A 112,248-nucleotide genomic window follows, 5' to 3' on the forward strand; every position below is an offset into this window, starting at 1 on the left:
ATCGTGCTGATTTTCCGGCTCGTCATGGACTACGTCTTCCAGTTCGCCCGCTCGTGGCAACCCGGCAAGGCGATGGTGGTCGTCCTGGAGGCCACCTACACTGTCACCGATCCACCGCTCAAGCTTCTGCGGCGGTTCATTCCGCCGCTGCGTCTCGGGGGCGTGGCACTCGACCTGTCCTTCTTCGTTCTGATGATCATCGTCTACATCCTGATCTCCATCGTGAACAACTTTGCGAGCCAGGTGTGAGCGATACGGTCTTGCCGACTGCCGACGACTACGTAGAGGTGAAGAAGAGATGCCGCTGACCCCCGAGGACGTGCGGAACAAGCAGTTCACGACCGTCCGCCTTCGAGAAGGCTATGACGAGGACGAGGTCGATGCCTTCCTCGACGAGGTCGAAGCCGAACTGACCCGCCTGCTCCGCGAGAACGAGGACCTGCGCGCCAAGCTGGCCGCGGCGACTCGTGCGGCCGCGCAGAACCAGCAGCAGCAGGGTATGCGCAAGCCGCCGGAGCCGCAGGACGGCCGCGGTCCCGGCGCGCCCGTGCCCGCTGCCATATCCGGACCGCCGGTCCAGCAGCAGCCCCCGCAGATGGGCCCGCCCCAGCTGCCCGGTGGTGCTCCGCAGCTGCCCGCCGGCCCCGGTGGTCACGGTCCGCAGGGTCACCCGCAGGGACCGGGCCCGATGGGTCCCGGCCCGATGCAGGGCGGCCCCATGGGTGGTCCGATGGGCGGCCCCATGGGCGGTCACGGCCCGCAGCTGCCGCAGCCCGGTCAGGGCCCCGGTGGCGACAGCGCCGCGCGCGTCCTCTCCCTTGCCCAGCAGACCGCCGACCAGGCGATCGCGGAGGCCCGCTCCGAGGCCAACAAGATCGTCGGCGAGGCCCGTTCGCGCGCCGAGGGTCTTGAGCGGGACGCCCGTGCCAAGGCGGACGCGCTGGAGCGGGACGCGCAGGAGAAGCACCGCGTCGCGATGGGCTCGCTGGAGTCGGCCCGCGCCACGCTGGAGCGCAAGGTCGAGGACCTGCGCGGCTTCGAGCGCGAGTACCGTACGCGGCTGAAGTCGTACCTGGAGAGCCAGCTGCGTCAGCTGGAGACCCAGGCGGACGACTCGCTGGCCCCGCAGCGGACCCCGGCGGCCGCGTCGCTGCCGCCGTCCCCGGCGCCCTCCATGGCTCCGGCCGGTGCGAGCGCCCCGTCCTACGGCGGCAACCAGACCATGGGCGGCAACGCGCCGATGGGCGGAGCCCCGTCCTACGGTGGCCAGCAGCAGATGTCGCCGGCGATGACCCAGCCGATGGCACCGGTGCGGCCGCAGGCGCCGCAGCCGATGCAGCAGGCGCCGTCGCCGATGCGCGGGTTCCTCATCGACGAGGACGACAACTGACGGCCGGTTGGCGCGCGATGAGCGCGTAGCCGTCGGCAGGCTGAAGGGCCGGGCCCGGGACGTTCACCGTCCCGGGCCCGGCCCTTTTGCGTGGGTGCGACCGGGGCCGGGTGGGGGTGGGGGACTGGGGCGCCTGCGGCGGGCTTCTTTCCCCTACCCGCCCCTTCCCGAACCGAGGCTCTGCCCCCGGGCCCCGCGCCTCAAGCGCCGGCGAGGCTGAAGGACCGGCCTTCGGCCGTGTCCTCAATTGCCGGACGGGCTCCTTTGGAGCCCCGCCGGCGATGGAAGCGCGGGGGTTCGGGGGCAGAGCCCCCCCACGCGGCGGAGCCGCAAATCGACACTGCGGGAAGGGGCGGGTAGGGGAAAACAAACGGGCCCGGCCACCCACCGTGGCCGGGCCCGTTCCTCGGGGCGCTTACGCCTTGCGGAGGCGGAACGTGAGGGAGAGGCTCTCGTCCGTGAACGGGGAGCCGTACGAACCGTCCGCCTCGCCGGAGGCGAAGTCGGTCGCGAGGACCTCGTCCGCGATGAGGGCGGAGTGGTCCGTGAGGGCCGAGGTGACCTCCGGGTCCGTGGAGGACCAGCGCAGGGCGATACGGTCCGCCACGTCCAGGCCGCTGTTCTTGCGGGCCTCCTGGATGAGCCGGATCGCGTCACGGGCCAGGCCCGCGCGGCGCAGCTCCGGAGTGATCTCCAGGTCGAGGGCGACCGTCGCGCCGGAGTCGGAGGCGACCGACCAGCCCTCGCGCGGGGTCTCGGTGATGATGACCTCCTCGGGGGAGAGGGTCACCTCCTCGCCGTTCACCGTGATCACGGCCGTGCCCGCGCGCAGCGCCAGGGACAGCGCCGCCGCGTCCGCCGCCGCGACCGCCTTCGCCACGTCCTGCACGCCCTTGCCGAAGCGCTTGCCCAGCGCGCGGAAGTTCGCCTTCGCGGTCGTGTCGACCAGCGAGCCGCCGACCTCGGAGAGGGAGGCGAGGGAGGTGACGTTCAGCTCCTCCGTGATCTGGGCGTGCAGTTCGGGCGACAGGGACTCGAAGCCCGCCGCGGCCACCAGCGCACGCGACAGCGGCTGCCGCGTCTTCACGCCCGACTCCGCGCGCGTCGCACGGCCCAGCTCCACCAGGCGCCGCACCAGCACCATCTGCCGCGACAGCGTCGGGTCGATCGCCGACAGGTCGGCCTCCGGCCACGACGACAGGTGCACCGACTCCGGGGCCTCGGGGGCCACCGGGACCACCAGGTCCTGCCACACCCGCTCGGTGATGAACGGGGTGAGGGGGGCCATGAGGCGGGTGATCGTCTCGATCACGTCGTGCAGGGTACGCAGAGCAGCCTTGTCGCCCTGCCAGAAGCGGCGGCGCGAGCGGCGGACGTACCAGTTCGACAGGTCGTCGACGAACGAGGAGATCAGCTTGCCGGCGCGCTGGGTGTCGTAGCTCTCCAGCGACTGCGTCACCTGGTCCACCAGCGCGTGCAGTTCGGAGAGCAGCCAGCGGTCGAGCACGGTGCGGTCGGCCGGGGCCGGGTCCGCGGCCGACGGCGCCCACTGCGACGTACGGGCGTAGAGCGCCTGGAAGGCCACCGTGTTCCAGTACGTCAGCAGCGTCTTGCGCACGACCTCCTGGATCGTGCCGTGGCCCACCCGGCGCGCCGCCCACGGCGACCCGCCCGCCGCCATGAACCAGCGCACCGCGTCCGCCCCGTGCTGGTCCATCAGCGGGATCGGCTGCAGGATGTTGCCCAGGTGCTTGGACATCTTGCGGCCGTCCTCGGCGAGGATGTGGCCGAGGCACACCACGTTCTCGTACGACGACTTGTCGAAGACCAGCGTGCCGACGGCCATCAGCGTGTAGAACCAGCCGCGCGTCTGGTCGATCGCCTCCGAGATGAACTGCGCCGGGTAGCGCTTCTCGAAGATCTCCTTGTTCTTGTACGGGTAGCCCCACTGCGCGAACGGCATCGAGCCCGAGTCGTACCAGGCGTCGATCACCTCGGGAACGCGCGTCGCCGTGCCGGAGCACTGCGGGCAGGCGAAGGTGACCTCGTCGATGAAGGGGCGGTGCGGGTCCAGGGACGACTGGTCGGTGCCCGTCAGCTCGGTCAGCTCGGCGCGCGAGCCGACGCACGTCAGATGGTTCTCCTCGCAGCGCCAGATCGGCAGCGGCGTGCCCCAGTAGCGGTTGCGCGACAGCGCCCAGTCGATGTTGTTGTTCAGCCAGTCGCCGAAGCGGCCGTGCTTGACCGAGTCCGGGAACCAGTTGGTGTTCTCGTTCTCCTGGAGCAGCCGGTCCTTGATCGCGGTCGTGCGGATGTACCAGGACGGCTGCGCGTAGTAGAGCAGCGCGGTGTGGCAGCGCCAGCAGTGCGGGTAGCTGTGCTCGTAGGCGATGTGCTTGAAGAGCAGCCCGCGCTCGTCGAGGTCCTTCGTGAGCGCCTCGTCGGCCTTCTTGAAGAAGACACCGCCCACCAGCGGCACGTCCTCCTCGAAGGTGCCGTCGGGGCGGACCGGGTTCACGACCGGCAGGCCGTACGCGCGGCAGACCTTGAGGTCGTCCTCACCGAAGGCGGGGGACTGGTGGACCAGACCCGTACCGTCCTCGGTCGTCACGTACTCGGCGTTGACCACGTAGTGGGCCGGCTCGTCGAAGGGGACCAGCTGGAAGGGGCGCTCGTACGTCCAGCGCTCCATCTCCGCGCCGGTGAACGTCGGGCCGGTGGCCTCCCAGCCCTCGCCGAGCGCCTTCTCCAGCAGCGGCTGGGCGACGACGAGCTTCTCCTCGCCGTTGGTCGCGACCACGTACGTGACCTCGGGGTGCGCGGCGACCGCGGTGTTGGACACCAGCGTCCACGGGGTCGTCGTCCACACCAGGAGGGCGGCCTCGCCCGCGAGCGGGCCGGAGGTCAGCGGGAAGCGGACGAAGACGGACGGGTCGACGACGGTCTCGTAACCCTGCGCGAGCTCGTGGTCGGACAGGCCGGTGCCACAGCGCGGGCACCAGGGGGCGACGCGGTGGTCCTGGACCAGCAGGCCCTTGTTGAAGATCTCCTTCAGCGACCACCAGACGCTTTCCACGTACTCCGGGTCCATCGTCCGGTACGCGTCGTCCAGGTCGACCCAGTAGCCCATCCGGGTCGTGAGCTCGGCGAAGGCGTCGGTGTGGCGGGTCACGGACTCCCGGCACTTCGCGTTGAACTCCGCGATGCCGTACGCCTCGATGTCCTTCTTGCCGTTGAAGCCGAGCTCCTTCTCGACGGCGAGCTCGACCGGCAGGCCGTGGCAGTCCCAGCCGGCCTTACGGGCGACGTGGTAGCCGCGCATGGTGCGAAAGCGCGGGAAGACGTCCTTGAAGACGCGGGCCTCGATGTGGTGCGCGCCGGGCATGCCGTTCGCGGTGGGCGGGCCCTCGTAGAACACCCACTCGGGGCGGCCCTCGGACTGCTCGAGGCTCTTCGCGAAGACCTTGCTCTCGCGCCAGAAGTCGAGCACGGCGTGCTCGAGAGCGGGCAGGTCGACCTGGGCGGGTACCTGGCGGTACTGCGGCGGCGTCATGTACGGGCTCCTCCGGCGGACTGTCTCTCTTCCGTCCGGAGGGACGAGAGCCGACATGCGCTGCGCTCCCGCGGTACCACCCTCCTTGGCCCCGGACGCGGACGCCCCGGGCCCCCTCATTGGGGTCGCGATGCCGGGTCTACTGGCCGTGCGGTACTCCCGCGGGCGTTCTTCCGGCGGCTCCGGGGTGATGCTTCACATCGCGCTCGCCCCCGGGCTCTCACCGTCCCCGGGTCGCTCATGGCTGCGTACGACGCTACTGGTCCCCATCCACGCCTTTCGCTGCGCCCAGTGTACGGGCCCGCGGCCGTGGCGGCCGACCGGATTTCGACGGGGGCACATGCCGTGCCGCGCATGACCCGAATGGGCATACGGGGCAGGGCGGGCCGCTTCGGCGTTCGTGCCGGCGTCCGCGAGGCGGATTACGGCGCGGGGAGCTGGGCACAACGGATGCAGGCTCGCGTCGTCGGAGGCGTGGGGCGGGCCGGACCGGGCAGAACCGGCGGCGTGCCCCGTTGCCGCGGGGCTGGAGTCGATTTATCGTCCCAGCACCGATTCGCGCGCAAGATCACAATATGTGAAGGGGCCGCGGCCATGGTGGCGAAGAAGACCGCCGTGAAGAAGACGGCGTCAGCGAGATCCACCGCCGCTCCGGGGGCGGCGGCCAAGGAGACGAACGGCGAGAAGAGCACCAGGAGGGTGACGAACGCCCACGCGACCGAGGCGAAGGCTGTCGAAAAGGCCCAGGTCAAGAAGGCCCAGGTAGAGAAAGCCCAGGTCGGAAAGGCCCCGGGCGAGAAGGACCAGGTCAAGAAGGCTCCGGTCAAGAAGGCCGACTCCAGGAAGGCGGAGAAGGCGCCGGCGGCCGCCCCCGGGACGACGGCGGCGGGAAGCTCCGCGACCTCGTCCACGAAGCAACCGGCGAAGAAGCCCACGAAGAAGGCGGCGCCCGCCAAGGCGGCCGCCCGGAAGGCCGTCACGGCGGCCGAGCAGACGGGAGCCAGAACGGTGGGAGCGAAGAAGACCGCGGGTGGTGCCGCAGCCGCCAAGGGAAGCGGCGCGACGGCGGTGCCCCCGGCGCGTGCCGCGGTCGCCTCGGCCCCGGGCGAGCTGGCGGTGCGGCCCGGCGAGGACCCGTGGACCGCGGAAGAGGTCGCCGAGGCGCGGGCCGAGCTGGAGAGCGAGATGGTCAGGCTGCAAGCCGAGATCACGCACTCCGAGGAGGCCCTGACCGGGCTGATGCGGGACTCCGGGGACGGCGCCGGTGACGACCAGGCCGACACCGGTGCCAAGAACATCACGCGCGAGCACGAGATCGCCCTGGCGACCAACGCGCGCGAAATGCTGGAACAGACCGAGCGGGCGCTGCAGCGCCTCGACGCCGGGACGTACGGCCTCTGCGAGATCTGCGGCAAGCCGATCGGGAAGGCGCGCATGCAGGCGTTCCCGCGGGCGACCCTCTGCGTGGAGGACAAGCAGAAGCAGGAAAGGCGAGGCTGATTCCGTACGTGTGTGCCGTACTGCCGTACTCTCGTGACCAGTCAGGCACCTAGGTTGAACGGTTGAAGGACTCACGTGGCAGAGGCGGAGCACATCATCGGTACGCCGGATGTGGACGACGACGAGACTGGGGCGCCTGCTGAGCAGCCCAAGGGCAGGCGCCGGATCTTCGCGCTTTTCGCCGTGGCCGCCGTGGCCTACGCGCTGGATCTCGGCAGCAAGATGCTGGTCGTGGCCAAGCTGGAGCACCAGGAGCCGATTCAGGTCATCGGTGATCTGCTCAGGTTCGTGGCGGTGCGCAACCCCGGCGCGGCCTTCGGCTTCGGGGGCGCCTTCACGATCATCTTCACGATCATCGCGTCGGTCGTGGTCGTGGTGATCGCGCGGCTCGCCCGCAAGCTCTACAGCCTGCCGTGGGCGATCGCGCTGGGGCTGCTGCTGGGGGGTGCGCTCGGCAATCTCACCGACCGGATCTTCCGCTCGCCCGGCGTGTTCCAGGGCGCGGTCGTCGACTTCATCGCGCCCGCGCACTTCGCGGTGTTCAATCTCGCGGACACGGCGATCGTGTGCGGCGGCATCCTCATCGTGATCCTGTCGTTCCGGGGGCTGGACCCGGACGGGACCGTCCACAAGGACTGACGGTCGTCGGTCTGTCGTCGGTCCGTCGTCGGTCCGACCCGGTCTGTCCCTGGTCGTCCTTGGTCCGGCCTCGGTCTGTCCTCGGCACAAGGCATACTCGACGGGTGAGCACGATTCCCGAGATCCGTACGCTGCCCGTTCCCGACGGCCTGGAGGGCGAGCGCGTCGACGCCGCCATCTCCCGCATGTTCGGATTCTCCCGGACGAAGGCGGCCGAGCTGGCCGCTGCCGGAAAGGTCCAGGTCGACGGCTCCGTCGTCGGGAAGTCCGAGCGGGTCAGCGGCGGCTCCTGGCTGGAGGTCGAGATGCCGCAGGCGCCCGCGCCGGTGCAGATCGTGGCCGAGCCGGTCGAGGGCATGGAGATCGTGCACGACGACGACGACATCGTCGTGATCATGAAGCCGGTGGGTGTGGCCGCCCACCCGAGCCCCGGCTGGACCGGCACGACCGTGATCGGCGGCCTCGCGGCCGCCGGATACCGGATCTCCACCTCGGGCGCCGCCGAGCGCCAGGGCATCGTGCACCGGCTGGATGTCGGTACGTCCGGGCTGATGGTGGTCGCCAAGTCCGAGCGGGCGTACACGCTGCTGAAGCAGCAGTTCCGGGACCGCACGGTCGACAAGCGCTACCACGCTCTGGTGCAGGGCCACCCGGACCCGATGAGCGGCACGATCGACGCGCCCATCGGGCGCCACCCCCAGCACGACTACAAGTGGGCGGTGACGGCGGAGGGCAAGCCGTCGGTCACGCACTACGACCTGATCGAGGCGTTCCGGGCCGCCTCGCTGCTGGACATCAAGCTGGAGACGGGCCGTACGCACCAGATCCGGGTGCACATGTCGGCCCACCGGCACCCGTGTGTGGGCGACCTGACCTACGGCGCCGACCCGACGATGGCGCGCCGCCTCGGCCTGACCCGGCAGTGGCTGCACGCGGTGCGGCTCGGCTTCGAGCACCCGTCGGACGGGCGGTGGGTCGAGTTCGAGAGCCAGTACCCCGAAGACCTGCGCTCGGCGCTGGAGCGTATCGCCGCGGAGAGCGCGTGAGCGACTTCGTCGTACGGGAGGCGACCGGCGCGGCGGACCGGGAGGCCTGCTTCGCGGTGCGCAAGGAGGTCTTCGTCGTCGAACAGCGCGTGCCCGAGGAGATCGAGTACGACGCCCATGACGCGGACGCGGTCCATCTGCTGGCCCTCGGGCCTGACGGCCCCCTCGGTACCGGCCGTCTGCTGATCGGTCACCTCCCTTCGGACCCGGCGACCGGCTCCCTCGGCCGCCTCGCGGTCACGCGGGCGGCCCGGGGCCTCGGGGTGGGTGCGGCACTGGTGCGCGCGATCGAGGAGGCGGCGCGGGTGCGGGGGCTGGCGGCCGTGGATCTGCACGCGCAGACGCACGCGCTGGGGTTCTACGAGCGGCTCGGGTACGAGGCTTACGGGCCGGAGTTCCCCGATGCGGGGATGCCGCACCGGGCGATGCGGCGCGCGCTCTAGGCCCCACGACCTCACGACCCGACGACCCACGCGCACGAGCCGCGAAGGGGTGTATTGGGCCGGTATGCCGGGGATCGGCGATCGGTCGGCCATAGGATCGAAGCATGGCGCGCACCGTGGTGATCAGTGGTGGGGGGACCGGGATCGGCTTGGCGGCGGCGGAGGCGTTCGCCGCCGACGGGGAACAGGTCGTGCTGCTCGGGCGGCGCGAAGAGGTGCTGGCACGGGCCGCCGCGCGGATCCCCGGCGCCCGCTACTGCGCCGTCGATCTCAGCGAGCCGCGGGGCGCGCGGCGCGCCGCGGAGTTCGCCGCGCGGGAGTACGGCACGGTCGACGTCCTGGTGCACAGCGCGGGCGGCAACGGCCGCCGCGAGAAGGCACCGGAGTTCGAGGATCCGCTGGAGGCCGTCGTCCACGACTGGACGGTCAACTTCCGGCTCAACACCCTCACCGCCGTCCTGCTCACCGAAGCCCTTCAGGACCATCTCGCGACCCCCGGCGGCCGGGTGCTGTTCCTCAGCTCGATCGCCGCGTACCGGGGCTCCGGTTCGGGCCCGTACGCCGGCTCCAAGGCGGCCCTCCACCCGTACGCCTTCCGGCTCGCCGGGCAGCTCGGGCCGCGCGGCATCACCGTGAACGTGGTCGCGCCCGGACTGGTCGAGGAGACCGACTTCTTCGTGGGTGAGTTCCCCGAGGAGCGCCGCCGTGCACTCATCGCCGAGACCGCGACCGGGCGGGTGGGTCATCCGGGCGACGTCGCCCAGACCCTCCGCTGGCTCGCCTCCCCGGCCGCGGGCCACATCACGGCCCAGGTCATCCAGGTCAACGGGGGAGCGGAGCGGGGGCACTAGGGCCTGTCCGGCGGATCAGGCCCCAGGATCCCCCGCCTCCGCCTCGCGACGCGCCCCGGGCCCTGCCGACGGGGCCCCCACGCGCCCCCCGGCGGCAGCCGCACAGGCCGTCGTCGGTCCGGTCCGAAAGACAGGTCCTGACGGGCGTCCGGCGGGGTGGCGGCCGGTGTGGTCGCGATGTGCGGCAGCGCGTAGGGATGGTGGCCGCGGAGCCAGGTGATCAGCTGCTCGCGGACCGCGCAGCGCAGCGTCCACAGGTCGTCCGCGTCCTTCGCGGTCACCACGGCCCGTACCACCATCGTGCTCGCCGTCGTGTCCGTGACGGCGAGCGACCAGTCGCGGCCGTCCCACGCCGGGCTTTCGCGCAGGATGTCGTGGAGCGTCTCGCGCAGCTCGGGCACCGGTGCCGAGTGGTCGAGGTGGAGGAAGACCGTGCCGGTCATCTGGGCTCCGCCGCGTGACCAGTTCTCGAACGGTTTGCCGGTGAAGTACGAGACGGGCATCGTGATCCGGCGCTCGTCCCAGGTGCGCACCGCGAGGAAGGTCAGCGTGATCTCCTCGACCGTCCCCCACTCGCCGTCCACGACCACCGTGTCGCCGATGCGGACCATGTCGCCGAAGGCGATCTGCAGGCCCGCGAAGAGATTGCCCAGCGTCGACTGGGCCGCGATTCCGGCGACGATCCCGAGGACGCCGGCGGAGGCGAGCAAGGACGTGCCGACGGCCCGCATCGCGGGGAACGTCAGGAGCATCGACGCCACCGCCACGACCCCGACCACCGCGATGACGACCCGGTGGATCAGCGTCACCTGCGTACGGACCCGGCGTACCCGGGCCGGATCGCGGCTCGCCGCGGCGTAGCGCGAGTACGAGGACTCGACGACGGCCGTCGCGATCCGCACCACCAGCCAGGCCGAGGCTCCGACGAGCACCAGGGTCAGCACCTGTCCGATGCCCGCCGCGTGCTCGTCGACGGCCTCGATCTCCGCGTGCCGGAACGTTCCTCTCAGCAGCGCCGCGCAGAACACGAACTGGAACGGGACCCGGCAGCGGCGCAGCAGGCCCCACAGCGGTGTCTCGGCGTGCCGGGAGTCGGCCCGGCGCAGCAGCACATCGGTCAGCCAGCCCACCAGCAGCGTGAGCACGACCGAGCCGCCGATGACGATCAACGGACGCAGCACGTTCTCCATGCCTTGGAACGTAACCTGACCGCATGGACATCATGCTCTTCCATTCGATATACGGTCTTCGTCCCGCGGTGTCGGCCGCCGCCGACCGGCTGCGGGCGGCCGGGCACGAGGTGTGGACCCCCGATCTCTTCGAGGGCCGGGTCTACGACTCCGTGGAGGACGGCAGGGCGTACAAGGACGAAGTCGGAGTGGACGAGCTGCTGAAGCGGGCGATCCTGGCCGCCGCGCCCCTCTCCGAGCGGGGGCTCGTGTACGGCGGCTTCTCGTTCGGGGCGGCCGTCGCGCAGAACCTGGCGCTCGGCGACGAGAAGGCCCGTGGTCTTCTGCTGCTGCACGGCACGTCCGACATCGCGGAGAACGCGACGGCGGACGGGCTGCCCGTACAACTGCACGTCGCCGACCCCGATGCGTTCGAGCCGCACGACTGGCTGACGGCCTGGTATCTGCAGATGGGCAAGGCCGGTGCGGACGTCGAGGTCCACCGCTACCCGGGCGCCGGGCATCTCTACACCGACCCGGAACTGCCCGACTACGACGAGGAGGCCGCCGAGCAGACCTGGCGGGTGGCGCTGGGCTTCCTGGACTCGATCGACGAGGGCTGACGACCGGCTGACGCAGGCCGACCGGCGCGGCCCCGCCGGGGTGATGGGGCACGGCGACACCGGGCCCCATCCGCCTCCGCGGCTCCTCAGCGCACCGGCTGGTCCACGCGCTCGACCTTCTGCGTACCGCTGAGCGTCCGGTACGAGCGGGTCCACGCGGCCGTGGCGTCGGCCTTCGTCTTGTCCGAGAGCGTGTAGTAGTCCATCTGCGAGCGCTCGGCGGTGACATCGAGGACGCCGTAGCCGTGGCCGTCCATGTCGACCCACTTCACATGGCGGTTGGCGGCCCTGATGGCGCCCGACGCGACCAGCGACACCGTGCCCGGCGCGACACGCAGGATGTCGTCCAGATTGTCGGAGGTCACCGAGGTCACCACGAACTCGGTCGCGGCCGACCGCGACAGCGGATACGTCGCCGCCTTCACCGGTACGTCATTGGCCCACGCCATGTGGATGTCGCCGGTGAGGAACACGGTGTTCGTGATGCCATGGTCCGTCAGGTGCTTCAGCAGCTCCTTGCGGTCGTCCGTGTAGCCGTCCCACTGGTCGACGTTGGCCGCGATCCCTTCCTTGGGCAGGCCCAGCAACTCGGCTATCGGCTCCAGCAGATGGGCCGGTACGGAGCCGAACGCGACCGGCGAGATCATCACCGACGTACCGACCAGCTTCCAGGCCGCGTCCGATGACGCCAGCCCCGCCTTCAGCCAGTCCAGTTGGGCACGGCCCGTGAGCGTACGCTCCGGGTCGTCGACCTTTCCGCTGCCCACCGACGCCTGCTCCGAACGGAACGAGCGCAGGTCCAGCAGATGCAGATCGGCCAGCTTGCCGAAACGCAGCCGGCGGTAGACCGTGCCCGCCGTCGAGGCGCGCACCGGCATCCACTCGAAGTAGGCCTGCTTGGCGGCCGCCGCGCGGGCCGCGTAGTCGCCCTCGGCGCCCGGCGTGTGGTTCTCGGCGCCGCCGGACCAGGCGTCGTTGGCGATCTCGTGGTCGTCCCAGATCGCGATGACGGGGTGGGCGGCGTGCAGCGCCTGAAGGTCGGCGTCGGTCTTGTACTTGCCGTGCCGGGTGCGGTAGTCGGCGAGGCTGAGTATCTCGTGCTGGGGCTCGTGCCGGCGTATGACGTACTTCTCCGCCGGGTAGCCGCCGGTGCCGTACTCGTAGATGTAGTCGCCGAGATGGAAGACCGCGTCGAGGTCGGCGCGGGCCGCGAGATGCCGGTACGCGGAGAAGTACCCCGACTCCCAGTTGGCGCAGGACACCACGCCGAAGCGCACTCCGGGTGCGGCGGCGTCGGTGGCCGGGGCGGTGCGGGTGCGGCCGACGGGCGAGAGCGCGGTCCCGGCCGTGAAGCGGAAGTAATAGACGGTCGCCTGGCGCAGGCCCCTTACGTCCACCTTCACCGTGTGGTCGGACGCGGCGGTCGCGGTCGTCCGGCCACGCGCGACGACCTGGGTGAAGCCCGTGTCGTCCGCGACCTCCCAGCTCACCTCCGTGTCGGGGCCCTTGCCGGAGCCGGGCACGGCGTCCGGGGCCGGGGTGATCCGGGTCCACAGCAGCACACCGTCGGGCAGCGGGTCGCCGGAGGCGACGCCGTGGAGGAAGGCCGGGCTCTGCGTGGCAGAGGGGGAGGCGGAGGCCGCGGTGGCGGCGGAGGCAGCCGTGCCCGTGAGCACGGGCGCGGCGGCAGCGGTGGCGGCAGCGGCCTTGACGACCGTGCGGCGGCTCGGAGTTGTGAGAGATCTACTGGTCACGGCCGATCAGACTACTGACCAGTAAAGCGAACGGGTGGGCGAACCAGTAAAGTTCGCCCACCCGTCCGTAAAGCGCCGTGTGGCGGTTACCCCTTGAGGGCCTTGCTGATCGCGGCGTTGAACTCGTCCGCCGTCATCGGCGCGTTGTCGCTGCCCTCGGCGGTGACCTTCTTGCCGTCCATCTTCAGCGTCGGCGTGCCCTTGACGCCGCTCTCGTCGAAGGACTCGGACATCTTCAGCGCCCAGGCGTCGTACGTGCCGTCCTTGACGGCCTTCTCGAAGGCCGTGTTGTTCTTCAGGGCGGGCACCGAGTCCGCCACCTCGATCAGGTAGTCGTCATTGGCGAACTTGTCGTCGGACTCGACCGGGTGGAACCTCGTGGAGTACAGGGCCGCCTTGTACTCGATGAAGGCCTCGGGGCTCACGTTGAGCGCCGCCCCCAGCGCGGACAGGGCGTTCTTCGAACCCTCGCCGTTGGTGGCGTTGTCGATGAAGGTCGCACCGACGTACTTGATCTTGTACTTGCCGGCGTCGACGTCCTTCTTGATCGTCTCGCCGACCGCCTGCTCGAACGTGGCGCAGACCGGGCAGCGCGAGTCCTCGAACAGCTCCAGGGTCTTCTTCGCGGCCGGCTTGCCGACGACGACGGTCGTGCCGTTCTCGCCCTCGGTGTTCTTCGGCTGCACCACCTTGGCGTTCTTGGCAGCCTCCCAGGCGGTGGGCTTGTTGGCCTGCATGATCAGGTAGCCGACACCGCCCGCCGCGGCCAGTACGCCGACGATCGAGGCGGCGACGATGATCTGCCGCTTGGCCTTGTCCTTCTTGGCCTGGCGCTCGCGCTCCGCGCGCAGCCGCTCGCGGGCGGCCGCCTTGTTGGCCTGGCTGTTGCGTGCACTCATGATCGTTTACTCCGTGTATCAGTGGTTCGGATGGGGACGGTCCGGTCGCAGGTCTCAGCTGAGAGCGAGAGCCTGGAGCGGCGGTCCCCTCCGTCCCACGGAGTGCACGAGAAGCCGGGCGCGCCCGGAGCGCGGCCGGCCGGTGGGCAGGGCCGCGCGGCGCAGGGGGCCGACGGCCGCACCGACGGCGGCCACGGCGATCAGCAGCGGCCGGAACGCGAACGCCGCCACCGCCCGCAGCAGGCCCGCGAGCGCCGCCTCGCCGTGCCGCAGCCAGACCGCGGCGAGCAGGCCGACCGACACGTGTGCGGCGAGCAGCAGCCAGGGCACGGACGGGTCGGGGGAGTTCAGCAGCTCGGCCATCCGGCCGTCGGCGCGGGCCACACCGGGCAGCGGGGCGCCCACGGCACCGCCACCGCACAGCACGTCCACACCGACCGCCCGCAGCGAACCGGCGACCGGTCCGCCCGCGGCGCCGTAACAGACGTGCTGCCCGCTGGTGAGGACGGTGTCCGCCGCCAGCTCCAGCGGGACGAGCACGGCGGCTATCGGCCCGAAGCCGCGCTCGCGGCCGGACAGGGCGTACGCGATCACGAACACCCCGGCGGCGACGGCGCCGACGGTCAGCAGCGGCAGCGGCACCTGGGACAGCAGCACGTGGGAGGCCACGGACAGCGTCACGACGACCGCCGTGAAGATCGCTGCCCGCAGCCCTCTCAGCCGCGTCCCTGATATGTCCATCGCCCAGGAGTGTGCCATGGACCGCCGTAAGCGGGTCCTAAGAGAGGTGCGGATCAAGCCTCACCGGAATCCCGCTCCGTTCCTTACCGATCCTTATCGAAGACCCGGAATCCGGCCGTTGCGGAAGAGGTCCACGAAGATCTGGTGGTCCGCCCGCGCCCGCGCCCCGTAGCTGTGCGCGAAGTCCACCAGCAGCTCCCCGAAGCCGTCCTCGTCCGCCGCGATCGCCGCGTCGATGGCCCGCTCGGTGGAGAAGGGCACCAGCGAGTGGCCGCTCTCGTCGTCCGCCGCCGCGTGCATCGTGGCCGTCGCCCGGCCGAGGTCGGCGACGGTCGCCGCGATCTCCTCCGGGTCGTCGATGTCCGACCAGTCCAGATCCACGGCGTACGGCGAGACCTCGGCGACCAGCTGGCCGGCCCCGTTCAGCTCGGTCCAGCCCAGCCACGGGTCGGCGTGGTCCTGGAGCGCCCGCTGGGAGATCACCGTGCGGTGCCCCTCGTGCTGGAAGTAGCCGCGCACCCGCGCGTCGGTGATGTGCCGGGACACCGCCGGGGTCTGCGCCTGCTTCATATAGATCACGACGTCGTTCTCGAGCGCGTCGCTGTTGCCCTCCAGGAGGATGTTGTACGAGGGCAGACCGGCCGACCCGATGCCTATGCCGCGCCGCCCGACCACGTCCTTCACCCGGTACGAGTCGGGGCGGGTGAGACTCGACTCGGGCAGGGTCTCCAGATAGCCGTCGAAGGCCGCCAGCACCTTGTACCGCGTCGCCGCGTCCAGCTCGATGGAGCCGCCGCCCTCCTTGAAACGCCGCTCGAAGTCACGGATCTCGGTCATCGACTCCAGCAGCCCGAAGCGGGTCAGCGCACGGGCGCTGCGCAGCGCCTCCAGCAGCGGGCCCTCGGCGGTGTCCAGCGTGAAGGGCGGCAGTTCGCCGAGATCACTGTCCTTGGCGCCGGTCGCCAGGGCATGGATGCGCTCGCGGTAGGCGGCGGCGTAGGTCCGCACCAGCTCGGTGATCTGCCGGTCGCTGAGCGCCTTCGTGTAGCCGATCAGCGCGAGGGAGGCGGAGAGCCGCTTGACGTCCCAGATGAAGGGGCCGACGTACGCCTCGTCGAAGTCGTTGACGTTGAAGATCAGCCGCCCGTTCGCGTCCATGTATGTGCCGAAGTTCTCGGCGTGGAGATCGCCGTGGATCCACACCCGGCTCGTGCGCTCGTCCAGGTACGGACCGCTGTTCTGCTCACGCTCCAGGTCGGCGTAGAAGAGGCACGCCGTGCCCCGGTAGAAGGCGAAGGCCGAGCCCGCCATCTTGCGGAACTTCACCCGGAACGCGGCCGGGTCGGCGGCCAGGAGCTCGCCGAAGGCGGTGTCGAAGACGGCGAGGATCTCCTCGCCGCGCTCGCCGGCCGGGCCGGAAGCCGAGGGCTGGTGGACCGACATCGCTGGGTGCCTCCTGGTGCAAGCGGTACATGACAAATAGGACAGGTGTTCCGCCCCGCTCAACGCGCGACCGTACTCGGGAGTGCCCCGCGATTGTCGGTCCGGGGTCGTAGACTTCCACGCTGTCCCCCCAGACTGTCCGCAGCCTGTCGCCGGCCCCCACGTGCGGGGTCCGGGGGCGTCCCCCGAAAACTGCAGCCGGAGGCCTTCAGCCGTGACCAAGCCGCCCTTTACGCACCTCCACGTCCACACCCAGTACTCGCTGCTGGACGGTGCCGCGCGGCTCAAGGACATGTTCAATGCCTGCAACGAGATGGGCATGACGCACATCGCCATGAGCGACCATGGCAATCTTCACGGCGCCTATGACTTCTTCCACTCCGCGAAGAACGCCGGAGTCACCCCGATCATCGGTATCGAGGCGTACGTCGCCCCGGAGTCCCGGCGCAACAAGCGGAAGATCCAGTGGGGCCAGCCGCACCAGAAGCGCGACGACGTCTCCGGTTCGGGTGGTTACACCCACAAGACGATCTGGGCGGCGAACAGGACGGGCCTGCACAACCTCTTCCGGCTGTCGTCCGACGCCTACGCCGAGGGCTGGCTGCAGAAGTGGCCCCGTATGGACAAGGAGACCATCGCCCAGTGGTCCGAGGGGCTGATCGCCTCCACCGGCTGTCCTTCCGGTGAGCTCCAGACCCGGCTGCGCCTCGGCCAGTTCGACGAGGCCCTCAAGTCGGCGTCCGAGTACCAGGACATCTTCGGCAAGGACCGGTACTTCCTGGAGCTGATGGACCACGGCATCGAGATCGAGCGCCGCGTCCGCGACGGCCTCCTGGAGATCGGCAAGAAGCTCGGCATCCCGCCGCTGGTCACCAACGACTCGCACTACACATACGCCCACGAGGCGGGCGCCCACGACGCCCTGCTGTGCATCCAGACCGGCAAGAACCTCTCGGACCCCGACCGCTTCAAGTTCGACGGCACCGGCTACTACCTGAAGTCGACCGACGAGATGTACGCGATCGACTCCTCGGACGCCTGGCAGGAGGGCTGCAGCAACACCCTGCTGGTCGCCGAGCAGATCGACACCACCGGCATGTTCGAGAAGCGCGACCTCATGCCGAAGTTCGACATCCCCGAAGAGGGCTACACGAACGTCACCTGGTTCAAGGAGGAAGTGCGGCGCGGCATGAACCGCCGCTACCCCGGTGGCGTGCCCGAGGACCGCCAGAAGCAGGCGGACTACGAGATGGACGTCATCATCCAGATGGGGTTCCCGGGCTACTTCCTCGTGGTCGCCGACTTCATCATGTGGGCGAAGAACAACGGCATCGCGGTGGGCCCCGGCCGTGGTTCCGCCGCGGGCTCGATCGTCGCGTACGCCATGGGCATCACCGACCTCGACCCGATCGAGCACGGGCTGATCTTCGAGCGCTTCCTCAACCCCGAGCGCGTCTCCATGCCCGACGTCGACATCGACTTCGACGAGCGCAGGCGCGTCGAAGTGATCAGGTACGTGACCGAGAAGTACGGCGCCGACAAGGTCGCCATGATCGGCACGTACGGCAAGATCAAGGCCAAGAACGCGATCAAGGACTCCGCGCGCGTGCTGGGCTACCCGTACGCGATGGGAGACCGCCTCACCAAGGCCATGCCCGCCGACGTCCTCGGCAAGGGCATCGACCTCAGCGGCATCACCGACCCCTCCCACCCCCGCTACAACGAGGCGGGCGAGATCCGGGGGATGTACGAGAACGAGCCGGACGTCAAGAAGGTCATCGACACCGCCAAGGGCGTCGAGGGCCTGGTCCGGCAGATGGGTGTGCACGCGGCCGGCGTGATCATGTCCAGCGAGCCCATCGTCGACCATGCCCCGATCTGGGTGCGGCACACGGACGGCGTGACCATCACGCAGTGGGACTACCCGCAGTGCGAGTCCCTCGGCCTGATCAAGATGGACTTCCTGGGCCTGCGCAACCTCACCATCATGGACGACGCCGTCAAGATGGTGAAGGCCAACAAGGGCATCGACCTGGAGATGCTCGCCCTGCCGCTGGACGACCCCAAGACGTACGAACTGCTCTGCCGCGGTGACACGCTCGGCGTCTTCCAGTTCGACGGCGGCCCGATGCGCTCGCTGCTGCGCCAGATGCAGCCCGACAACTTCGAGGACATTTCCGCCGTCTCGGCCCTCTACCGGCCGGGCCCGATGGGCATGAACTCGCACACGAACTACGCCGAGCGCAAGAACGGCCGCCAGGAGATCACCCCGATCCACCCGGAGCTGGAGGAGCCGCTCAAGGAGACCCTGGGCCTCACCTACGGGCTCATCGTGTACCAGGAGCAGGTGCAGAAGGCCGCCCAGATCATCGCCGGCTACTCGCTCGGCGAGGCCGACATCCTGCGCCGCGTGATGGGCAAGAAGAAGCCGGAAGAACTGGCGAAGAACTTCTCCATCTTCCAGGCGGGTGCCCGTAAGAACGGCTTCTCCGACGCGGCGATCCAGGCCCTGTGGGACGTCCTGGTGCCGTTCGCCGGATACGCCTTCAACAAGGCGCACTCCTCGGCGTACGGGCTGGTCACCTACTGGACCGCGTACCTCAAGGCCAACTACCCGGCCGAGTACATGGCGGCGCTGCTCACCTCGGTGAAGGACGACAAGGACAAGTCGGCCGTCTATCTGAACGAGTGCCGCCGCATGGGCATCAAGGTCCTGCCGCCCAACGTCAACGAGTCCGAGTCGAACTTCGCCGCCCAGGGCGACGACGTGATCCTCTTCGGCCTCTCCGCCGTCCGCAACGTCGGTACGAACGTCGTCGAGTCGATCATCAGGTCCCGCAAGGCCAAGGGGAAGTACACGTCCTTCCCCGACTTCCTCGACAAGGTCGAGGCGGTCGTCTGCAACAAGCGGACCATCGAGTCGCTCATCAAGGCCGGCGCCTACGACGAGATGGGCCACACCCGCAAGGGCCTGGTCGCCCAGCACGAGCCCATGATCGACAACGTGGTGGCGGTCAAGCGCAAGGAGGCCGAGGGGCAGTTCGACCTCTTCGGCGGGATGGGCGACGAGGCGAGCGACGAGCCCGGCTTCGGACTCGACGTCGAGTTCTCCGACGTCGAGTGGGAGAAGTCGTATCTGCTCGCGCAGGAGCGCGAGATGCTCGGCCTCTACGTGTCCGACCACCCGCTCTTCGGCCTGGAGCACGTCCTGTCCGACAAGACGGACGCCGGAATCTCCCAGCTCACCGGAGGCGAGCACGCGGACGGCGCGGTCGTCACCATCGGCGGCATCATCTCGGGCCTGCAGCGCAAGATGACCAAGCAGGGCAACGCGTGGGCGATCGCCACCGTGGAGGACCTGGCCGGTTCGATCGAGTGCATGTTCTTCCCGGCGACGTACCAGCTGGTGTCCACCCAGCTCGTCGAGGACACGGTCGTCTTCGTCAAGGGACGCCTCGACAAGCGCGAGGACGTCCCGCGCCTCGTCGCGATGGAGCTGATGGTCCCCGACCTGTCATCGGCGGGCACCAACGCACCCGTGGTGATCACCATCCCCACGGTGAAGGTCACCCCGCCCATGGTCAGCCGCCTCGGCGAGATCCTCGGTCACCACAGGGGCAACACGGAGGTGCGGATCAAGCTCCAGGGCGCCCGCAAGACCACGGTGCTGCGCCTCGACCGGCATCGGGTGCAGCCGGATCCCGCGCTCTTCGGCGATCTGAAGGTGCTCCTCGGCCCGTCCTGCCTGGCCGGCTGAGCGCACGGCATCACGGCACGCAGAAGGGGCGCACCCGTCCTCAGCGGGTGCGCCCCTTCTGCGTGGCCGAAGGCCCGGCCGGCGGCTGCCGTCAGTTGTGACCGAAGCGCCGCTGGTGCTTACGGGCAACATCGGCGGGGCTGCCCTGTGCCTGGGTCTGCGGTCGCGACTGGGACTCGTACGCGGTCGTCTTGGCCTGCTCGGAACCGCGCTCCGCCGCGGACGCGCGCTGCGGCTGACCGCCGCCCTGCTTGCGATTTTTGTTCTTGGCCATGGTCTGCCTCCTGGGGGATCTAGGGGCCAGGGCCGCCATCAGACTCACACACCCGTACAAACATCGCATTTCGGATCATTGCGGTGAGTAACGAGGCGCTGCTAGGGTGCCGCTTCACGATCCGCCACGCCGGTGATCGAGTTCCGGCCGTTAACCTCCCGGCTGTCGGGCAGACTCGAAGGAAACCCGAAGCACGTCCGATCCCGAGGTTCCCGAAAGAGGGTGGAACACGTGGACCGCTGCGTCGTCCTGGTGGACGCCGGCTATCTGCTGGGCGCCGCCGCGAGTCTCCTTGCCGGGGAGCCCGCCCGTTCCCGGATCACCGTCGATCACGCCGCCCTCATCCAGGGCCTGCGGGATCGCGCCGAGGCCGATACGGAACGTCCGCTGCTGCGCATCTACTGGTTCGACGGCGCCCCCGACCGCGTACCCCAGCCGGAACACCGGCGGCTGCGGGTCATGCCCCGGGTGACCGTCCGGCTCGGAGCGCTGACCCGCAGCGACGGCCGCTGGGCGCAGAAGGGCGTCGACGCCGCGATGCACGCCGAGCTCACCGAGCTGGCCAGGAACCGTGCCTGCTCCGATGTCGTGCTCGTGACCGGCGACGGCGATCTGCTGCCGGGGCTGATGTCCGCGAAGGAACACGGCGTGGCCGTCCACCTCTGGGCGGTGCAGGCCGCCGACGGCGACTACAACCAGTCGGAGGACCTGGTCGCCGAGGCCGACGAGCGGCGCGTCCTCGACCGGGTCTGGATCACCCGGGCCGTACGCGCGAAGGAACTCACCGGCATCTGCGCCCCGCCGCCCGCGCCGCGCCCCGAGATCGCGGCGATCCTGTCCGCACCACTGCCCGAGTCCGCGCTCGCCGCCACGGCGGCGGCCGAGCGGGCGGAGGCGGACCGTACGGCGGCGCACGTACGCAACGGGACACCGGCCGAGGCCGCGCGGACCGCCCCGGAGAACGGGGTGGCCGCGGCCGCCGCGGCCGCCGGCCCCGGCAGTCCCGGGATCAAGGGGGTGCCCACCCCGAAGGACCTGGCCGGCCTGCGCGGCCCCGTGCCGCCGGCCGACCGGCAGCCGGTGGGGGCGACCCTCCGGTGGTCGTCGGACAAGGGCTGGATCGAGCGCCCGGGCGGCGGCAACGGCGCGCTGGGAGAGCCGCCGGAGACCGCGTCCCTGCCCACCCTCGCCCAGCTCACCAGCGCCGAGCAGCGCTGGGCCGACCGGGAGGAGGACATCACCACGGTCGGCGGTGACCCCTTCGAGGTCGGTCAGGTCTTCGCGCGGCGCTGGATGGAACGGCTGCCGGACCCCTCGCACGTGCAGAAGCTGTCCACGATGTACCCGCGCATCCCGCACCGCATCGACGGCGAACTGCTGAGATACGCGGCCCGGTTCGGACTCCTGGCGCACAAGGACGACCAGATCGACGAGCACGACCGCTATGCGATCCGGGCGGGATTCTGGCGCGAGATCGATGTCCGGGCCGCCGCCGAACACGCCCCCGCGCCGGAGTAGCCCGGCGGACCCCGTAGGCTCGTCCCTCGTGAGTACGGTGTGCGTGGTGCGGGATCTGGTCAAGACGTACCCTGCCGCGCGTGCCCGGCGGGGGGTGGCCGCGAGCCCCGAGGTACGCGCCACCGACGGGATCTCGCTCCAGGTCCGGGGCGGTGAGATCTTCGGCCTGCTCGGCCCCAACGGCGCGGGCAAGTCCACCCTGGTCCGTCAGCTCACCGGTCTGATGCGCCCCGACTCCGGCGCCGTCGAGATCCTCGGCCACGATCTCGTACGCCACCCCGAGCGCGCGGCCCGCCTCATCGGCTACCTCGGCCAGGAATCCACCGCGCTCGACGAGCTGACCGTGGCGCTCGCGGCCGAGACGACGGGTCGGCTGCGGGGGCTCGGGGTACGGGAGGCGCGGGCGGAGCGCGACGCCGTACTGGAGGAGCTGGGGCTGGCCGGGCTGGCCGGGCGTCCCCTGAAGAAGCTCTCGGGCGGCCAGCGGCGTCTCGCGTGTTTCGCCGCCACGCTGGTCGGTGAGCGGCCGCTCCTGGTGCTGGACGAGCCCACCACCGGAATGGACCCGGTCGCGCGCCGCGCCGTCTGGGCCGCGGTGGACCGGCGCCGCGCCGAGCACGGGGCGACGGTGCTCCTCGTCACCCACAACGTCATCGAGGCCGAGACCGTCCTCGACCGCGTCGCCGTGCTGGAGCGCGGCCGTGTCATCGCCTGCGACACCCCGGCCGGGCTCAAGGAGCGCGTCGCGGGCGAGGTCCGCGTCGAACTCGTCTGGCGCGACCGCGCACCGCTGGACGTCCCGGAGGTCGCCGCCCTACGCGCCTCCGCCCAGGAGTCCGGTCGCCGCTGGACCCTCCGCCTGGCCCCCGACGACGCCCGCGCGGCCGTCGCCGCGGTGACCGGCGGCGCGGCCTTCGCGGCCCTGGACGACTTCACCCTGGCCACGCCCAGCCTCGAGGACGTCTACCTGTCTCTCGGCGGCCACGCCACGAAGGGCCTGGTGAAGGCGTGACCGCCGACGTTCGTTCCCGCACCGTCCGGTCAGCGCCGCGCTCGTCGGCGCCGCCGGCGGGCTTGCGTGCCCGCTGTCCGGGGCGGGTGCCGGATGGAGGCCGTGGCACAGTGAGGCCGTACATACGGAACAGGAGCAGCGCCAGGTGAGCACCATGCCGGTGGAGGCCGCGTCCGCGAGCGGGCGGGGGGCGCGGGAGGAGCGCTCGGGGAGCGGGGAGTATCCGCTCGCGCCGCGTGCGCGCGTGCTGCCCGCGCTCGCGGCCGTGTACCGGGCCCAGTTGTCGCGGGCGCGGGTGGCCCGGATCCCGTTGCTGTTCGTGGCGACGTTCCAGTCCGTCGGGATCATGGTGCTGATGCGCGGCGTGGTCGACGGTGGAGCCGAGGCTCGGGCCGTCGTCGCCGGATCGTCCGTGCTCGTGGTCGCGTTCGTCGCGCTCAACCTGCTCGCCCAGTACTTCGGGCAGCTCAGGGCCGGCGGCGGCCTCGACCACTACGCCACCCTGCCCGTGCCGCCCGCGGCGGTGGTGCTCGGCGCGGCGGGGGCGTACGCCTCCTTCACCGTGCCCGGGACGATCGTGACCGCGGTCGTCGGCTCGGTGCTCTTCGGGCTGCCGCTGACGCATCTGTGGGTGCTCGCGGCCGTGATCCCGCTCGCGGGCGCCGCGCTCGCCGGGTTCGGCGCCGCCCTCGGGCTGCTCGCGCCCCGCCAGGAAATCGCCACACTGCTCGGCCAGTTGGGCATGTCCGCCGCGCTGCTGCTGGGCGTCCTCCCGGCCGGCCGGCTGCCCGGCCCGATCGCGTACGCCCGCGACCTCCTCCCCTCCACCTACGGCGTCGAGGCCCTCGCCCACACCTTCCAGGCCCACCCCAGGTGGTCGATCGTCGCGCTCGACCTCGCGGTCTGCGCGGTCGTGGGTGTCGTCTCGCTGGCCGTCGCCACCTGGGCGTACCGGAGGGCCGCGGTCCGGTGAGGCGTGTGAGGGCGACGTTTGGCACGATGGCAGGGTGACCGCACCCCTGACGCCGCCTCACCAGCCTTCGCCGCACAGCGCGCCCTGGAACCCGTACCCCGTCCCTCCGTATCCGGACGGAGAAGGGCCGGACATGAAGACGGACCTGCGGCACGCCGCCATCACCATGGCGGCCGTGGCGCTCTCGGGCATCGCACTCGGACTGCTGTGGCTCTGGCTGGCGCCCCGCGTGCCGTGGGTCTCCACCGAGACCGCGCTCTTCGCCGACGACGCCGCGGGCGAGCAGGCGGCCGGCGCGGACGCCACCTTCGCGCTGCTGGCCGTGGGCTTCGGCGTACTCAGCGCCGCCGCGGTGTTCTGGATCCGGCGCCGCGGCGGGGTCGCGCTGGTCATCGGCCTCGCGCTGGGCGGACTGCTCGCCTCGGCACTGGCCTGGGGTGTGGCGGTGCTGATCGGCCCGTCCGAGGCCGATGTGATCGCGCAGGCCCGCGCCGCGGACCCCGGCAGCACGTTCGAGGGACCACTGGAGCTGCACTCGTACGCAGCGCTGCTCGCCTGGCCCGTCGCCGCGATGCTGGTGCACCTCGCCCTGACGGCCCTCTTCGGCCCGCGCGATCCGGAACCGGAATGGCCCATGCCCGGTCCGCAGCCTCCGCTGGGCGGCGGGCCGAGCTGAGCCACCCACTCCGCCGGGTGGCGGGCCGAGCTGAGCCACCCACTCCGCCGGGTGGCGGGCCGAGCCAGCTGGTGCGTCCGCCGGGTGGCGGCATAGCCAACCTGAGCGTTCCGCAGGGTGGCGGGCCCATTCGACCCACGTGTCCCGCCGACCCGCGCCTCCCCGCCGCCGCGTTACGCCGGTCGGCGTCCGTGGTTCGCGCGGCCCTTCCTCAGACGCCACTTGCGCTTGCGGGTCCTCTTCGACATCCGGCCCCTCGCATCGAGCAGTCGGCCGATCGGGCATCGGCGTGTCCTTCGGTCGTAGCCGAGAACCCGACCCCCGTCGAGGGGTTGTCGGCTGCTCGTTGGGGAGCGTGCACGAGGACGATGAGCTCGATCGTGTGATGGTCGACCTTCGGGCTTGCGTCGATCCGGGCTGTTCGGGCTACGGTGATCGTGCGATCTGGGACGCCGGGTACGGCGCCTGGGGGCACCTCCCAGCGGTAGCTGGGGGAGTGCGGGGCCCCGCTCCACCAGCGAGATGGTTCGGGGCCTCCCCGTCGCCTCTGGCCGTACCCACCATGGCCAGGTCGTGAGGGATCTGGCCTCCCGGGCCCAGACCACGCACAGGATGCGTGTCACCGCCCCGGGGTCGAGTACGCCGGGGACCGGTGCGCCCAAGACCGTTCGGGGCGTGCGGCTGAGCGGGACTCAGTCCCCAGGAACGGTTACGCGCGCCCGATCGGGGCCAGCACCGCGCCCGTGAGCGTCGCCAGATCGGTCGGGGCGAGTTCGACCTCCAAGCCGCGGCGGCCGGCCGAGACGCAGATCGTCGGGTGCCCGGAGGCCGACGCGTCGAGGACCGTCCGCAGCCGCTTGCGCTGGCCGAGCGGTGAGATGCCGCCCCGCACATAGCCCGTGGTGCGCTCCGCCGCCGCCGGGTCGGCCATCGCCGCCCGCTTGCCGCCCACGGCCGAGGCCAGGGCCTTGAGGTCGAGCTGTCCGGCGACCGGGACGACCGCCACGGTCAGCTCGCCGTCCACGTCCGCGACGAGCGTCTTGAAGACCCGGTCGGGGGAGACGCCGAGGGCCTCGGCGGCCTCCTCGCCGTACGACGCGGACGCCGGGTCGTGCTCGTACGCGTGGACGGTGAACGCCGTGCCCGCGGCCGTCAGCGCCACCGTCGCCGGGGTGCCGCCCCCGCCCTGCTGCTTCTTCTTCGCCACGATCCACGTCCTCGGTTCAGTTGGGGCTCGTCGGCGCGCGCGTCAGATCGACCGCGGGCAGCGACGGGAGATGCCGCAGCACCGCGGTCTCCGCGCGCAGCAGCTTCAGCTCCTCACGCAGCCGGGTCGCGGTGTCCGGCGCCTGAAGCAGCCGCTGCTTGGCCGGGGTGTCCAGGACGGCCGCGGCCGCCACCAGGTACGACACCACCGACGGCTCGTCCGGCAGCTCCGCACCGGTGGCCAGCGAACGCTCCCGCGCACCCGCCAGCCGCTTCTGGTAGTTGCGGAACGCCCGCAGGACACCTTCGGCGAGCGCCCCCGCCCCGTCCCCCGACTCCTCCGGGATCTCTTCGAGTTCGGCGGTCAGGAAGGAGCCGCTCGCGTCGACGGAGAGCAGTTTCACCCGGCTCGTTCCCGTGGCCAGCACCTCGAAGCTGCCGTCCGAGCGCTCCCGGATCGTCGCGGCGTCCGCGATGCAGCCGACCCGGTGGAACGCCTGGATCGGGTCCGGGCCGAAACCGGCCGCCGGGCCCTTCTCGGGCAGGGCCGTCTGATCCGGCATTCCGGGGGCGGTCGGTGCGACTTCGCGGCCGTCGCGGATGGCGACCACGGCGAATCGGCGCGGCTGCGACTCGTCGGCCTTCAGCAACTCGCGCATCATGGCGCGATACCGCTCCTCGAAGACGTTCAGCGGCAGCACGAGGCCAGGGAACAGCACCGCGTTGAGCGGGAAGAGTGGCAGGCGAGCGGTGGTCACAGCGGTCAAGCGTAATGGCCGCCGGAACGGCTCTGTCCGGCCCGGCCGCGGTTCGCCCGGTTTGGGCGGTTCAGGAAGCTCTGTCGTGCCGGGCGCAGCGGCATCGACGCGGCGATCTCGATCCGTACGCCGTCGCGCGCCTCCAGGAAACGGCCGAGCGGATCGTCCGTCAGACAGCTCCACGGGAAGGACGTCGCGTACGGGCCGGTCAGCCGGAACTGCTCCAGGGCCTCGGCCCAGCGGCCCCGCGCGATCAGGACGTACACCAGCAGGTTGCGGACCTCGGCGGGCCACGGATCGGTCGGCCGGTACGCGGCGGACAGCGCGATCGCGCGATCCGCGGCGGCGTCGACGCGGTCGGCCGCCACGGAGCCGGGGCCGCCGGTCAGCAGCCGGTCGAACGCGGCCCGCACGGGCAGCGCCTGGACGAGCGAGCCGGGGAGCGCGTCCTCGGCGGCCCGCTCGGCGAAGTCGAAGCACTCGCGGTGCGAGTCGCCGGGCGTGTGCGGCGTGTCCCCCCACCGGGCGCAGCAGACCGCGGACAGGTACTGGAGCGCCGCGACATGCGCGCCGAAGTGGTGCGAGGAGCGGCGCACGGCCTGCTCCCACAGCGACTCGAAGGTGGTGTGCGTGGCGTGGGTGCCGCGAGCGTGGTCCAGGGCGAGCCGCCACGGCACCGGATCGCGCGGGCCGGCCTCGGCCGCGGCCTCGATCAGCGGGCCGACCTCGCGCAGCCGCTCGGCGCGCGCGGGCGACTCCCAGGCCCTGCGCATCGCGAGCTCGGCCCTCACCAGCAGGGCGTCGGCGTCGCCGGGCGCCGTGGCGAGCCAGTCGTCCAGCCAGTCGCCCCGGCCGTACGCGAAGGCCGCGAGGCGCGTCACGTACCGGTCGCGGTTCTCCCACTCGGCCGTCTCGCGCGTGGTGGCGAGCAGCTTCGCTGCGGGCCCGTGGTCGCCGAGTGCGGCGGCGACGAGCGCGGGTCCGAGCCGGTCGTCGGGCGCGTCGAGCAGCACCTCGCCGTCCGGCGGCAGCCCGTCGGCGAGCCGCGGGGTGTGCCGGACCATGCGGGCGGTGCTGATCAGAGCACGGAGCAGAGACATGGTGCGGACCATTGAAAACCGCAGGTGGGGGCGGCGCCAGGGGGCATCTGTGAAGTTTTGGTAGCAGGTGGAATGGTTGTCCTGGTAGAGGTCAAGAAACCGCAAAGGAGTGGGTGACGAGGGGGTGCGGGCGCCCCCCTCGTGGAGATCCGTCAGCCTCGGCGCAGCATCCGTGACGCGCCCGCCGCGACCGTCGTGGCGAGGATCCAGCCGAGCAGGATCAGCGCGGCCGCCGCCCATTGCCAGCGGCCCTCCAGCCGCCAGTAGCCGTCCTGGCCGAGGTTGATCACCGGCAGCAGCAGGTCCAGGGCGAACAGCGACGGGTTCCAGTGCGGATGCTCGTCCGGCTTGATCGCCGCGGGGTCGTGGCGGGAGAACGCCAGCGCTCCCGCCGCCCACAGCACCGCCATCCACAGCGCCGCCCGCCCCGGCCGGTAGCCGTACGCTACGATCCAGTCCTGGAGATAGCCCCACGACTTCGCGGCCAGCGGCAGCGTCTCCCGGCGGCGTCGCTGTTTGGCGAGCAGAACCTCGCGCGCGTCCGCGTCCTCGCCGCTGCTGCGCAGCACCGACGCCAGCCGTTCGTACGGCTCCGGCGCGTACTCGGGAGTCGCCGCCGCCACCCACTCCAGCCGCCGCGCGAGCGGGAAGCGGCTGTACGGGACGAGGTTCTCGTACACGAAACCGCCCATCGCGAGACCGCCGGGCCCCGGCCAGCTCGACGACAGGTCGATCAGCGTGACGACCTTCGCGCCGTTCAGCACGACGCGCCCCTCCTCCGGTCGCTCCCCGTTGAAACGCAGCTCCGGTGTGACGATCCGGCGCAGCGACAGTTCCTCCTTGCGGTCGTCGGACAGCACGAAGCGCGCCTTGTGGAAGTCGACCGCGTCGCCGAACCGGCCGTCGTCGAGACGCACCCCGCCGTGGCACTCGAAGCGCTGCTCCCGCGTCCCGGCGCGCCCACCCGCGGCGTTGGAGATCCCGAACGGGGGAGTGGTCCCCTGATCACCGGCCACGGTCACCCACGCCCGCGTCATGTACAGCGTGCGCTCCACGGTCAGCTGCGGGGCGTTCAGCGCGCGCCGCCCCGCCACCGCCCGCAGCCGGCTGCCGCGCAGGCTCAGCGACACGCCGATCTTCGCGCCGCGCATGCTGACCTCGCCGTGCGTCTCGATCAGCTCGGCCTGGAGGTCCTGCGCCACGGACAGCCCGTCGGCGGCGATCGCCCGGCCGCGCAGGTCCGGGCCGACCCTGATCTGGTTGATCAGCAGATCCGTGCCGATCTGGGCGTCCGTGAGCCGGATCCCGCGCTCCACCCGGCAGCGCGGCAGATGCAGGTCTCCCTCGGTGTGCAGCCGTGCCGCCTCCAGACGGGGGATGGCGCACTCGACCATGCGCACGGTCGTGAAGTGCGCCTCCGGCAGCTTCACCTCGTTCTCGAAACGACAGCCGTTCAGCTCGACGTACGGCGAGATGGTGCCGCCGGCGAGCGTGAGCTTCCCGGTGATGTACGCCCCGCGCAGCTTCAGCGCGCAGACCCGGCCGGGGCGCGGGGCGGGCCCGTGCAGCAGCAGATGGGCGACCACATGGGCGCGCACGCTGCGCTCAGGGCCCCAGGTCTGGTTGGAGAAAGGATCGTTCAGCAGCGGATTGGTGTCGCTGAGGTCGCATGTCCTCCCACTCTCGAAGGCTGTCCAGAGGTCCAGCTCAGGTGTGGTGAGATCGTCGGGCATGTCGACGCCCACGCCGACACCCTGCGGCTCGGTCAAGGCCGCCCCCTCGCTTCCCGGTTCGTACTGCAGTTCTTCCCGCTGAGTAACGGACTGAACGCTAGTGGTCATGAATCACTTGTGGAACCAGAGGGGCGGCGCGCAGCGGCTCGATGAGGGGTGGTGGTCGGGAGACGGGTGGGAGTATCAGCCAGTGATACAGGCGACCGGTGCTCGTGAACGGTCTGAGAGAATTGATACGTGCTGCAAACTCTCTCTCTGGCTCGAATCGACCTGCGCGGCGACGCCCTCCCCGAGGGCGGCGCTCTGCGCGACCTGCTGCCCCGCGCCGAGTTCGACGTGGAAGCCGCCCTGGACAAGGTGCGGCCCATCTGCGAGGACGTGCACCATCGCGGCACGGCGGCGCTGATCGAGTACGCGGAGAAGTTCGACGGAGTCACCCTGGAGCAGATCCGGGTGCCGGCCGAGGCCCTGGAGAAGGCCCTGGCCGAGCTCGACCCGGCCGTCCGGGCGGCTCTCGAGGAGTCGATCAGGCGCGCCCGGATCGTCCACCGCGAGCAGCGCCGTGCCCCGCACACCACCCAGGTCGTGCCCGGCGGCACGGTCACCGAGAAGTGGGTCCCCGTCGAGCGCGTCGGTCTGTACGCGCCGGGCGGACGCTCCGTCTACCCGTCCTCCGTGATCATGAACGCGGTTCCGGCGCAGGAGGCGGGCGTCGGGTCCATCGCGCTCGCGTCCCCGCCGCAGAAGCCCCGTTTTGAAGGAGATGCAGCCGGGGGCCTGCCGCACCCGACGATCCTCGCCGCGTGCGCGCTCCTCGGCGTGGACGAGGTGTACGCCGCCGGAGGCGCCCAGGCCGTCGCGATGTTCGCGTACGGCACCGACGAATGCGCCCCCGCCAACATGGTGACCGGCCCCGGCAACATCTGGGTCGCCGCCGCCAAGCGCTACTTCACCGGCCGGATCGGCATCGACACCGAGGCCGGCCCGACCGAGATCGCGGTCCTCGCCGACACCACCGCCGACCCGGTGCACGTCGCGGCCGACCTGATCAGCCAGGCCGAGCACGACCCGCTGGCCGCCGCCGTCCTGGTCACCGACTCCGTCGAGCTGGCGGACGCGGTCGAGCGGGAGCTCCGGCCGCAGGTCGCCGCCACCAAGCACGTCGAGGACCGGATCGTCCCGGCCCTCTCCGGCAGGCAGTCGGCCATCGTCCTCGTGGACGGCCTGGAGGAGGGCCTGCGGGTCGTCGACGCGTACGGCGCCGAGCACCTGGAGATCCAGACCGCCGACGCGGCGGCCGTCGCCGACCGGGTCCGCAACGCGGGCGCGATCTTCGTCGGCCCGTGGGCGCCGGTCTCCCTCGGCGACTACTGCGCGGGCTCCAACCACGTGCTGCCCACCGGCGGCTGCGCCTGCCACTCCTCCGGTCTGTCCGTCCAGTCCTTCCTGCGCGGCATCCACATCGTCGACTACACGCGGGACGCGCTGGCCGAGGTCACCCACCACGTGGTGACCCTGGCGGAGGCCGAGGACCTCCCGGCGCACGGCGCCGCGCTCAAGGCAAGGTTCGGCTGGAAGGTACCCGACAGCAAGTGAGCACGAGCAACGTCGGCATCGACGATCTCCCCATCCGCGACGAGCTGCGCGGCAAGTCCCCGTACGGCGCGCCCCAGCTCGACGTCCCCGTACAGCTCAACACCAACGAGAACCCCTACCCGCTGCCCGAGCCGCTCGTCGAGCGGATCGCCGAGCGGGTACGGGAAGCCGCGCGCGGCCTCAACCGCTACCCCGACCGGGACGCGGTCGAGCTGCGCACGGAGCTCGCCAAGTACCTCACCCGCACCGGTAAGCACCCGGTCGCCGTCGAGAACGTCTGGGCGGCCAACGGCTCCAACGAGGTCATCCAGCAGCTGCTGCAGACCTTCGGCGGGCCGGGCCGCAGCGCCATCGGCTTCGAGCCGTCGTACTCGATGCACGCCCTGATCGCGCGCGGCACCGGCACGCACTGGATCTCCGGCCCGCGCCGCGACGACTTCACGATCGACACCGAGGCGGCCACGCGGGCCATCGCCGAGCACCGCCCCGACGTCGTCTTCATCACCTCCCCCAACAACCCCACCGGCACGGCGGTCGACGCGGAGACGGTCCTCGCCCTGTACGAGGCCGCCCAGGCCGCGAAGCCCTCGCTGGTCGTGGTCGACGAGGCGTACGTCGAATTCAGCCACCGCGACTCGCTGCTGCCGCTGATCGAGGGCCGGCCGAACCTGGTCGTCTCCCGGACGATGTCCAAGGCGTTCGGCGCGGCGGGGCTGCGCCTCGGCTATCTCGCCGCGCACCGGGCGGTGGTCGACGCCGTCCAGCTCGTACGCCTGCCGTACCACCTCTCCGCCGTCACCCAGGCCACGGCACTCGCCGCCCTGGAGCACACCGACACGCTGCTCGGGTACGTCGAGCAGCTCAAGGCGGAGCGGGACCGGCTGGTCGCCGAGCTGCGTGCGATCGGCTACGAAGTGACCGAATCCGACGCCAACTTCATCCAGTTCGGCCGGTTCGAGGACACGCACGGCACCTGGCAGAAGATCCTCGACCGGGGCGTCCTCGTCCGTGACAACGGCGTACCGGGCTGGCTGCGAGTCACCGCCGGCACCCCAGAAGAGAACGACGCGTTCCTCGATGCGGTTCGCGCGATCAAGAAGGAGCAGAGCGCATGAGCCGCGTAGGAAGAGTCGAACGCACCACCAAGGAGACCTCCGTCGTCGTCGAGATCAACCTCGACGGCACCGGAAAGGTCGACGTGTCGACCGGGGTCGGTTTCTACGACCACATGCTCGACCAGCTCGGCCGCCACGGTCTGTTCGACCTCACCGTCAAGACCGACGGCGACCTGCACATCGACAGCCACCACACCATCGAGGACACCGCCCTCGCGCTCGGCGCCGCCTTCAAGCAGGCGCTCGGCGACAAGGTCGGGATCTACCGCTTCGGCAACTGCACGGTCCCGCTGGACGAGTCGCTCGCGCAGGTCACCGTCGACCTCTCCGGCCGCCCGTACCTCGTGCACACCGAGCCGGAGAACATGGCCCCGATGATCGGCGCCTACGACACGACGATGACCCGGCACATCCTGGAGTCGTTCGTCGCCCAGGCGCAGATCGCGCTGCACGTCCACGTCCCGTACGGGCGCAACGCCCACCACATCGTGGAGTGCCAGTTCAAGGCGCTCGCCCGCGCCCTGCGCTACGCCTCCGAGCGCGACCCGCGCGCGGCCGGAATCCTGCCTTCCACGAAGGGTGCGCTGTGAACGGCCTCTCCACGATCCTGATCGTCGTCGGGTTCTTCCTGGTCGGCGGCATCATCTCGTTCGTCAAGCAGAAGCAGCCCAAGGGCCTGATCGTGCTGCTCTCCATCGGCGCCGCGATGTGTCTCGTCGCCGGCGTCCTACGGCTGGACGTGTGGTCATGACCGAGCGCAAGAAGGTCGTGGTCTTCGACTACGGCTTCGGCAACGTCCGCTCCGCCGAGCGGGCCCTCGCCCGCGTCGGCGCGGACGTCGAGATCACCCGTGACTTCGACACGGCCATGAACGCCGACGGGCTCCTCGTCCCCGGCGTCGGCGCCTTCTCCGCCTGCATGGACGGGCTGAAGGAGGCCCGCGGGCACTGGATCGTCGACCGCCGGCTCTCCGGCGGCCGCCCGGTCATGGGCATCTGCGTCGGCATGCAGATCCTCTTCGCGCACGGCATCGAGCACGGCGTGGAGACGGACGGCCTCGACGAGTGGCCCGGCACCGTCGCCCCGCTCAAGGCCCCGATCGTCCCCCACATGGGGTGGAACACGGTCAAGGCCCCCGAGGACAGCGAGCTGTTCGCCGGCCTCGACGCCGACGCCCGCTACTACTTCGTGCACTCCTACGCCGTGCACGAGTGGTCCCTGGAGATCACCAACCCCGCGATGCGCGCCCCCAAGGTCACCTGGGCGACACACGGCGAGCCGTTCGTCGCCGCCGTCGAGAACGGCGCGCTGTGGGCGACCCAGTTCCACCCCGAGAAGTCCGGCGACGCCGGCGCCCAGCTCCTCACCAACTGGATTGGCACTCTGTAATGGCGAAGGTTATGGCCAAGCTCGAACTCCTCCCCGCCGTCGACGTCCGCGACGGCCAGGCCGTCCGCCTCGTCCACGGCGAGTCCGGTACGGAGACGTCGTACGGCTCCCCGCTGGAGGCCGCCCTCGCGTGGCAGCGTTCGGGCGCCGAGTGGCTCCACCTGGTCGACCTGGACGCCGCGTTCGGCACCGGCGACAACCGTGCGCTCATCGCCGAGGTCACCCGGGCCATGGACATCAAGGTCGAGCTGTCCGGCGGTATCCGCGACGACGAGACCCTCGCCGCCGCCCTCGCCACCGGCTGCACCCGCGTCAACCTCGGCACCGCCGCCCTGGAGACCCCCGAGTGGGTCGCGAAGATCATCGCCGAGCACGGCGACAAGATCGCCGTCGGTCTCGACGTACGCGGCACCACCCTGCGCGGCCGCGGCTGGACCCGTGACGGCGGCGACCTCTACGAGACCCTGGCCCGCCTCGACTCCGAGGGCTGCGCCCGTTACGTCGTCACCGACATCGCCAAGGACGGCACCCTCCAGGGCCCCAACCTGGAGCTGCTGCGGAACGTGTGCGCCGCCACCGACAAGCCCGTCGTCGCCTCCGGCGGTGTGTCCTCGCTCGACGACCTCCGCGCGATCGCCGAACTGGTCCCGCAGGGCGTCGAGGGCGCCATCGTCGGCAAGGCGCTGTACGCCAAGGCGTTCACTCTGGAAGAGGCCCTGGAGGCAGTCTCCCGATGACCGACGTACGCCGCGTCACCTCCGGCGGCCCCTGGGAGGAGGCCTTCGGCTGCTCCCGGGCCGTGGAGCTGCCGAACGGCCTGGTCCTGGTCTCCGGCTGTACGTCGGTGATCGACGGCGCCTTCGTCGACGGCGGCCCCTACGACCAGGCCATCAACTCCTTCAACGCCGCCCTCGGCGCGCTGAAGGAGCTCGGCCTCGGCGTGGAGCACGTCGTACGCACCCGGACGTACATCACCCATGCCCGCGACGTCGACGAGGTCGGCCGCGCGCACAAGGAGCTGTTCGACGCGGTCCGGCCCGCCGCTTCGATGATCATCGTCTCCGGCTTCGTGGACCCACGCCTGGTCGTGGAGGTCGAGGTCGAGGCGCTCCGCCCCGTCGGAGAGAACGGAAAGAACGGAGAGTCCGCATGACACTCGCCGTACGAGTCATCCCCTGCCTGGACGTGGACAACGGCCGCGTGGTCAAGGGGGTCAACTTCCAGAACCTGCGGGACGCCGGCGACCCGGTCGAGATGGCCAAGCTGTACGACGCCGAGGGCGCCGACGAGCTCACCTTCCTCGACATCACGGCGTCGTCCGGTGACCGCGAGACGACCTACGACGTGGTGCGCCGCACCGCCGAGCAGGTCTTCATCCCGCTCACCGTCGGCGGCGGCGTGCGCAGCGCCGACGACGTCGACAAGCTGCTGCGGGCCGGCGCCGACAAGGTCGGCGTCAACACGGCGGCCATCGCCCGCCCCGAGCTGATCCGCGAGATCGCCGAGCGCTTCGGCCGCCAGGTGCTGGTCCTGTCGGTCGACGCCCGCCGCACCCCGGCCGGTTCCTTCGAGGTCACCACCCACGGCGGCCGCCGCGGCACCGGTATCGACGCCGTCGAATGGGCGCACCGGGCCGCCGAGCTGGGCGCGGGCGAGATCCTGCTCAACTCGATGGACGCGGACGGCACGAAGGACGGCTACGACACGGAGATGATCGCGGCCGTCCGGGGGCACGTCACGGTCCCGGTCATCGCCTCCGGCGGCGCGGGCAAGCTCGCGGACTTCCCGCCGGCGATCGCGGCGGGAGCGGACGCGGTGCTGGCGGCCTCGGTGTTCCACTTCGGTGACCTGCGCATCGGCCAGGTGAAGGAGACCCTGCGCGGGGCAGGGCATCCCGTTCGGTAGTCACGGCCTGTCGCCCGGGCGGGACCGCCTTGTCGGACCGCCCGGGCACCACGCCCGCGTCGGCTTCACGGACCGCCCGGGGCCCACGGCCGCGCGGCCTCGACGAGGCCGCTCTCGTAGGCGCAGATCACCAACTGCGCGCGGTCGCGGGCGCCGAGCTTGCTGAGCAGATGGCTCACATGCGTCTTCACGGTCGCCACCCCCAGGTACAGCCGCTCGGCGATCTCGGTGTTGGACAGACCGCGGGCGACGAGCGTGAGTACCTCCCGCTCCCGCCCGGTCACGCCGTCCAGGGCCCGGCCGAGCCGCCGGGAGGACTCGGGGCGGCTGGCGAACTCCGTGATCAGACGCCGGGTCACGGCCGGGGCCAGCAGCGCCTCGCCCGCGGCGATGACGCGGAGGGCGGCCAGCAGCTCACCCGGCGGAGTGTCCTTGAGCAGGAAGCCGCTGGCACCGGCGCGCAGCGCCGCGTACACGTAGTCGTCCAGGTCGAACATCGTCAGGATGAGCACCCGCGTGCTCGCCGTCTCCGGTGAGCCGCAGATGTGCCGGGTCGCCTCGATGCCGTCCATATCGGGCATCCGTACGTCCATCAGGACGACGTCCGGCGGGTCCTGGCGGGCGAGCCGTACCGCTTCCGCGCCGGTCGCGGCCTCCGCGGTGGCGACCAGTCCGGGCTCGGCGTCCACCAGGACGCGCAGGCTGCCGCGCAGCAGCGCCTGGTCGTCGGCGAGCAGAACCCGGACGGCGGGCGCGGGACCGGAGGCCGGGCCGTTCGGAACGTGGGCGTCGCCGCTCATCGGCCCTCCTTGTAGGGCAAGGTGGCGGCCACCACGAAACCGCCCTCAGGACGCGGTCCCGCGGCGAAGGTCCCGCCGTACATCGCGACCCGCTCCCGCATTCCGATGATGCCGTGGCCACCGGGTCCGGGCAGCGCCGGTCCCGCGGGGCGGCGTCCGTCGTCGGTCACCTCGATGCGCACCTCGTACCCGTTGGCTTCGACCAGAACCCGGCAACGGGTGCCCCGGGGCGCGTGTTTGACCACATTGGTGAGTGCCTCCTGGACGATCCGGTGGACGGCGAGCCCCACACCGTCCGGCAGCCGATCCACACCGCGCATCGACAGTTCGGCCCCCGCCCGCTCCGCCAGTCCGGGCAGGGCGCGGGGGCCCGGCACGGGGCCGAGCGCGGCCGGCGGCAGGCGCTCGCCGTCCGTGTCGGAGCGCAGCACGCCGAGCATCCGCCGCATGTCGGCGAGTGCGTCGCGGCTGATGCCCTCGATGACGCGCAGCGCGGCGTGGGCCTCTTCGGGGCGCGTGCGTACGACGTGATTGGCGACGCCCGCCTTGACCGCGATCAGCCCCATGCCGTGGGTGACCACATCGTGCAGCTCGCGGGCGATGCGCAGCCGCTCCTCGGTGACGGCCCGCTGCGCGAGGTTCTCGGCCGCACGGACCGCGTACGCGCGCCGCTGCCGGACGGCGTGCCCCAACTCCCATGCCCCGAGCAGCGCCGCGCAGCCGAGCAGGAGCAGGCCGAGGCCGCCCGTCCGCCCGTGCGGCTGCTCGGCGCCGACCGCACCCACGGCACCGGCCACGCAGAACAGCGCGATCGCGAGGCCTGGGAGCCACCGCTCCCACCAGCGGCGCGGCGCAGCGGTGAGCGCGACCGTGTAGAGCGCGAAGGCGGCCGGGAGCAACGGGTCCCACACCGCCTCCCGGGCCACGGCCACCGCGGTCACGACGGCCACGACGGCGAACACCGGCAGCGGCCGGATCCGGCGGACGGCGATCGGCACGGTGGCCGCGGCCAGCAGCGCGAACTGTTCCCACTGCGGCGGTTCGCCGGACGGCGGTTCGGGCACGGGCGTGGCCGTCGGCGCGGTCGCGGTGGATCCGGTCAACAGCAGCACGGCCACGTACACGAGCACGGCGGCACCATCCAGCACGATCAGCTGACGCCCGCTCAACCGCCGGGCGAGGATCGGGTGTCGGTCGTCCACCGTTCCTGTGTCCACCGCACGACGGTATCCGCAGCGGGCGTGCCACCGCCTCCACCTCCCGGCGTCCCGGCGTCTCATCCCCGGGACGGATCCGCGGGCCGTTCGCGCGGCACCGCTCCACCCGTGGGCGGACCCGACCCGCTCCCGCCCGGGTCCGATGCGCCGGGCCCTGCCGCGCGGGATCGTCATCGGCATGATCGAAGTCTGCGAACTGACCAAGCGTTTCGGGCGGACCACCGCCGTCGAGGGGCTGTCCTTCCAGGTGCGTCCCGGCCGTGTGACCGGCTTCCTCGGGCCGAACGGCGCGGGCAAGTCCACCACGATGCGCATGATGCTGGACCTGGACCGGCCGACCAGCGGCGAGGTCCGCATCGACGGCCTGCCCTACCGGCGGCTTCGCGAGCCGCTGCGCACCGTGGGCGCGCTGCTGGACGCCGGGTCCGTGCACGGGGCCCGGACGGCCCGTGCCCATCTGCGCTGGCTGGCGCGCAGCAACCGGATCCCCGAGCGCCGGGTCGGTGAGGTCATCGAGCAGACCGGTCTGCAGAGCGCGGCGGACAAGCGCGCGGGGAAGTTCTCCCTGGGCATGGGCCAGCGGCTGGGCATCGCCGCCGCGCTGCTGGGCGACCCCCGGGTGCTGCTGCTCGACGAGCCGGTCAACGGGCTCGACCCGGAGGGCATCCTCTGGATCCGCCGCCTCATGAAGCACCTGGCGGCCGAGGGCCGGACGGTCCTCGTCTCCAGCCACCTGATGAGCGAGGCGGCGCTGACCGTCGACCACCTCGTCGTCATCGGCCGCGGGCGGCTGCTCGCGGACACCGGCACCGCCGAGTTCATCGACCGCCACACGCGACCTCGCGTACGCGTCCGTACCCCTGAGCCCGAGCGGCTGCGCGATGTGCTGGCCGACGCGGGGATCCGGGTCGAACAGGGGGACGACGGCAGCCTGGAGGCCGCCGGGACCGGACCGGAGCGGATCGGCGAGCTCGTCGCGGCGCACGGGGTGACCGTGCACGAGGTGGCACGGCGTACGGCCTCGCTCGAAGAGGCCTTCATGCGGCTCACCGGGGGGTTCGTGGAGCACCGGAGCGAGGAGGGGCGGCGATGAGGAACCTGACCTTCGCGCGGGCGATCCTCGCGGCCGAATGGACCAAGATCCGGACCGTGCCGTCGACGGCCTGGACCCTGGGGCTGACCTGCGTCCTCAGCCCCGGTCTCGGCATTCTGGTGGCATTGAGCCTCCGCGCCGACATCGACCGTGTCGTGAACTTCGACCCGGTCTTCGCCGGGCTGTACCCCCTGACGATCGGACAGCTCGCTCTCGTGGCGTTCGGGGTGCTCCTCGTCGGCTCCGAGTACTCCTCCGGAACGATCCGGGCCTCGCTGGCGGCCGTGCCACGGCGCGGTGCGTTCTTCGGCGGAAAGGTGCTGGCGGGCGCGTCGGTGGCCCTCGGCGTCTCGGTGATCACCGTGATCGTCACGTTCGCCGCGGCACAGGCGGCACTCGGGCCCCACGCCACCACGTTCGGCGCGGACGGGGTACCGCCCGCCATCGTGGGCGCCTGCGTCTACCTCACGCTCATCTGCGTGTTCTCCATGGGAGTGGCGATGCTGCTGCGCAGCTCCGCGGTCTCGCTGGGCATCCTGCTCCCGCTGCTCTTCCTCGGATCCCAGGGACTCGGGAACATCCCGGCGCTGAAGCCCGTCCTGCAGTACTTCCCCGACCAGGCCGGCATGGTGCTCATGCGGGCCGTCAGCACGCAGGGCGACCCGCGGTTCGGCCACGACTACGGCCCATGGGGAGCGCTGGCGATCCTGGTGGCATGGACCGCCGCCGCCCTCGCCTGCGGCCACCTCGCGCTCTCCCGCCGCGACGCCTGACGCCCCCGGGCGGACGTAGGGGCGTCGCGCGCCAGGCGGGATCTGTCAGACACGGCATAGGGCCTGCCTCTCGGACCTTGATCCGAAAGACAGGCCCTGTGCCCGCCCGCAGGGTCAGCTACCCGGTCAGCCCCAGCCGCGCCTCGTGCACCTTGGCGATCGCGTCCTTGTCGCCCTCCAGCTCCACCCGCGCCGCGTCCTGCCGCCCGAAGGTGAACAGGGTCAGCTCGCCCGGCTCCCCGGTCACCGTCACCACCGGGGCGCCGCGGTGCGCGACCGCCGTCTGGCCGTTGGGGCGGCGCAGCACGAGGCCCGCCGGCGACTTGCGGCCCAGCAGCCTCGCCGCCTTCTCCAGCCGCGACCACAGCGCGTCCGCGAAGACCGGGTCGAGCTCGCGCGGCGTCCAGTCCGGCTGCGCGCGCCGGACGTCCTCGGCGTGCACATAGAACTCGACCGTGTTCGCGCCCTCGTCGACCGGCTTGATCGCGTACGGCGACATCCGCGGCGGACCCGTACGGATCAGCTGGATCAGCTCCTCGTACGGCTTCGCCGCGAACTCGGCCTGCACCCGCTCCAGCCGGCTCCTGAGCGCGCCCAGCAGAATCCCGCCCGCCGCGTCCGGGCGGCGCTCACGGACCACGACATGGGCGGCGAGGTCGCGGGTGTTCCAGCCCTCGCACAGAGTGGGGGCATCGGGTCCCGCGGCCTCCAACAGGTCGGCGAGCAGAAGCCGTTCACGCTTGGCATGGGTCGACATACCGGTCAGCCTACGGCCGGGGCACCTCGTCCGCCCAGTGGACGCACCGCCGGACGAACCATGTCGACGCGGCACAATGGCGGCATGACCAGCACGCCCAGCGCACTCGACCCCGCCATCGCCGCCCGCCTCAAGCGCAGCGCCGACGGTCTGGTTCCGGCCATCGCCCAGCAGTACGACACCGGTGAGGTGCTCATGCTCGGCTGGATGGACGACGAGGCCCTGCACCGCACGCTCACCACCGGCCGCGCCACGTACTGGTCCCGCAGCCGCCGGGAGTACTGGGTCAAGGGGGACACATCCGGCCACGTCCAGCACGTCAAGTCGGTGGCGCTGGACTGCGACGCCGACACCGTCCTCGTCAAGGTCGACCAGGTCGGAGCCGCCTGTCACACCGGCGACCGCACCTGCTTCGACGCCGACGTGCTGCCGCTCGGCCAGTAGGGTCGTAGGTTATGGATCTCGAGACCTTCCGCAAGCTGGCCGCGGACCGCCGCGTCGTCCCCGTCAGCCGCAGGCTCCTCGCCGACGGCGACACTCCCGTCGGCCTGTACCGCAAGCTCGCCGCGGAGCGACCGGGCACCTTCCTTCTCGAATCCGCCGAGAACGGGCGCTCCTGGTCCCGCTACTCCTTCATCGGCGTACGGTCGGCCGCCACCCTCACCGTCCGCGACGGTCAGGCGCACTGGCTCGGCACCCCGCCCGTCGGCGTCCCGCTCGACGGCGACCCGCTGAAGGCACTGCGCGCCACGGTCGAGACGCTGCACACCCCGCGTGACCTGCACTCCGGCATGCCGCCCTTCACCGGCGGCATGGTCGGCTACCTCGGCTACGACATCGTCCGCAGGCTGGAGAAGATCGGCGAGCACGGCGGGGACGACCTTCAGCTGCCCGAGCTGACGATGCTGCTCACCTCCGACCTCGCCGTGCTCGACCACTGGGACGGCACGGTCCTGTTGATCGCCAACGCGATCAACCACAACGACCTCGACACGGGTGCCGACGAGGCGTACGCGGACGCGGTGGCCCGCCTCGACGCCATGGAGGCCGACCTCTCCCGGCCCGCCGAGTACGAACCGCACGCGCTGCCGCCGTCCGAGCTGCCGCCGTACACGGCGCCGCTGTGGGGCGGGGAGCAGTTCCAGGAGGCCGTCGAGGACATCAAGGAGCGCATCCGCGCGGGCGAGGCCTTCCAGGTCGTGCCCTCGCAGCGGTTCGAGACGCCGTGCGCGGCGAGCGCGCTCGACGTCTACCGGGTGCTGCGGGCCACCAACCCGAGCCCGTACATGTATCTGCTCCGCTTCGACGGCTTCGACGTCGTCGGCTCCAGTCCCGAGGCCCTCGTCAAGGTCGAGGACGGGCACGCCATGCTCCACCCCATCGCGGGCACCCGCCCGCGCGGCGCCACCCCGCAGGAGGACCACGACCTCGCCGAGGAGCTGCTCGCCGACCCCAAGGAGCGCGCCGAGCACCTGATGCTGGTCGACCTCGGGCGCAACGACCTGGGGCGGGTCTGCGAGCCGGGCTCGGTCGAGGTCGTCGACTTCATGTCGATCGAGCGGTACTCGCACGTGATGCACATCGTGTCCACCGTGACCGGCAAGGTCGCCGAGAACCGTACGGCCTTCGACGTGCTGACCGCCTGCTTTCCGGCGGGCACGCTGTCCGGTGCCCCGAAGCCGCGCGCGATGCAGATCATCGAGGAGCTGGAGCCGTCGCGGCGGGGGCTGTACGGCGGCTGCGTCGGCTACCTCGACTTCGCGGGCGACTCCGACACCGCGATCGCCATCCGCACCGCGCTGCTGCGCGACGGGACGGCGTACGTGCAGGCGGGGGCCGGGATCGTGGCCGACTCCGACCCCGTCGCCGAGGACACCGAATGCCGCAACAAGGCGGCGGCGGTGCTGCGGGCCGTGCACACGGCGAACCGGCTGAACGGCCACTGAGGCGGTAGGGGATAGTGGGGTACGTGAGTGCTGCATCCGTACCCCAGCCCCGTACCGCACCCGTTTCCGCTGCCGCGGGCGGCCGCCGCACCCTCGCCACGGCCCTCTTCCTGGGAGCCGTCGGCGCCGCCGTGGTGCTGCTCGCCTCCGGCCGGATCTGGGCCGAGGGAACGGCCGCGGTCGGCGGCGGCAGCGTGTCGCTGACCGCCGACGGCCGTGATGTCACCGGCGTCCCCGCGGCGCTCGCCGTCGTCGGCCTCGCCGCGCTCGTCGCGGTCTTCGCCGTCCGCCGCGCGGGCCGGCTGCTGGTCTCCGCGCTGCTCGCCCTGAGCGGCGCCGGCGCGGCGCTGGCGTCGTTCCTCGGCGCGTCGGACAGCGCGGCCCTGGACGCGGAGGCCCGCCGCACCACGGGTGACGCGGCGGCCGCGGTCGAGGCCGTCACGCACACCGCCTGGCCCTACGTCACGGCCGCCGCCGGGCTGCTGATCCTGCTCGCCGGGCTCCTGGCCCTGCGGTACGGCGCCACCTGGCCCGCGATGTCCGGCCGCTACGAGCGCGCTGCGCGCGACGCCCGTCCCGTGACGGACCCGGACCGGCCCGAGGACCTGTGGAAGGCCCTGGACCGCGGCGAGGACCCCACACGCGACTGACCCCGGGCGCTGGGCACCCCCGCTCATACGGGACAATGGCGTACGAGCGTCCGGCTCACACCCCACACGCGCAACACGCAACACCAACGAGGAGCGAACTCATGGCGGGCAGCAACCACGGACACAACCCGGCCGCCTGGACCGGCGTCACCGTCAGCTTCATCGGCTTCTGCATCGCGGGAGTCGCCCTGGTGGGCTGGAACATGATCGGCTTCTGGGGCGGCATGGCCGTCACGCTGCTCGGCGGTGTCGTCGGCGCTGCGATGAAGGCCGCCGGTCTCGGCATGCCCAAGGAGCCGGCCCACGTCGCCGAGGCCCGCGTCAAGGCCGGCGAGGCCTCGAAGGCCCGCCTGGCGGCCCAGGCGGCGTCCTCCTGACCCCCTGCTGACCCCCTGAGGGGTGTCCCGTGGATCGTGCCGGGCCCGTATGCCCCCTGACCCGGCTGATCCACACGACACCCCCCGCAGCGCTCCCCCGCGAGGCGCAGCCCGGCGAGCCCGGGCTGCGCCTCGCGGCACGACCGGGGACAATCGCGAGGTGGATCCCTTCCCTTCGGCGTCCCCCGGCCCCCCTCCGCCCGCCCCCCGGCGCGCCTCCAACCCCTCCGCCGCCCCTCCGCCGCCCGCCGCCGCGGCCTCGTCGGCGGGGTCCGGGACCGTGCCTGCGGCCGGGGCCGGTGCGGACGAGGCGCCGGGTGCCGCCTGCGCCCCGGTCCCCGGGCTGCCGCCCGGCGCCGGCGGGGCGCCGCAGGCACCGGCCGCGGCGGGTTTCCCGTCGGCCGCGGCCGGAATCGGAGCCGGCCAGGCGCCGGAGTTCGGGGTCACCTCCGGGGCAGTGTCCGGAACCGGCCCGGTGCCGGGTGCGGTGCGAGTCCCGCGTCACGGGCCGTCGGCCGCGGCCGGAATCGGAGCCGGCCAGGCGCCGGAGTTCGGGGTCACCTCTGCGGCAGTGTCCGGAACCGGCCCGGTGCCGGGTGCCGCCCCGGGGGCCGCCCCGGGGGCCGCCCCGGGCGGCGCGAGCGGCGCGCCGATGGGCGGGTTCGTGGGCGGCCCGCAGTGGGCGCACGGCCACGTGGCGGCCGGGGCCCCGTTGTGGCGGCGGATCGCCGCACCGGTCGCCACGCTGGCAGGCGTCGCCGCGGCGTTCGCGTACGTCGGCACCGTCGATCCGAACGAGCCCGGCCACTACCCCGTCTGCCCGCTGCTCCGCTTCGGCGGGATCTACTGCCCCGGCTGCGGCGGCCTGCGCAGTGCCCACGCGTTCATCCACGGCGACCTCGACGCCGCGTTCGGCGCCAACGCCCTCGCCGTCATCGGATACGGGATCTTCGCGGTCCTGTGGGTGATCTGGCTGATCCGCGCCATCCGGAACCGGCCCGTACGGATCGACCTGGCACCCGTCTGGTGGTGGGGCCTCGGCGCCGTCCTGCTGATCTTCACCGTCGTACGGAACCTGCCGTTCGGGTCAGGGCTCGCGCCGTGACCCGCCCGACGAAGTCCCAGGTAGTGGGATGCTCGTCAACCGGATGCGGAGCCTTCGCTCTCCTGCGGATACCATCGACATTGCTGACAGTGATCCACCATCAACCTCCCGGAAGGGGGCCGCTCGCGTGAGTGTGCTCGACGAGATCATCGAAGGCGTGCGCGCCGACCTCGCAGAGCGGCAGGCGCGGGTCAGCCTCGACGAGCTCAAGGAGCGTGCCGCCAAGGCGCCCCAGGCCAAGGACGGTGTGGCCGCGCTCCGAGGCGACGGGGTCAAGGTCATCTGCGAGGTGAAGCGCTCCAGCCCCTCCAAGGGCGCGCTCGCCGCGATCGCGGATCCGGCCGGACTCGCAGCCGACTACGAGGCGGGCGGCGCTGCCGTCATCTCCGTCCTCACCGAGCAGCGCCGCTTCGGCGGCTCGCTCGCGGACCTGGAAGCCGTGCGGGCGCGGGTCGACATCCCGCTGCTCCGCAAGGACTTCATCGTCACCTCCTACCAGCTGTGGGAGGCCCGTGCCTACGGCGCCGACCTCGCACTGCTGATCGTCGCCGCGCTCGACCAGGAGGCCCTGGTCTCGCTGATCGAGCGCGCCGAGTCGATCGGGCTCACCCCACTCGTCGAGGTCCACGACGAGGACGAGGTCGAGCGTGCCGTCGACGCCGGAGCCAAGATCATCGGCGTCAACGCGCGCAACCTCAAGACCCTCGAGGTCGACCGTTCCACCTTCGAACGCGTCGCCCCCGAGATCCCCGCGGGCATCGTCAAGATCGCCGAGTCCGGCATCCGCGGCCCGCACGACCTGATCGCGTACGCCAACGCCGGAGCCGACGCCGTCCTCGTGGGCGAGTCCCTGGTCACCGGCCGCGACCCGAAGGCCGCCGTGGCCGACCTGGTCGCCGCCGGCGCCCACCCGGCGCTGCGGCACGGGAGGGACTGACCTCCCCATGACCGCCGTCGTCCGCCGTGCGCCGTCGTCCGCCCGGCCGAGCCTCCGCTCGGCAGGGGCGGCCACGGCACGCGTACCGCACGCCCCGCTGGCGCGCGGCTGCCGCCCGCGCGGCTGCCGCGCCCCGGCCCGGCGGGTGCACGGACGGCGCGTCCGGTACGTCATCGGGGACGAGCCCGGCCAGGTCAACGGCATGCGATGGCGCCGCTGAGCCGCGCGCTCAGCGTCAACCGTCATCCTCCCCACTTCTTTTCAGCTCTTTTCAGCTCCTGAGGAGTTCTGGCATGCCCAGCGACTACTTCTTTCCCGACCCCGAGGGCCGGGTCCCGAACGCCGCCGGATACTTCGGTGACTTCGGCGGCAAGTTCATCCCCGAGGCCCTCGTCGCCGCCGTCGACGAGGTCGCCGTCGAGTACGACAAGGCCAAGTCCGACCCCGCTTTCGCCGCCGAGCTCAACGATCTGCTCGTCCACTACACCGGCCGCCCCAGCGCCCTGACCGAGGTGCCCCGGTTCGCCGAACACGCGGGCGGCGCGCGCATCTTCCTCAAGCGCGAGGACCTCAACCACACCGGCTCGCACAAGATCAACAACGTGCTGGGCCAGGCCCTGCTCACCAAGCGCATGGGCAAGACCCGGGTCATCGCCGAGACCGGCGCCGGCCAGCACGGCGTCGCCACCGCCACCGCCTGCGCCCTCTTCGGCCTCGAATGCACCATCTACATGGGCGAGATCGACACCCAGCGCCAGGCGCTGAACGTCGCCCGGATGCGCATCCTCGGCGCCGAGGTCATCCCGGTGAAGTCCGGCAGCCGCACCCTCAAGGACGCCATCAACGAGGCGTTCCGCGACTGGGTCGCCAACGTCGACCACACCCACTACCTCTTCGGTACGGTCGCCGGCCCCCACCCCTTCCCGGCCATGGTCCGCGACTTCCACCGCGTCATCGGCGTCGAGGCCCGCCGCCAGATCCTGGAGCGTGCCGGCCGCCTCCCCGACGCGGCCGTCGCCTGCGTCGGCGGCGGTTCGAACGCGATCGGCCTGTTCCACGCCTTCATCCCGGACGAGGGCGTACGGCTGGTCGGCTGCGAGCCGGCCGGCCACGGCGTCGAGACCGGCGAGCACGCGGCCACGCTGACCGCGGGCGAGCCCGGCATCCTGCACGGCTCGCGTTCGTACGTCCTCCAGGACGACGAGGGCCAGATCACCGAGCCGTACTCCATCTCGGCCGGACTCGACTACCCGGGCATCGGCCCGGAGCACTCGTACCTGAAGGACAGCGGACGCGGCGAGTACCGGGCCGTGACCGACGACGCCGCCATGCAGGCGCTGCGACTGCTGTCGCGCACGGAAGGCATCATCCCGGCGATCGAGTCCGCGCACGCGCTCGCCGGAGCCCTGGAGCTCGGCAAGGAGCTCGGCAAGGACGGGCTGATCCTGGTCAATCTGTCCGGCCGCGGCGACAAGGACATGGACACGGCCGCGCGCTACTTCGGCCTGTACGACAAGGAAGCCGCGCACGTCGTCGAGGCGGACGCGACCGGCGAGATCGCCGAGATCGAGGGGGACGCCAAGTGAGCGGCAACATCCAGCTGTTGAGCGACACCCTGGCGCAGGCCAAGGCCGAGAACAGGGCCGCGCTCATCGCCTACCTCCCGGCCGGGTTCCCGACCGTCGACGGCGGCATCGAGGCGGTCAAGGCGGCCTTCGAGGGGGGCGCCGACGTCGTGGAGGTCGGCCTGCCGCACAGCGACCCGGTCCTCGACGGCCCGGTCATCCAGACCGCCGACGACATCGCGCTGCGCGGCGGTGTACGGATCGCCGATGTGATGCGTACGGTCCGCGAGGCCCACGAGGCCACGGGCAAGCCCGTCCTCGTCATGACGTACTGGAACCCCATCGACCGCTACGGCATCGCGCGCTTCACCGCCGAGCTCGCCGAGGCGGGCGGCGCGGGCTGCATCCTGCCCGACCTGCCGGTCGAGGAGTCCGCGGTGTGGCGTGAGCACGCCGAGAAGCACGGCCTGGCCACGGTCTTCGTCGTCGCGCCCAGCAGCAAGGACGAGCGCCTCGGCACGATCACGTCGGCCGGTTCCGGCTTCGTCTACGCCGCCTCGCTGATGGGCGTCACCGGCACCCGCGCATCGGTCGGCGCCCAGGCCCAGGACCTGGTGCGGCGCACCCGCGCCACCACCGAGCTCCCCGTCTGCGTCGGCCTGGGCGTCTCCAACGCCGAACAGGCCGCCGAGGTCGCGGGCTTCGCCGACGGTGTCATCGTCGGCTCGGCCTTCGTCAAGCGGGTGCTCGACGCGGACAGCCACGAGGCCGGGATCGCGGCGGTACGGGCGCTCGCGGGCGAGCTGGCGGAAGGCGTCCGCAAGCGCTGACGGCCACGGCCGACGCATCTCGTCATATTGCGTCATATTGGGTCACGTCATATTGGGTCACCCGTACGGGTGGACCTGGGACCGGGGAGGCACGCACGTGCCTCCCCGGTTCGTTGCTGTGGGCGTGAACGAGAAGAACCGTGACGGAAAGCGGGCCGCCCGAGAGCGGCTCCAGCAGGAACGTGAGCTGCAGAAGGCGCGCGAGAAGCGGCGGCGCCTGCTGATCGTGTCGGCGGCCGTGGTGGGTGTCCTCGGCCTGGCCGCGGTCGTCGGCGTCATCGCGGCCAACACCGGCGGAGGAGGGGGCGGCAAGGACTCCGACGCCGCCGGAGGCCCGGTCGTCGCGCCGAGCGGCGCCGAGGGCGAGAAGTCCCTCGCGCTCCCGGCGGGCGCGAGCGACGCGCCGTCCACGCTCACGATCTGGGAGGACTTCCGCTGCCCCGCCTGCGCCCAGTTCGAGAACGGGTTCCGGGAAACGATCCATGAGCTGACGGACTCCGGACAGCTCAAGGTCGAGTACCACCTCGCCACGATCATCGACGGCAACATGGGCGGCAGCGGCTCCCTGCGCGCGGCGAACGCGGCGGCGTGTGCGCAGGACGCCGGCAAGTTCGTCCCGTACCACGACGTGCTGTACCAGAACCAGCCCGCGGAGGTCGACGACGCCTTCGCCAAGAACAGCAAGCTGATCGAGCTCGCGGGCAAGGTCGAGGGGCTCGACACCCCGGCGTTCCGCAAGTGCGTCGAGGACGGCACGCACGACAGCTGGGTCGACAAGTCGGCCGAAGCCTTCCGCGCGGGCGACTTCAGCGGTACGCCGACCGTGCTGCTCAACGGGGAACCGGTCTTCCCGCAGAAGGGCAACGAGCAGATCTCCCCGGCGAACCTGAAGAAGTGGGTCGAGGAGGCGAACAAGGACAAGAAGCCGGGGACGGAGCAGCCGAGCCCGGCGGCGTCCTGAGCGGTCACCCGGCGAGCCCGGCCCCTTGACCACCCCGGGAGCCGCGGGCTGGTCACCCCCGGGAGCCGCGGGCTGATCCCCCCGGGAGTCGCGGCTCGTTACGCAGACGTTGCCCCGTCGGTTGCCGTGAGCCCGGCCCGGCAGGGTAGCGTCGGTCATGCCATGGACCTTGCCTACATTCCCAGCCCGTCGACCGGTGTGATCAACCTCGGACCGGTTCCGCTGCGCGGCTATGCCTTCTGCATCATCATCGGTGTCTTCGTCGCCGTCTGGTACGGCAACAAGCGCTGGATCGCCCGCGGCGGCAGAGCCGGCACGGTGGCCGACATCGCCGTCTGGGCGGTGCCGTTCGGCCTCGTCGGCGGCCGTCTGTACCACGTGATCACCGACTACCAGCTGTACTTCAGCGAGGGTGAGAACTGGGTCGACGCGTTCAAGATCTGGGAGGGCGGCCTCGGCATCTGGGGCGCGATCGCGTTCGGCGCGGTCGGCGCCTGGATCGGCTGCCGTCGGCGGGGCATCCCGCTGCCCGCGTACGCCGACGCCATCGCGCCCGGCATCGCCTTCGCGCAGGCGATCGGCCGGTGGGGCAACTGGTTCAACCAGGAGCTGTACGGCAAGCCGACGGATCTGCCCTGGGCCCTCGAGATCAGCGAGGGCGTGAACCGTGCGGAAGGCCTGTACCACCCGACGTTCCTGTACGAGTCGCTGTGGTGCGTCGGCGTCGCCCTGCTCGTCATCTGGGCCGACCGCCGCTTCACGCTCGGCCACGGGCGGGCGTTCGCGCTGTACGTCGCCGCGTACTGCGCCGGGCGCGTCTGGACCGAGTACCTGCGCATCGACGACGCCCACCACATCCTGGGCCTGCGTCTGAACGTATGGACCGCGATCGTGGTCTTCGCCCTCGCGGTGGCGTACATCGCGATCTCGTCCCGGCTGCGCCCGGGCCGTGAGGAGGTCGTCGAGCCTTCGGGGGCCGAGGTCACCGCGGCGAAGGACGTCACGGACGCTGTCGATCTCTCCAAGGCCCCGGACGCCTCGGACGACTCCAAGGCCTCGGACGCCTCCGAGGCCTCCGACCCGGACTCCGGGGCGGGCTCGGAGCCCGAGGCCGTGACCGAGCCCGGTACCGCGGGCAAGGAGCGCGACGGGGAACCGGCGGACTCGGGTTCCGCGGGCAAGAGCTGACCCCGCTCCCGCTCACACACGCTCCACACACCCAAGGGCCGCCCGGCTGCACCAGCCGGGCGGCCCTCGGCGTTCGCCCCACCGGCGTCCGGTACCACCGGCCTGCGGCCGTCCCACGCGCCGGGCACTCCGGAACCCCGTTCGGGGCCGTGGGCCGGGCGTCGGACGGGTCAGTCGCCGCGGCGGGCCAGGGACAGCGTGCGGTGGGCCGCCGCCACGACCGCCGCGTCGACGAAGCGGCCGTCGGGCAGCGCCAGCGCGCCCGCGTCCGTCGCCGCCGCCTTGACGATCTCCTCCGCCGCCTCCACCTCCTCCGGGCCCGGCAGATACGCCCGCTCGATGACCGGGAGCTGCCGGGGGTGGATCGCCGCCCGGCCCAGGAAGCCGAGGGCGCGGCCGTGGGCGCAGGAGTCGGCGAGGCCGTCCAGGTCGCGGATGTCCGGGAACACGGACTGCGGTGGCGGTGCGAGGCCGGCCGCGCGGGCCGCGACCACGATGCGGCTGCGCGGCCAGTCGAGCCCGCGGTCGTCCCGTACGCCCAGGTCGGCGCGGAGATCCGCCTCCCCGAGCGCGATTCCGCGGACCGCGGGATCGGCGGTCGCGATCGCGTACGCGTGCTCGACGCCGGTCGCCGATTCCAGCAGTGCGTACAGCTCCGTCCCCGGGGCGAGCGTCGCCGGACCCCGGATGTCAGTGGCGTGTGTCACCTTGGGGATACGCAGTGCGGACAGGCCCGGAAGTCCGGCCAGCGCCGCGATGTCCTGCTCTGCGTGGATCCGGACATGAACGGGCACGGGGTGAGGGGAGGCGAGCAGTTCGGCGGTCGCCGCGAGGGCGTAGTTCTTGCGGTCGGGAGCGACCGCGTCCTCGAGGTCGACGATGACGATGTCGGCTCCGCAGGACAGGGCCTTGTGGACGACATCGGGATGGTCGCCGGGGGCGTACAGCCAGGTGAGGGGGGCGGTCTCCGGGCCGACGGGCGGAGCGGGGGCTGCCAGGGGCGGGGTCATAGCGCGCCCTCGGCGCGCAGCGCGGTGATGCGATCGGGGGTGAGCCCGAGCTCGGCCAGGACCGTGTCGGTGTCCGCGCCGTGGGGCCGGCCGGCCCAGCGGATGGCACCAGGAGTGTCGGAGAGGCGGAAAAGGATGTTCTGCATACGGATCGGCCCGAGCTCCGGGTCGGGCACCTCGGTGACGCTGTCGAGCGCGCGGTACTGGGGATCGTCCATGACGTCGCGGATGTCGTAGACGGGGGCGACCGCCGCCTCCGCCTTCTCGAACGCGGCGACGACCTCGTCACGGGTGTGGCGGGCGATCCAGGCGCCCACCGCCTCGTCGAGTTCGTCGGCGTGCTCGGCCCGCCCGCTGCCGGTCGCGAACCACGGCTCGCGGGTGAACTCGGGGCGCCCGACGAGCCGCAGGACGCGTTCGGCGACGGACTGGGCGGAGGTGGAGACGGCGAGCCAGGAGCCGTCGGACGCGCGGTAGGTGTTGCGCGGGGCGTTGTTGCGGGAGCGGTTGCCGGCCCTCGGCTGGACGTAGCCGAGCTGGTCGTACCAGATGGGCTGCGGGCCGAGGACGGTGAGGATCGGTTCGATGATGGCCATGTCGACGACCTGGCCACGACCGCCGGTGGCGCGGGCGGTGAGGGCGGTCATGACGGCGTAGGAGGTGGCGAGCGCGGCGATCGAGTCGGCGAGACCGAAGGGAGGGAGCGTGGGCGGACCGTCGGGTTCGCCGGTGATGGCGGCGAAGCCGCTCATCGCCTCGGCCAGGGTGCCGAAGCCGGGGCGGTGACAGTACGGGCCGAACTGGCCGAAGCCGGTGACCCGGGCCAGGACGAGTCCGGGGTTGGCGGTGCTCAGCTCGTCCCAGCCGAGCCGCCACTTCTCCAGGGTGCCGGGGCGGAAGTTCTCGATGACGACGTCGGCGGTGGCGGCGAGGCGGAGGAGGGTGTCGCGGCCGCCGGGTGTGGACAGGTCGAGGGTGATGGTGCGCTTGTTGCGGCCGAGCAGCTTCCACCACAGGCCGATGCCGTTCTTGTCGGGGCCGTGTCCGCGGGACGGGTCGGGTTTGCGGGGGTGTTCGACCTTGATGACGTCGGCGCCGAAGTCGCCGAGCATCGTCGCGGCGAGCGGACCGGCGAAGAGGGTGGCCAGATCGAGGACGCGCAGCCCGGCGAGCGGGCCGGCTCCGGCGGGGACGGGGTGGTGCATGGGGGCTCCTTGCGAGGCTCCTGCGGGGGCTCGGGGGTGTCCGGCGGAGGGGAGAAGAGGCCGCGGTCAACCGCTGACCGGGGTGTCCGCTGCGGCTTCGTCGATCTCCACGCGGTACGGCATGGAGGACGAGGCGCCCTCGTGCTGGACGGAGAGCGCTGCGGCCGCCGATGCCCAGGCCATCGCGGCGGGCATCGGCCTGCCCTCGACGAGGGCCACGGCGAGGGCGCCGACGAAGGTGTCGCCCGCGGCGGTCGTGTCGACGGCGCGGACGTGCGGGGCGGGGACGGTGACCGGCCGGGCGCCGCGGGCGGCGTAGAGGCTGCCGGCCGCGCCCAGGGTGATCACGACCTCGGGCACCTGCCGGAGCAGCGCCTCGACGGCGGCGTGCGGGTCGGCGATGCCGGTGAGCGCGGCGGCCTCGTGCTCGTTGGGCACCAACAGGCTGGTGGCGGCGAGCAGTTCGGGAGGAAGTGGCTGCGCGGGGGCGGGGGTGAGGATGGTCCGTACGCCATGACGGCGGGCGGCCTCGGCACCGGCGGTCACGCCGGGAAGGGGGAGTTCGAGCTGGAGGAGGAGCGCCTCGGCGGTGGCGATGAGGCCTTCGTCGCCGGGGGTGAGGTGGTCGACGGTGCCGTTGGCGCCGGGGATGACGACGATCGCGTTGCCGCCCTCGTCGTCCACGACGATGTGCGCGGTTCCGGAGGGCCCTTCGGTGGTGCGCAGCAGATCGGTGTCGACGCCGGAGCCGTCGAGCGTGGCCCGCAGGCGTCCGCCGAAGTCGTCGGTGCCCACGGCGCCGATCATCGACACGGCGCCGCCGGCGCGGGCGGCGGCGACGGCCTGGTTGGCGCCCTTGCCGCCGGGGACCGTACGGAACTCGCGTCCCGTCACGGTCTCTCCGCGCCCGGGGGCCTTCGGGACGTAGGCGACGAGGTCCATGTTGGTGCTGCCGAGCACCACGATGCCGGTCATGGGCCGAGAACCTCCTGAAGGGTGGCGTGGGCGAGGGAGTCGAATCCGGTGCCGTCGAATCCGGCGACGGTGGTGGCGAGCCGGTTCTTGAGCGGGGCGGTCCACCGCTCGGGCAGCCGGTCCGGATGGCCGGCGAGCAGTCCGGCGAGGGAGCCGGCGGTGGCGCCGTTGGAGTCGGTGTCCCAGCCGCCGGACACGGCACGGCAGATGGAGCCGGTGAAGTCGCCGTCGGCGTGGGTGAGGGCGGCGGAGAGGAGGGCGGTGTTGGGGATGACGTGCACCCAGTGGTACGTGCCGTAGGCGGTGTGGAGGCGGTCCACGACGTCGTCGAAGTCGGTGTGTGCGGCAGCCGTATCGATGCCGAGGCGGACGGCGGCGGCGAGGCGGGAGCGGGGCGGGACCACGCGCAGGCCGGTGCGCAGGCACTGGTGGACGTCGGTGCTGCCGGTGGCCGCGTCGGCGAGCGCGGCGGCGAGGAACATCGCGCCGTACACGCCGTTGGCGGTGTGGGTGAGGGACGCGTCCCGGTGCGCCTGCGCGGCGGCGGCCGCCGGGTCGCCGGGGTGGGTCCAGCCGTGCACGTCGGCGCGGATGGCGGCGCCGATCCATTCGCGGAACGGGTTGTGGTGGGAGGCGGTGAGAGGTGGCTCGATGCCGGAGAGGAGGTTGCGGTAGGCGGCGCGTTCGGCGGTGAAGGTACGGCCGGCGGGGAGTTCGTCCAGCCAGAGCCGGGCGACGTCGCACGTGTGGAAGGAGCGACCGTGGCGCTGGAGCAGCAGCAGGTTGAGGAGGGGGTAGTTGAGGTCGTCGTCCTCGGGCATGCCGTCGATGTTCTCGGCAAGGGAGGTGGTGGCGGAACGGCGGTTCCAGGGGTGTGCGCGCAGCAGTTCGGGAGGGACGCCCTTCTCGGTGAACCAGGTGGTGAGCGGCCAGTTGCCGGCGGCGCGGGCGAGGGCGCGGATGGCGGGCAGGGGCAGCTTCTCGACGGGCTTGCCGAGCAGGCACCCGGCGGCCCGGCCGAGCCAGGCGGCGTGGAGCCGGTGGAGGAGGGGGGCCGGGAGCGTCTCGTGGGCGGTGGCAGGAGCCGGCCAGTCGGGGCAGAGCGCCACGACGGCCGACAGCTCCGTCGGTTCGTCGGCGGCCAACGGGGAAGGGAGCGCGGACAGTTCGTCCAGCAGCTGGATCGCCAGATCGCGCAGGTGCGGGGGCGCGGGGGCCGGGGACGCGCCCGCGTGGCGGGGCGCCGGGGGGCCGCCCGCGGACCGCCACCGGTGGGCGATCTCCGAGGCGTCGCGGCCGTCCTCCGCGGCCTGGCGGAGTTCGTGGCCGATCAGGTCCTCCGGCTGGACCCAGGTGAGGCGGAGGTCCGTCATCGGCGGACCGTCAGCTGGGCGAAGTCGGCCTCGTGGGCGCGGCGGCGCTCCGTGTCGCGGGCGAACATCTCGTACGTGACCTCCGTCAGCGTCCGTGCCGGAGCGTGCAGATCGAGGCGGCTCGCCTCCGCCACGGTCTTCACCCAGTCGGTGGGGATCGGCTCCTCGCCGTACAGGGCGCCCGCGATCGCGCCGGACATGGTGGCGATGGAATCGCAGTCGCGGCCGTAGTTGACGGAGCCGAGGACGGTACGGCGGTAGTCGCCGTCGCCGATGAGCAGCATGCCCAGGGCGATGGGGAGCTCCTCGATGGAGTGCAGCCGGGAAGGGCGGCGGGCGGCGAGGGAGGGGGCGCGGTAGTCGGGGCCGACGGTGTCGAACGGGGCGACGGCCTCGCGCAGGGGGCGCAGGGCCGGTTCGAAGTCACTGTGCCGGGCGGCGACTTCGGCCACCGCCTCGATCGCCGGACGCGTCCCGTCCTTGGCGAGGGAGAGGCAGGTGTCGACGACCGTCGTGGGGGTCGCGCCGGGTACGCAGGCCGCGGCGACCGCTGCCGCGAGGACGCCCGCCGCCTCACGGCCGTAGGAGGACTGGTGGGCGCCCGCGATGTCGAGCGCCTCGGCGTAGGCGGCGGCCGGGTTGGCGGCGTTGACCAGGCCGACCGGCGCCATGTACATCGCGGCGCCGCAGTTGACGATGTTGCCGGTGCCCGCCTCGCGCGGGTCGGCGTGGCCGTAGTGGATGCGGGCGGCGAGCCACTTCTCGGCGAGGAAGACGCGCTGGAGGGGGAGGGCTTCGGCTTCGAGTTCGGGGATCCAGCGTGGGACGGAGAGGAGGTCGGGGACGAGGTGGTCGGCGACGGCGTAGGCGTCGAGGTGGTCGCGTACGGTCCCGTAGACGCGGATCAGGGCGTGCGTCATCAGGGTGTCGTCGGTGACGTGGCCGTCGCCCTTGTGGTACGGCGCGATGGGGCGGGCGGTGCGCCAGTCGTCGCCGTGCCACGGGCCGACGATGCCGTGTACGCGGCCGCCGTGCCGTTCCACGATCTGTTCCGGGGTGTACCCCTCGACCGGTCCGCCGAGGGCGTCGCCGACCGCCGCGCCGACGAGGGAGCCCGTGATCCGGTCATCGAGTGTCGTGAGCCTGGGGGGTGTCATGTCGGAATTGTCCACCCGGGGCGGTCGCGGGTGGGGAACGCTGAGTCGGGGATTCGTATCCGACAGAGGGAGTTAGGGCCTGCCCGGTGGATCATGCTGGGCTCGCGGATCCAGCCTGATCCACCGGACAGGCTCTACTGGCGCAGCGTGCGGGCGAGCAGTTTGGCGAGCTCCACGAGGTCGGTGCCGGCGAGGCGGGGGAGGGCGCAGCCGGCGAGGGTGCGGCAGGCGTCCCGCCAGGCGGCGGGCACGGCGGCGCCGCCGCCGAGCGCGCCGGTCAGCGCCCCGGCGAGGGCGGGCGCGGAGTCGGCGACGCGGGACAGGCAGGCGGCGGCCGGGATCGCGCCGGTCACCTCGCCGCGGGCTGCGGTGGCGAGGGCGAGGGCGACGGGGACGGTCTCGGCGGCGGCGATGCCGTAGCTGTAGACGTGGTCGACGATCTGGTGTTCCAGGAGGGGGACGAGCGAGAAGGCGTCGTCGGCGTTGCGGGCCAGCTTGACGGCGTGCCGGGCGTTGCGGCCGATCTCGGTGACGTCGGGGAGCTGGGCGAGGGCGGCGTCCACGGAGTCGTCCACGGGCGCTCCGCCGAGCGCGGCGGCGACCGCGGCCGCCATGGCGCGCGCGCCGTGGACTCCGTCGCCGTCCTGGGTGTAGCGGGCGTCGAACTCGGCGAGTTCGGCGGCGGCCTGCGGGTCGCCGGGGTGGACGACGGCGAGTACGGCGGCGCGTACGCAGGCGGCGTCGTCGAAGTAGTGCGGGTTGTCGTGGCCGGTGGCGGGCGGGCGCAGACCGGTGGCGAGGTTGCCGAGACCGGCGCGTACGGAGATCCGGGCGCGCAGGGGGAGCACGGCGGACTCGACCTCGGGCGCGCGCGCGGCGGCCGCGGCGACCTCACCGGCGAGGGAGTTCCAGGCGAGGTCGACGGCGGCGCGCATACGGCGCCCCAGCGTGAGGCCGTGGAAGTGCTCGCCGCCGGCGGTGAGCACGGTCTCGGCGGCGAAGGCGGCCCATTCGGCGTCGTCGGACGGGCCGAGCCGGAGGGGTTCGGGGGGCTGGTTGAGGGCGATGGGGACGGGGAGGGTGGTCGTGGCGTTCTGCTCGGCGAAGGTGTCCAGCTCCCGGGTCAGCCGCCGGGTCCACTCGGGCATCCGCGCGGCCCGGTGCCGCGCGGCGGGCCACCCGGCGGCATCCCCCGCGGCGAGCCCGAGGAGCACGCCCTCGATCCGACCGCGCCGCGTGACCGAAGCCGCACCCTCCACGGGGGCCCGGACGCGGCCCCCGGTGAGCCCACCGGCCCATGCCCCGGCCGGGGCCCCGGCCCGGCTCCTGATCCAGGCACGCACCCCGGTCTTCGCCCGGGGTGACACCGGGGCCTCGGCCGGGGGCTCCGTCCGGGGCCCCAGCGGCGCTTCCTCCCGAAGCGCGCTCGCGAGGGAGTCTCCCGGGGCTCCCCTCGGGGCTTCCTCCCGGAGCACGTCGGTGTGGGTGTCCGTCCGGGGCCGTGCCGGGGCCCCTGCCCGGGTTTCGGTCCGGGCGCTCACCTGGGGTCTTGCCGGGGTGTCCGCCGGGGCCTCGCCCACGGCTTCGCCCCGGGGCGCCGTCCCCGGTTCCGCGCGGGTTCCGACCCGGGGCTCGGCCCGGGTTTCCCGGAGCGCGCCAGCGCGGGTCTCGGCCCGTGGCTCTGCCTGGGCCTCGACCCGGGGCCCGCCCCGGGCTCTCACCCGGGGATCCGTGTGGGGCTCCCGGGCGTCGAGGGTGCCTCGCACCGACGTCTCCGTCTGGGGCTCTGCCCGGGCTTCCTCCTGGAGCGGGCCCACCCGGTATTCCGCCGGGGTTTCCTCCCGGGGCGCGCCCGGGAGGGCCTCCGTATGGAGCGTCGGACCGGGCTCCGACGGGGGTCGGGGGTCCCCCGGGGGGAGGGGGGCATCGGAGGGGCTCGGGGGGCCGGTGTGTTCGGTGTACGGGGTCGGGTCCGCGTCGGTGTGGGGGGTCGGGTCCAGGGGGCCGGGGGTCATGAGAGGGCCTCGGTGTCGTCGTACGGGGTGAGGAGGTCGGCGATGTCCAGGACGTGGTAGCCGCGCATCGAGGGGAGGCAGCTGCCGTGGACCGGGCCGATCGCGGCGGCCCAGTCCGGGGGGATCGAGGACGCCCCCGACATCGCTCCGGCGAGGGCGCCCGCGACCGCCGCCGTGGTGTCGGCGTCGCGGCCCATGTTGACCGCGGTGAGCACGGACGTACGGAAGTCGCCGCGCGCCGCCGCGAAGGCGCCGAAGGCGAGGCCGACCGCCTCGGGGGCGAGGTCCGTCCAGGGGTAGCCGCCGATGACGACGGCGGAGCGGACGGTGCGTTCGCGGCTGAGCGGGTCGGGGCCCGTCCGCTCCGCCGCGACGACCGCGCGGCGCATGGAGCGCGCGGTCCAGGAGTCCATCGGGACGACGGAGAGCGCCGCGCCGATGACCCCGGCGGGGCCCGCGCCGGCCACCGCCGCCGCGACGCCCGCCGCCACCGCCTGGCCGCCGTAGATCCCCTCCCCGTCGTGGCTGACGCAGCCGTCGATGGCCACGAGCCGCGCGGCCTCCTCGGGGCGGCCCGCCGCGAAGACGCCGAAGGGGGCGGCTCTCATCGCGAGGCCGTCGCTCCAGGCGTGCCGGTGCTGGGCCGTGATCGGGGCGGCCAGGCCCCGGCGGAGGTTCTCCAGGGTGCCGCGTTCACTGAACCCGGCGCCCCGGAAGGGCCCCTCGTCGAGGTCCGCGATCCAGTGGTGCCAGGCGTTCTCGACGTGCGACACCGTGAGCGCCGAGCCGTGCCGGGCCAGCAACAGCCCGGAGAAGATCGCGTACTCCGTGTCGTCCGTGCCCGCCGGGCTGTCGCTGACGAAGCCTTCGATCCGCCCCCATCGGCGGCGGATCTCGGACGGCCGCATGTTCTCCGCGGGCGCCCCGAGCGCGTCACCGACGGCGAGTCCGAGCAGTGCGCCGCGGGCCCGATCGCATGCAATCCACTCCACCGAGTCACCCCTTTGTACGGCACAGAGCCTGTCCTGGATCTGTGCCACGCGGGGCGCGCCGCGCGCGTCCGGAAGGCCCTGTGTCACTCGCTCGGCAGTACGCCGCGGCCCCCAGGTAAGTAAAGCCTGCCTTGCTGGCGCGCCCCTTACATGGGGCGTACTTTCGAGGCATCGAGGGGGGCGGGCGCCGTTGCGAACCCGCTCTGGGAGCAAGGGGAGAGCTGTGTCCATCATCGAGACCGAAGCCGTACTGCACGAGGCGCACCGCGACAATCACACGCACCGCGATGTGAACGGCGGCTGGCTGCGTCCCGCGGTGTTCGGCGCGATGGACGGACTCGTCTCCAACCTCGCCCTGATGACCGGTGTCGCGGGCGGCTCCGCGTCCCAGCAGGCCATCGTGATCACCGGCCTCGCCGGGCTCGCGGCGGGAGCCTTCTCCATGGCGGCCGGAGAGTACACCTCCGTGGCCTCGCAGCGCGAACTCGTCCAGGCGGAACTGGATGTCGAGCGCCAGCAGTTGCGCAAGCACCCCGTCGACGAGATGGAGGAGCTCGCCGCGCTGTACGTGGCCCGGGGGGTCGAGCCGCCGCTCGCCCGCGAGGTGGCGATGCAGCTGTCCCGGGACCCGGAGCAGGCACTGGAGATCCACGCCCGCGAGGAGCTCGGTATCGACCCGGACGATCTGCCGTCGCCGACCGTCGCCGCCGTGTCGTCCTTCGGGTCGTTCGCGCTCGGCGCGCTGCTGCCCGTGCTGCCGTACCTGCTCGGCGCCACGGCGCTCTGGCCGGCCGTGCTGCTGGCGCTCGCCGGGCTCTTCGGCTGCGGCGCGCTGGTGGCCAGGGTGACGGCCCGGGGCTGGTGGTTCAGCGGTCTGCGCCAGCTCGCGCTGGGCGGAGCCGCTGCGGCGGTGACGTACGGGGTCGGCTCACTCATCGGCGCGGCGGTCTGACGGCTCGGCACGGGGCGAGGGCCCGGCCCAGCGGCCCAGCGGTCCGGACGGTCCGGTGGCCCAGGAGTCCGGCGGTCATGCCCGGTCTGGACCGTCCGGTGGTCTGGATGTTCCGGCGGCCCAGGGGTCCGGCGGCCCTGCCCGGTCTGGACCGTCCGGTGGTCTGGATGTTCCGCCGGCCCAGGGGTCCGGCGGTCGTGCCCAGTCCGGACCGTCCGGCGGTCAGGCCCGGCCGCCCGACGTTCCGGTTCCAGCGGCCATTCGGCCCGTTCGACCGCCCGGTGCGGGTGACGCGCGGCGGTCGCAAGCCGCCGCCGCGAGCCGTTCAGGTCAGAAATTCGGCGCCCGAACGGATGTAACCCCGCAACCTCGAAGGCCCCAGGCTCGCGCGACCTGTCATTCGCAGGCCTTTACTGCCGTCCGGCCTCAACTCCCCCTCCCCGCAAGCCGTCTGTGACGTACGTCCCGGTGCTGAATCCGCTCGCCGATGAGACACTGTCCGCGGCTCCACATAAGCAGCCATTACCCGGCGGTTTCGAAAGCTTTACCACCGGGCATGAGCCGTAAGCGCCGCGGGCAATGAAGCCTGCTCTGCACCGGGACGACGGACGTCGATCCGTCCGCACCCGCCCCCCACACACCCGCACCGCATCGACCTACCCCCACCGACGGTGTCCGCATGATGGAATGCCCCTTCCGCTGACCGGAAAACGCCCCATCATGTAACCTGCACGAAATTTCAGCGGAGGGCCAACGTCGTCCCTCGGCACTTGCACATGCCACGACGACGACGGGAGAGCCGATGCGTTCCGACGCCTGGTCGCCCATGGACGGTCGCCCTGCTCCGCAGGGAATGTACGACCCCCGTAACGAACACGACGCCTGTGGTGTCGGGTTCGTGGCCACCCTCACCGGTGTTGCCAGCCACGAGCTGGTCGAGCAGGCGTTGACCGTTCTGCGCAATCTGGAGCACCGCGGCGCCACCGGCTCCGAGCCCGACTCGGGTGACGGCGCCGGCATCCTCTTCCAGGTCCCCGACGCGTTCCTGCGCGAGGTCACCGGATTCGAGCTCCCCGAGGCGGGTTCGTACGCCGTCGGTATCGCCTTCCTCCCCGTCGACGGCTCCGCACAGGCCGTCGAGCGGATCGAGGCGATCGCGGCCGAGGAAGGCCTCACCGTCCTCGGCTGGCGCGAGGTCCCCGTGGCCCCCGAGCTGCTCGGCGCCACCGCCCGCTCCACCATGCCGGCCTTCCGCCAGCTGTTCGTGGCCGACGGGACGTCGACCGGCATCGTGCTGGACCGCAAGGCGTTCGTCCTGCGCAAGCGTGCCGAGCGCGAGGTCGGGGTGTACTTCCCCTCCCTCTCCGCCCGCACCATCGTCTACAAGGGCATGCTGACCACCGGCCAGCTGGAGCCCTTCTTCCCGGACCTGTCCGACCGGCGCTGCGCCTCGGCCGTCGCCCTCGTGCACTCCCGGTTCTCGACCAACACCTTCCCGAGCTGGCCGCTCGCCCACCCGTACCGCTTCGTCGCCCACAACGGCGAGATCAACACGGTCAAGGGCAACCGCAACTGGATGCGCGCCCGTGAGTCGCAGCTGGCCAGCGACGCGTTCGGCTCTGCCGACAATGGACGCAGCGGGACGGAGAAGCTGGACCGCATCTTCCCCGTCTGTACGCCGGACGCCTCCGACTCCGCCTCCTTCGACGAGGTCCTGGAACTGCTCCACCTCGGCGGCCGCTCGCTCCCGCACAGCGTCCTGATGATGGTCCCGGAGGCGTGGGAGAACCACGACTCCATGGACCCGGCCCGGCGCGCCTTCTACCAGTACCACTCCACGATGATGGAGCCCTGGGACGGCCCGGCCTGTGTCACCTTCACCGACGGCGTCCAGGTCGGCGCCGTGCTCGACCGCAACGGTCTGCGCCCCGGCCGCTACTGGGTCACCGACGAGGGCCTCGTGGTCCTCTCCTCCGAGGTGGGTGTCCTCGACATCGACCCCGCCAAGGTCGTCCGCAAGGGCCGCCTCCAGCCGGGCAAGATGTTCCTCGTCGACACCGCCGAGCACCGCATCATCGAGGACGACGAGATCAAGGCCGGCCTGGCCGCCGAGAACCCGTACCAGGACTGGCTGGAGACCGGGATCATCGAGCTCGAGGACCTCCCCGAGCGCGAGCACATCGTCCACACCCACGCCTCGGTCACCCGCCGCCAGCAGACCTTCGGCTACACCGAGGAAGAGCTCCGCGTCATCCTTGCGCCGATGGCCCGCACCGGCGGTGAGCCGCTGGGCTCCATGGGTACGGACTCCCCGATCGCGGCCCTCTCCGAGCGGCCCCGCCTCCTGTTCGACTACTTCACCCAGCTGTTCGCGCAGGTCACGAACCCGCCGCTGGATGCCATCCGCGAGGAGCTCGTCACCTCGCTGCACTCGTCCCTCGGCCCCCAGGGCAACCTGCTGGACCCGACCGCCGCGTCGTGCCGCAGCGTCACCCTGCCCTTCCCGGTGATCGACAACGATGAGCTGGCCAAGCTCATCCACATCAACGCCGACGGCGACATGCCCGGCATGAAGGCCGCCACGCTCTCCGGCCTCTACCGGGTCAGCGGCGGCGGCGAGGCCCTCGCCGCCCGGATCGAGGAGATCTGCGCCGAGGCCGACGCCGCCATCGAGGACGGCGCCCGCCTGATCGTCCTCTCCGACCGGCACTCCGACGCCGAGCACGCGCCGATCCCGTCGCTGCTGCTCACCGCCGCCGTCCACCACCACCTCATCCGCACCAAGCAGCGCACCCAGGTGGGCCTGCTGGTCGAGGCCGGTGACGTCCGCGAGGTGCACCACGTCGCGCTGCTCATCGGTTACGGCGCCGCCGCCGTCAACCCGTACCTGGCGATGGAGTCGGTCGAGGACCTGCTGCGCGCCGGTACGTTCATCGAGGGCATCGAGCCCGAGAAGGCCATCCGCAACCTGATCTACGCGCTCGGCAAGGGCGTCCTCAAGGTCATGTCGAAGATGGGCATCTCCACCGTCGCCTCCTACCGCGGCGCCCAGGTCTTCGAGGCCGTCGGCCTCGACGAGGCCTTCGTCGCCAAGTACTTCGACGGTACGGCCACCAAGATCGGCGGCGCCGGCCTCGACGTCGTCGCCCAGGAGGTCGCCGCCCGGCACGCCAAGGCGTACCCGGCCAGCGGCATCGCGCCGGCGCACCGCGCGCTGGAGATCGGTGGCGAGTACCAGTGGCGCCGCGAGGGCGAGCCGCACCTGTTCGACCCGGAGACGGTCTTCCGCCTCCAGCACGCCACGCGCAACAAGCGGTACGACATCTTCAAGAAGTACACGGACCGCGTGAACGAGCAGTCCGAGCGCCTGATGACGCTGCGCGGCCTGTTCAACTTCTCGTCCGACCGCGAGTCGATCTCCATCGACGAGGTCGAGCCGGTCAGCGAGATCGTCAAGCGCTTCTCCACCGGCGCCATGTCGTACGGCTCGATCTCCCGCGAGGCGCACGAGACCCTCGCCATCGCCATGAACCAGCTGGGCGGCAAGTCCAACACCGGTGAGGGCGGCGAGGACCCGGAGCGCCTGTACGACCCGGCGCGCCGCTCGTCGATCAAGCAGGTCGCCTCCGGCCGCTTCGGTGTGACGTCCGAGTACCTGGTCAACGCGGACGACATCCAGATCAAGATGGCCCAGGGAGCCAAGCCCGGTGAGGGCGGCCAGCTGCCCGGCCACAAGGTCTACCCGTGGGTCGCCAAGACCCGGCACTCCACCCCGGGTGTCGGCCTGATCTCCCCGCCGCCGCACCACGACATCTACTCCATCGAGGACCTGGCTCAGCTGATCCACGACCTCAAGAACGCCAACCCCGTGGCGCGTATCCACGTGAAGCTGGTGTCGGAGGTCGGTGTCGGCACGGTCGCGGCCGGTGTGTCCAAGGCGCACGCCGACGTGGTGCTCATCTCGGGCCACGACGGCGGCACCGGCGCCTCGCCGCTCACGTCGCTGAAGCACGCGGGTGGCCCCTGGGAGCTCGGCCTCGCCGAGACCCAGCAGACGCTGCTGCTCAACGGCCTGCGCGACCGCATCGTCGTGCAGACCGACGGTCAGCTCAAGACCGGCCGTGACGTCGTCATCGCCGCGCTGCTCGGCGCCGAGGAGTTCGGTTTCGCGACCGCGCCGCTCGTCGTCTCCGGCTGCGTGATGATGCGCGTCTGCCACCTGGACACCTGCCCGGTCGGTATCGCCACCCAGAACCCGGTCCTGCGGGAGCGGTTCTCCGGCAAGGCCGAGTTCGTCGTCAACTTCTTCGAGTTCATCGCCGAAGAGGTCCGCGAGCTGCTCGCCGAGCTGGGCTTCCGCACGCTGCAGGAGGCCGTCGGCCACGCCGAGCTGTTGGACACCGCCAAGGCCGTGACGCACTGGAAGGCGCAGGGCCTCGACCTGGAGCCGCTCTTCTACGTGCCCGAGCTGCCCGAGGGCGCCGTGCGCCACCAGCTGATCGAGCAGGACCACGGCCTGGAGAAGGCCCTGGACAACGAGCTGATCGAGCTGGCGGCCGACGCGCTGGCCGCTTCCTCCGTCGAGGAGGCCCGGCCGGTCCGCGCCCGGGTCGCGATCCGGAACATCAACCGGACCGTCGGCACCATGCTCGGCCACGAGGTGACGAAGAAGTTCGGCGGTGCGGGCCTGCCCGACGACACCATCGACATCACCTTCACCGGCTCGGCCGGCCAGTCCTTCGGCGCCTTCCTGCCGCGCGGTGTCACGCTCCGCCTGGAGGGCGACGCCAACGACTACGTCGGCAAGGGCCTGTCCGGCGGCCGCGTCGTCGTCCGCCCGGACCGCGGCGCCGACCACCTCGCCGAGTACTCGACGATCGCCGGCAACACGATCGCCTACGGCGCGACCGGCGGCGAGCTGTTCCTGCGCGGCCGCACCGGCGAGCGCTTCTGCGTCCGCAACTCCGGTGCGCTGGTCGTCTCGGAGGGCGTGGGCGACCACGGCTGCGAGTACATGACCGGCGGTCACGCCGTCGTCCTCGGCGAGACGGGACGTAACTTCGCGGCCGGCATGTCCGGCGGTGTCGCGTACGTCATCGACCTCGACAAGGACAACGTCAACGTCGGCAACGTCGGCGCCGTCGAGGCCCTGAGCGACACCGACGAGCAGTGGCTGCACGACGTCGTGCGCCGCCACCACGAGGAGACGGGCTCCACCGTCGCCGAGAAGCTCCTCGCCGACTGGACCACGGCCGTGGCCCGGTTCAGCAAGATCATCCCGACCACGTACAAGGCAGTGCTCGCCGCCAAGGACGCCGCTGAGCTCGCCGGTCTCTCCGAGCAGGAGACCACCGAGAAGATGATGGAGGCGGCGACCAATGGCTGACCCCAAGGGCTTCCTGACCACCGGGCGCGAAGTCGCCCAGACCCGTCCGGTGGGCGACCGCCTCAAGGACTGGAACGAGGTCTACGTTCCCAAGTCCCTGCTGCCGATCATCAGCAAGCAGGCCGGGCGCTGCATGGACTGCGGCATCCCGTTCTGCCACAACGGCTGTCCGCTGGGGAACCTGATTCCCGAGTGGAACGACTACGCCTACCGTGAGGACTGGCAGGCCGCCAGCGAGCGGCTGCACGCCACGAACAACTTCCCGGAGTTCACGGGCCGCCTGTGCCCCGCTCCGTGCGAGGCGGCGTGCGTCCTCGGCATCAACCAGCCGGCCGTCACCATCAAGAACGTCGAAGTCTCCATCATCGACAAGGCGTGGGACGCCAACGACGTCAAGCCGCAGCCGCCCGAGCGGCTGTCCGGCAAGACCGTCGCCGTCATCGGCTCCGGCCCGGCGGGTCTCGCCGCCGCCCAGCAGCTGACCCGGGCGGGCCACACGGTGGCCGTGTACGAGCGCGCCGACCGCATCGGCGGACTGCTGCGCTACGGCATCCCCGAGTTCAAGATGGAGAAGCGGCACATCAACCGCCGCATCGAGCAGATGCGCGCGGAGGGCACCAAGTTCCGCACGGGCGTGGAGATCGGCCGCGACATCGACGCGGCGAAGCTGCGCCGCCGCTACGACGCCGTCGTCATCGCCGCCGGTGCCACGACCGCCCGCGATCTGCCGGTGCCCGGCCGTGAGCTGAACGGCATCCACCAGGCGATGGAGTACCTGCCGCTGGCCAACAAGGTCGTCGAGGGCGACTTCGTGGCCCCGCCGATCACCGCCGAGGGCAAGCACGTCGTCGTCATCGGCGGCGGCGACACGGGTGCCGACTGCGTCGGTACGGCCCACCGCCAGGGCGCGGCCTCCGTCACCCAGCTGGAGATCATGCCCCGGCCGTCGGACGACCGCCCGGGCCACCAGCCCTGGCCGACGTTCCCGATGCTCTACAAGGTCACGTCCGCGCACGAGGAGGGCGGCGAGCGGGTCTACTCCGTCTCCACCACCCACTTCGAGGGCGACGAGGACGGCAACGTCCAGTTCCTGCACCTCGTCGAGGTCGAGTTCGTCGACGGCAAGCTCACCCAGAAGCCCGGCTCCGAGCGGAAGATCCCGGCCCAGCTGGTCACGCTCGCCATGGGCTTCACCGGCACGGACGTCGAGAACGGTCTCGTCTCGCAGTTCGGCGTCGAGCTGGACGAGCGCGGCAACGTCGCGCGGGACGCCGACTTCGCCACGAACGTCGACGGCGTCTACGTCGCAGGTGACGCGGGCCGCGGCCAGTCCCTCATCGTCTGGGCCATCGCCGAGGGCCGCTCGGCGGCCCGTGGCGTGGACCGCTACCTCACCGGCGCGAGCGAGCTGCCGGCCCCGATCCGCCCGACGGACCGTGCTCTGACGGTCTGACCCCACCAGACGATCCGTACAACGGAGTACGGACCTGACACGGCGCCTGCCCTAGTCCCCGACCGGACCGTAAGGGCAGGCGCCGCGTCATGTCGTGGCCCGTACCGGCCCGCGCGCCCCGCTACGGGCCACGCGGCCGTGGTCATGGCTGCGGCTTGTGGGCGAGGGCCGCGCTCAGCGACCCCTCGACGATCCGGTCCGCGTACTCGGCGGTCAGGGGCTCGCCGCTCACGAGCAGCCGATACCACAGCGGCGCCGCGATCGCGTCGTCGAGCAGGACCAGGTCAGTGGCGGCCTGCTCGTCGTGGCCGTGCTGTCCTTCCTGTTGCCCGCGCTGCCGGCCACCCGTTCGGTGTTCAACCTGGCCATCGCGCTCGGCGCGTTCTTCGGAGGACCCGTCGTCGACGCGATCTCCGTCACCGGCGCGCTCATCACGGCGGCGGTCGTCAGCGCGCTGACCGCCCTGACCGTCCGGCTCACCCGGCCGGTCACGGAGCCGCACTGAACACGCAGCTGTTCAGGGGCTGAACGAAGGCTGGGCGAAGCGGTCCGGCGGGGCGGCGCGACCGAGTGATCGCGCCGCCCCGCCGGGGCACAGGCTCACACGTACGGGGGACCGTCGGTGTCGGTGCGGATGATCTTGGGGAGCTATGGCGGCACAATCCACCGAGGAGGAGCCATGACACCCAGGATCCGTTTCCCCGCGTACGCGCTCGCCCTGGCCGCCGCCGTCGTACCGCTCTCTGCGCCGCACGCCTCGGCGGGCGAACCGCGCGCCGCCGCGGCCGTCGACTGCGTCGGGTTCGTCCACGAGAACGACACCCACCACGGCATCGCCGACTGCACCAACAACACCGGCGGCACCATCCGCTTCCGCGCGGAGGTCGTCTGCGGCCTGGCCTTCGATGTCTCCGGGGACTGGGTGACCCTCGGCCCCGGGGGCTACGGGCAGTCGCACGGCCACTGTCCCGTCTACAGCACGGGGGTCGGCGGCGTCGGCTGGACCGTGGAGAACGCCTGACGTGACGTCAGATCTCAGGCCGCCCACGCCGTGAGCGACGACGTCTTCAACGCCACCAGCGTGACCAGCAGCGCCAGCATCCCCGCGCAGGCGACGGCATGGAGCACGGTGCGGCGGCTCTGCGGGGCGTAGGCGAAGGCCGCCGTGAGGGCGCCGCCCGCGAGGAGGCCGCCCAGGTGGCCCTCCCAGGAGGTGAACGCGGCGGAGATCAGCATCCAGAGGAGGAAGCCGCCCATGAAGCGGTTGACCGCCCTCATGTCGTGGTTCAGCCGGCGGCTGATGACGTAGAAGGCTCCGCCCAGTCCGAAGATCGCGCCCGACGCGCCCACGACGAGGTCGTCCGGTGAGATGAGGTACACGAGGACGCAGCCGCCGAGCGCGGACAGCAGGTAGAGGGCGACGAACCGGGCCCGGCCGAGCTGGCTCTCCACGACCGGGCCCAGGTTCTTGAGCGCGAACATGTTCAGGACGACATGGATGATGCCGAACGTCGAACTCGCCGCGTTCAGATGCAGGAACGCACCCGTGAGCAGCCGGTACCACTCGCCGGCCACCACGCCCACCGGCTCGAACCCGAGCCCGACCAGCGGGCCGGGTTCGTAGTAGTACCGCTGCCCGGCCGAGTCCACCAGCCCCGCGCCGAGCATCCCGAACCGGTCGACCAGGGCCGGCACCGCCAACTCGGCCAGATACGCGACGAGGTTGAGGCCGATCAGCGCGTACGTCACCGTCGCGGACGCGCCGGTGAATCTGCCGCCGAAGGCCGTACGCGCCTGCCGGATGCTCTTCAGGCCCTCCTTCACACACTCCACGCACTGGTGGCCGACCGACGCCTCGCGCATGCAGTCGGGGCAGATGTAGCGGTCGCAGCGCGTGCAGCGGACATGGCTCTCCACCTTGGGGTGGCGGTAGCAGGTGGTGACAGCGGATTCCACAGCCGGCTCCTCGGGCTTCGCGGTGGTACGTCATCGGCAGCCGGTGGGGACGGCGGCGATCAAGATAGCGAAACGTTTCCGCCGTCCTGGACCCGGGGCGTACGCCTCACGAGGGGGTGCCCACGGCGGCCAGCCACGCCGCGGCCCCGCCCAGTGCCGTGTCCGCCTCCGGCAGGACGCCCGCCGCGCCCAGGAACCCGTGGAACATGCCGGTGTGCAGCTGGACCTGGGTGAGGACGCCCGCGGCCGAGAGGCGCCGGGCGTAGGCCAGGCCCTCGTCGCGCAGCGGGTCGCAGTCGGCGAGGACGACGAGGGCGGGCGGCAGTGCGGTCAGGTCGGGGGCGAGGCCGGGGGAGGCGGCCACGGGGTCGCCGTCCGGGCCCAGGTACTCCTGCCAGTACCAGCGCATATGGGCCGTGGTGTGGAAGAACCCCTCCGCGTACGCGGAGGCCGAGACGCCGTCCAGCCGCTGGTCCAGCGCCGGATAGAACAGCAGTTGCCCCGTGAGCGCGGGCCCACCGCGGTCCCGCGCCCGCAGCGCGACCGCCGCCGCGAGGTTCCCGCCGCTGGAGTCGCCCGCGACGACGAACGGCCGCCCGCCGTACCGCTCGGCGGCCCATACGAGGACGGCGTACGCGTCGTCCTCGGCGGCGGGGAACCGGTGCTCGGGGGCGCGCCGGTAGTCGGCGGAGACCACCAAGCCACCCGTACGGTGGGCGAGTTCGCGGCACAGGCCGTCGTGTGTGTCCAGGTCGCAGAGCACCCAGCCGCCGCCGTGGAAGAAGACGACGACCGGCGGGCCGGCGACGGCGTCCGGTGCGGAGGTGTCCGGTGCGGAGGCGTCCGCCGGGGCGGTGGTGTCCCGCGCGTCGTCGTCCGGCGCGCTGCCGTCCGCTGTGGTGGCGGCGTTCCGCGCACCGCCGTCCGGTGCGGAGGCGTCCGCCGGGGCGCCGTCGGCCGCCGCGCTCCCGTCGTAGATCCGCACCCGTACACCCGCCGCCGAGGTCTCCGTCACCGAGGCCACCTCGCGCACCGGCGCCACGCCCACACCCGCACGGGCCGCCGCGCGCAGCGCCCGCGCGCCCGCGTCCGCGGCGGGGAAGCCCGCCGACATCGCGTCGCACACCGTGCGGGCCAGGGGAGTCAGAGGATCGGTCATCCGGTCGTCAGCCCCCCGTCCACCGTGAACTCCGTCCCCGTGACGTACGACGACGCGTCCGAGACCAGGAACAGGATCAGCTCACCGACCTCCTCCGGCCGCCCCATCCGGCCCAGCGGGACCTTCGACCAGTCCCGCCCGGAGACCGCCGCGGTCATCGGGGTGTCGATGGCCCCGGGGTGCACGGAGTTGACCCGCACCCCGTACCGCGCCAGGTCGAGTGCCGACGAGCGGGTCAGCCCGCGCAGCCCGAACTTCGTCGACCCGTACGCCGCGTGCCCCGGGATGCCGACCAGCCCGGCCGTCGACGAGACGTTGACGATCGAGCCCCCGCCCGCCTCCTTCAGCGCGGGCAGCACGGCCTGGATGCCCAGGAAGGGACCGAGCAGATTGACCCGGAGCAGCGTCTCGAAGTTCTCGTACGTCTCGTCCTCGACGCTCGCGGTGCGCCACAGCGCCGCGTTGTTGACGAGGGCGTCGATCCGGCCGAAGGCCCGTACGGACGCCGCGACCGTCTCGGCCCAGCTCCCGGCGTCCGACACGTCATGGCGGACGAACAGCCCCGCGTCGCCCAGTGCCCCGGCGACGTCCCGGCCCTCCTCCTCCCGTACGTCCGTCACGACGACCCGCGCGCCCGCCTCGGCGAAGAGCCGCGCCTCCGCCGCGCCCTGGCCGCGTCCCGCGCCGGTGATCAGGACGACCTTCCCGTCCAGCGAGATCACGCTCATCCCTCCATCGCCCTGAAGTGGGGGATGACCTTCTCGCCCCACTGGCGGATGGTCTCCATGCACGCGTCCTGCGGCACGGTCCCCATCTGGATCAGGCACATGACCTCGTCGACCCCGATCTCGCGGAGCTGTTCGACGTAGGAGATGGCCGTCTCGGCGTCGCCGTAGGCGTGCTCGGCGTTGTACGTGCCGGTGTCGACGGGCCGTGCCGGGATGTTCGCCTCGTGCAGCTTGGCGACCAGCTCCTCGCGGTCCTTGGCCAGGGCTGCGACATGGTCCTCGTCCTCCGCGTATCCCGTCGGCGCGGGCGCGTTGCCGTACCAGTGCGCGATGGACTCGGCGAAGAAGCGCTGCCCGCGCGTGCCGAGCCGCAGGGCGCGCTCCGCGTCGTCGAGGACGATCGTCGGGCAGAGGGCGGAGAGGTGGTTGTTGGCCTCGGTGGAGACGAAGCGCTCACCGGTGCGGGTCGCGATGGCCTCGTCGTACACCTTGCGCATCTCGCGTACGTCGTCGGCGCCGGCGAAGCCCATCACCAGCGCGCCGATGCCGAGTTCGGCGGCCAGCTTGAGGGTGTCGTGCTTGGAGCAGGCCATGAACAGCGGCGGGTGCGGGTCCTGGACGGGCCGGGGCAGGATCGCGCCGGGGCCTATGTCGATCGAGCCGTGCCACTCGAACTCCTCCTCCCGCCAGGCGTTCGAGAAGATCCGCAGGGCCTCCTCCATCTGCGGATACGTGTCCTCGGGGCGGACCCCGTACATCCGCATCTCCTGCTTGGTGGCGCCGCGTCCCGCGCCGATGTCGACCCGGCCGTCGCTGAGGACGTCGAGCATGGCGGCGCGCTCGGCTACCCGCACGGGGTGCTGGTAGCCGAAGGGCATGGTGACCACGCCGTGGCCGATACGGATCTTCGACGTGCGGGCTGCGACCCAGGTCAGGAAGATCTCGGACGCGCTCATGTGCGCGTACTGGGTGAGGGAGTGGTGCTCGACCGCCCAGATCCGGTCGAAGCCCATCTCCTCGGCGAACACGGCCTGTTCGACGCAGTCCTTGATGACCTGGCGTTCGCGTTCGGGGGTGGGGTCGACGAGCTGGGCCTCGAAGATCATGGAGAACTTCATGGCGCGGTGCCTCCTCGCTGAAGGTCGCTATTTCTAATAGGAATACTTCTAGCAGGCATACGGGGGTGCCGGGAAGGGCCCCCGTAGACTGCGGGGCGTGGCGGAGAAGAAGACGGCCGAGACAGGGCACGACGGGCTCCCCGGGCTCCCGGCGACGAGCTGGGCGGTGCTCGGACTGCTCTCCTTCGGTGAGGAGCTGTCCGGTTACGACCTCAAGAAGTGGTCGGACTGGTCCCTGCGCTTCTTCTACTGGAGCCCGTCGTTCAGTCAGATCTACAGCGAGCTGAAGCGGCTGGAGAAGGCCGGTTACGCGACGTCGCGCATGGTCGCCCAGGAGACCGGAAGCCGCGACAAGCGGGTCTACCGGATCACCGACACGGGCATGGACGCCGTGCGCACCTGGGCCCGCACCGTGCCCGTCGACCCGCCGGTGCTCAAGCACGGGCCGATGCTTCGGCTCTGGCTCGGGCATCTGCTGGAGCCCGAGCAGATGCGTGAAGTCCTCGCCAGGCACCGGGAGTTCGCCGAGTCGATGCGGCTGCGGGCGGAGGCGGACGTGGAGGGGGCGAAGGCCGAGCAGGCCTGGGCGTATCCCACGCTCACCCTCAAATGGGCCGAGCGGTACTACGCCTCGGAGCGCGACCTGGCCGACGCCATGCTCGCGGACATCGAGGAGCTGGAGCGTGGCAGGCGCCCGTAGGCGCGCCGGAAGTAGAGCAGCGGCTCCGTCTCGCGGTGGGTGGCCAGCGAGGTGACCCGGCCGAGCGCGATGGCGTGATCGCCGCCGTCCAGGACGTCCGCGAGCTCGCACTCCACGGTCGCGAGTGCCCCGTCGAGCAGCGGTGCGCCGCCCGCGCCCGGACGCCACCGGACCCCCGCGAACTTGTCCCCGCCGGTCACCGCGAACTGCCGGGACAGCTCCAGCTGGTCGGCGGCGAGGACGTTGACCGCGAAGCGGCCGGCCGCGCGGATCCGCGGCCAGGTGGACGACGTGTGTGCCGGGCAGAAGCAGATCAGTGGCGGATCGAGCGAGACGGACGAGAAGGACTGCACGGCCATTCCGGCCGGGCGGCCGTCCGGTTCGCGTGCGGTGATGACGGCGACTCCCGTGCAGAAGCTGCTGAGCGCCGTCTTCATCGCGGCGTCGGTGGGGGTCGGGGTGAGCGTCGGCATGGAAGCCTCCCAGGGCAGGGCACAGGGCTCAGGAATGTTTCTACTAGGTATATGCCTAACCGAAACACCTGTGATTGGATACCCGCCACGCTCGCTCGTCAAGTAGCCCGACACGCCGCCCGACAAGCAGGTCGCCTCAGTAGGGAGGGTCCGCCTTGCAACAGCCACCCGACACGATCGCCCGGCTTCCCGAGTACGCCGCCGCCGCGTACCCGGACGCCGAAGCCCTCGCCGACGGCGAGGTCCGCTGGTCCTTCACCCGGCTGCGGGACGAGATCGCCGCCGCCGCGCGCGCCGCGATCGCCCACGGCATCCGGGCCGGCGACCGGGTCGCGATCTGGGCGCCCAACAGCCGCCGCTGGATCATGGCGGCGCTGGGCGCGGTCGGCGCCGGCGCCGTCCTCGTCCCCGTCAACACTCGCTACAAGCCCGCCGAAGCGGCCGACATCATCCGCCGCAGCGGCGCCACCGTCCTGTTCACCGAACGGGACTTCCTCGGCACCGACTACGTCGAGGCGCTGTACGGCTCCGGCGAGGACCTCGGCGCCCTGCGCTCCACCGTCGTCATCGCGGGCGAGGAGTGGGCCGCCTACCTCGCGGCGGGGACGCGTACACCGGACGCCGAACGGGCCGCCCGCGCCGCCGCCGTACGCCCCGACGACATCGCCGACATCCTCTACACCTCGGGGACCACCGGCCGCTCCAAGGGCGTGATGACCACACACGGCCAGACCCTGCGCCTCTACCGCGAATGGGCCCGCCAGGTCACCCTCCGCCCTGGCGACCGCTACCTCCTCGTCAACCCCTTCTTCCACACCTTCGGCTACAAGGCGGGCATCCTCGCCTGCCTGCTGAAGGGCGTGACGATGCTCCCCGAGGCGGTGTACGACACCGACCGCGTCCTCGCCCGGATCGCCGCCGAACGGGTCAGCGTGCTCATGGGCCCGCCCACCGTCTTCCACGGGCTCATCCACCACCCGCGCCGCCGCGAGCACGACCTCTCCGCGCTGCGGCTCGCCGGCACCGGGGCCGCCGCCGTCCCCACCGAGCTCGTCGAGCAGATCCGTACCGAGCTCGGCGCGCCCGACGTCTTCACCGCGTACGGACTCACCGAATCCGGCGGCGTCGTCTCCGTCTGCCCCACCGACGCGGACGCCCGGACCGTCGCGCACACCGTCGGACTGCCGCTGCCCGGCACCGAGGTACGCATCGCCTCACCGCTCGGCGACCCCGTCCCGGCGGGCGAGCCGGGAGAGGTCCAGGTCCGCGGCTACCACGTGATGCGCGGCTACCTCGACGACCCGGCCGCCACGGCCGAGGCGGTGACGGACGGCGGCTGGCTGCGCACCGGGGACATCGGGGTCCTCGACGAGCGCGGGTTCCTGTCCATCACCGACCGGCTCAAGGACATGTACGTCGTCGGCGGCTTCAACGCCTACCCGGCCGAGGTCGAGAACGTCCTGCTCCAGCACCCCGCCATCCGCGACGCGGCCGTCGTCGGCGCACCCGACGAACGGCTCGGCGAGGTCGGCGTCGCCTTCGTCGTCACGGACGGGGAGGTCTCCGGCGAGGAGCTCACCGCCTGGACGCGGGAGCGGCTGGCCAACTTCAAGGTCCCGCGCCGTTTCGTGGCGGTGACGGACCTTCCGCGCAACGCGGGCGGCAAACTGCTCAAGGGAGAACTCCGGCGCGCGGCGAGGGGTGAGGCATGACCGGCATGACCGAGGAACTGGACGAGCTGCGTACGGCGGTACGGGCCGTCCTCACCCGGCACGAGGGCGCGGCCGCCTGGCAGCCGCTCACCGAACAGATCGGCGCGGCGGCGCTCGCCGTCCCGGAGCAGTACGGCGGCCTCGGCTGCGGGGCGGTGGAGACGCACGTCGTCGTCTCGGAACTCGGGCGCGCGCTCAGCCCCGTCCCGTACATCGGCTCCGCGGTCCTCGCCACACAGGCGCTCCTCGCGTCGGGCGACGAGCGTGCCTGTGCCGAGCTGCTGCCCGGCCTCGCCGACGGGGCGGCGGTCGGGGCCCTCGCATGGGCGGAAGGGGGATCCTGGGACCCGGAGGCGATCACGACGCGTGCGGAGCGCGCGCCCGACGGCGCCTGGCTGCTGACCGGGGCCAAGGAACACGTCCTCGCCGGACCCGAAGTGCCCGATCTCCTGCTCGTGTTCGCCCGCACGGACGCCGGACTCTGCCTCTTCCGGCTCGACGACGTCCGTGACGGCTTCGTCCCGCTCCCCACCATGGACCGCACCCGGCCGCAGGCCCGTGTCGCACTCGACCGCGCCCCCGCCACCCTCGTCGGAGCCGAGGGCGACGGCGCCCGCGTCCTCGCCCGCGTCCGCGACGTGGCCTGCGCGGCGCTCGCCGCCGAGCAGGCGGGCGCCGCGGAACGGGCCCTGGAGATCACCGTCCAGTACGCCAAGGACCGCGTCCAGTTCGGCCGGCCCATCGGCTCCTTCCAGGCCGTCAAGCACCGGCTCGCCGACCTCCACGCCGAGGTGGTCGCCGCCCGCTCCCTCGCGCTGGCCGCCGCGTACGCGGACTGCGCGCCCGAGCTCGCGGCGGCGGCGAAGGCCGCGTGCTCGGAGGCGTACGAGAAGGTCGCGGGCGAGATGATCCAGCTGCACGGGGGCATCGGCATCACCTGGGAACACGCGGCGCACGACTTCTTCAAGCGGGCGCACTCCGGCCGTCATCTGCTCGGCGCGCCCGCCGTGCACCGGGAGCGGCTGGCACGGCTGCTCGGCTTCCCGTGACCGTCCCCGTCCCGTCCGCGAATACCCGACAGAAGATGTCGGGTATTCGCGGTTCCATGGGGTCATGACCTTCAGTTGGACCGATTTCCACGCGGCGGAGCCCGCCTTCGCCGACACCGTTCGTCAGCGCTTCGAGAAGTACACCCACCACGTCCTGGCCACCCTCCGCAAGGACGGATCGCCGCGCGTCACCGGCCTCGAAGTGGGCTTCTGCTTCGGGGAGTTGTGGCTCGGCATGATGCCGCACTCCCGCAAGGCGCAGGACCTCCGGCGCGACGCGCGGTGCGCGATCCAGGCCAACCCCGGCGCCGACACCACCATGGCCGACGGGGACGTACGCGTGAGCGGGCGGGCGGTCGAGGTGACCGACCCGGAGGTGCTGGACACGTACGCGCAGGAGGCGGGCGCGCCGCAGCCGTTCCATCTGTTCCGGCTGGAGCTGACCGAGGTGGTACGCACCGGCGTGGAGGGCGACGAGCTCGTCATCCGGACCTGGAGGCCGGGCCACGCCCTGCGGACCATCCGGCGCGGCAACGACGAGAGCGCGCCGCGCACGGAAACTCCCTAGACGATTGGACGATCAAGCCCGGAGTCCCGCCCGGCCGGGACTCCGGGCTTGATCGTCCACTGTGATCGCTCTCCCCTATCATCTCTTCGACCTCACGCTCCCGAACTGGTGAGCGGTATTGGGTCGATAAGCCTTCTTTCTGCGAAAGGCCAACGGGGACTTGCGAATCACCGGCAAGCATCGACTGGCGCGCAAGCGCCGCAGATCCATCCTCGCCACGTGCGGAGTGGTGGGCATCACCGCCGCCGCGCTGTTCACGCCCAGTGCGTTCGGCTCCGACGACGAGAAACCGGACACCACGCGTCCGGCGAGCACGGCGGCGCAGGACATCGACCACGCACAGGACTTCGGTGCCTCCGCCGTCGACGGGACGACCTTCGAGAACGGCGTCATGACCCTGCGGGCGGCACCCGCCGCGAGGGCGGCCGCGGCCGCGTCCGCGCCGCCCAGTGGCGAAGGGTGGAAGTCGGGCGGCGCGACCAAGCTGCTGCCCACCGGCTACACCGTCAAGTTCTACGACCAGAAGTCCGTGGACTGGCTGGCCCGCTATGTGAAGGCGTCGGCCGCCGACCTGCAGCGCGTCACGAATCTGCCCGTCACCGTCGACACCAGGCCGGTGGGCTGGGACTACCGCAGGCCCAAGGGTGAGGTCGTCATCGGGCTGCTGAAGCACCCGTGCGTGCCCACCACGGACGGCACTCCGTGGAAGATCGTCCGCGACGGTTCGGGTTCGAAGAATCTGAGCTGCGCCTTCTACGCCTCGTCCGTCGCCGACACCGTCACCAGCGGACACGGGTACATCGACAGCGCGTTCTTCACCGCGGACGGCAAACCCTCGCCTTCCTGGGGCGAGACGTTCCTGCGCAACCACATCAGCCATGAGGTCGGCCACACGATGGGGCTGGCCCACGCGGACCGCAGCGCGACGCGGGGCGACTGCGTCAAGGGCAGCGACTCCGGCCAGAAGCCGGTCATGTGCACGAACGGCATGACGAGCGGCTATCAGGACAAGCGCGCCGGTAGCTACGTCCAGCAGTTCGACATGCAGGGCCTGCGCCATCTCGCCAAGGGCGCCGGCGCGGCACTGCCCCCGCAGGGCCGGGTGACCGGGATCGGCGGCAAATGCCTCGACGTCAAGGGCGGAAAGGCGGTCAACGGCACGCAGATCCAGCTCTACACCTGCAACGGCGGGGTGGCGCAGTCCTGGATCCTCGGCAAGGACGGCACGCTGCGGGCGCTGGGCAAGTGCCTGGACAACGCGCGTAACGCGAGCACGAACGGCAACAAGATCAGCCTCTTCGACTGCCACGGCCAGGCGGCGCAGCGCTGGTCGGTCAACGCCAAGGGCCAGATCGTGCACGTCGCCTCGGGCAAGGTGCTCGACGTGACCGGCGGCTCGACCGCCAACAGCACGAAGATCCAGCTCTATACGGCGAACACCGGCAAGGGCCAGGTCTGGGTCACCCCCAAGTAACGGGCCGACACCAGGGCCGGACGGGCACCAGCCCGTCCGGCCCTGTCGCGTACGCCGCTCCGGTGCCTACCCGAGAGCCTCCGGCTCAAGTCGGCGGTGGCCCAGCACCGCGGCCCGGCACTGGGCGGGCGTGCCCCAGGCGTCCCGCAGCGGCCGGGCCTTGCGGAGCCACAGGGAGAGGTCGAGCTCCTCGGTGTAGCCGACGGCGCCATGGAGCTGGAGGGCGGTGCGGGCGGCGGTGTACGCGGCCTCGCCCGTCGCCACCTTCGCCGCCGCGATATCGGCCGGGGCCATCGAGAGTGCCGCCCCGTACAGCAGGGGCCGGGCGAACTCGAGCGCGATCAGGGCGTCCGCCAGCCGGTGCTTGACCGCCTGGAACGACCCGATCGGCGCGCCGAACTGGGTGCGCTGCTTGGCGTAGGCGACGGTGCGCTCCAGCAGCGCGAGCCCGGTGCCGAGCGACTGGGCGGCCGTGGCGAGCCGCGCCCAGTCGGTGGCGCGGCGGGCGGCCCGCGTGACGGCGGGCCCGGTGGCCAGGACCTCCCCGCCGGCGCCGGGCGCGGCGAGCCGCCGGGCGGGATCGGCGGACGCGAGCACCGGCCCGTGGCCGGGCGCGATCCGCAGCCGGTCCGTACCGCCCTCCGTACCGCCCTCCGTACCGTCCGCCAGCACGCAGTCCGCCACGTCGGCGTCCAGGGCGTACGGCCCGCCGCCCGGCAGGCACAGCGTCGCGGACACCTCGCCCGACGCGATGCCCGGCAGCAGGCGCTTGGCCACGGCCGGATCGCCCAGCTCGGTGAGCAGCGCCGCGGCGGCGACCGTCTCCACCAGCGGGCCCGGGACCGCGTGGCGGCCCAGTTCCACGAAGGCGACGGCGAGTTCGACGGGCAGCGGGCCCAGGCCCTCGTACGCCTCCGGTACGGCGAGCGCGAACACACCCGTCTCCGCCAGCGCCGCCCACAGCTCGCGCCCGCGCCCGGGGTCGCCGTCCGCCCAGGCGCGCACCGCCGCCGGAGTGTCGGCGGCCGTCAGCATCGCGTCCAGGGAGCGGGCGAACGCCTGTTGCTCGTCGGTCAGCAGGAAGCGCATCTCAACGGCGTCCCTTCGGCAGGCCGAGCAGCCGCTCGGCGATGATGTCGCGCTGGATCTCGTTGGTGCCCGCGTAGATGGGGCCCGCCAGGGAGAAGAGATACGACTCCGCCCATGCGCCGTCGGCCAGTTCGGCGTCCGGCCCCAGCAGGTCGAGCGCCGTCTCGTGCAGCGCGATGTCGTACTCGCTCCAGAACACCTTGTTCAGGCTCGACTCGGCACCGATCACGGCGCCCGCCGCGAAGCGCGAGGCGTTGGCGTAGGTGAAGAGCTGGTACGCCCGCGCGCCGATCACCGCGTCCGCGACCCTGTCGCGCAGAGCGGTGCCGGCCGTGTCAGGGGTGCCCCCCACGGTGCGCCACAGCTCCACCAGCCGGTCCGCCGCCGCCAGGAACCGGCCGGGGGAGCGCAGGGTGAGGCCCCGCTCGTTGCCCGTCGTCGACATGGCGATCCGCCAGCCCTGCCCCACCTCGCCGATCACGTCCTCGTCCGGTACGAAGACCTCGTCCAGGAACAGCTCGGCGAAGGCGGGCTTGCCGTCGAGCCGGCCCACCGGGCGGACGGTGACCCCCGGCGCCCGCAGATCGAACATCAGATAGCTCAGGCCCCGGTGGGGCGGCCCGGCGTCCGGGTCGGTCCGGAAGGGGCCGAACGCCCGGTCCGCGAAGGCCGCCCGCGACGACCACGTCTTCTGGCCCGAGAGCAGCCAGCCGCCGTCCGTCCGTACCGCCCGCGACTTCAGCGAGGCGAGATCCGAGCCCGACTCCGGCTCCGACCAGGCCTGCGCCCAGATCACCTCGCCGCTCGCCATCGACGGCAGCACCCGCGCCCGCTGCTCCTCCGTGCCGTGGTCGAGGAGGGTGGGGGCGAGGAGGTTGATGCCGTTCTGGGAGACCCGGCCGGGCCCGCCCGCCGCGTAGTACTCCTCCTCGAAGACCAGCCAGTGGAAGATGTCGACGCCGCGGCCTCCGTACGCCTCCGGCCACGACACCACCGACCAGCGGTCGGCGTGGAGCTCCGCCTCCCACTCCCGGTGCGCGGCGAAACCCTCCTCCGTCTCCAGGGACGGCAGCGGCCCGGCCGGGACGTGCGCGCGCAGCCACGCGCGGGCCTCGGCCCGGAAGGCGTCCTCGTCCGCCGTATGCGTCAGGTCCATCTCACACACTCGCCTTCGTCGAGGCCTTCTTCATGGCCGACACGTCCATCCCGCCGAGCGAGTCCGCCGCCGTCTCCGCGTTGTGCGCGTGCGCGAGGTGGTGCAGCCCGAAGACGGAGTCCATTCCGGCGTGCAGGCCCTGGAGGTCCTCGGCCTGGTTCACGGCCCGTTTGGTGAGTGCGAGGCCGAGGCGCGGCATCTCGGCGATCCGCAGGGCCAACTGATCGGTGACGGGCGCCAGTTCGTCGCGGGAGACGACCCGGTTGACCATCCCCACCTCGTACGCCCGCCGGGCCGGCATCCGGTCGCCGGTGAACAGGAACTCCTTGGCGACGCGCGGCGGCATCACCCACGGGTGGGCGAAGTACTCGACGCCGGGTATCCCCATCCGGACCACCGGATCGGCGAAGAACGCGTCCTCGCTCGCCACGATCAGATCGCAGACCCAGGCCAGCATCAGCCCGCCCGCCACACACGCCCCCTGCACGGAGGCGACGACGGGCTTGGGCAGTTCGCGCCAGCGCCGGCACATGCCCAGATAGACCTCCGACTCGCGGGCGAAGCGCGATTCGGCGCCCTTCTTGTCGGAGTGGTCCCACCACAGCCCGGCGCGCCGTTCGAAGGGGAGATGGGCGTCGCGCTCCGGGGTGCCGATGTCATGGCCCGCGGAGAAGTGGTCACCGGCCCCGGCGAGCACGATCACCCGGACCTCCGGATCGTCGGCGGCCCGGTAGAAGGCGTCGTCCAGGGCGTACGTCATCGCGGAGTTCTGGGCGTTGCGATAGCGCGGGCGGTTCATCGTCACGTACGCGACCGGGCCGCGACGCTCATACAGCACGGGAACCTCGGGCATGTCTCAGCACTCCTTCCCTAACAAGTGTTTGGTAGGTTAACGTACGGCCATGAGCAGCGTCGAGGAGTTCCGCACCGAGGTCAGGAGCTGGCTACGGGCCCACCTCAGCGGCGAGTTCGCGGACCTCAAGGGCCGCGGCGGACCCGGCAGGGAGCACGAGGCGTTCACCGAGCGCCTCGCCTGGGAACGGCAGATGGCCGCGCACGGCTGGACCTGCGTCGGCTGGCCGAAGGAGTACGGCGGCCGGGGCGCGAGCATCGAGGAGCAGATCGCCTTCCACGAGGAGTACGCCCTCGCCGACGCCCCCGCCCGCGTCAACCACATCGGCGAACAGCTCCTCGGCCCCACCCTGATCGCCTACGGCACCGAGGAGCAGAAGCGGCGCTTCCTGCCGCCGATCGCCGCCGTCGAGGAGCTGTGGTGCCAGGGCTACAGCGAGCCCGACGCGGGCTCCGACCTGGCCAATGTCCGCACCCGGGCCGCCCTCGACGGCGACCGCTGGGTCATCAACGGCCAGAAGATCTGGACCTCGCTCGCGCACGAGTCCCAGTGGTGCTTCGTCGTCGCCCGCACCGAGGCCGGTTCGCGGCGGCACGCGGGGCTCTCGTACCTCCTCGTCCCCATGGACCAGAGGGGTGTGGAGGTCCGGCCGATCGTCCAGCTCACCGGCACCAGCGAGTTCAACGAGGTCTTCTTCGACGACGCGACGACGGACGCCGCGCATGTCGTCGGCGCGGTCGGCGACGGCTGGCGGATCGCGATGGCGACCCTCGGCTTCGAGCGCGGGGTCTCCACCCTCGGCCAGCAGGTCGGCTTCCGCCGGGAATGGGAGGCGCTGGCCGCCACCGCGCGGAGCAACGGCGCGATCGGCGACCCGCTGATCCGCGACCGGCTCGTGCGCGCCTGGACCGGCCTGGAGACCATGCGGGCCCTCGCCGTGAACGGCGCGGACCCCTCCGTCGCCAAGCTCTACTGGTCCCACTGGCACCGCGACCTCGGCGAACTCGCCATGGACGTGTGCGGCGCCGCCTCGACGCTCGCCACGGGCGCGCACGGGGAGCCGTACGAACTCGACGACTGGCAGCGGCTGTTCCTCTTCTCCCGCGCCGACACCATCTACGCCGGATCGAGCGAGATCCAGCGCAACATCATCGCCGAGCGGGTGCTCGGACTGCCGAAGGAGGTACGGGCATGACCGCGGCCCCTCCCCAGTACGTACCGGGCCACAGCCTCCTGGAGGGCCGCAGCGCCGTCATCACCGCGGCCGCCGGGGCCGGCATCGGCGGCGCGACCGCCCGGAAGTTCCTGGAGGAAGGCGCGCGCGTGCTGATCAGCGACGCCCACGCCCGTCGGCTGAAGGAGACCGAGGAGGCGCTCGCCGAGGAGTTCGGCGCCGACCACGTCTCTTCCCTGCCGTGCGACGTCACCGACGAGACCCAGGTGCGGGCGCTCTTCGACGAGGCGCTGCGGCTGCACGGACGCCTCGACCTCGTCATCAACAACGCGGGCCTCGGCGGCACCGCCGAACTCGTCGACATGACCGACGAGCAGTGGTCCCGCGTCCTCGACGTCACCCTGAACGGCACCTTCCGCTGCACCCGCGCCGCCCTTCGCGCCTTCAAGGCCGCCGGCCACGGCGGGGTCGTCGTCAACAACGCCTCCGTGATCGGCTGGCGCGCCCAGGCCGGACAGGCCCACTACGCCGCCGCCAAGGCGGGCGTCATGGCGCTCACCCGCTGCGCCGCCGTCGAGGCGGCGGCGTACGGAGTGCGGGTCAACGCGGTCTCCCCGAGCCTCGCCATGCACCCGCACCTGGTGAAGGTCACCTCGGACGAGCTGCTGGAGGAACTCACCGCGCGTGAGGCCTTCGGGCGGTACGCCGAGCCCTGGGAGGTCGCCAACGTGATCGTCTTCCTGGCGAGCGACTACTCCTCGTACATGACGGGCGAGACCGTCTCCGTCAGCTCGCAACACGCGTAGGACAAGAATGGACACGTGCCTACGACCAAGAAGAAGACCCAGGTGACCGCCTCGCCCGAGCGGCGCCGCGAGCTGCTCGACACCGCGGCCGAGGTGTTCGCCGCCCAGGGCTACAACGCCACCACCGTCCGCAAGATCGCGGACGCGGCGGGGATGCTCGCGGGCAGCCTCTACTACCACTTCGATTCCAAGGAATCGATGCTCGACGAGATCCTCTCCACCTTCCTCGACGAACTGTGGGAGGGCTACGACGCCGTCCTCGCCGCAGGGCATGGCCCGAGGGAGACGATCGAGGCGCTCGTCACCGAGTCGTTCCGGGAGATCGACCGGCACCGTGCCGCCGTCGCGATCTACCAGAAGGAGTCCAAGCACCTCTCCGCCCAGCCCCGCTTCCACTACCTCTCCGACTCGCAGCAGAAGTTCGAGAAGGCGTGGCTCGGGACGCTGGAGCGCGGAGTCGCCGCCGGTGTCTTCCGCGCGGACCTGGACATCCGGCTCACCTACCGGTTCGTACGCGACACGGTCTGGGTCGCGGCGTCCTGGTACCGGCCGGGCGGCCAGCACAGTCCCGACGAGATCGCCCGCCAGTACCTGTCGATGGTGCTGGACGGCATTACGACGAAGGAGCAGCAGTCATGGCCGAGGCCTACATAGTCGAAGCGGTACGCACCCCGGTGGGCCGGCGTAAGGGCGGCCTCGCCGGTGTCCACCCCGCCGACCTGGGCGCGCATGTCCTGAAGGCCCTGGTCACCCGGTCGGGGATCGACCCGGCCACCGTCGAGGACGTCGTCTTCGGCTGCCTCGACACGGTGGGCCCGCAGGCCGGTGACATCGCCCGCACCTGCTGGCTGGCGGCGGGGCTGCCCGAGGAGGTGCCGGGCGTGACCATCGACCGCCAGTGCGGCTCCTCCCAGCAGGCCGTGCACTTCGCCGCCCAGGGCGTGATGTCCGGCACCCAGGACCTCGTCGTCGCGGGCGGCGTCCAGAACATGACCCAGATCCCGATCGCCTTCGCCTCCCGCCAGGCCGCCGAGCCGCTCGGGCTGACGGCCGGGCCGTACGCGGGCAGCGAGGGCTGGCGGGCCCGGTACGGCGACGCGCCCGTCAACCAGTTCCACGGCGCCGAGCTCATCGCGAAGAAGTGGGGCATCTCCCGGCTCGACATGGAGGAGTTCGCCCTCCGCTCCCACCAGCGGGCCCTCCGCGCGATCGACGAGGGCCGCTTCGCGCGCGAGACGGTGCCCTACGGCGATGTCACGGTGGACGAGGGCCCGCGCCGCGACACGTCCCTGGAGAAGATGGCGGGCCTCCAGCCGGTGATGGAGGGCGGCACGATCACCGCCGCGTGCTCGTCGCAGGTCTCGGACGGGGCGGCGGCGATGCTGCTCGCGAGCGAACGGGCGGTACGGGAGTACGGGCTCACCCCGCGCGCCCGTATCCATCACCTGTCCGTACGAGGCGAGGACCCCATTCGGATGCTTTCCGCGCCCATTCCGGCCACCGCGTACGCCCTGAAGAAGACCGGCATGTCGATCGACGACATCGATCTGGTCGAGATCAACGAGGCCTTCGCCCCGGTCGTGCTGGCCTGGCTGAAGGAAACCGGCGCGGACCCGGCCCGGGTGAATGTGAACGGCGGCGCGATCGCGCTGGGCCATCCGCTGGGTGCGACGGGCGTGAAGCTGATGACGACGCTGCTGCACGAACTGGAGCGCACGGGCGGGCGGTTCGGGCTCCAGACGATGTGCGAGGGAGGCGGCCAGGCGAACGTGACGATCATCGAGCGGCTGTAGCGCCGCCCCCGGGCGTCGTTCGGGGTGGCGTGGCGTTGTCCGACATCGCACGGCGAGCCGTGCTACTGTTGGCGACGTTGCAGTTTTGGTACCCATGAACTTTATGTGCGCCTGACGGGAAATGATCCGCTGGGCGCATTATTGTTTTTCCGGCTTTCTCCGGATGGGACCTCTACCTATCAGGAGATAGACATGGCTACTGGCACCGTGAAGTGGTTCAACTCGGAAAAGGGCTTCGGCTTCATTGAGCAGGACGGCGGCGGCGCCGACGTCTTCGCCCACTACTCGAACATCGCCACCTCGGGCTTCCGTGAGCTCCAGGAGGGCCAGAAGGTCTCCTTCGACGTCACGCAGGGCCAGAAGGGCCCGCAGGCGGAGAACATCGTCCCGGCCTGACACCCGGACGCGTACCACTCAGCCGGGGCCCGCACCTTCGCGGTGCGGGCCCCGGCTTGTGCTGTCCTCAGGCCCAGGAAGGCATAAGGCATTCCCGAATGACTCGCTCCGAACGTCCCGCACGCCGGCGCCCGGCCACGCGCGCCGCGAACAACCAGCCCGCGCGGCGATCCGCCAAGGGTGCCGCGAACGGCTCCGGCGGTGCGCGCCGTGCCGCGCCTCCGCAGGACTTCACCCTGCCGGAATCCAGCACGCCCGCCCTGCCCGCCGTCGGGGCGTTCGACGAGCTGGACCTGCCCGGCGGGCTGCTGAAGACCCTCGTGGCCCAGGGGGTGACCGAACCCTTCCCGATCCAGGCCGCCACCCTGCCGAACTCGCTCGCCGGCCGTGACCTCCTCGGCCGCGGCCGCACCGGCTCCGGCAAGACCCTCGCGTTCGGTCTCGCGCTGCTCGCCCGTACCGCGGGGCGCCGCGCCGAGTCCGGGGCGCCGCTCGCCATGGTCCTCGTGCCCACGCGGGAACTCGCGCAGCAGGTCACCGATGCCCTGACCCCGTACGCGACCGCCGTCAACCTGCGGCTCGCCACGGTCGTCGGCGGGATGTCGATCACCAAGCAGGCGGGCGCGCTGCGGCGCGGCGCCGAGGTGCTCGTGGCGACCCCCGGACGGCTGAAGGACCTCATCGAGCGCGGCGACTGCCGGCTCGACGAGGTGTCGATCACGGTCCTCGACGAGGCCGACCAGATGGCCGACATGGGGTTCATGCCGCAGGTCACGGCCCTGCTGAAGCAGGTGGATCCGGACGGGCAGCGGATGCTGTTCTCGGCCACCCTGGACCGGAACATCGACCGGCTCGTGCGGCAGTTCCTGACCGATCCCGTGGTGCACTCGGTGGACCCGTCCGCCGGTGCCGTCACGACGATGGACCACCACCTCCTGTACATCGCGGACGAGACGGACAAGAAGGCGGTCACGACGCGCATAGCCGCCCGTGACGGCCGGGTCATCCTCTTCCTGGACACCAAGCGGTCCGTGGACCGGCTGGTCAAGCGGCTGCTGGCCAGCGGCGTACGGGCGGCGGGACTGCACGGCGGACGGTCGCAGCCACAGCGCAACCGCACGCTCGACCAGTTCAAGAACGGGCAGGTCAGCGCGCTGGTGGCGACCAACGTGGCGGCCCGCGGCATCCATGTCGACGACCTGGATCTCGTCGTGAACGTCGACCCGCCGATGGACCACAAGGACTATCTGCACCGAGGCGGCCGTACCGCACGGGCGGGCGAGTCGGGCAGCGTCGTGACGCTGGTGCTGCCGGACCAGAAGCGCGAGATGAGCCGGCTGATGTCGGACGCGGGCATCAGCCCGCGTACGGCCATGATCAAGTCGAGCGACGAGGAGCTGGCCCGGCTGACCGGCGCCCGTGAGCCGTCGGGCGTGCCCGTCGTCATCGAGGTGCCGGAGCCCCCGCAGCAGCCGAAGCAGACCTCGGGCCGCTCGCGCCCGCGGCGGGGCAGGCCGCAGGGCGGCGGCGCGCGCACCGAGGCGCCCCGCCGCGGCGAAGACCGCCGCGGTGACGGCGTCCGTACCGAGGGGCGCCGGACCGACGGCGTCCGCGCCGAGGGGCGCCGCACCGGGGGAGCCCGCGGTGACGGCGCCCGCACCGGCGGTACTCGCGCCGAGAGCGGTCGGGCACAGGGCGTGCCCGCGCAGGGCGGGCGTACGCAGAGTGCGCGTGCCGACGCCGCGGGACGCCCCCAGGCCGCTGCGGCCGGGCGCCGCCGCTCGCGCGGCCAGGGCGGCACCGGGGGCCGCAGGGCCGCTGCCCAGTAGCCCTGCTCTCCCGGCACCAGACCAGCCGGGCCCGGCGACCGACCGCCGGGCCCGGCTGTTGTTCTCTCAGTGCACCAGCCGGGACCGGAGGGCCGCCAGCGTCTGGAGGTCCAGGCCGAGGCCGACGGTCAGATAGCGGTAGAGGCTGCCGTACTCGGTGTCGACGGCCGAGAGCGCCGCGTTCAGGTACTCCGTACGCACCTCCTGGAGCGGAATGATCAGATCCGGGTTCTGCATCATCCCGGACTGCTTCAGCCCCTCCCGCACCTTCGCGTCGTGCGCGGCACGGAACGTGTTGGACGCCAGATAGTCCTGGACGGCCACCGGTGCGGGCACCCCCAGCGCGACCAGCAGCAGATAGCTCGTCCAGCCGGTGCGGTCCTTGCCCGACGTGCAGTGGTACAGCAGCGGCGTCCGGCCCGGCGCGGCGGCGTCGCGCAGGGTCGCCGCGAACTGCGCGCGGTTGGCGGCGCTGGTGACGAAGGAGGGGTAGATGTTCCGCATGAAGGTCGCCGCCCGGCCGCCGCCGAGCATCTCCTCCTGCTTGACCGGGTCGCGGGAGCCGATCGCGGCCATCATCTGTGCGTACAGCCCGTTGTCCGTGATGGGCCGGGCGACCGGGGTGACACCGGCGGGCAGCTTGTCGGCGCCGTCGTACTGGATCTCGATCGGGATGCGGAAGTCGATGGCCGCCGTCAGCCCGAGGCCTGCCAGCACGGCCACGTCGGCCTCGGTGAGCTTGCTCAGCGCGTCGGCACGGTAGATCCGGCCGTAGCGGACCTCCTCGCCGTCGTAGGTGCGGTAGCCGCCCAGGTCACGGACATTGACCGCGCCTGTGAGGGGGATGTGGCGGATGCTGCCGCGAGTGCGGCGGCTCGCCGCGTTCGCAGGGGCCGCGACCGCCACGAAGGCGGCCGCGGTGGCGGTGCTCAGCAGGGCTCTTCTCGTGAGTGGCATGACTGAACTCCCGTGCGGGGAAAGGGGTTCACCCTGGTGTCGGCAGGGTGCGGAGCGCATGCTCGGCCTCGGACATCACACGGGTGACGAGTTCCGCGCAGCTCGGCAGGTCCTCGATCAGGCCGGCGATCTGTCCGGACGCCATGATTCCGAGGTCGGTTCGGCCCTCGACCATGGACGCCTTCAGGAGCATGGGGGTGTTCGCGGCGAGCAGGACCTGGCTCCAGGTCAGCTCCTTGCCGTGTTTCATCGCGAGCCCGTCGCGGACCATCGCGGCCCAGGACAGACCCGAGATCTTCTTGAACCCGGCGGCCCCGCGCACCGCGTGCAGCAGGGCCCGGATCCGGCCGGACCGTTCCAGCGCGTCGACCAGTTCCGTACGGAGCATCCGGTGCGGCAGCCCGTCGACGGCGGTGGTGACGGTGACGTCCTTGACGGACGCCGCCAGATAGCGGGCCTTGACGGCGTCCGGGACGGTCGAGTCGGAGGTGAGCAGGAAGCGGGTGCCCATCGCCACCCCCGCGGCCCCGTACGCGAGCGCCGCGACCAGCCCGCGCCCGTCGTGGAAGCCGCCCGCGGCGACCACCGGGATGTCCACGGCGTCCACCACCTGCGGCAGCAGCACGGTCGTGGCGACGTCACCGGTGTGCCCCCCGCCCTCGCCGCCCTGCACGATCACCGCGTCCGCGCCCCACGCGGCGACCTTCTCGGCGTGGCGGCGGGCGCCGATGGACGGGATGACGACCACGCCCGCGTCCTTGAGCTCGGCGATCAGCTCACGGGAGGGGGCGAGGGCGAAGGAAGCGACCCGTACACCCTCCGCGATGATGATCCGCACCCGCTCCCGCGCGTCCCCGGCGTCCGCGCGCAGATTGACCCCGAACGGGGCGTCCGTACGGGACTTGACCTCCCGGACCGCGCGGGTCAGCTGCTCGGTCGTCATGGTCGCGGACGCGAGGATGCCGAGTGCGCCCGCGTTGGCGGTGGCCGAGACCAGGCGGGGGCCCGCGACCCAGCCCATGCCGGTCTGGACGAGGGGATGCTCGACGCCGACGAGCTTGGTGAGCGCGGTCTCCATCAGGCTGCCTTGACCTCGCGGGAGCGGGCACCGGCCGGATCGATGACCTCGCGGATGAGGCGCAGCTCCTCGGAGGTCGGCTCGCGGGTGTACGGGACCTCGTCGCCGATCACCAGGTCGAACCCGGTCGCCTCCCTGACCTGCTCGACCGTCACCCCCGGGTGCAGGGACGCGAGCCGCATCGAGTGGTCGGGCGTGGCGAAATCGAAGACGCCCAGGTCGGAGACGACACGCGGGATCCGGTGGAAGCGGGCGCCTGCCGCGTTGTCGTAACCGACGCCGCTCACCATGTCGACCTTCTCGACGAAGACCCGGGTGGAGTGCCTCGGCACCCAGTAACTGACCGGGTTGTTGAGGGTGTTGACGGGCGCGCCGCGCACGCCGAGCAGCTGGCGGGTCGGGCGGGCCCAGTCGCCGATGCAGGAGATGTTCTGGTTGCCGTACCGGTCGAGCTGGCTCGCGCCCATCATGACGTGGCGCTTTCCGCCGGTGACCATGGTGAGGTGGCGGCGATACGGCAGCCAGCCCTCGACCGAGCCGTCGAGACCGACGAGCATCGCCTCGCCGTCGGTGAGGAGCAGGTCGGGGGAGAAGGTGCGCTTGGCGAGCCGGGCGCCGATGGACGGGATCAGGCCCATGGGGCTGGCCAGCACCTCGCCGTTGTCACGCCAGGCGTCGGCGCAGGCGATGACGCAGTACTCGGACCGGGTGGGGGAATGGAGCGGGGCTTTGGTGGTGGGTGCGGTCACTTCTGCTCCTCGTGCCAGGCCTGGACGGCGGACTGGTAGTCGTGCTCGCTCGCGCCGGACAGGAACCGCCGGGCGAAGTCCTCCCAGGGCGTGGTCGCGTAGAGCTTCTGGAAGGCCTCGTCGCGGCCGTAGTCGGGCACGCAGGAGGTGAAGTGCGCGCCGTTCGGGGTCTCGACGACACCGGTGACGCTGTGGCGGCCGACGAGAAGGGTCTGCGGGGCCGCGTCCTTGGTCAGCTCCGCCGTCTCGACGAGCTGCTCGCAGGAGACGTACGCGGTGTCGGCGGCCTCGCAGAAGAGGTCGTCGAAGTACGGATCGGGGCCCAGGTACTGGCCGTTGCCGAGCCGGTCGGCGCGGTTCAGGTGGACGAGCGCCGCGTCCATGCGCAGAGCCGGTACGGCGACGAACTCCTCGCCGTCCTCGTACGGCGAGGTCACCGTCCGCAGCCCGGGGTTGACCCGCATCACGTCGGAGCCGAGCCCGGCCCGCACGGGCAGGAACGGCAGCCGGTTGGCGGCGGCGTGCAGACCCCACATGAACATGGCCTCGTCGAGCTCCGTCATCTCGAAGGCGCCACGCTCGCGGGCCGCCCGGAAGTGCGGCTCCAGGGGGATCGAATCGAGGGTCGCGAAGGGCGCGACGAGCCGCCGGACGCGGCCGGCGGCGGCGAGGAGGCCGACGTCGGGGCCGCCGTACGAGATGACGGTCAGGTCGGTGATCCCGGACCGCAGCAGCGCCCTCACCAGGGCCATGGGCTTGCGGCGCGAGCCCCAGCCGCCGATGCCGATGGTCATGCCGCTGCGCAGCCGCGCGACGACGTCCTCGGGGCTCATGCTCTTGTCAGCCATGGGTCAGGCCTCCTTGCCGAAGGTGTCGCGTACCCGGTCGGCCGTCCCGCTGAGGTTGGCCTCGAAGGTGAAGCCCTGCTCGAAGCGGTAGCTGCGGCGTACGTCGACGGGGTCGATGCCGTTGATGGCGGCCTTGGCGAGGCGGATGAGATGGCCGTCCTTGGCGGCGATCTCCCGCGCCAGCTCCATGGCCGCGTCGTGGAGCCCGTCGCGCGGGACGACCTTCCAGACCGAGCCGTGGGCGTGCAGTTCGGCGGCCGTCGCCGTGCGCGAGGTGTAGTACAGCGCGCGCATCAGATGCTGCGGGACGAGCCGGGCGAGATGGGTGGCGGCACCGAGCGCGCCCCGGTCCAGCTCCGGCAGCCCGAAGGTGGCGTCGTCCGAGGCGACGATCGCGTCGGCGTTGCCGACGAGCCCGATCCCGCCGCCCAGGCAGAAGCCGTGCACGGCCGCGACGACGGGGACCTCGCACTCGTAGACGGCGGCGAAGGCCTCGTAACAGCCGCGATTGGCGCCGATGAGGGCGCGGTGTGTCCCCGTGCCGTCGCGCTGCAGCTCCTTGATGTCCACGCCCGCGTTGAAGCCGCGACCGGCGGCGGTCAGGACGACACAGCGGACCTCCGGGTCGCGGCCGGCGGCGCGGACGGCGTCCGCGAGGTCGTACCAGCCCTGCACGGGCAGGGCGTTGACCGGCGGGAAGTCGACCGTGACGACGGATATGCCCTTCTCGGGGCTTGAGGTGGAGACACCCATGAGCGGATCAGCTACCTTTCCACCAAACATTTGTTAGGTACTGCTGGGTGAGGAAGGTAGCAGCCGATGGAGCTGGATGGGAGGGTCGCCGTCATCACCGGTGGAACCCGGGGGGTCGGCGCCGGGATCGCGCGGGCGTTCCTGGCGGCGGGCGCGGAGGTCGTCGTCTGCGCCCGCAGGCCCCCGGACGCGCCGGTTTCGGCCGGTGGCCGTACCGCGCGCTTCGCGGCCGTCGACCTGCGGGACGCGACGGCCGTGGCGGACTTCTTCACAGAGGTCGCCCAGCGGCACGGACGGCTGGACGTCCTGGTCAACAACGCGGGCGGGACGCCGTACCGGCTGCTGGGAGAGGGCGGGGCGGAGCGGCACGCGCGGGTGGTGGAACTCAACCTGGTGGCGCCGATGACCGCGTCGCTGGCCGCGTACGAACATCTGCGCGCGGCGCGCGGCTCGGTCGTGGTGATCGGCAGCGTGAGCGCGACGCGGCCGTCGCCGGGGACGGCCGCGTACGGGGCGGCCAAGGCCGGGCTGGAGAACCTGGCGCGGTCGATGGCCGTGGAGTGGGCGCCGGAGGTACGCGTCAACACGCTCGTGCTCGGGATGGTGCGCACCGAGCTGTCCCACCTGCACTACGGCGACGAGGAGGGCATCGCGGCCGTCGGCCGCACCGTCCCGCTCGGCCGGCTCGCCGAGCCCGAGGAGATCGGGCAGGCCGCCGTGTTCCTCGCGTCGGAGCGGGCGGCGTACGTGAGCGGGGCGTCGCTGCTGGTGCACGGGGGCGGGGAACGGCCCGCGTTCTTGGACGCGGCAACTGTCAACAAGGAGAACTGAGATGACTGCTGGAACCGGGATCTGCGCAGGCCGGGTCGTGATCGTGACGGGAGCGGGCCGCGGCCTCGGCAGGGCGCACGCGCTCGCCTTCGCCGCCGAGGGCGCCAAGGTCGTGGTCAACGACCTGGGCGTGGGGCTCGACGGGGCCGGAGGCTCGACGGGCCCGGCGCAGGCCGTCGTGGACGAGATCCGCGCGGCGGGGGGCGAGGCGGTGGCCCACGGGGGTGACATCGCGACGGGGGAGGGCGCGGCGTCGCTGATCGCCACCGCGCTCGACACCTTCGGCCGGCTGGACACCCTCGTCAACAACGCCGGGTTCCTGCGGGACCGGATGCTGGTCAACCTGGACGAGGACGACTGGGACGCGGTGATGCGGGTGCATCTCAAGGGCCACTTCCTGCCGCTGAAGCACGCGGCGGCGTACTGGCGGGCGGAGGCCAAGGCGGGCCGGATGCCGGACGCCCGCGTCGTCAACACCTCCTCCGGCGCGGGGCTGCTCGGCTCCGTCGGCCAGGGCAACTACGCGGCGGCGAAGGCGGGCATCGTCGGCCTCACCCTCGTCGCCTCCGCGGAGATGGCCCGCTACGGCGTCCGGGCCAACGCGATCGCGCCCGCCGCGCGTACCCGTATGACCGAACAGACCTTCGCCGAGACGATGTCCGCGCCGCCGGCCGGGACCGGGGCCTTCGACGCGATGGCCCCCGAGAACGTCTCCCCTCTCGTCGTCTGGCTCGGCTCACCGGCGTCGGCCGGTGTCACCGGCCGCGTCTTCGAGGCCGAAGCGGGCCGCATCACAGTCATGGAGGGCTGGCGCCCGGGCCCCACCGCCGACAAGTCGTCCCGCTGGACCCCGTCGGAGGCGGGCGAGGCGGCCCTGAAGCTCTTGGCGACGGCGGAGCCGGCGCAGCCGGTGTACGGGGCGAGGTAGGGGGAGGGGGTGGGTGCGGGTGGGTGGCGCCAGCGGCGGGCTTCTCTCCCCGCCCCGCCCCTTCCCGAAAACTGGGGGCAAGCCCCCAGACCCCCGTACGGCCTCCGGCCGTGTCCTCAAACGCCGGACGGGCTCCAAAGGAGCCCCTCCGGCGATTGAGGAGCGGGGTCCGGGGGCAGGGCCCCCGCAACGGGGGCTGGGGCGGAGCCCCAGTTGTGGGAAGGGGCGGGTAGGGGACAAAGCCCGCCGCAGGCGCCACCCACCCGCACCCCCCCGTACACTCGTCCGCATGAGCCGACGACGACATTGATCCACACCACCCGGTCCCGGAACGGACTGTCGCGGGCCGCCGCGCGGGGTGAGCACCCGGCGCCGCCCCGTCCGTTCCACAGAAGGACCGATCCATGCTCACCACTTCGTCATGCCCGAGCGGCGCACGCCGCCTCGAGCGCACGCTCTACGCCTACGTCGCACTTGAGGACTTCGTCCTCCTCTACCCGGTCTACGCGCTGCTGTTCGCCTCGCACGGCCTGAACACCGCCGAGATCTCCTCCCTGTTCGCGCTCTGGTCCCTGACCGGCCTGCTGCTGGAGGTCCCCTCGGGGGTCTGGGCCGACGTCGTGTCCCGGCGGCTGATGATGGTCGTCGGGCCGCTGCTGTCGGCGGCCGGGTTCGCGCTGTGGGTGCTCGTCCCGTCGTACGCCGCGTTCGCCGCCGGCTTCGTCCTCTGGGGGATCGGCGGATCCCTGCGCTCCGGCGCGATGGAAGCCCTCGTGCACGACGAACTCGACCGGCTCGGTGCGAGTTCGCGCTACGCCCGCGTCATGGGGCGGGCCGCGGCCGTGAGCATGGCCGCCACGGCCACGGCCACCGCCGCGGCGGCCCCCGTGTTCGCGCTGGGCGGCCACGGGCTGCTCGGCGCGGCGAGCGTCGGCGCGTGCGTACTGTGCGCGCTCGTCGGCGCGATGCTCCCCGAGCACCGGGCGGACGTACGGCAGTCCGAAGCCTCCGGCTACGCCGCGACCCTGCGCGCCGGCCTCGCGGAGGTACGCGGCAGCCGCGAAGTCCGGCGCGCACTGCTCCTGTCCGTCGTGCTGACCTCGGTCTGGGGCGCGCTCGACGAGTACGTACCGCTGCTGGCCGCCGCCACGGGCGTCGCGGACTCGACCGTTCCGCTGCTGGTCCTGGTCGTCTGGGTCGGGGTGACGGCGGGCTCGCTGCTCGTCGGGCCGAGTGAACGTCTCCTTGCCCGCGCGCCCCGCGCCCTCGGCGCCGCCGTGGCCGCCGCCGCGGTCGCGCTCGCGGTGGGCGCGCTGTCCGGCAGCCCCGCCGGATTCGTCCTCGTCGGCGCCGGGTTCCTCGTGTTCCAGCTGGCCGACGTGCTGGCGGACGCCCGCCTCCAGGAGTCCATCACCGGCCCGAGCCGGGCGACGGTCACCTCGCTCGCCGGCCTCGGCACCAGCCTGGCCACGCTCCTGGTCTACGGAAGCTACGCCGCCCTTTCGGGCCTTTCCGCCCACGCGTCGCACGGCACCGCCTTCGCCCTGCTTGCCATCCCCTACCTGGTGGTCGCCCTCATCCTGAGCGGACCGCGCCGCCGCCCGGTCAAGGAAGCAGCCGCTTCGCCGCCTCGCGCTGGCGCCACGTCGCGCCCGTCAGGAAGCGGTGCACGACCTCCAGCTCCTCCGTCGTGAACTCCTCGTACAGTTCGGTGACTTCGCGTGCCCAGTCGGCGAAGAGCGGGGACAGTTCCGCCAGTTTCTCGGGGCGGGACTCGATCAGCACCCGGCGCTTGTCCGTCGGGTGCTTCACCCGGCGGACGTAGCCCTTCTTCTCCAGGCGGTCCACCAGGCCGGTGACCGACGCCGGGGCGAGTCCCGAGCGTTCGGCGAGGTCCTTGGCGGTGAGGGCGCCGTGGCGCTGCAGCAGGTCGAGCGTCTTGGTCTCGGTGGGGCCGAGGCCCTGCCGGGCCGCGACCGCCGTATGGAAGGCGACCGCCGCGGCGCTGGAGTCCCGGCCCGCGGCGGTCAGGGCCGCGATGACTTCGGCCCGTCGTGAGCTGTCGTCCCTGGTCATGGCGTCAGCCTAGCAAAATATTTCGTTCGGGCGAACAAACTACTTGCGATCAGTGTTGCCTGGCTGCAAGTCTTTAGTTCGTACGAACGAAATAAATCTGGAGGCCCCTCATGCCCGCCATCTCCGCCGTCTCCGCCATGGCCGCGCTGCTCACCGCCCTCCTCACCACCCCGGTCGCGAGCCCGACGCCTGAGCGGAGCCCCGCTCCCGAGCGGAGCGCCAGGTCCGAGCAGACGGCACGGCCCGCCGTCGCCGTGACCGCCACGGCCGACGACCTGGTCGTCCCCGGCAGCACCCGTCCGGGCCCCGCCACCTTCCAGGTGTCCACCACCGACGCGACGGCCGGGCACGTCGGTCTGGTCCGGCTCCGTGAGGGCGCCTCGCTCGCCGCGTTCCGCGCCGGGCTGCGCAAGGCGTTCTCCGACGACCCCGCCGTGGTCGTCGAGGGCAACCGTGAGGTGACGGCCGCCGCCGAGCTGCTCGGCGGCGCCGTGACCCTGCCCGGCAGCCCGGTGACGTTCAGCCAGGTGCTCCGTCCTGGCACGTACCACCTGCTCGAATACCGGGACTTCGAGAACAACGACCTGCCGACGGGCCAGGAGCGCGTCCGTACGCTCACCGTCTCCGGGGCGGCGTACGGCCGGCTGCCGGACGCGGAGGCGACGATCGTCTCGCAGAGCGTCCCCGGCGTCGGACCTCGCTTCGAGGCACCTCGCACCCTGCGCGCGGGCGAGCCGGTCCGCGTCGTCAACGCGATGTGCGGGCAGGTCAACGAGGCCGTGTTCTACAAGCTGTTCCCCGGGAAGACGGACGCCGACGTGCAGGAGTTCTTCACCGCGCCGGACTGGGACGACCTGCCCTTCGACCCGTACGCGAACGTCGGCACCCCGCCGCTGTCGCCCGGCCGCTCCACCGTGCTCCACGCGCCACTCACCCCGGGCGACTGGGCGCTGGTCACCTGGGTCGGCAGCGCGGTGGACGGCGGCAAGCTGGCCGCGCAGGGCATGCACACCGTCATCACCGTCACCTGACCCGGACCCGGACCCGGGCCTGACCCGGACCTGAGCCGGACCTGAGCCGGACCTGAGCCGGACCTGGGCCCCGACACCGGACCGGACCGAACACCGGTCCTGGTCCTGGTCCTGGTCCCGGTCCCGGTCCCGGTCCCGGACGCCCGAGGCCCGCCGGAGCACTCGCTCCGGCGGGCCTCTCCTTTCCCGCTGAGCGGGAACTCGCCCTCCCCGGCGACGCCGGGCCCGGCCTAGCCTCGCCGGACCACCCGACAATCCGACACCCCGCCCACCCGCAGGAGGAGCCCCATGCTCGTGGAACACCAACGACAGGAGGCCGCGGCCCTCCTGCGCGAGGCCGAGCTCGCGCGGGTTCCCGTGGCGCCGCTCGTGGAGGCGTATCCGGGGATCGAGGCCGTGGACGCGTACGAGATCCAGCTCGTCAACATCCGGCGCAGGCTCGATGAGGGGGCCCGGATCAACGGGCACAAGGTGGGGCTGTCGTCGGAGGTCATGCAGCGGATGATGGGGGTCGACGAGCCCGACTACGGCCATCTCCTCGACGGCATGGAGCTGCACCAGGACCGGCCCGTCCCGGTCGGCCGCTACTGCGCGCCGCGCGTCGAGGTCGAGGTCGGGTTCGTGCTCGGGGACGACCTGCCGGGCGACGGGTGCACCGAAGCGGACGTGCTCGCGGCCACCGAACGTGTCGTACCGGCCCTGGAGCTGATCGACAGCCGGATCGCCGACTGGCGGATCACCATCGCGGACACGATCGCCGACAACGCCTCATCCGCCGGTTACGTCATCGGCGACGGCCGCGATCCCCGCGAGCTGGATCTCAAGGCCATCGACGCCTGGCTGTTCGCTGACGGCGGCGAGCTCATCGCGCGCGGCCGAAGCGACGCGGTGCTCGGGGACCCGGCCGTGTCCGTCGCCTGGCTGGCCCGGACCGTCGCAGCCTTCGGCGTGCCGCTGAAGAAGGGCCATCTCATCCTGCCCGGGTCATGCACCCGGGCGGTCGACGTCGAAGCGGGCCGTACGTACACCGCCGAGTTCTCCGGGCTCGGCTCCGTCTCCCTCTCCTTCTGCTGAGGTCACGCATATGAAGCAGGCGACCGCCGCCATCGTCGGGTCCGGGAACATCGGTACCGACCTCCTGTACAAGCTCCTGCGCTCCGAGCACATCGAACCCCGCTGGATGATCGGCGTCGACCCGGAGAGCGAAGGCCTCGCCCGAGCCCGGAAGCTGGGGCTCGACGCCTGGCACGAGGGGGTGGACCGGCTGCTGGCGCAGGACGAGAAGCCCGATCTCGTCTTCGAGGCGACGAGCGCGTACGTGCACCGCGCGAACGCCCCCCGCTACGCCGAACTCGGCATCCGCGCCATCGATCTGACCCCCGCCGCCATCGGCCCCGCCGTCGTCCCGCCGGCCAATCTCACCGCGCATCTCGACGCGCCGAACGTCAACATGATCACCTGCGGCGGCCAGGCCACCATCCCCATGGTGTACGCCGTCTCGCGGGTCGTGCCGGTGGCGTACGCGGAGATCGTCGCCTCGGTCGCCTCCGTATCGGCGGGCCCCGGCACCCGCGCCAACATCGACGAGTTCACCCGCACCACCTCCCGGGGCATCGAGGAGATCGGCGGCGCCGAGCGCGGCAAGGCGATCATCATCCTCAACCCCGCCGAGCCACCCGTCATCATGCGCGACACCGTCTTCTGCGCGATCCCCGAGGACGCCGACCGGGACGCGATCAGCCTCTCGGTGAAGGAGATCGCCGAGGCGGTGGCGACGTACGTCCCCGGCTACCGGCTGCGCGCCGAGCCGCAGTTCGACGACCCGCGGCCCGAGAACGGGGGCATGGCGCGCGTCGCGATCTTCCTGGAGGTGGAGGGCGCGGGGGACTACCTGCCGCCGTACGCCGGAAACCTCGACATCATGACCGCCGCCGCCACCAAGGTCGGCGAGGAGCTCGCGAAGGGCATGCAGGCATGAACACCTATTCCGACAGCCTCGACATCCGCGTCACCGACTCCTCCCTCCGTGACGGTTCGCACGCCAAGCGGCACCAGTTCACGGGCGAGGACGTGCGGAGCGTCGTCGCCGCCCTCGACGGCGCCGGCGTCCCCGTCATCGAGGTCACCCACGGCGACGGGCTCGGCGGCTCCTCCTTCAACTACGGCTTCTCGAAGACGCCCGAGCAGGAGCTCATCAAGATCGCCGTCGACACGGCCCGCAGCGCGAGGATCGCCTTCCTGATGCTGCCCGGACTCGGCGTCAAGGACGACATCCGCGCCGCCCACGGAAACGGCGCGAGCGTCTGCCGCATCGCCACCCACTGCACCGAGGCCGACATCTCCGTCCAGCACTTCGGGCTGGCCCGCGAGATGGGGCTGGAGACCGTCGGCTTCCTGATGATGGCCCACTCCACCCCGCCCGAGAACCTCGCCGCCCAGGCGCGGATCATGGCCGACGCCGGCTGCCAGTGCGTGTACGTCGTCGACTCGGCCGGCGCCATGGTCATGGACGACGTCACGGACCGGGTCCAGGCCCTGGTCGCCGAGCTGGGCGAGGACGCGCAGGTGGGCTTCCACGGACACGAGAACCTGGGGCTGGGCGTCGGCAACTCGGTCGCCGCCGTACGGGCCGGGGCCCTCCAGATCGACGGATCGACCCGCCGCCTGGGCGCCGGCGCGGGGAACACGCCCGTCGAGGCGTTCGCCGCGGTCTGCCAGAAGATGGGCATCCGCACCGGCATCGACGTACTGAAGATCATCGACGCGGCGGAGGACGTGGTCAGGCCCGTCATGGACGACGAGTGCCTGCTCGACCGGCTCGCCCTGATGATGGGCCACGCCGGGGTCTACTCCAGCTTCCTCAAGCACGCCTACCGGCAGGCGGAGCGGTACGGCGTCTCCGGCGCGCAGATCCTGCTCAGGGCCGGTGAGCGCCGCCTCGTCGGGGGTCAGGAGGACCAGCTCATCGACATCGCCATGGAGCTGGCGGCCGAGGGCGCGACGTCCTGACGACAGGACCAGGAACCTGTCTTTGCACGCTCCCACGAAGCCGTCCGTGGACTCTCGCCCGCGTACCCCGTATGAAGCTCGACCGGCCCGTGGCGCAGGCGTACGCCGTCGCGAAGGGCCCCACGAGCCTGCGGGCGTACCGGGTGGAGAACGTCTGCCTGGAGCGCGAGCGCGGCTTCAACATCGCGCACGGGTACGGGCACGGCGGATCGGGCCTCAGCTTCTCCTGGGGACGCGCGGACGAGGTCGTGGATCCGATCCAGGGCAGGGGGCAGCGCCGTCCCTGACCGTGCGCGTCGAGGCGACCGTGGCCGAAAGGCCACGGTCGCCTTCGCGTTTCCCCGGCGGTCATCGGTGCTCGTCGGCGTTCCTCCGGGTTCCCCCGCGGTTCTCCCACTCAGCGGGAGCGGTCCGTTGTTGCCCCTCACGCCGCTGCGCAGACTGTCCGGACCGCGCCACCACGACGCTGTGGAAGGGGACAAGGGACACCATGGCCGAAAATGCCGAACACGCCGAAAACACCGCCGCGCCCGGCGCAACCGCAGTCCGGGTGATCGAGGCCGCCGCGCCGCCCGCCCGGTTCGCCCGGGGCTGGCACTGCCTCGGCCTCGCCGAGACCTTCAGGGACGGTCGCCCGCACGAGATCGAGGCGTTCGGCACCAAGCTCGTGGTCTTCGAGGGCCAGGACGACGGACAGCTGCACATCCTCAACGCCTACTGCCCCCACATGGGCGGCAATCTCGCCCACGGCACCATCAAGGGCGACGCCGTCGCCTGCCCGTTCCACGACTGGCGCTGGGCGGGGAGCGGCCGCTGCGCCGGCATCCCGTACGCCCGCCGCGTGCCGCCGCGCGCCAGGACCCGCGCCTGGACCGCCCTGGAGCGCAACAAGCAGCTGTACGTCTGGAACGACCCCGAGGGCAATCCGCCGCCGCCCGAGGTCACGATCCCCGAGATCGAGGGCGTCGGCAGCGCGGAGTGGTCCGACTGGTCCTGGAACAGCCTGCGCGTGGAGAACTCCAACTGCCGCGAGATCGTCGACAACGTGGTCGACATGGCGCACTTCTACTACGTCCACTACGCGTTCCCGAACTACTTCAAGAACGTCTTCGACGGGCACGTCGCCACCCAGTACATGGAGTCCACACCGCGCGGCGACGTGGACCTCGGCACGCTGTCCACGGGCGGCGGGCTGCGCTCCGACGCCTCCTACTTCGGCCCGTCCTACATGATCGACAAGCTGTGGTCGGACGTCGGCGGCGGGGTGGAGATGGAGTCCGTCCTGATCAACTGTCACTACCCGATCGACGAGAACAGCTTCATGCTCATGTACGGGGCGATCGTCAAGAAGCTCCCCGGCATGACGGACGAGCAGGCCGCCGAGGCCGCCCGGCTCACCTCCGAGGGGCTCGCCGTCGGCTTCGAGCAGGACGTGGAGATCTGGAAGAACAAGACCCGGATCGACAACCCGCTGCTCACGGAGGAGGACGGCCCGGTCTACCAGCTGCGGCGCTGGTACGAGCAGTTCTACGTGGACGCCGCCGACGTCAAGGACGAGATGGTGCGGCGCTTCGAGTTCGAGATCGACACCGCCCGCGCCAACGAGGCCTGGCGCGCCGAGGTCGCCGCCAACCTCGCGGCCCGCGAGCAGGGCTCCTGAGATGCGGCCCGTGGAGTGCGGGACCTGCGGAAACCAGGTCCTGTGCGAGAAGTTCAGCCCCGCGCACGTCCAGGTGCAGTGGACCGAGGACGCGGCCGCGGTCTGTCCGCGGATCGGCGCGCGGGTCGCCGCCGGGGAGCTCAGTGCGCGCGTACGGTCCTGCGAGGCGCTGCGGGACAGCATCGACGTCGCCGTCGCGGCGGGCCTGCTGGAGGTGGCCGATGCCTCGTAAGGTCCGTGTGACCGAGGTCGTACGGGAGACGGCGGACGCCGTCTCCCTGGTCCTGGACGCGAGCGGCGGCGGAGACTTCGCCTATCGCCCGGGACAGTTCCTGACCCTGCGGATACCGGGCGGCCAGGCCCGCTGCTACTCGCTGGCCAGCTCCCCGCACACCGGGGAGCCCCTGAGGATCACGGTCAAGAAGGTGGCCGGCGGACGCGGCTCCGGCTGGGTCTGCGACGAAGTGACGGCCGGCGACGAGCTGGAGGTGCTGCCGCCGGCCGGCACCTTCACCCCGGACGACCTGGACGCCGATGTGCTGCTGGTCGCGGGCGGCAGCGGGATCACCCCCGTGATCTCCATCGCCAAGTCGGTCCTGGCGGCGGGCCGGGGGCGGGTGGCGCTGCTCTACGCCAACCGGGACCAGGACGCCGTCATCTTCCGCGACGAACTGTGGGGGCTCGCCGAGCGGTACCCGGGCCGGCTGGCCCTGGTCCACTGGCTGGAGACGCTCCAGGGGCTGCCCACCGCCGAGCTGCTCACGTCGGCCCTCGCGCCCTACGCGGACCGGACGGCGTATCTGTGCGGGCCCGCGCCGCTGATGGACGCGGCGGAGCGGGCGCTGCGCGCGGTGGGCGTACGGTCGGTCCACCGCGAGCGGTACTTCTCACTCGCCGCCGATGTGTTCGAGGCCCCCGCGGGGGCGGAGGCGGTGGCCGAGGGCTCCCGTACGGCCGAGGTCCGGCTCGACGGGCGGACCCGTCAGGTGCCCTGGGGGCCCGACACCCCGCTGCTGGACGCCCTGCTCGCGGCGGGTGTCGACGCGCCGTACTCCTGTCGGGAGGGCGCGTGCAGCGCCTGCTGCTGCCGGGTGGTGACGGGCGAGGTGAAGATGCTCCGCAACGAGGTGCTGGACGAGGAGGACCTCGCCGAGGGCTATGTGCTGGCGTGTCAGGCGCTGCCCCTCACCGAGCGGGTGGAGGTCACCTACGACTGAATCCGGTTGCCGTTCGGCGGCGTTCACGCGTCCGGCACGTGACGCCCCGACGGTGCAGGTGAATTGCACGAGAACACCACAAGATTGACATTGACCTGACAAGGTCTACGCGCGTCAGGATGGACTTATGCGAATCCCCCCACGTATCACCCTGCTCGGCGGCGCCGCCGCCCTCGTCTCCGCCCTCCTCATCGGCGGACCCGTGGCAGCCGAAGCGACCGCCGCCCCCACAGCGGTCGGTGACATCTGCTACTCCGACCTGCCCGCCCAGGCCCACGACACCCTCGAACTCATCGACAACGGCGGCCCGTTCCCGTATCCGCAGGACGGGACGGTCTTCCAGAACCGCGAAGGAATCCTTCCGGACCACTCGACCGGCTACTACCACGAGTACACGGTGAAGACGCCCGGCTCCTCGAATCGGGGTGCCCGCCGCATCGTCACCGGCCGGGAGGCGGAGGAGGACTACTACACCGCCGACCACTACCGGTCCTTCGACCTGGTCGACCACGGCTGCTGACGCGCGCCGTGCCGCCGGCCCTTCCCCCTCGCGGCCGGCGGCACGGACTCGTCCGGGGACGAGCTCGTTCGGCACGGACTCGTCCCGGGCGGGCTCGTTCGGACACGGACTCGTCCCGGGCGGGCTCGGTCAGTCTCGACAGGGCCCGGACGGGCTCGGCCGAGACGGGGCGGACGTCCTACATCCACTCGCTGGTGCGCAGCCAGCCCATCATGTTGTCCATGGCCTGGGCGGACACGCCGGGCTCGCACCCGGCCGGCGGCGCCGAGCGCCCCGCGCGGCCGGGCCCGTACAACTGACTCCACACCGTGCGTGCCGATGCCCGCACGGCCACCGCGAGCCGGTCCAGCTCGCGGTGCGTGCCCTTGCCGGAGAGGGAGATCGCGGCGATCGCCCGTCCCGCGCCGCGCAGCGGCGCCGCGACGCACGCCACGCCCCGGAAACTCTCCTCGCGGTCGAAGGCGACCCCGCTGTCCCGCGCCGCGGCGAGTTCCGACCGGAACGCGACGGGCCGCACGAGCGTGCGCGGGGTGCGCGGGCGCAGCCCGTAGGCGATGACCTGCTCCACCGCGGCCGGGTCGCTGAAGGCGAGGATCGCCTTGCCCGCCGCCGTGCAGTACGCGGGCATCCTGCCGCCCACCCGGGACGGGACCGTCGAGTCCTCCGAGCCGCCGATCCGCTCCAGGCAGACGACCTCGGCGCCGTCGAGCGCGTAGAGGTGGACCAGATGACCGGTGGACTCGTGCAGCGCGTGCAGCTGGGGGAGCGCGGCGCGGCGCAGCCGGTTGTGGTGCGCGGCGAGCGCGCCCAGCTCCAGGATCCGCATGCCCATCCGGTAGTCCCGGCCCTCGCGGTCCAGCCAGCGCAGCTGGACCAGCTGGTCGAGGATGCGGTGGGCGGATGAGCGGGGGATCCCGGACCGGCGTACGACCTCGGTGAGGGAGAGCCGGGGCTCCGCGCCGTCGAAGGCGCCGAGAACCCTCGCGGCCTTCTCCAGGAGGGAGGGCGGCGTCTGGGCGCCGACGGGTGCCGCGGGTGCGCCGACGAGCTCAGCGGTCATGGATGTCTCCCCAGGTGGACAGCGCACGCAGCGTCCTTGCGGCGTGTTTCCGTGACGTTGCGCAGACCCTGCCATGGGGCCGGGCCCGGAGGGAAGACGCTGGGGGGAGGTATTTCGGTTAGGCATAGCTGAGGGGGTGTCACCTCGTACGTGACCACGCCGGCCGGCCCTGCCCCCGCCCGGCCTCCGCCCGGCGGCGGTGCGCGGCGCGCCTGAGCCCGCCGCAGGCGCCCCTGCCCCGCCGGCCCGCCCCCCCGTCCCGCCCCGCCCCCGAATCCCGCTCAGCGGGAACCCCGTATTTCGCTCCGGAACACCACGGCGTACGGTCACCGCACTCGCAACCGCCCCACCCCCACCCCGCAATCCGAGAGGTGACACGCATGAGCGACGCCACCGGAGCCGTCCTCGAAGCCGTCCGGGCCCTCGTGCCCGCGATCCGTGAGCGCGCGGCAGAGGCCGAGAGCGCCCGCAAGGTGCCCGAGACGTCCATCAAGGAGCTCGAGGAGACCGGTTTCTTCCGGCTTCTGCAGCCCCACGCGTACGGCGGGTTCGCCGCCGACCCGGCGGTCTTCTACGCCGCAGTCAAGGAGATCGCCAAGGCCTGTGGCTCCACCGGCTGGGTCGCCTCCGTCGTCGGCGTACACCCCTGGCACGTCGCCCTGTACGACGCCCAGGCCCAGGACGAGGTCTGGGGCGCCGATCCGACCGCCCGGATCTGTTCCTCGTACGCCCCGACCGGCAAGGTCACCCCCGTCGACGGCGGCTTCACGATCAGCGGAAGCTGGCATTTCTCCTCCGGCTGCGACCACGCCGACTGGGCCCTGCTCGGCGGGCTCGTCACGGACGCCGAAGGCCGCCCCGTCGACATGCGGACCTTCCTCGTCCCCCGCGCCGACTACCGCATCGACGACGTCTGGGACACCGTCGGCCTGCGCGGCTCCGGCTCGAACGACATCGTCTGCGAGGACGTCTTCGTCCCCGAGCACCGGGCCCTCAGCTTCGGCCCCGTCACCGCCCTGAACACCCCCGGCCAGCAGGTCAACCCCGAGCCCCTCTACCGGCTCCCGTACGCCTCCGTCTTCACCACCACCATCTCCACCCCCATCGTCGGCATCGCCGAGGGCGCCTTCGACGCGTACGTCGAGGCCACCCGCAAGCGGTTCCGGGTCACCTTCGGCCAGCAGGTCGCCGAGGATCCCTTCGCCCAGGTCCGGATCGCCCGCGCCGCCAGCGACATCGACGCCGCCTGGCTCCAGCTCCAGCGCAACATCGGTGAGCTGTACGCCCTCGCCTCGCGCGGCGAGGAACTGCCCATGCTGCTGCGCGCCCGCGCCCGCCGCGACCAGGTGCTCGCCACCGAACGCTGCGTCGCCGCGGTCGACCTGCTCATGGAGAACGCCGGCGGAAGCGCGATGCGCACGGGCCCGAACCCCGTCCAGCGCGCCTGGCGCGACGTCCACACCGGCCGCGGTCACGCCGCCAACGACCCCGAGCGGGCCCTCGTGCTGTACGGCCAGCGCGCACTCGGCCTCGACATCCAGGACACGATGCTGTGATGCACACCTACGAGAACACCTCGCGCACCGCCAAGGCCGGCGGCCTCACCCTCCACTTCCACGAGGCGGGCCCCGCCACCGCGACATCAGCGGCTGCCGCCGCGGAACCCGTCCTCATCCTGCTGCACGGCGGCGGCCCCGGCGCCTCCGCCTGGTCCAACTTCGGCCGCAACCTGCCCTTCTTCGCCGAGCGGTTCCGCACCCTGCTCGTCGACCAGCCCTGCTTCGGCAAGTCCGACAAGCCCGCGCCCGACAAGGACTACTTCTCCTTCAGCGCCGACGCCGTCGCCGCCCTGATGGACGAACTCGCCATCGACAAGGCCCACTTCGTGGGCAACTCGCTCGGCGGCGGCGCGGCCGTCCGGATGTCGCTCGACCACCCGGACAAGGTCGACAAGCTGCTGCTCATGGGCCCCGGCGGAATCTCCGTCAACCTCTTCTCGCCCGACCCCACCGAGGGCATCAAGCGCCTCTTCGCGTTCTCGCTGGCCGCCGAGCCGACGCGCGAGCACATGCGCGACTTCCTCACCACCCTCGCCTACGACCCGGCCATCGTCACCGACGAACTGGTCGAGGAGCGCTACGCCCAGGCCATGGACCCCGAAGCCCGCCTCGGCAACGCCCGCATGGGCGCCTCCTTCGCCAACCCGGCCTGGCAGCAGGACACCATGCTGTGGCGCGAGGCCCACCGCATCACCCACCCCACCCTGCTCACCTGGGGCCGGGAGGACCGGGTCAACCCCCTCGACGGCGCGCTGCTCGCGCTCAAGGCCATCCCCGACGCCCGGCTGCACGTCTTCCCGCACTGCGGCCACTGGGCGCAGACCGAGGCGTTCGACGAATTCAACCGTCTCGCCGCCGACTTCTTCCAGAACTGACCGACCGACCGACTCAAGGACCGCACATGAGCATGGACATCCGCGCACTCGGCTACCTGCGCATAGAGACCACCAAGCTCGACGAGTGGCGTACGTACGTCCTCGACATCCTCGGCATGGTCGAGGCGGCCGGCTCCACGGACCAGCAGCTGAACGTCCGTATCGACGACCGCGCCCACCGCTTCCAGTTCGTGGCGGGCGACAGCGACCGGCTGCTCGCCGCCGGTTTCGAGGTCGCGAACGCCACCGCCCTCGCCGAGACCGCCGCCGCCCTGGAGGCGGCCGGTGTCGCCGTCAAGCCCGCCGACGCCGCCACGCTCGCCGACCGCCGCGTGCGGGACCTCATCCACTGCGAGGACCCCAGCGGCAACCCCGTCGAGATCTACTGGGGCCAGTCCCAGGACCACACCCCGCTCGGCACCCCGTACGGAAACCGCTTCGTCACGGGCGACCTCGGCCTCGGACATGTCGTCCTTCCCGCACCCGAGCTGGACGAGACGCTCGCCTTCTACGAGCGGCTCCTCGGCTTCCAGCTGCGCGACTCGATGAAGCTGCCGCCCGTCGCCGTACCCACCGGCAAGCCCGGCGCGGACTTCTACTGGATGCACTTCCTCAGCCCCAACGCCCGCCACCACAGCGTCGGGCTGTACCCGGGCGCCCTGCCGCCCGGCATCGTCCACTTCATGGTCGAGCTGGAGACCCTCGACGACGTCGGCTACTGCCTGGACCGTATGAACACGGCGGGCATCCCCATCGCCTCCACCCTCGGCCGGCACTCCAACGACCACATGGTGTCCTTCTACGCCCAGGCGCCCGGCGGCTTCCAGGTCGAGTACGGCTGGGACGGACTCGTCGTCGACCCGGCCACCTGGGTCACCAAGGAGATCACCTCCGACAGCCTCTGGGGCCACCAGTGGAACGGCTGATCGAGGCCACCGACTTCCGGGACGTCGTCGGCCGCTTCCCGAGCGGCATCACCGTCGTCGCCGGGCTCGACGAGGACGGCGAGCCGGCGGGGCTGGTCTGCCAGTCCTTCGCCTCGCTGTCCCTCGACCCGCCCCTCGTCATGCTCTGCGTCGGGAAGTCGTCGACCAGCTGGCCGAAGGTCCGGTCGAGCGGGCGCTTCGGGGTGTCGGTCCTGGCGGAGGAGCAGCGCGGGGTGTGCGCGGCGCTGGGCCGCAAGGGGCCGGGAAAGTTCGCCGACGTCGACTGGGAGCTGTCGCCGCACGGGGCCGTCCGGATCAAGGGCGCCCTGGCCACCGTCGACTGCGCTCTGCACGCGGTGCACGAGGCGGGTGACCACTTCGTGATCACCGCACGGGTGCTTGAACTGGCCTCGCGCGACGACGGACTGCCTCTCCTCTACTTCCGCAGCGACTACGCCACCGGAGTCTTCTGATGGACCAGATGGATCACACCTTTGACGTGGTGGTGGTCGGGTCCGGCGCCGCCGGTATGGCCGCCGCGATCACCGCCCGGCTGCGCGGACTGTCCGCCCTGGTCGTGGAGAAGACCGACCGCTACGGCGGCTCCACCGCCCTGTCCGGCGGCGCGATCTGGGTACCCGGCAACTTCCACCTCGACGCGGCCGGCCTCGGCGACACGTACGAGAAGGCCCGTGCCTATCTCGACGCGACCGTCGGCGACCGTGTGCCGGACGCCCGCAAGGACGCGTACCTCCGGCACGGTCCGCGCATGGTGCGGGAGTTCCACGACCGCACCGAGGTCCGTTTCATGTACACGCCGGGCTACTCGGACTACTTCCCGGAGCGGCTCGGCGGCATGGCGCAGGGCCGTTCGATCGAACCGTGCATCGTGGACTTCAAGCGGCTCGGGCCGCTGCGGGCGACGATGCGCCGGGCCGGACTGCCGACGTACGGGCTCACCATGACCTCGTACGACTTCCGCTTCCTCAACATGGTCAGCCGCACCTGGGCGGGCAAGAAGGTCTCGATGCGCGTCGGCCTGCGCGCGGTGAAGGCCCTGGCGACGGGCAGGCAACTGCTCTCCCTCGGCGAGGCGCTGATCGCCCGGTCGCGGCTGTCGCTGGAGAAGCTGGGCGGCGAGCTGTGGCTGTCCGCGCCGCTGACGGGCCTGGTCACGGAGGACGGCCGGGTGACCGGCGTACGCGTCACCCGCGGCGGAGAGGAGATCACCGTAGGCGCCCGGGGCGGGGTGGTCCTCGCCTCCGGCGGCTTCTCGCACGACCAGACGCTGCGCGAGAAGTATCTGCCCGCGCCGACGTCCACCGAGTGGACCCACGCCTCCGAGGGACAGACCGGTGACGCGCTGCGGTTCGGCGAGGAGCTCGGCGCGGCGACCGACCTGCTGGACAAGGTGTGGGGCGCGCCGTCGGTGTGCCCGCCGGGGGAGAAGCCGTTCTTCCTGGTCGCCGACCGGGGCATTCCGGGCATGATGATCGTGAACGAGGCGGGGGAGCGGTACGCCAACGAGGCCGCGCCGTACCACGAGTTCGTGGACCGGATGTACGCCTGCGACCGCCCGGAGGCGACGACCGTACCGTCCTGGCTGATCCTGGACGCCCGCTCGAAGGCGCGGTACATCTTCGCGGGGCTGTTCCCGGGGCAGCCGTTCCCGGGGCGCTGGCTGGAGAGCGGTTTCGTACGGCGGGCCTCGACCGTCGACGAGCTGGCCCGGGACATCGCCGCGCCCGGACTCGCCGCCGCCGTACGCCGCTTCAACGGCTTCGCCGCGAAGGGCAAGGACGAGGACTTCGGCCGGGGCGACAGCGTCTACGACCGCTACTACGGCGACCCGACGCTGCCGAACCCCAACCTGGCGCCGCTGGACAAGGGCCCGTTCTACGCGATCCCCGTCCACCCCGGCGACATCGGCACCAAGGGCGGCCTGGTCACGGACGCCGACGCCCGGGTGCTGCGGGAGGACGGCAGCGTCATCGAGGGCCTGTACGCCTCCGGGAACTGCTCCGCGGCCGTGATGGGCGGGACGTACCCGGGACCGGGCGCGACGATCGGCCCCGCGATGGCGTTCAGCTGGGCGGCGGTCAACGCGATCGCGGAGCAGTCGCCTCCAGCCGACGCCTGACGCGCTCGTCCTCGATGTACTCGAGCGCCTGCCGGGCGGTGTCGTACGCGTAGCCCTCCGGACGCGCGTCCGCGAGCAGCCGGGCCAGCACCTCGACGGCCCGCGGATCCTGACGCATCGCCAGCCCGCGGGCCGCCTCCGCGTCGATGTCCTCGTCCGTGTCGTCGAGCCGGGCGGCCAGCGCCTGCCGGATCTCCGGGGTGTCCGCGTCGACCCCGGCGAGCGCCGTCGTCGCCCAGTCCCGCACCGGCTCCTCGCTGTCCCGGCTGAGCTCGATCAGCACCCGGATCGCCTCGGTGTGCCCGCCAGGCACCAGCCCGCCGAGCGCCTGCGCCACCGCGTGTCGCACCCCGGGGTCCGGGTGCGCGGCGTGCCGCAGGATCTCGGGCAGCGCGGCGGGATCGGCCTGCTGCCCGAGCCCCAGCACGGCGGCCCGGACCACCTCCGGATGGACGGCTTCCCGCGCCAGCTCGCGCAACGCCGGCACGGCCCTCGCCGACAGCCCCGCCCGCGTGGCCGTGTCCGCCACGACCGCACCCTCACGCGCCGCGGCCTGCCCCACGCCCCGGCTTCCGCCGACGCTCGGCGACTCCCCACCGACCAGCCCCCACACGCCCCGCATCCCGGCGGGCCCCTCCACCCCGGGCGCGCCCGGCACAACGGCTCCCTCGCCGGCGGCCGGGCCTTCGGCACGGGCCGGGCGTTCCGCCTCGGTCGGGCCTTCGGCTGCGGTGCCGGGGCTGCCTCCGGCTGCGGCGGGGCTTTCCTCTCCGGCCGGGCTGTCCGCCTCAGCCGGGCTTTGCGTCCTGGCCGGGCCTTCGGCTCCGGTGCCGGGAGCGGGTCCGGCTGCGGCCGGGCCTTTCACCCCGGCCGCGCGGCCCGACGGCCGCTCGGCGGGGGCGCCGCCCGTGTTCGCGCCGTCGGTTGCCGTGCCGGGCTCGTGGCCCGACGGCCCGGTTGCGGCGGCTCGCTCGTCGGGTGCCGGGCCGGTGGGCAGCGCGCCGTGGTCGTCGGGTGCCAGTCCGGTGGGTCGCGCGCCGTGGTCGTCGGCCGTGGCGGGCGGGGGGCCCGGTTCCGGCCGGTCTTCGACGGGTGCCGCGGACGGGAGGTTCCCCGGGCCGGCGCCACCACCATCGTGCGGGGCCGCGGGGCCCAGGCCCGCGAGGACGTCCGCCGCGAAGATCTGGTGCAGGGGGTCGGCGTGGCCGCAGAGGGCGAGGGCCGCGCGGAGGGTCTCCTCGTCCGCGCGCTGCCACAGCGCCGCGACGGCCTCCTGCCAGTCGTCCTGCTCCGGGTCCCCGCAGCGCAGTGCGCGCCCCGCGAGCTCGTCGAAGGGGGTCCGGATGTCCAGCTCCACCTCCAGCAGGGTCGCGATCGCCGCGTGCCCGGTCTGCTGCTCGTTGCCTGAGACATGGTTCTCGTGGAACTCCTCCACGATCACGGTCACGCCGCCGTCCTCCTCGACGCGCCGGGCCACCACCTCGTACGCGTCGCGGTCACCGTCGCCGTCGCCGCTGGACGCGCGCAAGCCCTCCCGCAGTTCGCGCTCCACATCGCGCCCGATCCACCGCCGCGCCTCCGCGAGCGCCTCCGTCCTCGCCCGGGCGCCGTACCGCAGCAGGGCCCGTACGCACGAGGGGGACCCGCGCCGGGCCGCCGTCACCAGCGGCGGCTCCCCGCCGGGCCCCGGCAGGTCCGGGTCCGCGCCCGCCTCCAGCAGTTCCTCCACCGCCGCGTACCGGCCCCCTCGGCAGGCCCACACCAGCGCCGTCGGCCCGTCGTCGTGCTCGCGCAGATCCGGCCGGGCCCCGGCCTCGAGCAGGGCGCGCAGCACCCCGGTGTACCCCCACACCGCGGCCCCGCAGAGCGGCAGCTCGTCCCCCTGCTCGCCGCTCCCGCGGTTCGGGTCCGCGCCCGCCGCCAGGAGCAGCCGCACGGTGCCCGGCCGGTCGTGCGACGCGGCCAGATACAGCGCGGTCGTCCCGTCCTCGTCGGCCGTCTCGGCCGGAGCGCCCGCCCGCAGGGCTCGTACGACGGCGTCGTCACCCTCGTACACCGCCGAGAAGAGCTCTCCGCTCAGGTCCTCAATCGTCATGTTCCCGACCTTACGGAAACCTGGTCACGTATCGCATTCGAGAATCGTCCGGCACAGCGCGCATCGTGCCCGTACCCGCCCCCGGACCGGCACCCGGATGCGCTGGTGACACGTAGGACAGGGGAACGACACCCGCAGCCCGCCGCCCGGCGCGCCCTCGAACGCGTACGGCGAGCCGGGCCCGGGGCCGGCCCCGGGCCCGGGACGCCCCGCACCCGGGTGGTCCTGCGCGTAGCGCCGGTCCTTCGCGTAGCGGCGGCGCCCGTTCCAGCCGGCCGCCACGAGCGGCGGCTGCTGTCCGTCGCGCAGCGCCTGTGCCCGGCCCTTCGTGTACGCCGTGTAGCCCTGCGGGCTGGTGAACCACACGGAGGGGTCCTCGCCGAAGACCAGCGCCCTTTTCGCGAGGACGTACCCGAACTCCTCCGGGGTCAAGTAGCCCAGTTTCTGGCTGGAAACCGCATCCTCGCGGAACGCGTCGAGCAGCAGCCAGCCCGCCCCGAGATACGTCGTCACCGTGTCCGTCAGGATCTCGTTGTCGCGCGTGCCGGGGAACGAGAGCCCCAGCCGGTGCAGCAGCACATGGGTGATCTCGTGCGCGAGAGCCGCCCCGATGTCCCGGCGGTGCGTGCGGAAGCGGTCGTTCAACTCGATGAAGTACTCGGGTCCCGCCGTGAGTTCCACACTCGCGGCGTGCTCCATCTCCCGGAAACTCACGATCATCCGCGCCTCCGGCAGCCTCAGCTGATGCACCAGCGCACGGGCCACCCGCTGCGCCCCCAGATGCAGATCGTCCTGGTCGCAGAAGGCCACGTCGGCCGGGGCGACGCTGCTCTCGTACGCCCGCACGCCGTCGTACGACAGCCGTTTGTGCAGCGCGGTGATGGCCTCCCGCGCGGTGTCGAGGTGCGGGAAGCCGTGCACCACATCGCTGCCGTTCGTCACGCACGTACCCCCTGAACGACGGTCGGCCGCTCTCAACTGTACGGGCCCCGGCTCCCGCGCCGCGCTGCGCAACAACACGTGTACCTGGCCGAAAACACATTCTTGTGGCCCCTGTGACGGCTTCCCCATAATCCGGATCACGCATTGACGGGCCCATGTCACCCGCGCGGAGACGTGGCCCGTCCGCGCGTACACGAGCAACCCCCCACGAAAGAAGGCAGACCTTGAACAACACGTTGGTACGTGCCCTCAAGAGATGCGCCGCCGCCGGTGCCGTCGTGTTCGCCGCGATCAGCCTGCAGCCCACCTCCGCCACCGCCGCCCCGCCGCCCGTCGTCGGCGGAACCCGCGCCGCCCAGGGTGAGTTCCCCTTCATGGTCCGGCTCTCCATGGGCTGTGGCGGCGCGCTCTACACCCAGCAGATCGTCCTCACCGCCGCGCACTGTGTGAACGGCTCCGGCAACAACACCAGCATCACCGCCACCGCCGGAGTCGTGGACCTCCAGAGCTCCAGCGCCATCAAGGTCAAGTCCACCAAGGTCCTCCAGGCCCCCGGCTACAACGGCACCGGCAAGGACTGGGCGCTGATCAAGCTCGCCCAGCCGATCAACCTGCCGACGCTGAAGATCGCCGACACGACGGCGTACAACAACGGCACCTTCGACGTCGCCGGCTGGGGCGCGACCCGCGAGGGCGGGGCGCAGCAGCGCTACTTGCGGAAGGCCAAGGTCCCGTTCGTCTCCGACGCCTCCTGCAAGTCGTCGTACCCCGAGCTCGTGGCGAACGAGGAGATCTGCGCCGGCTTCAACCAGGGCGGCGTCGACACCTGCCAGGGTGACTCCGGCGGCCCGATGTTCCGCAAGGACAACGCGGGCGCGTGGGTCCAGGTCGGCATCGTGAGCTGGGGCTACGGCTGTGCCAGGGCCGGTTACCCGGGTGTCTACACCGAGGTGTCCACCTTCGCCACCGCGATCAAGAACGCGGCCGCGACGCTGTAGCAGCCGCCGCCGCAGCACGCGCCACGGCACGTGAACGGCACGTGAGGGGGCGGGGAGGTCACGCCAGGCGTACGTCCTCCCCGCCCCGCTCCAGCTCCAGCACCCACACCTCGTTCGCGCCCGCGCGCAGCACCGGACCGGGCACGAACAGCGACTCCTGCGGGCCGACGGCCCAGTACCGCC

General features: G+C 72.0%; 107 protein-coding genes (2 of these 107 only partly in view). 67 read left to right on the plus strand and 40 right to left on the minus strand.

All coding sequences use genetic code 11. The features are described from left to right. Positions 1–249, plus strand: the 3' portion of a protein-coding gene (locus ABT342_RS11340) for a YggT family protein (protein ID WP_351570497.1). 48 nt of this gene lie to the left of the window's left edge; 249 of the gene's 297 nt are visible here — the last part of the coding sequence; the start codon falls outside the window, past its left edge; it ends in the stop codon at positions 247–249. A 49-nt stretch (positions 250–298) separates the two neighbouring features. Beyond that, on the plus strand, positions 299–1,390 hold the full coding sequence (locus ABT342_RS11345) for a DivIVA domain-containing protein (RefSeq protein ID WP_351570500.1): 1,092 nt from the start codon (positions 299–301) through the stop codon (positions 1,388–1,390). Positions 1,391–1,805: 415 nt separating this feature from the next. Here the strand turns inward: ABT342_RS11345 and ileS are convergent, their stop codons facing one another. Beyond that, entirely contained in the window at positions 1,806–4,943 is a 3,138-nt protein-coding gene (gene ileS / locus ABT342_RS11350) for an isoleucine--tRNA ligase (protein ID WP_351570503.1), read from the minus strand. A 594-nt stretch (positions 4,944–5,537) separates the two neighbouring features. On the opposite strand from ileS, the gene ABT342_RS11355 reads away from it, so the two are divergent. From ABT342_RS11355 to ABT342_RS11375, 5 genes are all read left to right on the plus strand, one after another. Then, entirely contained in the window at positions 5,538–6,443 is a 906-nt protein-coding gene (locus ABT342_RS11355) for a TraR/DksA family transcriptional regulator (protein ID WP_351570506.1), read from the plus strand. Between the two features lie 75 nt (positions 6,444–6,518). Then, on the plus strand, positions 6,519–7,082 hold the full coding sequence (lspA, locus tag ABT342_RS11360; RefSeq protein ID WP_351570509.1) for a signal peptidase II: 564 nt from the start codon (positions 6,519–6,521) through the stop codon (positions 7,080–7,082). A gap of 104 nt (positions 7,083–7,186) precedes the next feature. Next, a complete protein-coding gene (locus tag ABT342_RS11365) occupies positions 7,187–8,128 on the plus strand; it encodes an RluA family pseudouridine synthase (RefSeq protein WP_351570512.1) in 942 nt (313 codons plus the stop codon). Then, positions 8,125–8,571 (plus strand): GNAT family N-acetyltransferase, encoded by a 447-nt coding sequence (locus ABT342_RS11370; RefSeq protein ID WP_351570515.1) that lies wholly within the window; start codon positions 8,125–8,127, stop codon positions 8,569–8,571. Before ABT342_RS11365 ends, ABT342_RS11370 begins: the two co-directional genes overlap by 4 nt. 104 nt (positions 8,572–8,675) lie before the next feature. Continuing rightward, positions 8,676–9,422 (plus strand): SDR family NAD(P)-dependent oxidoreductase, encoded by a 747-nt coding sequence (locus tag ABT342_RS11375; protein ID WP_351570517.1) that lies wholly within the window; start codon positions 8,676–8,678, stop codon positions 9,420–9,422. Here ABT342_RS11375 and ABT342_RS11380 read toward each other — a convergent pair. Next, positions 9,419–10,612 carry a mechanosensitive ion channel family protein gene (locus ABT342_RS11380; RefSeq protein WP_351570519.1) on the minus strand — a complete coding sequence of 398 codons (1,194 nt, stop codon included), beginning with the start codon at positions 10,610–10,612 and terminating at the stop codon, positions 9,419–9,421. The genes ABT342_RS11375 and ABT342_RS11380 overlap by 4 nt on opposite strands. A gap of 23 nt (positions 10,613–10,635) precedes the next feature. Between ABT342_RS11380 and ABT342_RS11385 the strand changes: the two genes are divergently transcribed. After that, positions 10,636–11,214 (plus strand): dienelactone hydrolase family protein, encoded by a 579-nt coding sequence (locus ABT342_RS11385; RefSeq protein ID WP_351570521.1) that lies wholly within the window; start codon positions 10,636–10,638, stop codon positions 11,212–11,214. Between the two features lie 86 nt (positions 11,215–11,300). Here ABT342_RS11385 and ABT342_RS11390 read toward each other — a convergent pair whose 3' ends face one another. From ABT342_RS11390 to ABT342_RS11405, 4 genes are all read right to left on the minus strand, one after another. Continuing rightward, positions 11,301–12,968 (minus strand): alkaline phosphatase D family protein, encoded by a 1,668-nt coding sequence (locus ABT342_RS11390; protein ID WP_351570524.1) that lies wholly within the window; start codon positions 12,966–12,968, stop codon positions 11,301–11,303. Positions 12,969–13,054: 86 nt separating this feature from the next. Beyond that, positions 13,055–13,867 (minus strand): DsbA family protein, encoded by an 813-nt coding sequence (locus ABT342_RS11395; protein ID WP_351570526.1) that lies wholly within the window; start codon positions 13,865–13,867, stop codon positions 13,055–13,057. Between the two features lie 54 nt (positions 13,868–13,921). Beyond that, positions 13,922–14,608, minus strand: a complete 687-nt coding sequence (locus ABT342_RS11400) for a hypothetical protein (protein WP_351570529.1) — start codon at positions 14,606–14,608, stop codon at positions 13,922–13,924. A gap of 93 nt (positions 14,609–14,701) precedes the next feature. Next, positions 14,702–16,051, minus strand: a complete 1,350-nt coding sequence (locus ABT342_RS11405; RefSeq protein WP_351570532.1) for a DUF2252 domain-containing protein — start codon at positions 16,049–16,051, stop codon at positions 14,702–14,704. Between the two features lie 214 nt (positions 16,052–16,265). On the opposite strand from ABT342_RS11405, the gene dnaE reads away from it, so the two are divergent. Next, complete coding sequence (dnaE, locus tag ABT342_RS11410; RefSeq protein ID WP_351570535.1) at positions 16,266–19,808, plus strand: DNA polymerase III subunit alpha; 3,543 nt, start codon at positions 16,266–16,268, stop codon at positions 19,806–19,808. A gap of 91 nt (positions 19,809–19,899) precedes the next feature. On the opposite strand, the gene ABT342_RS11415 is transcribed toward dnaE, so the two are convergent. Further along, positions 19,900–20,082, minus strand: a complete 183-nt coding sequence (locus tag ABT342_RS11415) for a hypothetical protein (protein WP_351570538.1) — start codon at positions 20,080–20,082, stop codon at positions 19,900–19,902. A 222-nt stretch (positions 20,083–20,304) separates the two neighbouring features. Here ABT342_RS11415 and ABT342_RS11420 point away from each other — a divergent pair, with 222 nt between their 5' ends. The 4 genes from ABT342_RS11420 (at position 20,305) to ABT342_RS11435 (ending at position 24,261) form a co-directional block, all read left to right on the plus strand. Next, a complete protein-coding gene (locus ABT342_RS11420) occupies positions 20,305–21,600 on the plus strand; it encodes an NYN domain-containing protein (protein WP_351570541.1) in 1,296 nt (431 codons plus the stop codon). 37 nt (positions 21,601–21,637) lie between these two features. Continuing rightward, positions 21,638–22,612 carry an ABC transporter ATP-binding protein gene (locus ABT342_RS11425; RefSeq protein WP_351570992.1) on the plus strand — a complete coding sequence of 325 codons (975 nt, stop codon included), beginning with the start codon at positions 21,638–21,640 and terminating at the stop codon, positions 22,610–22,612. Between the two features lie 154 nt (positions 22,613–22,766). Then, positions 22,767–23,585, plus strand: coding sequence for an ABC transporter permease (locus tag ABT342_RS11430; RefSeq protein ID WP_351570995.1), 819 nt, complete (start codon positions 22,767–22,769; stop codon positions 23,583–23,585). A gap of 133 nt (positions 23,586–23,718) precedes the next feature. Beyond that, a complete protein-coding gene (locus tag ABT342_RS11435) occupies positions 23,719–24,261 on the plus strand; it encodes an ABC transporter permease (RefSeq protein WP_351570544.1) in 543 nt (180 codons plus the stop codon). 709 nt (positions 24,262–24,970) lie between these two features. Here the strand turns inward: ABT342_RS11435 and ybaK are convergent. From ybaK to ABT342_RS11455, 4 genes are all read right to left on the minus strand, one after another. Further along, entirely contained in the window at positions 24,971–25,468 is a 498-nt protein-coding gene (gene ybaK / locus ABT342_RS11440) for a Cys-tRNA(Pro) deacylase (RefSeq protein WP_351570547.1), read from the minus strand. Between the two features lie 16 nt (positions 25,469–25,484). Then, complete coding sequence (locus ABT342_RS11445; protein ID WP_351570550.1) at positions 25,485–26,225, minus strand: LON peptidase substrate-binding domain-containing protein; 741 nt, start codon at positions 26,223–26,225, stop codon at positions 25,485–25,487. A 5-nt stretch (positions 26,226–26,230) separates the two neighbouring features. Next, positions 26,231–27,337 (minus strand): hypothetical protein, encoded by a 1,107-nt coding sequence (locus tag ABT342_RS11450; protein ID WP_351570553.1) that lies wholly within the window; start codon positions 27,335–27,337, stop codon positions 26,231–26,233. A 140-nt stretch (positions 27,338–27,477) separates the two neighbouring features. Beyond that, the gene (locus ABT342_RS11455; protein WP_502965515.1) at positions 27,478–29,058 is read right to left on the minus strand and encodes an oxidoreductase; all 1,581 of its coding nucleotides are present in this window, start codon (positions 29,056–29,058) and stop codon (positions 27,478–27,480) included. A 240-nt stretch (positions 29,059–29,298) separates the two neighbouring features. On the opposite strand from ABT342_RS11455, the gene hisD reads away from it, so the two are divergent. The 8 genes from hisD to hisF are packed head-to-tail and all read left to right on the plus strand — an operon-like array spanning position 29,299 to position 35,063. Continuing rightward, positions 29,299–30,654, plus strand: coding sequence for a histidinol dehydrogenase (gene hisD, locus ABT342_RS11460; protein ID WP_351570998.1), 1,356 nt, complete (start codon positions 29,299–29,301; stop codon positions 30,652–30,654). Further along, a complete protein-coding gene (locus tag ABT342_RS11465; RefSeq protein ID WP_351570559.1) occupies positions 30,651–31,769 on the plus strand; it encodes a histidinol-phosphate transaminase in 1,119 nt (372 codons plus the stop codon). Before hisD ends, ABT342_RS11465 begins: the two co-directional genes overlap by 4 nt. Next, complete coding sequence (gene hisB, locus ABT342_RS11470) at positions 31,766–32,359, plus strand: imidazoleglycerol-phosphate dehydratase HisB (protein ID WP_351570561.1); 594 nt, start codon at positions 31,766–31,768, stop codon at positions 32,357–32,359. Before ABT342_RS11465 ends, hisB begins: the two co-directional genes overlap by 4 nt. Continuing rightward, on the plus strand, positions 32,356–32,520 hold the full coding sequence (locus tag ABT342_RS11475; protein WP_351570563.1) for a CG2302 family histidine operon protein: 165 nt from the start codon (positions 32,356–32,358) through the stop codon (positions 32,518–32,520). The genes hisB and ABT342_RS11475 overlap by 4 nt, the downstream gene beginning before the upstream one ends. Beyond that, positions 32,517–33,158 (plus strand): imidazole glycerol phosphate synthase subunit HisH, encoded by a 642-nt coding sequence (gene hisH / locus ABT342_RS11480; RefSeq protein ID WP_351570566.1) that lies wholly within the window; start codon positions 32,517–32,519, stop codon positions 33,156–33,158. The genes ABT342_RS11475 and hisH overlap by 4 nt, the downstream gene beginning before the upstream one ends. Positions 33,159–33,169: 11 nt before the next feature. Next, positions 33,170–33,895: a bifunctional 1-(5-phosphoribosyl)-5-((5-phosphoribosylamino)methylideneamino)imidazole-4-carboxamide isomerase/phosphoribosylanthranilate isomerase PriA gene (gene priA, locus ABT342_RS11485; RefSeq protein ID WP_351571001.1), complete on the plus strand. Its 726-nt coding sequence runs from the start codon at positions 33,170–33,172 to the stop codon at positions 33,893–33,895. Further along, positions 33,892–34,311: a RidA family protein gene (locus tag ABT342_RS11490; RefSeq protein WP_351570569.1), complete on the plus strand. Its 420-nt coding sequence runs from the start codon at positions 33,892–33,894 to the stop codon at positions 34,309–34,311. Before priA ends, ABT342_RS11490 begins: the two co-directional genes overlap by 4 nt. Then, positions 34,308–35,063, plus strand: coding sequence for an imidazole glycerol phosphate synthase subunit HisF (gene hisF / locus ABT342_RS11495; protein WP_351570572.1), 756 nt, complete (start codon positions 34,308–34,310; stop codon positions 35,061–35,063). Before ABT342_RS11490 ends, hisF begins: the two co-directional genes overlap by 4 nt. A 65-nt stretch (positions 35,064–35,128) precedes the next feature. On the opposite strand, the gene ABT342_RS11500 is transcribed toward hisF, so the two are convergent. Both ABT342_RS11500 and ABT342_RS11505 read right to left on the minus strand, forming a co-directional pair. Continuing rightward, positions 35,129–35,863: a response regulator gene (locus ABT342_RS11500; RefSeq protein WP_351570575.1), complete on the minus strand. Its 735-nt coding sequence runs from the start codon at positions 35,861–35,863 to the stop codon at positions 35,129–35,131. Next, a complete protein-coding gene (locus ABT342_RS11505) occupies positions 35,860–37,080 on the minus strand; it encodes a sensor histidine kinase (RefSeq protein WP_351570578.1) in 1,221 nt (406 codons plus the stop codon). Before ABT342_RS11505 ends, ABT342_RS11500 begins: the two co-directional genes overlap by 4 nt. Before the next feature lie 178 nt (positions 37,081–37,258). On the opposite strand from ABT342_RS11505, the gene ABT342_RS11510 reads away from it, so the two are divergent. Both ABT342_RS11510 and ABT342_RS11515 read left to right on the plus strand, forming a co-directional pair. Continuing rightward, positions 37,259–38,173: an ABC transporter ATP-binding protein gene (locus ABT342_RS11510; RefSeq protein ID WP_351570581.1), complete on the plus strand. Its 915-nt coding sequence runs from the start codon at positions 37,259–37,261 to the stop codon at positions 38,171–38,173. After that, positions 38,170–38,946 carry an ABC transporter permease subunit gene (locus ABT342_RS11515; protein WP_351570584.1) on the plus strand — a complete coding sequence of 259 codons (777 nt, stop codon included), beginning with the start codon at positions 38,170–38,172 and terminating at the stop codon, positions 38,944–38,946. Before ABT342_RS11510 ends, ABT342_RS11515 begins: the two co-directional genes overlap by 4 nt. 118 nt (positions 38,947–39,064) lie before the next feature. Here the strand turns inward: ABT342_RS11515 and ABT342_RS11520 are convergent, their stop codons facing one another. Then, positions 39,065–39,703: a TIGR03085 family metal-binding protein gene (locus ABT342_RS11520; RefSeq protein ID WP_351570587.1), complete on the minus strand. Its 639-nt coding sequence runs from the start codon at positions 39,701–39,703 to the stop codon at positions 39,065–39,067. 84 nt (positions 39,704–39,787) lie between these two features. Here ABT342_RS11520 and hisI point away from each other — a divergent pair, with 84 nt between their 5' ends. From hisI to lgt, 11 genes are all read left to right on the plus strand, one after another. Then, positions 39,788–40,147, plus strand: a complete 360-nt coding sequence (gene hisI / locus ABT342_RS11525) for a phosphoribosyl-AMP cyclohydrolase (RefSeq protein WP_351570589.1) — start codon at positions 39,788–39,790, stop codon at positions 40,145–40,147. Between the two features lie 11 nt (positions 40,148–40,158). Continuing rightward, entirely contained in the window at positions 40,159–41,649 is a 1,491-nt protein-coding gene (locus ABT342_RS11530) for an anthranilate synthase component I (protein WP_351570591.1), read from the plus strand. Positions 41,650–41,663: 14 nt separating this feature from the next. Next, entirely contained in the window at positions 41,664–42,299 is a 636-nt protein-coding gene (locus ABT342_RS11535; RefSeq protein ID WP_351570593.1) for a TIGR02234 family membrane protein, read from the plus strand. A gap of 101 nt (positions 42,300–42,400) precedes the next feature. Beyond that, positions 42,401–42,676, plus strand: coding sequence for an HGxxPAAW family protein (locus ABT342_RS11540; protein ID WP_351570595.1), 276 nt, complete (start codon positions 42,401–42,403; stop codon positions 42,674–42,676). A 652-nt stretch (positions 42,677–43,328) separates the two neighbouring features. After that, on the plus strand, positions 43,329–43,781 hold the full coding sequence (locus tag ABT342_RS11545) for a DUF2752 domain-containing protein (RefSeq protein ID WP_351571004.1): 453 nt from the start codon (positions 43,329–43,331) through the stop codon (positions 43,779–43,781). 127 nt (positions 43,782–43,908) lie between these two features. Continuing rightward, the gene (gene trpC, locus ABT342_RS11550) at positions 43,909–44,718 is read left to right on the plus strand and encodes an indole-3-glycerol phosphate synthase TrpC (protein ID WP_351570597.1); all 810 of its coding nucleotides are present in this window, start codon (positions 43,909–43,911) and stop codon (positions 44,716–44,718) included. Positions 44,719–44,725: 7 nt separating this feature from the next. Continuing rightward, the gene (gene trpM, locus ABT342_RS11555) at positions 44,726–44,938 is read left to right on the plus strand and encodes a tryptophan biosynthesis modulator TrpM (protein WP_351570598.1); all 213 of its coding nucleotides are present in this window, start codon (positions 44,726–44,728) and stop codon (positions 44,936–44,938) included. 73 nt (positions 44,939–45,011) lie between these two features. Next, positions 45,012–46,304, plus strand: a complete 1,293-nt coding sequence (gene trpB, locus ABT342_RS11560) for a tryptophan synthase subunit beta (RefSeq protein WP_351570601.1) — start codon at positions 45,012–45,014, stop codon at positions 46,302–46,304. Further along, positions 46,301–47,113: a tryptophan synthase subunit alpha gene (gene trpA / locus ABT342_RS11565; protein WP_351570604.1), complete on the plus strand. Its 813-nt coding sequence runs from the start codon at positions 46,301–46,303 to the stop codon at positions 47,111–47,113. The genes trpB and trpA overlap by 4 nt, the downstream gene beginning before the upstream one ends. A 118-nt stretch (positions 47,114–47,231) precedes the next feature. Then, positions 47,232–48,074 carry a DsbA family protein gene (locus ABT342_RS11570; protein ID WP_502965516.1) on the plus strand — a complete coding sequence of 281 codons (843 nt, stop codon included), beginning with the start codon at positions 47,232–47,234 and terminating at the stop codon, positions 48,072–48,074. Between the two features lie 162 nt (positions 48,075–48,236). Then, positions 48,237–49,262: a prolipoprotein diacylglyceryl transferase gene (lgt, locus tag ABT342_RS11575; RefSeq protein ID WP_351570611.1), complete on the plus strand. Its 1,026-nt coding sequence runs from the start codon at positions 48,237–48,239 to the stop codon at positions 49,260–49,262. 170 nt (positions 49,263–49,432) lie between these two features. Here the strand turns inward: lgt and ABT342_RS11580 are convergent, their stop codons facing one another. From ABT342_RS11580 to ABT342_RS11610, 7 genes are all read right to left on the minus strand, one after another. Beyond that, positions 49,433–50,272: an HpcH/HpaI aldolase/citrate lyase family protein gene (locus ABT342_RS11580; RefSeq protein WP_351570614.1), complete on the minus strand. Its 840-nt coding sequence runs from the start codon at positions 50,270–50,272 to the stop codon at positions 49,433–49,435. Further along, a complete protein-coding gene (locus ABT342_RS11585) occupies positions 50,269–51,477 on the minus strand; it encodes a CaiB/BaiF CoA transferase family protein (RefSeq protein WP_351570617.1) in 1,209 nt (402 codons plus the stop codon). The genes ABT342_RS11580 and ABT342_RS11585 overlap by 4 nt, the downstream gene beginning before the upstream one ends. Before the next feature lie 66 nt (positions 51,478–51,543). Then, positions 51,544–52,452, minus strand: coding sequence for a ribokinase (gene rbsK / locus ABT342_RS11590; protein WP_351570620.1), 909 nt, complete (start codon positions 52,450–52,452; stop codon positions 51,544–51,546). Further along, the gene (locus tag ABT342_RS11595; protein WP_351570623.1) at positions 52,449–53,825 is read right to left on the minus strand and encodes an ADP-ribosylglycohydrolase family protein; all 1,377 of its coding nucleotides are present in this window, start codon (positions 53,823–53,825) and stop codon (positions 52,449–52,451) included. Before ABT342_RS11595 ends, rbsK begins: the two co-directional genes overlap by 4 nt. Next, positions 53,822–54,982 carry an ADP-ribosylglycohydrolase family protein gene (locus ABT342_RS11600; protein ID WP_351570626.1) on the minus strand — a complete coding sequence of 387 codons (1,161 nt, stop codon included), beginning with the start codon at positions 54,980–54,982 and terminating at the stop codon, positions 53,822–53,824. Before ABT342_RS11600 ends, ABT342_RS11595 begins: the two co-directional genes overlap by 4 nt. Positions 54,983–55,116: 134 nt before the next feature. Beyond that, entirely contained in the window at positions 55,117–56,241 is a 1,125-nt protein-coding gene (locus ABT342_RS11605; RefSeq protein ID WP_351571007.1) for an ADP-ribosylglycohydrolase family protein, read from the minus strand. A 752-nt stretch (positions 56,242–56,993) separates the two neighbouring features. Continuing rightward, positions 56,994–57,989, minus strand: coding sequence for an ADP-ribosylglycohydrolase family protein (locus ABT342_RS11610; RefSeq protein WP_351570629.1), 996 nt, complete (start codon positions 57,987–57,989; stop codon positions 56,994–56,996). Positions 57,990–58,212: 223 nt separating this feature from the next. Here ABT342_RS11610 and ABT342_RS11615 point away from each other — a divergent pair, with 223 nt between their 5' ends. The 3 genes from ABT342_RS11615 (at position 58,213) to ABT342_RS11625 (ending at position 65,780) form a co-directional block, all read left to right on the plus strand. Continuing rightward, positions 58,213–58,941, plus strand: a complete 729-nt coding sequence (locus tag ABT342_RS11615) for a VIT1/CCC1 transporter family protein (protein ID WP_351570632.1) — start codon at positions 58,213–58,215, stop codon at positions 58,939–58,941. 802 nt (positions 58,942–59,743) lie between these two features. After that, entirely contained in the window at positions 59,744–64,327 is a 4,584-nt protein-coding gene (gene gltB / locus ABT342_RS11620; protein ID WP_351570635.1) for a glutamate synthase large subunit, read from the plus strand. Continuing rightward, positions 64,320–65,780, plus strand: a complete 1,461-nt coding sequence (locus ABT342_RS11625; protein ID WP_351570638.1) for a glutamate synthase subunit beta — start codon at positions 64,320–64,322, stop codon at positions 65,778–65,780. The genes gltB and ABT342_RS11625 overlap by 8 nt, the downstream gene beginning before the upstream one ends. 142 nt (positions 65,781–65,922) lie before the next feature. Here ABT342_RS11625 and ABT342_RS11630 read toward each other — a convergent pair whose 3' ends face one another. Beyond that, entirely contained in the window at positions 65,923–66,282 is a 360-nt protein-coding gene (locus tag ABT342_RS11630) for a TetR-like C-terminal domain-containing protein (RefSeq protein WP_351570641.1), read from the minus strand. Between the two features lie 177 nt (positions 66,283–66,459). Here ABT342_RS11630 and ABT342_RS11635 point away from each other — a divergent pair, with 177 nt between their 5' ends. Continuing rightward, positions 66,460–66,801 (plus strand): hypothetical protein, encoded by a 342-nt coding sequence (locus ABT342_RS11635; protein WP_351570644.1) that lies wholly within the window; start codon positions 66,460–66,462, stop codon positions 66,799–66,801. A 14-nt stretch (positions 66,802–66,815) separates the two neighbouring features. On the opposite strand, the gene ABT342_RS11640 is transcribed toward ABT342_RS11635, so the two are convergent. The 4 genes from ABT342_RS11640 to ABT342_RS11655 form a co-directional block, all read right to left on the minus strand. Then, positions 66,816–67,736, minus strand: a complete 921-nt coding sequence (locus ABT342_RS11640) for a rhomboid family intramembrane serine protease (protein WP_351570647.1) — start codon at positions 67,734–67,736, stop codon at positions 66,816–66,818. 106 nt (positions 67,737–67,842) lie between these two features. Then, positions 67,843–68,895, minus strand: a complete 1,053-nt coding sequence (locus ABT342_RS11645; protein WP_351570650.1) for an alpha/beta hydrolase — start codon at positions 68,893–68,895, stop codon at positions 67,843–67,845. After that, positions 68,892–69,623, minus strand: coding sequence for an SDR family NAD(P)-dependent oxidoreductase (locus ABT342_RS11650; RefSeq protein WP_351570653.1), 732 nt, complete (start codon positions 69,621–69,623; stop codon positions 68,892–68,894). The genes ABT342_RS11645 and ABT342_RS11650 overlap by 4 nt, the downstream gene beginning before the upstream one ends. Beyond that, positions 69,620–70,741 (minus strand): LLM class flavin-dependent oxidoreductase, encoded by a 1,122-nt coding sequence (locus ABT342_RS11655; protein ID WP_351570656.1) that lies wholly within the window; start codon positions 70,739–70,741, stop codon positions 69,620–69,622. Before ABT342_RS11655 ends, ABT342_RS11650 begins: the two co-directional genes overlap by 4 nt. 97 nt (positions 70,742–70,838) lie before the next feature. Here ABT342_RS11655 and ABT342_RS11660 point away from each other — a divergent pair, with 97 nt between their 5' ends. Beyond that, complete coding sequence (locus ABT342_RS11660; RefSeq protein ID WP_502965513.1) at positions 70,839–71,441, plus strand: PadR family transcriptional regulator; 603 nt, start codon at positions 70,839–70,841, stop codon at positions 71,439–71,441. Here the strand turns inward: ABT342_RS11660 and ABT342_RS11665 are convergent. After that, positions 71,366–71,914: a flavin reductase family protein gene (locus ABT342_RS11665; RefSeq protein WP_351570659.1), complete on the minus strand. Its 549-nt coding sequence runs from the start codon at positions 71,912–71,914 to the stop codon at positions 71,366–71,368. The genes ABT342_RS11660 and ABT342_RS11665 overlap by 76 nt on opposite strands. Positions 71,915–72,069: 155 nt before the next feature. On the opposite strand from ABT342_RS11665, the gene ABT342_RS11670 reads away from it, so the two are divergent. The 4 genes from ABT342_RS11670 to ABT342_RS11685 all read left to right on the plus strand — a co-directional run bounded on the left by ABT342_RS11670 (position 72,070) and on the right by ABT342_RS11685 (position 76,717). Then, complete coding sequence (locus ABT342_RS11670) at positions 72,070–73,626, plus strand: FadD3 family acyl-CoA ligase (protein WP_351570662.1); 1,557 nt, start codon at positions 72,070–72,072, stop codon at positions 73,624–73,626. Then, positions 73,623–74,675, plus strand: a complete 1,053-nt coding sequence (locus ABT342_RS11675; protein ID WP_351570665.1) for an acyl-CoA dehydrogenase family protein — start codon at positions 73,623–73,625, stop codon at positions 74,673–74,675. The genes ABT342_RS11670 and ABT342_RS11675 overlap by 4 nt, the downstream gene beginning before the upstream one ends. 64 nt (positions 74,676–74,739) lie before the next feature. Further along, positions 74,740–75,243, plus strand: coding sequence for a pyridoxamine 5'-phosphate oxidase family protein (locus tag ABT342_RS11680; RefSeq protein WP_351570668.1), 504 nt, complete (start codon positions 74,740–74,742; stop codon positions 75,241–75,243). 160 nt (positions 75,244–75,403) lie between these two features. Beyond that, complete coding sequence (locus ABT342_RS11685; protein WP_351570671.1) at positions 75,404–76,717, plus strand: ricin-type beta-trefoil lectin domain protein; 1,314 nt, start codon at positions 75,404–75,406, stop codon at positions 76,715–76,717. A 66-nt stretch (positions 76,718–76,783) separates the two neighbouring features. Here the strand turns inward: ABT342_RS11685 and ABT342_RS11690 are convergent, their stop codons facing one another. From ABT342_RS11690 to ABT342_RS11700, 3 genes are read right to left on the minus strand one after another with little or no spacing between them, the layout of a single operon-like run. After that, positions 76,784–77,806 carry an acyl-CoA dehydrogenase family protein gene (locus ABT342_RS11690; RefSeq protein WP_351570674.1) on the minus strand — a complete coding sequence of 341 codons (1,023 nt, stop codon included), beginning with the start codon at positions 77,804–77,806 and terminating at the stop codon, positions 76,784–76,786. A 1-nt stretch (position 77,807) separates the two neighbouring features. Further along, complete coding sequence (locus ABT342_RS11695) at positions 77,808–78,962, minus strand: acyl-CoA dehydrogenase family protein (RefSeq protein WP_351570677.1); 1,155 nt, start codon at positions 78,960–78,962, stop codon at positions 77,808–77,810. A 1-nt stretch (position 78,963) separates the two neighbouring features. Further along, positions 78,964–79,815, minus strand: coding sequence for an enoyl-CoA hydratase (locus tag ABT342_RS11700; RefSeq protein WP_351570680.1), 852 nt, complete (start codon positions 79,813–79,815; stop codon positions 78,964–78,966). Between the two features lie 49 nt (positions 79,816–79,864). Here ABT342_RS11700 and ABT342_RS11705 point away from each other — a divergent pair, with 49 nt between their 5' ends. From ABT342_RS11705 to ABT342_RS11730, 6 genes are all read left to right on the plus strand, one after another. Beyond that, positions 79,865–81,010 (plus strand): acyl-CoA dehydrogenase family protein, encoded by a 1,146-nt coding sequence (locus tag ABT342_RS11705; protein WP_351570683.1) that lies wholly within the window; start codon positions 79,865–79,867, stop codon positions 81,008–81,010. Next, positions 81,007–81,795 carry an SDR family oxidoreductase gene (locus ABT342_RS11710; RefSeq protein WP_351570686.1) on the plus strand — a complete coding sequence of 263 codons (789 nt, stop codon included), beginning with the start codon at positions 81,007–81,009 and terminating at the stop codon, positions 81,793–81,795. Before ABT342_RS11705 ends, ABT342_RS11710 begins: the two co-directional genes overlap by 4 nt. 15 nt (positions 81,796–81,810) lie before the next feature. Next, positions 81,811–82,449 carry a TetR/AcrR family transcriptional regulator gene (locus tag ABT342_RS11715; RefSeq protein WP_351570689.1) on the plus strand — a complete coding sequence of 213 codons (639 nt, stop codon included), beginning with the start codon at positions 81,811–81,813 and terminating at the stop codon, positions 82,447–82,449. Continuing rightward, the gene (locus ABT342_RS11720; RefSeq protein WP_351570692.1) at positions 82,431–83,588 is read left to right on the plus strand and encodes an acetyl-CoA C-acetyltransferase; all 1,158 of its coding nucleotides are present in this window, start codon (positions 82,431–82,433) and stop codon (positions 83,586–83,588) included. The genes ABT342_RS11715 and ABT342_RS11720 overlap by 19 nt, the downstream gene beginning before the upstream one ends. A 192-nt stretch (positions 83,589–83,780) precedes the next feature. After that, positions 83,781–83,984: a cold-shock protein gene (locus tag ABT342_RS11725; protein WP_003969786.1), complete on the plus strand. Its 204-nt coding sequence runs from the start codon at positions 83,781–83,783 to the stop codon at positions 83,982–83,984. A 98-nt stretch (positions 83,985–84,082) separates the two neighbouring features. Beyond that, complete coding sequence (locus ABT342_RS11730; protein ID WP_351570696.1) at positions 84,083–85,813, plus strand: DEAD/DEAH box helicase; 1,731 nt, start codon at positions 84,083–84,085, stop codon at positions 85,811–85,813. 66 nt (positions 85,814–85,879) lie between these two features. Here the strand turns inward: ABT342_RS11730 and ABT342_RS11735 are convergent, their stop codons facing one another. Genes ABT342_RS11735 through ABT342_RS11755 form a run of 5 tightly spaced genes read right to left on the minus strand, consistent with a single transcriptional unit; the run spans position 85,880 to position 90,198 of the window. Beyond that, complete coding sequence (locus tag ABT342_RS11735) at positions 85,880–86,770, minus strand: tyrosine-protein phosphatase (protein ID WP_351570699.1); 891 nt, start codon at positions 86,768–86,770, stop codon at positions 85,880–85,882. 28 nt (positions 86,771–86,798) lie between these two features. Further along, complete coding sequence (locus ABT342_RS11740; protein ID WP_351570702.1) at positions 86,799–87,848, minus strand: NAD(P)H-dependent flavin oxidoreductase; 1,050 nt, start codon at positions 87,846–87,848, stop codon at positions 86,799–86,801. Continuing rightward, a complete protein-coding gene (locus ABT342_RS11745; protein ID WP_351570705.1) occupies positions 87,848–88,597 on the minus strand; it encodes a CoA-transferase subunit beta in 750 nt (249 codons plus the stop codon). The genes ABT342_RS11740 and ABT342_RS11745 overlap by 1 nt, the downstream gene beginning before the upstream one ends. Continuing rightward, positions 88,594–89,445, minus strand: a complete 852-nt coding sequence (locus tag ABT342_RS11750) for a CoA transferase subunit A (protein WP_351570708.1) — start codon at positions 89,443–89,445, stop codon at positions 88,594–88,596. Before ABT342_RS11750 ends, ABT342_RS11745 begins: the two co-directional genes overlap by 4 nt. Before the next feature lie 3 nt (positions 89,446–89,448). Next, positions 89,449–90,198: an enoyl-CoA hydratase family protein gene (locus ABT342_RS11755; protein WP_351570711.1), complete on the minus strand. Its 750-nt coding sequence runs from the start codon at positions 90,196–90,198 to the stop codon at positions 89,449–89,451. A 66-nt stretch (positions 90,199–90,264) separates the two neighbouring features. Here ABT342_RS11755 and ABT342_RS11760 point away from each other — a divergent pair, with 66 nt between their 5' ends. The 3 genes from ABT342_RS11760 (at position 90,265) to ABT342_RS11770 (ending at position 93,651) form a co-directional block, all read left to right on the plus strand. Continuing rightward, positions 90,265–91,029 (plus strand): SDR family oxidoreductase, encoded by a 765-nt coding sequence (locus ABT342_RS11760; RefSeq protein ID WP_351570714.1) that lies wholly within the window; start codon positions 90,265–90,267, stop codon positions 91,027–91,029. 1 nt (position 91,030) lies between these two features. Further along, positions 91,031–91,957: an SDR family oxidoreductase gene (locus ABT342_RS11765; protein ID WP_351570717.1), complete on the plus strand. Its 927-nt coding sequence runs from the start codon at positions 91,031–91,033 to the stop codon at positions 91,955–91,957. Positions 91,958–92,361: 404 nt separating this feature from the next. Continuing rightward, complete coding sequence (locus tag ABT342_RS11770; RefSeq protein ID WP_351570720.1) at positions 92,362–93,651, plus strand: MFS transporter; 1,290 nt, start codon at positions 92,362–92,364, stop codon at positions 93,649–93,651. Here the strand turns inward: ABT342_RS11770 and ABT342_RS11775 are convergent. Further along, positions 93,563–94,033: a MarR family winged helix-turn-helix transcriptional regulator gene (locus ABT342_RS11775; protein WP_351570723.1), complete on the minus strand. Its 471-nt coding sequence runs from the start codon at positions 94,031–94,033 to the stop codon at positions 93,563–93,565. The two genes, ABT342_RS11770 and ABT342_RS11775, sit on opposite strands and share 89 nt — an antisense overlap. A gap of 110 nt (positions 94,034–94,143) precedes the next feature. On the opposite strand from ABT342_RS11775, the gene ABT342_RS11780 reads away from it, so the two are divergent. The 9 genes from ABT342_RS11780 to ABT342_RS11820 all read left to right on the plus strand — a co-directional run bounded on the left by ABT342_RS11780 (position 94,144) and on the right by ABT342_RS11820 (position 101,470). Next, positions 94,144–95,064: a hypothetical protein gene (locus ABT342_RS11780; RefSeq protein ID WP_351570726.1), complete on the plus strand. Its 921-nt coding sequence runs from the start codon at positions 94,144–94,146 to the stop codon at positions 95,062–95,064. Between the two features lie 288 nt (positions 95,065–95,352). After that, positions 95,353–96,138, plus strand: a complete 786-nt coding sequence (locus ABT342_RS11785) for a 2-keto-4-pentenoate hydratase (protein WP_351570729.1) — start codon at positions 95,353–95,355, stop codon at positions 96,136–96,138. 10 nt (positions 96,139–96,148) lie between these two features. Further along, a complete protein-coding gene (locus ABT342_RS11790; protein ID WP_351570732.1) occupies positions 96,149–97,042 on the plus strand; it encodes an acetaldehyde dehydrogenase (acetylating) in 894 nt (297 codons plus the stop codon). After that, positions 97,039–98,073 carry a 4-hydroxy-2-oxovalerate aldolase gene (gene dmpG, locus ABT342_RS11795; RefSeq protein WP_351570735.1) on the plus strand — a complete coding sequence of 345 codons (1,035 nt, stop codon included), beginning with the start codon at positions 97,039–97,041 and terminating at the stop codon, positions 98,071–98,073. Before ABT342_RS11790 ends, dmpG begins: the two co-directional genes overlap by 4 nt. 71 nt (positions 98,074–98,144) lie before the next feature. Further along, positions 98,145–98,360 carry a hypothetical protein gene (locus ABT342_RS11800; protein WP_351570738.1) on the plus strand — a complete coding sequence of 72 codons (216 nt, stop codon included), beginning with the start codon at positions 98,145–98,147 and terminating at the stop codon, positions 98,358–98,360. 203 nt (positions 98,361–98,563) lie between these two features. Beyond that, positions 98,564–99,733 carry a 3-ketosteroid-9-alpha-monooxygenase, oxygenase component gene (locus ABT342_RS11805; RefSeq protein ID WP_351570741.1) on the plus strand — a complete coding sequence of 390 codons (1,170 nt, stop codon included), beginning with the start codon at positions 98,564–98,566 and terminating at the stop codon, positions 99,731–99,733. A 10-nt stretch (positions 99,734–99,743) separates the two neighbouring features. After that, a complete protein-coding gene (locus ABT342_RS11810; protein WP_351570744.1) occupies positions 99,744–99,965 on the plus strand; it encodes a hypothetical protein in 222 nt (73 codons plus the stop codon). Continuing rightward, positions 99,955–100,950 (plus strand): 2Fe-2S iron-sulfur cluster-binding protein, encoded by a 996-nt coding sequence (locus ABT342_RS11815; RefSeq protein ID WP_351570747.1) that lies wholly within the window; start codon positions 99,955–99,957, stop codon positions 100,948–100,950. The genes ABT342_RS11810 and ABT342_RS11815 overlap by 11 nt, the downstream gene beginning before the upstream one ends. 127 nt (positions 100,951–101,077) lie before the next feature. Continuing rightward, entirely contained in the window at positions 101,078–101,470 is a 393-nt protein-coding gene (locus ABT342_RS11820) for a guanyl-specific ribonuclease (protein ID WP_351570750.1), read from the plus strand. A 178-nt stretch (positions 101,471–101,648) separates the two neighbouring features. On the opposite strand, the gene ABT342_RS11825 is transcribed toward ABT342_RS11820, so the two are convergent. Continuing rightward, positions 101,649–102,530: an IclR family transcriptional regulator gene (locus tag ABT342_RS11825; protein ID WP_351570753.1), complete on the minus strand. Its 882-nt coding sequence runs from the start codon at positions 102,528–102,530 to the stop codon at positions 101,649–101,651. A gap of 380 nt (positions 102,531–102,910) precedes the next feature. Between ABT342_RS11825 and hsaA the strand changes: the two genes are divergently transcribed. The 5 genes from hsaA to ABT342_RS11850 are packed head-to-tail and all read left to right on the plus strand — an operon-like array spanning position 102,911 to position 108,030. Continuing rightward, positions 102,911–104,086 carry a 3-hydroxy-9,10-secoandrosta-1,3,5(10)-triene-9,17-dione monooxygenase oxygenase subunit gene (gene hsaA, locus ABT342_RS11830; RefSeq protein WP_351570756.1) on the plus strand — a complete coding sequence of 392 codons (1,176 nt, stop codon included), beginning with the start codon at positions 102,911–102,913 and terminating at the stop codon, positions 104,084–104,086. Further along, entirely contained in the window at positions 104,086–104,964 is an 879-nt protein-coding gene (gene hsaD / locus ABT342_RS11835; RefSeq protein ID WP_351570759.1) for a 4,5:9,10-diseco-3-hydroxy-5,9,17-trioxoandrosta-1(10),2-diene-4-oate hydrolase, read from the plus strand. The genes hsaA and hsaD overlap by 1 nt, the downstream gene beginning before the upstream one ends. 26 nt (positions 104,965–104,990) lie before the next feature. Continuing rightward, complete coding sequence (locus ABT342_RS11840; RefSeq protein WP_351570762.1) at positions 104,991–105,890, plus strand: VOC family protein; 900 nt, start codon at positions 104,991–104,993, stop codon at positions 105,888–105,890. Continuing rightward, positions 105,878–106,363: a flavin reductase family protein gene (locus ABT342_RS11845; protein ID WP_351570765.1), complete on the plus strand. Its 486-nt coding sequence runs from the start codon at positions 105,878–105,880 to the stop codon at positions 106,361–106,363. The genes ABT342_RS11840 and ABT342_RS11845 overlap by 13 nt, the downstream gene beginning before the upstream one ends. An 8-nt stretch (positions 106,364–106,371) precedes the next feature. Continuing rightward, on the plus strand, positions 106,372–108,030 hold the full coding sequence (locus tag ABT342_RS11850) for an FAD-dependent oxidoreductase (RefSeq protein ID WP_351570768.1): 1,659 nt from the start codon (positions 106,372–106,374) through the stop codon (positions 108,028–108,030). Here ABT342_RS11850 and ABT342_RS11855 read toward each other — a convergent pair. Further along, entirely contained in the window at positions 107,990–110,125 is a 2,136-nt protein-coding gene (locus ABT342_RS11855; RefSeq protein WP_351570770.1) for a HEAT repeat domain-containing protein, read from the minus strand. The genes ABT342_RS11850 and ABT342_RS11855 overlap by 41 nt on opposite strands. A 24-nt stretch (positions 110,126–110,149) precedes the next feature. After that, positions 110,150–111,067: a hypothetical protein gene (locus tag ABT342_RS11860; protein ID WP_351570772.1), complete on the minus strand. Its 918-nt coding sequence runs from the start codon at positions 111,065–111,067 to the stop codon at positions 110,150–110,152. 224 nt (positions 111,068–111,291) lie between these two features. On the opposite strand from ABT342_RS11860, the gene ABT342_RS11865 reads away from it, so the two are divergent. Next, positions 111,292–112,065 carry a S1 family peptidase gene (locus ABT342_RS11865; RefSeq protein ID WP_351570774.1) on the plus strand — a complete coding sequence of 258 codons (774 nt, stop codon included), beginning with the start codon at positions 111,292–111,294 and terminating at the stop codon, positions 112,063–112,065. A 58-nt stretch (positions 112,066–112,123) separates the two neighbouring features. Here the strand turns inward: ABT342_RS11865 and ABT342_RS11870 are convergent, their stop codons facing one another. Beyond that, positions 112,124–112,248, minus strand: the 3' portion of a protein-coding gene (locus tag ABT342_RS11870) for a glycoside hydrolase family 35 protein (RefSeq protein WP_351570777.1). Its footprint extends 1,624 nt past the window's final position; only the last 125 of its 1,749 coding nucleotides appear in the window; its start codon lies beyond the right edge, outside the window — the gene reads right to left on this strand; the stop codon is at positions 112,124–112,126.

It is taken from the genome of Streptomyces sp. NPDC000410 (genome assembly GCF_040300305.1).
Taxonomy (GTDB): Bacteria; Actinomycetota; Actinomycetes; order Streptomycetales; family Streptomycetaceae; genus Streptomyces.

Excerpts from the sequence above, each read along its gene's own strand:
- ABT342_RS11345 (WP_351570500.1), top strand. The coding sequence starts at position 299 with ATGCCGCTGACCCCCGAGGACGTGCGGAACAAGCAGTTCACGACCGTC.
- ileS (WP_351570503.1), bottom strand. The coding sequence starts at position 4,943 with ATGACGCCGCCGCAGTACCGCCAGGTACCCGCCCAGGTCGACCTGCCC.
- ABT342_RS11355 (WP_351570506.1), top strand. The coding sequence starts at position 5,538 with ATGGTGGCGAAGAAGACCGCCGTGAAGAAGACGGCGTCAGCGAGATCC.
- ABT342_RS11375 (WP_351570517.1), top strand. The coding sequence starts at position 8,676 with ATGGCGCGCACCGTGGTGATCAGTGGTGGGGGGACCGGGATCGGCTTG.
- ABT342_RS11380 (WP_351570519.1), bottom strand. The coding sequence starts at position 10,612 with ATGGAGAACGTGCTGCGTCCGTTGATCGTCATCGGCGGCTCGGTCGTG.
- ABT342_RS11385 (WP_351570521.1), top strand. The coding sequence starts at position 10,636 with ATGGACATCATGCTCTTCCATTCGATATACGGTCTTCGTCCCGCGGTG.
- ABT342_RS11395 (WP_351570526.1), bottom strand. The coding sequence starts at position 13,867 with ATGAGTGCACGCAACAGCCAGGCCAACAAGGCGGCCGCCCGCGAGCGG.
- ABT342_RS11400 (WP_351570529.1), bottom strand. The coding sequence starts at position 14,608 with ATGGACATATCAGGGACGCGGCTGAGAGGGCTGCGGGCAGCGATCTTC.
- ABT342_RS11405 (WP_351570532.1), bottom strand. The coding sequence starts at position 16,051 with ATGTCGGTCCACCAGCCCTCGGCTTCCGGCCCGGCCGGCGAGCGCGGC.
- ABT342_RS11415 (WP_351570538.1), bottom strand. The coding sequence starts at position 20,082 with ATGGCCAAGAACAAAAATCGCAAGCAGGGCGGCGGTCAGCCGCAGCGC.
- ABT342_RS11430 (WP_351570995.1), top strand. The coding sequence starts at position 22,767 with ATGCCGGTGGAGGCCGCGTCCGCGAGCGGGCGGGGGGCGCGGGAGGAG.
- ABT342_RS11435 (WP_351570544.1), top strand. The coding sequence starts at position 23,719 with ATGAAGACGGACCTGCGGCACGCCGCCATCACCATGGCGGCCGTGGCG.
- ABT342_RS11450 (WP_351570553.1), bottom strand. The coding sequence starts at position 27,337 with ATGGTCCGCACCATGTCTCTGCTCCGTGCTCTGATCAGCACCGCCCGC.
- ABT342_RS11455 (WP_502965515.1), bottom strand. The coding sequence starts at position 29,058 with ATGCCCGACGATCTCACCACACCTGAGCTGGACCTCTGGACAGCCTTC.
- hisB (WP_351570561.1), top strand. The coding sequence starts at position 31,766 with ATGAGCCGCGTAGGAAGAGTCGAACGCACCACCAAGGAGACCTCCGTC.
- hisH (WP_351570566.1), top strand. The coding sequence starts at position 32,517 with ATGACCGAGCGCAAGAAGGTCGTGGTCTTCGACTACGGCTTCGGCAAC.
- priA (WP_351571001.1), top strand. The coding sequence starts at position 33,170 with ATGGCCAAGCTCGAACTCCTCCCCGCCGTCGACGTCCGCGACGGCCAG.
- ABT342_RS11490 (WP_351570569.1), top strand. The coding sequence starts at position 33,892 with ATGACCGACGTACGCCGCGTCACCTCCGGCGGCCCCTGGGAGGAGGCC.
- hisF (WP_351570572.1), top strand. The coding sequence starts at position 34,308 with ATGACACTCGCCGTACGAGTCATCCCCTGCCTGGACGTGGACAACGGC.
- ABT342_RS11500 (WP_351570575.1), bottom strand. The coding sequence starts at position 35,863 with ATGAGCGGCGACGCCCACGTTCCGAACGGCCCGGCCTCCGGTCCCGCG.
- ABT342_RS11510 (WP_351570581.1), top strand. The coding sequence starts at position 37,259 with ATGATCGAAGTCTGCGAACTGACCAAGCGTTTCGGGCGGACCACCGCC.
- ABT342_RS11515 (WP_351570584.1), top strand. The coding sequence starts at position 38,170 with ATGAGGAACCTGACCTTCGCGCGGGCGATCCTCGCGGCCGAATGGACC.
- ABT342_RS11520 (WP_351570587.1), bottom strand. The coding sequence starts at position 39,703 with ATGTCGACCCATGCCAAGCGTGAACGGCTTCTGCTCGCCGACCTGTTG.
- hisI (WP_351570589.1), top strand. The coding sequence starts at position 39,788 with ATGACCAGCACGCCCAGCGCACTCGACCCCGCCATCGCCGCCCGCCTC.
- ABT342_RS11530 (WP_351570591.1), top strand. The coding sequence starts at position 40,159 with ATGGATCTCGAGACCTTCCGCAAGCTGGCCGCGGACCGCCGCGTCGTC.
- ABT342_RS11540 (WP_351570595.1), top strand. The coding sequence starts at position 42,401 with ATGGCGGGCAGCAACCACGGACACAACCCGGCCGCCTGGACCGGCGTC.
- ABT342_RS11545 (WP_351571004.1), top strand. The coding sequence starts at position 43,329 with ATGGGCGGGTTCGTGGGCGGCCCGCAGTGGGCGCACGGCCACGTGGCG.
- trpM (WP_351570598.1), top strand. The coding sequence starts at position 44,726 with ATGACCGCCGTCGTCCGCCGTGCGCCGTCGTCCGCCCGGCCGAGCCTC.
- trpB (WP_351570601.1), top strand. The coding sequence starts at position 45,012 with ATGCCCAGCGACTACTTCTTTCCCGACCCCGAGGGCCGGGTCCCGAAC.
- lgt (WP_351570611.1), top strand. The coding sequence starts at position 48,237 with ATGGACCTTGCCTACATTCCCAGCCCGTCGACCGGTGTGATCAACCTC.
- ABT342_RS11580 (WP_351570614.1), bottom strand. The coding sequence starts at position 50,272 with ATGACCCCGCCCCTGGCAGCCCCCGCTCCGCCCGTCGGCCCGGAGACC.
- ABT342_RS11585 (WP_351570617.1), bottom strand. The coding sequence starts at position 51,477 with ATGCACCACCCCGTCCCCGCCGGAGCCGGCCCGCTCGCCGGGCTGCGC.
- rbsK (WP_351570620.1), bottom strand. The coding sequence starts at position 52,452 with ATGACCGGCATCGTGGTGCTCGGCAGCACCAACATGGACCTCGTCGCC.
- ABT342_RS11595 (WP_351570623.1), bottom strand. The coding sequence starts at position 53,825 with ATGACGGACCTCCGCCTCACCTGGGTCCAGCCGGAGGACCTGATCGGC.
- ABT342_RS11600 (WP_351570626.1), bottom strand. The coding sequence starts at position 54,982 with ATGACACCCCCCAGGCTCACGACACTCGATGACCGGATCACGGGCTCC.
- gltB (WP_351570635.1), top strand. The coding sequence starts at position 59,744 with ATGCGTTCCGACGCCTGGTCGCCCATGGACGGTCGCCCTGCTCCGCAG.
- ABT342_RS11625 (WP_351570638.1), top strand. The coding sequence starts at position 64,320 with ATGGCTGACCCCAAGGGCTTCCTGACCACCGGGCGCGAAGTCGCCCAG.
- ABT342_RS11635 (WP_351570644.1), top strand. The coding sequence starts at position 66,460 with ATGACACCCAGGATCCGTTTCCCCGCGTACGCGCTCGCCCTGGCCGCC.
- ABT342_RS11645 (WP_351570650.1), bottom strand. The coding sequence starts at position 68,895 with ATGACCGATCCTCTGACTCCCCTGGCCCGCACGGTGTGCGACGCGATG.
- ABT342_RS11650 (WP_351570653.1), bottom strand. The coding sequence starts at position 69,623 with ATGAGCGTGATCTCGCTGGACGGGAAGGTCGTCCTGATCACCGGCGCG.
- ABT342_RS11655 (WP_351570656.1), bottom strand. The coding sequence starts at position 70,741 with ATGAAGTTCTCCATGATCTTCGAGGCCCAGCTCGTCGACCCCACCCCC.
- ABT342_RS11665 (WP_351570659.1), bottom strand. The coding sequence starts at position 71,914 with ATGCCGACGCTCACCCCGACCCCCACCGACGCCGCGATGAAGACGGCG.
- ABT342_RS11675 (WP_351570665.1), top strand. The coding sequence starts at position 73,623 with ATGACCGGCATGACCGAGGAACTGGACGAGCTGCGTACGGCGGTACGG.
- ABT342_RS11680 (WP_351570668.1), top strand. The coding sequence starts at position 74,740 with ATGACCTTCAGTTGGACCGATTTCCACGCGGCGGAGCCCGCCTTCGCC.
- ABT342_RS11690 (WP_351570674.1), bottom strand. The coding sequence starts at position 77,806 with ATGCGCTTCCTGCTGACCGACGAGCAACAGGCGTTCGCCCGCTCCCTG.
- ABT342_RS11695 (WP_351570677.1), bottom strand. The coding sequence starts at position 78,962 with ATGGACCTGACGCATACGGCGGACGAGGACGCCTTCCGGGCCGAGGCC.
- ABT342_RS11700 (WP_351570680.1), bottom strand. The coding sequence starts at position 79,815 with ATGCCCGAGGTTCCCGTGCTGTATGAGCGTCGCGGCCCGGTCGCGTAC.
- ABT342_RS11705 (WP_351570683.1), top strand. The coding sequence starts at position 79,865 with ATGAGCAGCGTCGAGGAGTTCCGCACCGAGGTCAGGAGCTGGCTACGG.
- ABT342_RS11710 (WP_351570686.1), top strand. The coding sequence starts at position 81,007 with ATGACCGCGGCCCCTCCCCAGTACGTACCGGGCCACAGCCTCCTGGAG.
- ABT342_RS11720 (WP_351570692.1), top strand. The coding sequence starts at position 82,431 with ATGGCCGAGGCCTACATAGTCGAAGCGGTACGCACCCCGGTGGGCCGG.
- ABT342_RS11725 (WP_003969786.1), top strand. The coding sequence starts at position 83,781 with ATGGCTACTGGCACCGTGAAGTGGTTCAACTCGGAAAAGGGCTTCGGC.
- ABT342_RS11730 (WP_351570696.1), top strand. The coding sequence starts at position 84,083 with ATGACTCGCTCCGAACGTCCCGCACGCCGGCGCCCGGCCACGCGCGCC.
- ABT342_RS11735 (WP_351570699.1), bottom strand. The coding sequence starts at position 86,770 with ATGCCACTCACGAGAAGAGCCCTGCTGAGCACCGCCACCGCGGCCGCC.
- ABT342_RS11740 (WP_351570702.1), bottom strand. The coding sequence starts at position 87,848 with ATGGAGACCGCGCTCACCAAGCTCGTCGGCGTCGAGCATCCCCTCGTC.
- ABT342_RS11750 (WP_351570708.1), bottom strand. The coding sequence starts at position 89,445 with ATGGCTGACAAGAGCATGAGCCCCGAGGACGTCGTCGCGCGGCTGCGC.
- ABT342_RS11755 (WP_351570711.1), bottom strand. The coding sequence starts at position 90,198 with ATGGGTGTCTCCACCTCAAGCCCCGAGAAGGGCATATCCGTCGTCACG.
- ABT342_RS11760 (WP_351570714.1), top strand. The coding sequence starts at position 90,265 with ATGGAGCTGGATGGGAGGGTCGCCGTCATCACCGGTGGAACCCGGGGG.
- ABT342_RS11765 (WP_351570717.1), top strand. The coding sequence starts at position 91,031 with ATGACTGCTGGAACCGGGATCTGCGCAGGCCGGGTCGTGATCGTGACG.
- ABT342_RS11770 (WP_351570720.1), top strand. The coding sequence starts at position 92,362 with ATGCTCACCACTTCGTCATGCCCGAGCGGCGCACGCCGCCTCGAGCGC.
- ABT342_RS11775 (WP_351570723.1), bottom strand. The coding sequence starts at position 94,033 with ATGACCAGGGACGACAGCTCACGACGGGCCGAAGTCATCGCGGCCCTG.
- ABT342_RS11780 (WP_351570726.1), top strand. The coding sequence starts at position 94,144 with ATGCCCGCCATCTCCGCCGTCTCCGCCATGGCCGCGCTGCTCACCGCC.
- ABT342_RS11785 (WP_351570729.1), top strand. The coding sequence starts at position 95,353 with ATGCTCGTGGAACACCAACGACAGGAGGCCGCGGCCCTCCTGCGCGAG.
- ABT342_RS11790 (WP_351570732.1), top strand. The coding sequence starts at position 96,149 with ATGAAGCAGGCGACCGCCGCCATCGTCGGGTCCGGGAACATCGGTACC.
- dmpG (WP_351570735.1), top strand. The coding sequence starts at position 97,039 with ATGAACACCTATTCCGACAGCCTCGACATCCGCGTCACCGACTCCTCC.
- ABT342_RS11800 (WP_351570738.1), top strand. The coding sequence starts at position 98,145 with ATGAAGCTCGACCGGCCCGTGGCGCAGGCGTACGCCGTCGCGAAGGGC.
- ABT342_RS11805 (WP_351570741.1), top strand. The coding sequence starts at position 98,564 with ATGGCCGAAAATGCCGAACACGCCGAAAACACCGCCGCGCCCGGCGCA.
- ABT342_RS11815 (WP_351570747.1), top strand. The coding sequence starts at position 99,955 with ATGCCTCGTAAGGTCCGTGTGACCGAGGTCGTACGGGAGACGGCGGAC.
- ABT342_RS11820 (WP_351570750.1), top strand. The coding sequence starts at position 101,078 with ATGCGAATCCCCCCACGTATCACCCTGCTCGGCGGCGCCGCCGCCCTC.
- ABT342_RS11825 (WP_351570753.1), bottom strand. The coding sequence starts at position 102,530 with ATGACCGCTGAGCTCGTCGGCGCACCCGCGGCACCCGTCGGCGCCCAG.
- hsaA (WP_351570756.1), top strand. The coding sequence starts at position 102,911 with ATGAGCGACGCCACCGGAGCCGTCCTCGAAGCCGTCCGGGCCCTCGTG.
- hsaD (WP_351570759.1), top strand. The coding sequence starts at position 104,086 with ATGCACACCTACGAGAACACCTCGCGCACCGCCAAGGCCGGCGGCCTC.
- ABT342_RS11840 (WP_351570762.1), top strand. The coding sequence starts at position 104,991 with ATGAGCATGGACATCCGCGCACTCGGCTACCTGCGCATAGAGACCACC.
- ABT342_RS11850 (WP_351570768.1), top strand. The coding sequence starts at position 106,372 with ATGGATCACACCTTTGACGTGGTGGTGGTCGGGTCCGGCGCCGCCGGT.
- ABT342_RS11855 (WP_351570770.1), bottom strand. The coding sequence starts at position 110,125 with ATGACGATTGAGGACCTGAGCGGAGAGCTCTTCTCGGCGGTGTACGAG.